Source organism: Campylobacter sp. CH278 (assembly GCF_004378845.1).
In the GTDB taxonomy this organism is placed as follows: domain Bacteria; phylum Campylobacterota; class Campylobacteria; order Campylobacterales; family Campylobacteraceae; genus Campylobacter_D; species Campylobacter_D jejuni.
Genome location: NZ_RYXZ01000005.1, coordinates 1 through 115343 on the forward strand (window position 1 = coordinate 1; position 115343 = coordinate 115343).

Annotated in this window: 121 protein-coding genes and 3 pseudogenes (1 of these 124 running past the window's edge); 44 read left to right on the forward strand and 80 right to left on the reverse strand. The window is 30.3% G+C overall.

Annotation, left to right across the window (positions count from 1 at the left end; all coding sequences use genetic code 11):
• Positions 1–67 precede the first annotated feature (67 nt).
• The 8 genes from ELQ04_RS05015 to ELQ04_RS05040 form a co-directional block, all read right to left on the reverse strand.
• Entirely contained in the window at positions 68–805 is a 738-nt protein-coding gene (locus tag ELQ04_RS05015; protein ID WP_002921835.1) for a hypothetical protein, read from the reverse strand.
• Entirely contained in the window at positions 798–2024 is a 1227-nt protein-coding gene (locus ELQ04_RS05020; protein WP_002938226.1) for a hypothetical protein, read from the reverse strand. The genes ELQ04_RS05015 and ELQ04_RS05020 overlap by 8 nt, the downstream gene beginning before the upstream one ends.
• A gap of 452 nt (positions 2025–2476) precedes the next feature.
• The gene (locus ELQ04_RS08850) at positions 2477–3121 is read right to left on the reverse strand and encodes a hypothetical protein (protein ID WP_002938225.1); all 645 of its coding nucleotides are present in this window, start codon (positions 3119–3121) and stop codon (positions 2477–2479) included.
• The gene (locus ELQ04_RS08855) at positions 3118–3543 is read right to left on the reverse strand and encodes a hypothetical protein (protein ID WP_002938224.1); all 426 of its coding nucleotides are present in this window, start codon (positions 3541–3543) and stop codon (positions 3118–3120) included. Before ELQ04_RS08855 ends, ELQ04_RS08850 begins: the two co-directional genes overlap by 4 nt.
• Positions 3540–4967, reverse strand: coding sequence for an FAD-dependent tricarballylate dehydrogenase TcuA (tcuA, locus tag ELQ04_RS05030; RefSeq protein WP_002938223.1), 1428 nt, complete (start codon positions 4965–4967; stop codon positions 3540–3542). The genes ELQ04_RS08855 and tcuA overlap by 4 nt, the downstream gene beginning before the upstream one ends.
• A gap of 14 nt (positions 4968–4981) precedes the next feature.
• Entirely contained in the window at positions 4982–5725 is a 744-nt protein-coding gene (locus tag ELQ04_RS08860) for an MFS transporter (protein WP_243833005.1), read from the reverse strand.
• The gene (locus ELQ04_RS08865; RefSeq protein ID WP_002938221.1) at positions 5706–6236 is read right to left on the reverse strand and encodes an MFS transporter; all 531 of its coding nucleotides are present in this window, start codon (positions 6234–6236) and stop codon (positions 5706–5708) included. The genes ELQ04_RS08860 and ELQ04_RS08865 overlap by 20 nt, the downstream gene beginning before the upstream one ends.
• 202 nt (positions 6237–6438) lie before the next feature.
• The gene (locus ELQ04_RS05040; protein ID WP_002921842.1) at positions 6439–7083 is read right to left on the reverse strand and encodes a GntR family transcriptional regulator; all 645 of its coding nucleotides are present in this window, start codon (positions 7081–7083) and stop codon (positions 6439–6441) included.
• A gap of 69 nt (positions 7084–7152) precedes the next feature.
• On the opposite strand from ELQ04_RS05040, the gene ELQ04_RS05045 reads away from it, so the two are divergent.
• Positions 7153–7737, forward strand: a complete 585-nt coding sequence (locus tag ELQ04_RS05045; protein ID WP_002895394.1) for a YigZ family protein — start codon at positions 7153–7155, stop codon at positions 7735–7737.
• 43 nt (positions 7738–7780) lie between these two features.
• Here the strand turns inward: ELQ04_RS05045 and ELQ04_RS05050 are convergent, their stop codons facing one another.
• From ELQ04_RS05050 to ELQ04_RS05060, 3 genes are all read right to left on the reverse strand, one after another.
• A complete protein-coding gene (locus ELQ04_RS05050) occupies positions 7781–8164 on the reverse strand; it encodes a hypothetical protein (protein ID WP_134224467.1) in 384 nt (127 codons plus the stop codon).
• A gap of 75 nt (positions 8165–8239) precedes the next feature.
• Complete coding sequence (locus ELQ04_RS05055) at positions 8240–8575, reverse strand: hypothetical protein (protein WP_002859498.1); 336 nt, start codon at positions 8573–8575, stop codon at positions 8240–8242.
• The gene (locus ELQ04_RS05060; protein WP_002938205.1) at positions 8565–10142 is read right to left on the reverse strand and encodes an ABC-F family ATP-binding cassette domain-containing protein; all 1578 of its coding nucleotides are present in this window, start codon (positions 10140–10142) and stop codon (positions 8565–8567) included. Before ELQ04_RS05060 ends, ELQ04_RS05055 begins: the two co-directional genes overlap by 11 nt.
• Positions 10143–10309: 167 nt before the next feature.
• Between ELQ04_RS05060 and ELQ04_RS05065 the strand changes: the two genes are divergently transcribed.
• Complete coding sequence (locus tag ELQ04_RS05065) at positions 10310–11266, forward strand: membrane protein (RefSeq protein ID WP_044778130.1); 957 nt, start codon at positions 10310–10312, stop codon at positions 11264–11266.
• A 3-nt stretch (positions 11267–11269) separates the two neighbouring features.
• Here the strand turns inward: ELQ04_RS05065 and ELQ04_RS05070 are convergent, their stop codons facing one another.
• Together ELQ04_RS05070 and ELQ04_RS05075 are read right to left on the reverse strand one after the other, a co-directional pair.
• A complete protein-coding gene (locus tag ELQ04_RS05070; protein WP_002857612.1) occupies positions 11270–11842 on the reverse strand; it encodes a YceI family protein in 573 nt (190 codons plus the stop codon).
• 73 nt (positions 11843–11915) lie between these two features.
• On the reverse strand, positions 11916–12278 hold the full coding sequence (locus tag ELQ04_RS05075) for an HIT family protein (RefSeq protein ID WP_002933160.1): 363 nt from the start codon (positions 12276–12278) through the stop codon (positions 11916–11918).
• Positions 12279–12384: 106 nt separating this feature from the next.
• Between ELQ04_RS05075 and ELQ04_RS05080 the strand changes: the two genes are divergently transcribed.
• Positions 12385–13089 carry a putative metalloprotease CJM1_0395 family protein gene (locus ELQ04_RS05080; protein WP_044778132.1) on the forward strand — a complete coding sequence of 235 codons (705 nt, stop codon included), beginning with the start codon at positions 12385–12387 and terminating at the stop codon, positions 13087–13089.
• Positions 13090–13152: 63 nt separating this feature from the next.
• Here ELQ04_RS05080 and ELQ04_RS08965 read toward each other — a convergent pair.
• The 11 genes and pseudogenes from ELQ04_RS08965 to lgt all read right to left on the reverse strand — a co-directional run bounded on the left by ELQ04_RS08965 (position 13153) and on the right by lgt (position 25330).
• Positions 13153–13360 (reverse strand): annotated as a pseudogene (locus tag ELQ04_RS08965) (hypothetical protein).
• Between the two features lie 20 nt (positions 13361–13380).
• Positions 13381–13476 (reverse strand): annotated as a pseudogene (locus tag ELQ04_RS08870) (hypothetical protein); the annotation flags it as partial.
• Between the two features lie 170 nt (positions 13477–13646).
• On the reverse strand, positions 13647–15368 hold the full coding sequence (locus ELQ04_RS05095) for a GMC family oxidoreductase (protein WP_002894673.1): 1722 nt from the start codon (positions 15366–15368) through the stop codon (positions 13647–13649).
• Position 15369: 1 nt separating this feature from the next.
• Positions 15370–16098, reverse strand: a complete 729-nt coding sequence (locus tag ELQ04_RS05100) for a gluconate 2-dehydrogenase subunit 3 family protein (RefSeq protein WP_002926572.1) — start codon at positions 16096–16098, stop codon at positions 15370–15372.
• 135 nt (positions 16099–16233) lie between these two features.
• Entirely contained in the window at positions 16234–16938 is a 705-nt protein-coding gene (locus ELQ04_RS05105; protein WP_044778133.1) for a tetratricopeptide repeat protein, read from the reverse strand.
• The gene (locus tag ELQ04_RS05110) at positions 16938–18767 is read right to left on the reverse strand and encodes a dynamin family protein (protein WP_002938184.1); all 1830 of its coding nucleotides are present in this window, start codon (positions 18765–18767) and stop codon (positions 16938–16940) included. Before ELQ04_RS05110 ends, ELQ04_RS05105 begins: the two co-directional genes overlap by 1 nt.
• A complete protein-coding gene (locus tag ELQ04_RS05115) occupies positions 18757–20943 on the reverse strand; it encodes a dynamin family protein (RefSeq protein WP_002938182.1) in 2187 nt (728 codons plus the stop codon). Before ELQ04_RS05115 ends, ELQ04_RS05110 begins: the two co-directional genes overlap by 11 nt.
• Positions 20944–20970: 27 nt before the next feature.
• Complete coding sequence (locus ELQ04_RS05120) at positions 20971–21696, reverse strand: fumarate reductase iron-sulfur subunit (protein WP_002938180.1); 726 nt, start codon at positions 21694–21696, stop codon at positions 20971–20973.
• Entirely contained in the window at positions 21689–23680 is a 1992-nt protein-coding gene (locus ELQ04_RS05125) for a fumarate reductase flavoprotein subunit (protein WP_002938179.1), read from the reverse strand. The genes ELQ04_RS05120 and ELQ04_RS05125 overlap by 8 nt, the downstream gene beginning before the upstream one ends.
• The gene (locus ELQ04_RS05130; RefSeq protein WP_002854660.1) at positions 23664–24446 is read right to left on the reverse strand and encodes a fumarate reductase cytochrome b subunit; all 783 of its coding nucleotides are present in this window, start codon (positions 24444–24446) and stop codon (positions 23664–23666) included. Before ELQ04_RS05130 ends, ELQ04_RS05125 begins: the two co-directional genes overlap by 17 nt.
• Positions 24447–24514: 68 nt before the next feature.
• Positions 24515–25330 carry a prolipoprotein diacylglyceryl transferase gene (lgt, locus tag ELQ04_RS05135; protein WP_002854600.1) on the reverse strand — a complete coding sequence of 272 codons (816 nt, stop codon included), beginning with the start codon at positions 25328–25330 and terminating at the stop codon, positions 24515–24517.
• A gap of 89 nt (positions 25331–25419) precedes the next feature.
• Here lgt and ELQ04_RS05140 point away from each other — a divergent pair, with 89 nt between their 5' ends.
• The gene (locus tag ELQ04_RS05140; protein ID WP_002938175.1) at positions 25420–26319 is read left to right on the forward strand and encodes a membrane lipoprotein lipid attachment site-containing protein; all 900 of its coding nucleotides are present in this window, start codon (positions 25420–25422) and stop codon (positions 26317–26319) included.
• Positions 26320–26393: 74 nt separating this feature from the next.
• On the opposite strand, the gene ELQ04_RS05145 is transcribed toward ELQ04_RS05140, so the two are convergent.
• From ELQ04_RS05145 to gatC, 8 genes are all read right to left on the reverse strand, one after another.
• Complete coding sequence (locus ELQ04_RS05145) at positions 26394–27182, reverse strand: shikimate dehydrogenase (protein ID WP_044778134.1); 789 nt, start codon at positions 27180–27182, stop codon at positions 26394–26396.
• Entirely contained in the window at positions 27179–28015 is an 837-nt protein-coding gene (locus tag ELQ04_RS05150) for an SPOR domain-containing protein (RefSeq protein WP_002895449.1), read from the reverse strand. Before ELQ04_RS05150 ends, ELQ04_RS05145 begins: the two co-directional genes overlap by 4 nt.
• Positions 28016–28028: 13 nt before the next feature.
• Positions 28029–28574: a DUF1882 domain-containing protein gene (locus ELQ04_RS05155; protein ID WP_002859481.1), complete on the reverse strand. Its 546-nt coding sequence runs from the start codon at positions 28572–28574 to the stop codon at positions 28029–28031.
• Positions 28571–29815, reverse strand: a complete 1245-nt coding sequence (locus ELQ04_RS05160) for a serine hydroxymethyltransferase (protein ID WP_044778135.1) — start codon at positions 29813–29815, stop codon at positions 28571–28573. Before ELQ04_RS05160 ends, ELQ04_RS05155 begins: the two co-directional genes overlap by 4 nt.
• Positions 29812–31317: a lysine--tRNA ligase gene (gene lysS / locus ELQ04_RS05165; RefSeq protein ID WP_044778136.1), complete on the reverse strand. Its 1506-nt coding sequence runs from the start codon at positions 31315–31317 to the stop codon at positions 29812–29814. The genes ELQ04_RS05160 and lysS overlap by 4 nt, the downstream gene beginning before the upstream one ends.
• Positions 31318–31791, reverse strand: a complete 474-nt coding sequence (locus ELQ04_RS05170; protein WP_002854230.1) for a Fur family transcriptional regulator — start codon at positions 31789–31791, stop codon at positions 31318–31320. It lies immediately after the preceding gene.
• Position 31792: 1 nt separating this feature from the next.
• Positions 31793–32356 carry a CvpA family protein gene (locus ELQ04_RS05175; RefSeq protein ID WP_002882168.1) on the reverse strand — a complete coding sequence of 188 codons (564 nt, stop codon included), beginning with the start codon at positions 32354–32356 and terminating at the stop codon, positions 31793–31795.
• Between the two features lie 66 nt (positions 32357–32422).
• Positions 32423–32707 (reverse strand): Asp-tRNA(Asn)/Glu-tRNA(Gln) amidotransferase subunit GatC, encoded by a 285-nt coding sequence (gene gatC / locus ELQ04_RS05180; RefSeq protein WP_002854550.1) that lies wholly within the window; start codon positions 32705–32707, stop codon positions 32423–32425.
• Positions 32708–32850: 143 nt separating this feature from the next.
• On the opposite strand from gatC, the gene ELQ04_RS05185 reads away from it, so the two are divergent.
• From ELQ04_RS05185 to ELQ04_RS05215, 7 genes are all read left to right on the forward strand, one after another.
• Entirely contained in the window at positions 32851–33429 is a 579-nt protein-coding gene (locus tag ELQ04_RS05185; RefSeq protein ID WP_002851102.1) for a hypothetical protein, read from the forward strand.
• Positions 33426–34424, forward strand: a complete 999-nt coding sequence (locus tag ELQ04_RS05190) for a hypothetical protein (RefSeq protein ID WP_002861152.1) — start codon at positions 33426–33428, stop codon at positions 34422–34424. Before ELQ04_RS05185 ends, ELQ04_RS05190 begins: the two co-directional genes overlap by 4 nt.
• The gene (locus ELQ04_RS05195; RefSeq protein ID WP_002938172.1) at positions 34421–34711 is read left to right on the forward strand and encodes a hypothetical protein; all 291 of its coding nucleotides are present in this window, start codon (positions 34421–34423) and stop codon (positions 34709–34711) included. Before ELQ04_RS05190 ends, ELQ04_RS05195 begins: the two co-directional genes overlap by 4 nt.
• Positions 34698–35327 (forward strand): type III pantothenate kinase, encoded by a 630-nt coding sequence (locus tag ELQ04_RS05200; RefSeq protein WP_002938170.1) that lies wholly within the window; start codon positions 34698–34700, stop codon positions 35325–35327. Before ELQ04_RS05195 ends, ELQ04_RS05200 begins: the two co-directional genes overlap by 14 nt.
• Positions 35328–35445: 118 nt before the next feature.
• On the forward strand, positions 35446–36792 hold the full coding sequence (locus ELQ04_RS05205) for an FAD-dependent oxidoreductase (protein ID WP_002938166.1): 1347 nt from the start codon (positions 35446–35448) through the stop codon (positions 36790–36792).
• Positions 36793–36840: 48 nt separating this feature from the next.
• On the forward strand, positions 36841–38283 hold the full coding sequence (gene pyk / locus ELQ04_RS05210) for a pyruvate kinase (protein WP_002865887.1): 1443 nt from the start codon (positions 36841–36843) through the stop codon (positions 38281–38283).
• A 97-nt stretch (positions 38284–38380) separates the two neighbouring features.
• Positions 38381–39016 carry a hypothetical protein gene (locus ELQ04_RS05215; protein ID WP_002860276.1) on the forward strand — a complete coding sequence of 212 codons (636 nt, stop codon included), beginning with the start codon at positions 38381–38383 and terminating at the stop codon, positions 39014–39016.
• A 30-nt stretch (positions 39017–39046) separates the two neighbouring features.
• On the opposite strand, the gene pflB is transcribed toward ELQ04_RS05215, so the two are convergent.
• Genes pflB through der form a run of 5 tightly spaced genes read right to left on the reverse strand, consistent with a single transcriptional unit; the run spans position 39047 to position 45587 of the window.
• Positions 39047–41509, reverse strand: coding sequence for a motility protein PflB (gene pflB, locus ELQ04_RS05220; protein WP_002937051.1), 2463 nt, complete (start codon positions 41507–41509; stop codon positions 39047–39049).
• Positions 41510–41518: 9 nt separating this feature from the next.
• Positions 41519–42754: a serine--tRNA ligase gene (gene serS, locus ELQ04_RS05225; protein ID WP_002937049.1), complete on the reverse strand. Its 1236-nt coding sequence runs from the start codon at positions 42752–42754 to the stop codon at positions 41519–41521.
• Positions 42755–42764: 10 nt separating this feature from the next.
• A complete protein-coding gene (gene trpS, locus ELQ04_RS05230; protein WP_002937048.1) occupies positions 42765–43724 on the reverse strand; it encodes a tryptophan--tRNA ligase in 960 nt (319 codons plus the stop codon).
• Positions 43721–44218: a shikimate kinase gene (locus ELQ04_RS05235; protein WP_074469062.1), complete on the reverse strand. Its 498-nt coding sequence runs from the start codon at positions 44216–44218 to the stop codon at positions 43721–43723. Before ELQ04_RS05235 ends, trpS begins: the two co-directional genes overlap by 4 nt.
• Positions 44205–45587, reverse strand: coding sequence for a ribosome biogenesis GTPase Der (gene der / locus ELQ04_RS05240; protein ID WP_002937040.1), 1383 nt, complete (start codon positions 45585–45587; stop codon positions 44205–44207). The genes ELQ04_RS05235 and der overlap by 14 nt, the downstream gene beginning before the upstream one ends.
• Positions 45588–45688: 101 nt before the next feature.
• Between der and ELQ04_RS05245 the strand changes: the two genes are divergently transcribed.
• From ELQ04_RS05245 to ELQ04_RS05275, 7 genes and pseudogenes are all read left to right on the forward strand, one after another.
• Positions 45689–46621 (forward strand): DMT family transporter, encoded by a 933-nt coding sequence (locus ELQ04_RS05245; protein ID WP_002877515.1) that lies wholly within the window; start codon positions 45689–45691, stop codon positions 46619–46621.
• Positions 46618–47433, forward strand: a complete 816-nt coding sequence (gene kdsA, locus ELQ04_RS05250) for a 3-deoxy-8-phosphooctulonate synthase (RefSeq protein WP_002854449.1) — start codon at positions 46618–46620, stop codon at positions 47431–47433. The genes ELQ04_RS05245 and kdsA overlap by 4 nt, the downstream gene beginning before the upstream one ends.
• A complete protein-coding gene (gene ribE / locus ELQ04_RS05255) occupies positions 47430–47894 on the forward strand; it encodes a 6,7-dimethyl-8-ribityllumazine synthase (RefSeq protein ID WP_002937038.1) in 465 nt (154 codons plus the stop codon). Before kdsA ends, ribE begins: the two co-directional genes overlap by 4 nt.
• Positions 47894–48292, forward strand: coding sequence for a transcription antitermination factor NusB (gene nusB / locus ELQ04_RS05260; protein WP_002937026.1), 399 nt, complete (start codon positions 47894–47896; stop codon positions 48290–48292). Before ribE ends, nusB begins: the two co-directional genes overlap by 1 nt.
• A pseudogene (gene pyrF, locus ELQ04_RS05265) lies at positions 48289–48966 on the forward strand (orotidine-5'-phosphate decarboxylase); the annotation flags it as partial. The gene nusB and the pseudogene pyrF, both read left to right, overlap by 4 nt.
• Positions 48967–49023: 57 nt before the next feature.
• Positions 49024–49917 carry a protein-methionine-sulfoxide reductase catalytic subunit MsrP gene (gene msrP / locus ELQ04_RS05270; protein WP_134224468.1) on the forward strand — a complete coding sequence of 298 codons (894 nt, stop codon included), beginning with the start codon at positions 49024–49026 and terminating at the stop codon, positions 49915–49917.
• The gene (locus ELQ04_RS05275; protein ID WP_002937023.1) at positions 49917–50489 is read left to right on the forward strand and encodes a sulfite oxidase heme-binding subunit YedZ; all 573 of its coding nucleotides are present in this window, start codon (positions 49917–49919) and stop codon (positions 50487–50489) included. Before msrP ends, ELQ04_RS05275 begins: the two co-directional genes overlap by 1 nt.
• On the opposite strand, the gene ELQ04_RS05280 is transcribed toward ELQ04_RS05275, so the two are convergent.
• The 8 genes from ELQ04_RS05280 to rpsU form a co-directional block, all read right to left on the reverse strand.
• A complete protein-coding gene (locus tag ELQ04_RS05280) occupies positions 50454–52166 on the reverse strand; it encodes an ATP-binding protein (RefSeq protein WP_002937022.1) in 1713 nt (570 codons plus the stop codon). The two genes, ELQ04_RS05275 and ELQ04_RS05280, sit on opposite strands and share 36 nt — an antisense overlap.
• Positions 52166–52990 (reverse strand): hypothetical protein, encoded by an 825-nt coding sequence (locus ELQ04_RS05285; protein ID WP_044778213.1) that lies wholly within the window; start codon positions 52988–52990, stop codon positions 52166–52168. The genes ELQ04_RS05280 and ELQ04_RS05285 overlap by 1 nt, the downstream gene beginning before the upstream one ends.
• 10 nt (positions 52991–53000) lie before the next feature.
• Positions 53001–53477: a hypothetical protein gene (locus tag ELQ04_RS05290; RefSeq protein WP_002854442.1), complete on the reverse strand. Its 477-nt coding sequence runs from the start codon at positions 53475–53477 to the stop codon at positions 53001–53003.
• Positions 53478–53485: 8 nt separating this feature from the next.
• Positions 53486–53977, reverse strand: coding sequence for a YajQ family cyclic di-GMP-binding protein (locus ELQ04_RS05295; protein WP_002861136.1), 492 nt, complete (start codon positions 53975–53977; stop codon positions 53486–53488).
• Positions 53967–54902: a D-2-hydroxyacid dehydrogenase gene (locus tag ELQ04_RS05300; protein WP_002937020.1), complete on the reverse strand. Its 936-nt coding sequence runs from the start codon at positions 54900–54902 to the stop codon at positions 53967–53969. Before ELQ04_RS05300 ends, ELQ04_RS05295 begins: the two co-directional genes overlap by 11 nt.
• Before the next feature lie 2 nt (positions 54903–54904).
• Complete coding sequence (locus tag ELQ04_RS05305) at positions 54905–56074, reverse strand: glutathionylspermidine synthase family protein (protein WP_002937019.1); 1170 nt, start codon at positions 56072–56074, stop codon at positions 54905–54907.
• A 9-nt stretch (positions 56075–56083) separates the two neighbouring features.
• Positions 56084–56689: a UPF0323 family lipoprotein gene (locus ELQ04_RS05310; RefSeq protein WP_002866630.1), complete on the reverse strand. Its 606-nt coding sequence runs from the start codon at positions 56687–56689 to the stop codon at positions 56084–56086.
• 122 nt (positions 56690–56811) lie between these two features.
• Positions 56812–57024 (reverse strand): 30S ribosomal protein S21, encoded by a 213-nt coding sequence (gene rpsU, locus ELQ04_RS05320; RefSeq protein WP_002780697.1) that lies wholly within the window; start codon positions 57022–57024, stop codon positions 56812–56814.
• A gap of 159 nt (positions 57025–57183) precedes the next feature.
• On the opposite strand from rpsU, the gene ccoG reads away from it, so the two are divergent.
• The 5 genes from ccoG (at position 57184) to cmeC (ending at position 64969) form a co-directional block, all read left to right on the forward strand.
• The gene (gene ccoG, locus ELQ04_RS05325; RefSeq protein ID WP_002937013.1) at positions 57184–58560 is read left to right on the forward strand and encodes a cytochrome c oxidase accessory protein CcoG; all 1377 of its coding nucleotides are present in this window, start codon (positions 57184–57186) and stop codon (positions 58558–58560) included.
• A complete protein-coding gene (gene cmeR / locus ELQ04_RS05330; protein ID WP_002866632.1) occupies positions 58547–59179 on the forward strand; it encodes a multidrug efflux system transcriptional regulator CmeR in 633 nt (210 codons plus the stop codon). The genes ccoG and cmeR overlap by 14 nt, the downstream gene beginning before the upstream one ends.
• 93 nt (positions 59180–59272) lie before the next feature.
• The gene (gene cmeA / locus ELQ04_RS05335) at positions 59273–60376 is read left to right on the forward strand and encodes a multidrug efflux RND transporter periplasmic adaptor subunit CmeA (protein ID WP_002937012.1); all 1104 of its coding nucleotides are present in this window, start codon (positions 59273–59275) and stop codon (positions 60374–60376) included.
• Positions 60376–63498 carry a multidrug efflux RND transporter permease subunit CmeB gene (cmeB, locus tag ELQ04_RS05340; RefSeq protein ID WP_002866634.1) on the forward strand — a complete coding sequence of 1041 codons (3123 nt, stop codon included), beginning with the start codon at positions 60376–60378 and terminating at the stop codon, positions 63496–63498. The genes cmeA and cmeB overlap by 1 nt, the downstream gene beginning before the upstream one ends.
• Entirely contained in the window at positions 63491–64969 is a 1479-nt protein-coding gene (cmeC, locus tag ELQ04_RS05345; RefSeq protein ID WP_002866635.1) for a multidrug efflux transporter outer membrane subunit CmeC, read from the forward strand. The genes cmeB and cmeC overlap by 8 nt, the downstream gene beginning before the upstream one ends.
• Positions 64970–64991: 22 nt before the next feature.
• Here cmeC and cmeU read toward each other — a convergent pair whose 3' ends face one another.
• Positions 64992–65243 carry a CmeU family protein gene (gene cmeU, locus ELQ04_RS05350; protein ID WP_002857293.1) on the reverse strand — a complete coding sequence of 84 codons (252 nt, stop codon included), beginning with the start codon at positions 65241–65243 and terminating at the stop codon, positions 64992–64994.
• Between the two features lie 128 nt (positions 65244–65371).
• On the opposite strand from cmeU, the gene ELQ04_RS05355 reads away from it, so the two are divergent.
• On the forward strand, positions 65372–66718 hold the full coding sequence (locus tag ELQ04_RS05355) for a coproporphyrinogen III oxidase family protein (protein ID WP_044778211.1): 1347 nt from the start codon (positions 65372–65374) through the stop codon (positions 66716–66718).
• Here ELQ04_RS05355 and hemJ read toward each other — a convergent pair.
• The 4 genes from hemJ to ELQ04_RS05375 all read right to left on the reverse strand — a co-directional run bounded on the left by hemJ (position 66715) and on the right by ELQ04_RS05375 (position 70071).
• Positions 66715–67167, reverse strand: coding sequence for a protoporphyrinogen oxidase HemJ (gene hemJ, locus ELQ04_RS05360; RefSeq protein ID WP_002892830.1), 453 nt, complete (start codon positions 67165–67167; stop codon positions 66715–66717). The genes ELQ04_RS05355 and hemJ overlap by 4 nt on opposite strands.
• Entirely contained in the window at positions 67151–67621 is a 471-nt protein-coding gene (lspA, locus tag ELQ04_RS05365) for a signal peptidase II (RefSeq protein WP_002877495.1), read from the reverse strand. The genes hemJ and lspA overlap by 17 nt, the downstream gene beginning before the upstream one ends.
• A complete protein-coding gene (glmM, locus tag ELQ04_RS05370; RefSeq protein ID WP_002937007.1) occupies positions 67614–68951 on the reverse strand; it encodes a phosphoglucosamine mutase in 1338 nt (445 codons plus the stop codon). Before glmM ends, lspA begins: the two co-directional genes overlap by 8 nt.
• 94 nt (positions 68952–69045) lie before the next feature.
• Positions 69046–70071, reverse strand: coding sequence for a cytochrome-c peroxidase (locus ELQ04_RS05375; protein ID WP_002937005.1), 1026 nt, complete (start codon positions 70069–70071; stop codon positions 69046–69048).
• Between the two features lie 200 nt (positions 70072–70271).
• On the opposite strand from ELQ04_RS05375, the gene plsY reads away from it, so the two are divergent.
• The 5 genes from plsY to ELQ04_RS05400 all read left to right on the forward strand — a co-directional run bounded on the left by plsY (position 70272) and on the right by ELQ04_RS05400 (position 73750).
• Positions 70272–70880, forward strand: a complete 609-nt coding sequence (plsY, locus tag ELQ04_RS05380; protein ID WP_002860289.1) for a glycerol-3-phosphate 1-O-acyltransferase PlsY — start codon at positions 70272–70274, stop codon at positions 70878–70880.
• Positions 70865–71182, forward strand: a complete 318-nt coding sequence (locus ELQ04_RS05385; RefSeq protein ID WP_002937002.1) for a dihydroneopterin aldolase — start codon at positions 70865–70867, stop codon at positions 71180–71182. Before plsY ends, ELQ04_RS05385 begins: the two co-directional genes overlap by 16 nt.
• Positions 71183–71260: 78 nt before the next feature.
• Positions 71261–71932, forward strand: coding sequence for a homeostatic response regulator transcription factor HsrA (hsrA, locus tag ELQ04_RS05390; RefSeq protein WP_002857553.1), 672 nt, complete (start codon positions 71261–71263; stop codon positions 71930–71932).
• A gap of 112 nt (positions 71933–72044) precedes the next feature.
• Positions 72045–72290: a YfhL family 4Fe-4S dicluster ferredoxin gene (locus ELQ04_RS05395; protein WP_002854647.1), complete on the forward strand. Its 246-nt coding sequence runs from the start codon at positions 72045–72047 to the stop codon at positions 72288–72290.
• Entirely contained in the window at positions 72290–73750 is a 1461-nt protein-coding gene (locus ELQ04_RS05400; protein ID WP_002936990.1) for a Ppx/GppA phosphatase family protein, read from the forward strand. Before ELQ04_RS05395 ends, ELQ04_RS05400 begins: the two co-directional genes overlap by 1 nt.
• Here ELQ04_RS05400 and ELQ04_RS05405 read toward each other — a convergent pair.
• From ELQ04_RS05405 to ELQ04_RS05445, 9 genes are all read right to left on the reverse strand, one after another.
• A complete protein-coding gene (locus ELQ04_RS05405; RefSeq protein WP_044778210.1) occupies positions 73747–74544 on the reverse strand; it encodes a hypothetical protein in 798 nt (265 codons plus the stop codon). The genes ELQ04_RS05400 and ELQ04_RS05405 overlap by 4 nt on opposite strands.
• The gene (gene fliN / locus ELQ04_RS05410) at positions 74545–74853 is read right to left on the reverse strand and encodes a flagellar motor switch protein FliN (protein WP_002824739.1); all 309 of its coding nucleotides are present in this window, start codon (positions 74851–74853) and stop codon (positions 74545–74547) included.
• Positions 74853–75275, reverse strand: coding sequence for a chemotaxis protein CheX (locus tag ELQ04_RS05415; RefSeq protein ID WP_002936986.1), 423 nt, complete (start codon positions 75273–75275; stop codon positions 74853–74855). Before ELQ04_RS05415 ends, fliN begins: the two co-directional genes overlap by 1 nt.
• A gap of 70 nt (positions 75276–75345) precedes the next feature.
• Positions 75346–76095: a tryptophan synthase subunit alpha gene (trpA, locus tag ELQ04_RS05420; RefSeq protein WP_002936984.1), complete on the reverse strand. Its 750-nt coding sequence runs from the start codon at positions 76093–76095 to the stop codon at positions 75346–75348.
• Complete coding sequence (trpB, locus tag ELQ04_RS05425; protein WP_002880484.1) at positions 76088–77266, reverse strand: tryptophan synthase subunit beta; 1179 nt, start codon at positions 77264–77266, stop codon at positions 76088–76090. The genes trpA and trpB overlap by 8 nt, the downstream gene beginning before the upstream one ends.
• Entirely contained in the window at positions 77263–77862 is a 600-nt protein-coding gene (locus tag ELQ04_RS05430; RefSeq protein WP_002880485.1) for an N-(5'-phosphoribosyl)anthranilate isomerase, read from the reverse strand. Before ELQ04_RS05430 ends, trpB begins: the two co-directional genes overlap by 4 nt.
• Positions 77849–79450 carry an anthranilate phosphoribosyltransferase gene (trpD, locus tag ELQ04_RS05435; protein WP_002936980.1) on the reverse strand — a complete coding sequence of 534 codons (1602 nt, stop codon included), beginning with the start codon at positions 79448–79450 and terminating at the stop codon, positions 77849–77851. The genes ELQ04_RS05430 and trpD overlap by 14 nt, the downstream gene beginning before the upstream one ends.
• Entirely contained in the window at positions 79447–80697 is a 1251-nt protein-coding gene (locus tag ELQ04_RS05440) for an anthranilate synthase component I family protein (RefSeq protein ID WP_002936976.1), read from the reverse strand. The genes trpD and ELQ04_RS05440 overlap by 4 nt, the downstream gene beginning before the upstream one ends.
• Before the next feature lie 164 nt (positions 80698–80861).
• Positions 80862–80987 (reverse strand): hypothetical protein, encoded by a 126-nt coding sequence (locus ELQ04_RS05445; protein WP_002854718.1) that lies wholly within the window; start codon positions 80985–80987, stop codon positions 80862–80864.
• A 121-nt stretch (positions 80988–81108) separates the two neighbouring features.
• On the opposite strand from ELQ04_RS05445, the gene ELQ04_RS05450 reads away from it, so the two are divergent.
• The 6 genes from ELQ04_RS05450 to ELQ04_RS05475 all read left to right on the forward strand — a co-directional run bounded on the left by ELQ04_RS05450 (position 81109) and on the right by ELQ04_RS05475 (position 87092).
• Positions 81109–81894 (forward strand): sulfite exporter TauE/SafE family protein, encoded by a 786-nt coding sequence (locus tag ELQ04_RS05450; protein ID WP_002892843.1) that lies wholly within the window; start codon positions 81109–81111, stop codon positions 81892–81894.
• A gap of 72 nt (positions 81895–81966) precedes the next feature.
• Positions 81967–84789 carry an excinuclease ABC subunit UvrA gene (uvrA, locus tag ELQ04_RS05455; protein ID WP_134224470.1) on the forward strand — a complete coding sequence of 941 codons (2823 nt, stop codon included), beginning with the start codon at positions 81967–81969 and terminating at the stop codon, positions 84787–84789.
• A gap of 1 nt (position 84790) precedes the next feature.
• Positions 84791–85342: a hypothetical protein gene (locus ELQ04_RS05460; RefSeq protein WP_002870756.1), complete on the forward strand. Its 552-nt coding sequence runs from the start codon at positions 84791–84793 to the stop codon at positions 85340–85342.
• 19 nt (positions 85343–85361) lie between these two features.
• The gene (locus ELQ04_RS05465; RefSeq protein ID WP_044778209.1) at positions 85362–86075 is read left to right on the forward strand and encodes a hypothetical protein; all 714 of its coding nucleotides are present in this window, start codon (positions 85362–85364) and stop codon (positions 86073–86075) included.
• Positions 86056–86649, forward strand: coding sequence for a hypothetical protein (locus ELQ04_RS05470; RefSeq protein WP_002870754.1), 594 nt, complete (start codon positions 86056–86058; stop codon positions 86647–86649). The genes ELQ04_RS05465 and ELQ04_RS05470 overlap by 20 nt, the downstream gene beginning before the upstream one ends.
• The gene (locus ELQ04_RS05475) at positions 86649–87092 is read left to right on the forward strand and encodes a YqaA family protein (RefSeq protein ID WP_002936970.1); all 444 of its coding nucleotides are present in this window, start codon (positions 86649–86651) and stop codon (positions 87090–87092) included. The genes ELQ04_RS05470 and ELQ04_RS05475 overlap by 1 nt, the downstream gene beginning before the upstream one ends.
• Here ELQ04_RS05475 and ELQ04_RS05480 read toward each other — a convergent pair.
• Both ELQ04_RS05480 and ELQ04_RS05485 read right to left on the reverse strand, forming a co-directional pair.
• Positions 87048–88055 (reverse strand): nucleoside hydrolase, encoded by a 1008-nt coding sequence (locus tag ELQ04_RS05480; protein WP_002936968.1) that lies wholly within the window; start codon positions 88053–88055, stop codon positions 87048–87050. The two genes, ELQ04_RS05475 and ELQ04_RS05480, sit on opposite strands and share 45 nt — an antisense overlap.
• Positions 88052–89413, reverse strand: coding sequence for an MFS transporter (locus ELQ04_RS05485; RefSeq protein WP_002936966.1), 1362 nt, complete (start codon positions 89411–89413; stop codon positions 88052–88054). Before ELQ04_RS05485 ends, ELQ04_RS05480 begins: the two co-directional genes overlap by 4 nt.
• Positions 89414–89576: 163 nt before the next feature.
• On the opposite strand from ELQ04_RS05485, the gene polA reads away from it, so the two are divergent.
• From polA to motB, 3 genes are read left to right on the forward strand one after another with little or no spacing between them, the layout of a single operon-like run.
• Positions 89577–92216 carry a DNA polymerase I gene (gene polA, locus ELQ04_RS05490; protein WP_044778208.1) on the forward strand — a complete coding sequence of 880 codons (2640 nt, stop codon included), beginning with the start codon at positions 89577–89579 and terminating at the stop codon, positions 92214–92216.
• A 16-nt stretch (positions 92217–92232) separates the two neighbouring features.
• Complete coding sequence (motA, locus tag ELQ04_RS05495) at positions 92233–93009, forward strand: flagellar motor stator protein MotA (protein WP_002936959.1); 777 nt, start codon at positions 92233–92235, stop codon at positions 93007–93009.
• Positions 93010–93011: 2 nt separating this feature from the next.
• Complete coding sequence (gene motB / locus ELQ04_RS05500; RefSeq protein WP_002936950.1) at positions 93012–93755, forward strand: flagellar motor protein MotB; 744 nt, start codon at positions 93012–93014, stop codon at positions 93753–93755.
• A 5-nt stretch (positions 93756–93760) separates the two neighbouring features.
• Here motB and flhB read toward each other — a convergent pair whose 3' ends face one another.
• Together flhB and ELQ04_RS05510 are read right to left on the reverse strand one after the other, a co-directional pair.
• A complete protein-coding gene (flhB, locus tag ELQ04_RS05505) occupies positions 93761–94849 on the reverse strand; it encodes a flagellar biosynthesis protein FlhB (protein ID WP_044778207.1) in 1089 nt (362 codons plus the stop codon).
• A 118-nt stretch (positions 94850–94967) separates the two neighbouring features.
• On the reverse strand, positions 94968–95564 hold the full coding sequence (locus ELQ04_RS05510; protein ID WP_002854219.1) for a peroxiredoxin: 597 nt from the start codon (positions 95562–95564) through the stop codon (positions 94968–94970).
• A 206-nt stretch (positions 95565–95770) separates the two neighbouring features.
• Here ELQ04_RS05510 and ELQ04_RS05515 point away from each other — a divergent pair, with 206 nt between their 5' ends.
• The 6 genes from ELQ04_RS05515 to ELQ04_RS05540 all read left to right on the forward strand — a co-directional run bounded on the left by ELQ04_RS05515 (position 95771) and on the right by ELQ04_RS05540 (position 99065).
• A complete protein-coding gene (locus ELQ04_RS05515; RefSeq protein WP_002854354.1) occupies positions 95771–96055 on the forward strand; it encodes a 4Fe-4S dicluster domain-containing protein in 285 nt (94 codons plus the stop codon).
• A 112-nt stretch (positions 96056–96167) separates the two neighbouring features.
• On the forward strand, positions 96168–96581 hold the full coding sequence (ndk, locus tag ELQ04_RS05520) for a nucleoside-diphosphate kinase (protein WP_002936946.1): 414 nt from the start codon (positions 96168–96170) through the stop codon (positions 96579–96581).
• A complete protein-coding gene (locus ELQ04_RS05525) occupies positions 96582–96935 on the forward strand; it encodes a hypothetical protein (protein WP_002936943.1) in 354 nt (117 codons plus the stop codon). It begins immediately after the preceding gene.
• Between the two features lie 24 nt (positions 96936–96959).
• Positions 96960–97106 carry a 50S ribosomal protein L32 gene (gene rpmF / locus ELQ04_RS05530; protein WP_002862578.1) on the forward strand — a complete coding sequence of 49 codons (147 nt, stop codon included), beginning with the start codon at positions 96960–96962 and terminating at the stop codon, positions 97104–97106.
• Between the two features lie 5 nt (positions 97107–97111).
• Positions 97112–98098 (forward strand): phosphate acyltransferase PlsX, encoded by a 987-nt coding sequence (gene plsX / locus ELQ04_RS05535; protein WP_002936940.1) that lies wholly within the window; start codon positions 97112–97114, stop codon positions 98096–98098.
• Positions 98091–99065, forward strand: coding sequence for a beta-ketoacyl-ACP synthase III (locus ELQ04_RS05540; RefSeq protein WP_002936937.1), 975 nt, complete (start codon positions 98091–98093; stop codon positions 99063–99065). The genes plsX and ELQ04_RS05540 overlap by 8 nt, the downstream gene beginning before the upstream one ends.
• On the opposite strand, the gene ELQ04_RS05545 is transcribed toward ELQ04_RS05540, so the two are convergent.
• The 17 genes from ELQ04_RS05545 to ELQ04_RS05625 all read right to left on the reverse strand — a co-directional run.
• Positions 99062–99412, reverse strand: coding sequence for a RidA family protein (locus ELQ04_RS05545; RefSeq protein WP_002936933.1), 351 nt, complete (start codon positions 99410–99412; stop codon positions 99062–99064). The genes ELQ04_RS05540 and ELQ04_RS05545 overlap by 4 nt on opposite strands.
• Positions 99409–100485, reverse strand: a complete 1077-nt coding sequence (gene serC / locus ELQ04_RS05550; RefSeq protein ID WP_002936932.1) for a phosphoserine transaminase — start codon at positions 100483–100485, stop codon at positions 99409–99411. The genes ELQ04_RS05545 and serC overlap by 4 nt, the downstream gene beginning before the upstream one ends.
• Positions 100486–100494: 9 nt before the next feature.
• Positions 100495–101658 carry an exodeoxyribonuclease VII large subunit gene (gene xseA / locus ELQ04_RS05555; protein ID WP_002936929.1) on the reverse strand — a complete coding sequence of 388 codons (1164 nt, stop codon included), beginning with the start codon at positions 101656–101658 and terminating at the stop codon, positions 100495–100497.
• On the reverse strand, positions 101655–102362 hold the full coding sequence (gene ubiE, locus ELQ04_RS05560; RefSeq protein WP_002936926.1) for a bifunctional demethylmenaquinone methyltransferase/2-methoxy-6-polyprenyl-1,4-benzoquinol methylase UbiE: 708 nt from the start codon (positions 102360–102362) through the stop codon (positions 101655–101657). Before ubiE ends, xseA begins: the two co-directional genes overlap by 4 nt.
• Before the next feature lie 2 nt (positions 102363–102364).
• Positions 102365–103561 carry a hypothetical protein gene (locus tag ELQ04_RS05565; protein ID WP_002936923.1) on the reverse strand — a complete coding sequence of 399 codons (1197 nt, stop codon included), beginning with the start codon at positions 103559–103561 and terminating at the stop codon, positions 102365–102367.
• 45 nt (positions 103562–103606) lie between these two features.
• Positions 103607–104017 (reverse strand): peroxide-responsive transcriptional repressor PerR, encoded by a 411-nt coding sequence (gene perR, locus ELQ04_RS05570; RefSeq protein WP_002936914.1) that lies wholly within the window; start codon positions 104015–104017, stop codon positions 103607–103609.
• 83 nt (positions 104018–104100) lie between these two features.
• The gene (dxs, locus tag ELQ04_RS05575; RefSeq protein WP_002936912.1) at positions 104101–105948 is read right to left on the reverse strand and encodes a 1-deoxy-D-xylulose-5-phosphate synthase; all 1848 of its coding nucleotides are present in this window, start codon (positions 105946–105948) and stop codon (positions 104101–104103) included.
• Entirely contained in the window at positions 105941–106771 is an 831-nt protein-coding gene (gene fliH / locus ELQ04_RS05580; RefSeq protein ID WP_002936908.1) for a flagellar assembly protein FliH, read from the reverse strand. The genes dxs and fliH overlap by 8 nt, the downstream gene beginning before the upstream one ends.
• 7 nt (positions 106772–106778) lie before the next feature.
• The gene (fliG, locus tag ELQ04_RS05585; RefSeq protein WP_002854670.1) at positions 106779–107807 is read right to left on the reverse strand and encodes a flagellar motor switch protein FliG; all 1029 of its coding nucleotides are present in this window, start codon (positions 107805–107807) and stop codon (positions 106779–106781) included.
• The gene (fliF, locus tag ELQ04_RS05590) at positions 107807–109489 is read right to left on the reverse strand and encodes a flagellar basal-body MS-ring/collar protein FliF (RefSeq protein ID WP_002936903.1); all 1683 of its coding nucleotides are present in this window, start codon (positions 109487–109489) and stop codon (positions 107807–107809) included. Before fliF ends, fliG begins: the two co-directional genes overlap by 1 nt.
• A gap of 51 nt (positions 109490–109540) precedes the next feature.
• The gene (hisC, locus tag ELQ04_RS05595) at positions 109541–110635 is read right to left on the reverse strand and encodes a histidinol-phosphate transaminase (RefSeq protein ID WP_002936900.1); all 1095 of its coding nucleotides are present in this window, start codon (positions 110633–110635) and stop codon (positions 109541–109543) included.
• The gene (gene pheA / locus ELQ04_RS05600; protein WP_002936899.1) at positions 110625–111698 is read right to left on the reverse strand and encodes a prephenate dehydratase; all 1074 of its coding nucleotides are present in this window, start codon (positions 111696–111698) and stop codon (positions 110625–110627) included. The genes hisC and pheA overlap by 11 nt, the downstream gene beginning before the upstream one ends.
• Positions 111686–112453: an HAD-IIA family hydrolase gene (locus ELQ04_RS05605; protein WP_002936898.1), complete on the reverse strand. Its 768-nt coding sequence runs from the start codon at positions 112451–112453 to the stop codon at positions 111686–111688. Before ELQ04_RS05605 ends, pheA begins: the two co-directional genes overlap by 13 nt.
• Before the next feature lies 1 nt (position 112454).
• Complete coding sequence (lysA, locus tag ELQ04_RS05610; protein ID WP_002936897.1) at positions 112455–113663, reverse strand: diaminopimelate decarboxylase; 1209 nt, start codon at positions 113661–113663, stop codon at positions 112455–112457.
• A gap of 43 nt (positions 113664–113706) precedes the next feature.
• The gene (locus tag ELQ04_RS05615; protein ID WP_002936896.1) at positions 113707–114765 is read right to left on the reverse strand and encodes an LptF/LptG family permease; all 1059 of its coding nucleotides are present in this window, start codon (positions 114763–114765) and stop codon (positions 113707–113709) included.
• A gap of 1 nt (position 114766) precedes the next feature.
• On the reverse strand, positions 114767–115312 hold the full coding sequence (gene pth / locus ELQ04_RS05620) for an aminoacyl-tRNA hydrolase (protein ID WP_002854409.1): 546 nt from the start codon (positions 115310–115312) through the stop codon (positions 114767–114769).
• Positions 115309–115343, reverse strand: the end of a protein-coding gene (locus ELQ04_RS05625; protein WP_002791314.1) for a 50S ribosomal protein L25/general stress protein Ctc. It continues 502 nt past the right edge of the window; 35 of the gene's 537 nt are visible here — the last part of the coding sequence; the start codon falls outside the window, past its right edge; the stop codon is at positions 115309–115311. Before ELQ04_RS05625 ends, pth begins: the two co-directional genes overlap by 4 nt.

Genomic DNA, 115343 nt, shown 5'->3' on the forward strand with positions numbered 1-115343 from the left:
AGGATTAAATAGTATAAATATTTGTGTAAGTATTTATATAAGTATTTGGTGGGTTGAAAAATGGGGGTTATATTTTAGAGCACTCGTAATTTTTATTTTTTATATTAACAAATTGACTTTTAAGTGTTTTAAAATCTGGAATATAAGCATAACCGCTAAGCGTATCTATAACGATACAAAGAGCATGCTTTTTTGATAACAAACGTATAATGCAATCTGAATTATTCTTTGCTAAAGTTTTTTCATATGCATAATTGGCATTTTTTAACGGAGAATACACTCTGCCCATTTCATCAAATACTAATCTAGTAAATCCTGAACAAGATCCTTTGAATTCAACCTTTTCTATTCCGAATCTTTTTGTAAGATTAAATCTTTGTGTAGTTTTTTCATCATCTTTACTAATAACTCCACTTTGACCTGAATTCATTAATTTGTTATGATTGATTACATCAACAGCAATTTCTCTATCTATATTGATTTCAGTTTTACCTAAATTAGCATTTCCATCACCATTTTTATCCAAGAAAATAGTATATGTTTGATCATAACCTGTGGCAGCTGATTTTATAAAATAAATCTGCCATTTACTTTTAAACCACTCTCTTTTTGCGATAGCCAACTCATCAACTCTTATGCCTTCTTGCATCATGGCTAAACTTCGGGTATATTGGATATCATTAAGAATTTGTATTGCACCTTCTAGTAGATTGTCTTTTTTTAAGTAAAGACTGCCTAAATTAAAAACTATACCTAAAATGAGAATTATAAACACAAATTCCAACAAACTGAAAGCTTTAATCATAGTTTAAAATCTGATATACTTTTTCATATTTTCCAAGTTTTACTTTAACAATTTTTTTGTCCATATCATGCTTATCGGCTTGTTTTAAAACTTTTAAATAAAACTTATTGCTATTTTTTATTCCATAAAATCGCAATCTTTTTTGCAAACTTGGGGCTGTTGCAAGCTCTAAAACATCTTGTTTTTTTAATTCTAGCGCCAATTCTTTAGCAAAATGATAATTATTGGCAAAATGACGATTTGGATTGTTTATAAAATAATACAATAATTGATTAGCGACGATTAAAAAGTAACAAAATATCAAAAAAATTATAGAACATTCTATAAAGATTTTATACCTTAATCGAAAAACCGGCAATCTCACTCTATAACTTTGCATTAAAGTTTTTATAAGCAAAGGAGTGCAAATAACACAAAAAGGCAAAAAATCATCTAAAAAAAGTTTTTGTCTTAAAGAAAGCAACAAACAAAATACAAATGTTACGCTCATTAAAAACCATAATAAATTTTTATATTTCTGAAAAGTCAAACGATAAATAGTATAAAAAAAATACACAAAAACCAAAGGAGAAAAACATGCAGCAAAAATTCCTAAGGTATCTAAAAAATAACCTCTTGGACGACCACCTGTATCAAAACCATAAAAACTGATACTCGCTCCAAACAAAACAAGAGATAAGGTAAATAAAATAGCATTTCTTTTATAAATCCCAAAAAAGAAAAAAGTTAAAAATAAAATATTAAAAGATTTATCAACAAATAATACTATAATCAATAATATATAAAAAAGCCATTTTTTTTCATATTCGTAAGCACATAATATAGCAAGGGTTAAAAAAATCACCAAAGATGCGGCATTAACCAGCAAAGCACTTGCAACAGTACCCGGCAATAAAACAAATAACAATAAAGAAAAAAAAGCATCAATTTTAGTTTTAGTATATTTTAAAGCTAGCAAATACAAAAGCAAACAACTTAAAAAATGAAAAAATAAAAAAGGAAGCCTTAAACCAAAATCATTTTGCCCAAAAATAAAAGTTCCAAAATGAGATATATAATAAAGCAAACTATGGGAAAAAATAAGTGATTTACCCTGCTCACCAAAATAAATATCAGCTTCATCAGCACTAATACTCAGTGTTGAAATTCCATAAAGCAAAGCCAACAAATCAAGACTAAGTAAAATGATGATAAGTTTATAATTTTTGATTTTTTCCATAATGAAAATTTTACAAAATTAAACTTAAAATATCAACCAAAATAAATATTAAAAAGCAAATCAAATGATAAAAAATAAATACTAATAAATACTGAAAAAAATTTTAAACCAGTCAAGGCAAACAAAAATACAATAGAAAAATAAATACGAGTACTTACTATATCTTAAAATAGGATAAGAAAAATAAAGCAATACTAACTACCAAAAAATACTATTTATCTTATAAATAAGCAAATCTCCATCTGTTTAACTCATATCTTGAAGCAATTCTCCATATCTTAATCTTAATTCTTTGTGCTAACTTTTTTATATACACGAATACTTTCGCTTAAATTTCTTTATCTTATCAAAGATAATCATAAATTTATCAATAAAAGATTTTGGTTTTATAAAAAAATAATTTTGTTTTTAAAATAATTTAAATAATGCCTTAAAACACAGGCATTATTATATCATATTTCTTCCTCGCTATTGTATTTTAAAAGTGCGACAAAGCGATAAAACATATGCACGAATTTAGAATAAGGCATCATAATAAAAAAAGCCAAAACACAACTTAAATGAAACCAAAGCATATAGGGCAAAAAATAACTTTGCTTTAAAAGCATGAGTAAAAGCCCTGTAAAACTTACTAAAAAAAGCATGAAAATAAAAACATAATCCATGCCCATACTTTGACTATCTACTATGTTTTTATCCGCTACGCTTTTTAAAACAAAAAGTCTCAAAGTTCCTATGCAAAGCATAATCCCTCCTAAGCTTCCAAAAATTTTAGGAAGTTGGGTAAAATCATAAGGGGCTACTAAATTTAAAAAGTGATGATAAAAAGCTCCTAAAGAAGTTGCTATAAAACAAAACAAAAAACCATAAGCAGTAAAATGATGAAATATTTTTCTTATATTAGAACGCTTTTCATTAGGATAAGTACAACCCTCATTTTTATATCCACCTAGATATTTAAGGCTTAAAGCATCTTTTAAACTTTTTATGAAAACAGTAAAATTGAGATTTTTTATTTCTATAGCATGATAGAATTTTGCCACACTGCCCACAAGGGCTAAAAGCACCAAAAGTGAAACCGTAGCAAAAATACTCACCATATAATCATAAGAAACAATAGCAAAAAATTCCCTTTAACATTTTCACCCTCATAAGCACTCGCGCTCCAAAATCCAAAAAATAAACAAAGGATTAAAACTATACTGGTTAAAACCGCATTTTTCCTAAAGGCTAAGCCTAAAAAATTAGGAAAAGCGTATTTTTCATAACTGTATTGCCTAAGAGCTGCAAATTGTTTAGGAATCAAAACATTAAATTCATGTGGCTGGGCGTATTGACAATCATAAAAACATTCAGAACATTGGTGGCATAAATTAGCCAAATAATCCATATCCTTTAAGGAAAATTCACGCTTTTTTTCCATAGCTGGAAACACCGCACGAAGCCCCTCACAATAACGACAAGAATTGCATATAATGCAAGATTTTCGTGCTTCTTCATAAATTTTTGTAATTTTCATTTCATATCCTTTACTAACTCAAGTGCATTTTCTCCAGCCAAACGCCCAAAAACGCTTCCTATACTCATACCAAAACCTGCAACATAGCCTTGGGTTAAAATATTTCCTGCCATGATTTCACCAGCTGCAAATATATTTTTAAAAAGTTCTCCATTTTCTTGATATACCCTTGCATTTTTATCTACCTTCACACCCATGTAGGTAAAAGTCACACCTGGACGCAAAGGATAGCAATAAAAAGGTGGAGTATCTATTTTCAAAGCCCAATGTGTTTTTTCTATCTTTAAACCTTGAGTGTGACAATTATCCTGTATAGTGTGATCAAATTCTCCTTCTACAACACTTTGATTGTATTCATCTAAAGTCATCTTTAAAGCCTTTGGATCTAAGTTCATTTTAGAGGCTAATTCTTCAATAGAATTAGCCACTATGGGTTCAAAAAGTGAAGGCATGTAGCATTTTTGCACCTTAGAATCAGTGATAGAATAAGCGATTTGATCCTCTTCATTTGCCACTAAACGCCCCCAAATTACATAACGCTTTGGCCAAAAATCCTCACCCTCATCATAAAATCTTTGTGCCTTTTTATTTACCACTATACCCAAAGACACACAATCCACCCTTGAAGCTATGCCTCCATCATATTTTGGAGTCCTTACATCAATAGCAACCATATGCCCTTGAGTGGGATCGCCTATAATTTGTGCGTGATTTTTCTCTAAAGCCTTTAGCATCTTACCTTGATTAAAACGAGTTCCACGGATGATAAAATTTTTAGCCCTTTGTCCCCAAGCTTCTTCAAGCCATTCCAAATTTGACTCAAATCCCCCGCTTGCAACGATCACAGCCTTGGTTTTAATTTTCACTTCTTGATTTTGTTTTTTATCCAAAACCAAAATTTCCTTACAGCATCCATTTTCTACCATCAAATCCAAAGCTTCAAATTCATAAAAAATTTCAACCCCTAAATTTTTTGCCGCATTAAAATAAGCATTGACTAAAGATTTTCCACCCCCTAAGAAAAAAGCATTCGTGCGTCCTAAGTGCAAAGTTCCTCGCATGGAAGGTTGAAAACGCACTCCATATTTTTTAGCAAACTCTACCGCCTTTGGAGTACGAGAAATGACAAAACGAGCGTATTCTTCATTGGTTTGTCCCTTAGTCACCTTAAAAACATCTTCAAAAAACTCATCCTCGCTATAACTTTGAGTCAAGACATCCGTAGGCTCATCGTGCATAGAACGCAAATTTCTAGTGTGTTGAGAATTTCCTCCTCTCCATTCTTTTGGAGAGCTTTCTAAAAGTGCTATTTTTATATTTTCTTTTTGACTAGCTGCTACTATAGCTGCACAAAGAGCTGCATTGCCCCCGCCTATAACCACTATATCAAATTCCATTTCATTCTCCTTTTTGTTGTCTTTCATAAATTCCACCTTTTTTAAAAATAATCAAAGAAGCCACAAAAGAACAAATGGCTGCAAAGGTAAGCCCAAAATGCAGGAGAGACAGGATTGCTAGTTTTTTCTATCAAATAAGTTGAAACAGCAGGGGTAAATCCTCCAAAAATTGCCACCGCTATAGAATAAGAAAAAGAAAAACCCAAAGCTTTTACATTTTTAGGCATGATTTCTGATAAAGAAACCACCATAGCCCCATTATAAGCACCAAAAATAAAACTAAACCATAATTCCACTAAAACCAAATTGGCAAAAGAAATATTATTTGTTAAAAAATTTAACATAGGATAAGCACTGACAACACCTAAAAAAGTCATGGTTAATAAAATAGGCTTTCTTCCTATTTTATCTCCAAGAAAACCAGAAAACGGTAACCAAAAAGTATTGCTAAGTCCTATAATAGCAGTAATCATAAAACTTTCTAATTTACTAAAATGCAAAACTTTATTGGCAAAAGTTGGAGTATAAGAAGTGATAAAATAAAAAGTTACTGTCGTCATCATTACAAACATAATTCCAAAAATCACTATAGGTATATTTTCTCTAATGCTTTTGAAAATAGCTCTAAAGGTTTTTGGAGCTTGGTGAATTTTAGCCTTAAATTCAGGCGTTTCATCTAAAGTTCTTCTTATGTAAAAAATATAAGGTACAACCAAACATCCAACGATAAAAGGGATTCTCCAGCCCCAAGCTTGCATAATAGCATCACCTATAAGATAATGCAAAAGGTACGCCCAAAGCACCCGCAAATACAGTAGCAATTTGCTGAGATCCACTTTGCCAAGAAACATAAAAACCGCGTAAGTTTTTTGGTGCAATTTCTGCTAAATAAATGCTTGCTCCACCTATTTCAGCTCCAGCACTAAAACCTTGCAAAAGCCTTCCAATTACCACAATAATAGGAGCTAAAATGCCTATACTTTCATAACCAGGACAACAGGCTATAGTTAAAGTTCCAAAAGCCATAATGCCTAAAGTTACAATAAGACCTTTCTTTCTACCATGCTTATCCATATAAGATCCAAGAACTATAGCTCCGATAGGACGCATTAAAAAGCCAACTCCAAAAGCCATAAAACTTTGCATCAAAGAAATAAATTCATTTTGAGCAGGAAAAAACACTTTAGCAATAAATGCAGCATAAAAACCATAAACCGCAAAATCATACATTTCTAAAAAATTACCACTAGCAACGCTAAAAATGGTTTTAGCGTCACCCTTGCACCTTCTTGCCATATAGCCTCCTTTTTTATTTTCATTATAAACTAGTTTTAGGAATTTTTTAGTCCTAAAATATTTTTTGTATTCAAAAGTATTTTTTAAGTTACAAAACTACACAGAAAGTTGAAATAAAAAATTAATATTTTTTTATTTGGATTGCAAGTGTTAATATCTATGTATTTTTAATTAAGTAGATTTAAAAATTAAGAATAGTAAATTATTTTTTAAGTATATTGTCTAAACGAATTTTATAAGCTTGTTGAATATGAAATTTTGCTAATCTTTCTGCCTCTAAAGCATTTCTCTCTTTAATAGCATTAACAACAGCTAAATGCTCCTCATAAGCTTCTTTAGGACGATTTTCCTTGGCTAAAGTACTATCACCAAGAAGCAATAAAGAACGATCCAAATTTTCCATAATTTTAAAAAGATAATGATTTCCTGAGCAACGATACAAAGTCTGATGAAATAAAATATTACTAGCCCTAAGTTCATTAAGCTCTTTAATATTTTTCTGAACTTTTAAAATATTGACCAAAATTTCAATTTCGGCCATAGAAGCGTGTAATGCCGCAAGTTTAGCAGCTTCACCCTCTAATAATTCCCTGATCTCATAAAGCTTCGTAATAGAAATCAAATCAAGTCCTGCAACAATAAGTCCATTTTTACCATCTTGCACCAAAATTCCATCGTTTTGCAACAATCCCAAAGCTTCTCTTATAGGAGTTCTGCTAAGTCCTGTTTGTTCTACCAAATCTTGTTCTTTAACTCTATCGTTAGGTTTTAATTTTCCATCTTTAATAGATTTGATAATAAAATCATAAATTCTATCACTCGAAATTTTTTGATTTTTTTTTGGCATATTATAACCCCTAAGACTCAAATTGATTTTAGTTTTTATAAGTATAATTTTAAACAAAAAAAGGCAAAAATGCAAACTATTGATCAAATTTTTCAAACACAAATCGATATTAAAAAATCTATTTTCTTATCTTTTCTTTGCCCTTTTAAAGATTTTAAATTTTTAATAGAAACGCTAAAAAAAGAGCATCCAAAAGCTGTTCATTTTGTCTATGCTTATCGTGTTTTAAATGATTTTAATCAAATTGTAGAAGATAAAAGCGATGATGGAGAGCCTAAAGGAACTTCTGGAATGCCAACTTTAAATGTTCTAAGGGGCTATGATCTTATCAATGCGGCTTTAATCACTGTAAGATATTTTGGCGGTATAAAACTTGGTACAGGGGGACTTGTAAGAGCTTATAGCGATGCAGCAAATACCGTGATTAATAATTCTTCTTTACTTTCATTCGAATTGAAAAAAAATATAACCATTGCTATTGATTTAAAAAATTTAAATCGTTTTGAACATTTTTTAAAAACTTATTCTTTTAATTTCACAAAAGATTTTAAGGATTGCAAAGCTATATTACATATCAAATTAAATGAAAAAGAGGAGCAAGAATTTGAAATTTTTTGTAAAAATTTTGCACCTTTTGAAATAGAGAAATTATAAATTCTTGCAAGTAAATACAAAAGCTCCAAAATGGAGCTTTTGATTAAATTGCGTTCAATAAATCATTTAAAAAAGTATTATTCTTACTTTGTTCATTTGCACCTTGTTGTGTAAGATCATTGTGAACGCTAGCACTTTGAGCTCTCATAGACAACTCGCCTTCATTTTGTCTAAAACGATAAGCGTAAACATTTGACATTTGAGCATAATTACTTAAATTTGAATTTGAGTTTTGCGCATTGCTTTGAAAACTATTGCTAGAATTTAAAGCATCTCCGCTTGACTTCTCATCCGCCTTATTTAATATATCCATAAAATCAGAATTTCCAGATGAAGAATAATCTTCAACCTGTTTATCCACCTGTTTATACTGACCACTAATAGCATCGTATTCATACGAGCTGATCGTTCTATAATTTACCTGCATAGTTTTCTCCTTTCAAAATATGCAAAAACTATACAAGCAAAAAGTGTTCCTTTTTTATGCAAAAATTAATGTTTTTCAATCATGATGAGTAGGCAAATGCTCCACATCAAGCTCATTATTGGCTATAAATTCTTCCTTGGCTTTTTTACAGTTTTCATCACGCATTTTGCGGTATTCATTGCGAATCGTGATTTCTTTATCGCTTAGAGGTCTATCTTCTAAAAAACTGATATGAAAATAAGTATCATCGCTCTTTGAATAAGTTTTATAAAAATCTATATAATCAAAATAATCCTTGCCATTATCAAACTCTACGACCTCTTCTATATAAATCGTAGGTCCAAAACCCTTGTGATTTTGCGTATAGTGCCCAAAACCTGCGCTGTATTGAATTCTAAATTTAGCCATCATTTTCTCCTAAAAATTCTTGATAAGTTCCACGAAAATCCGTAAGCTTACCATTTTCTAAATGCCAAATTCTATTAGCAAAAGCAGAAACTAACTCCCTATCGTGGCTGATACAAAGCACTACACCTTTGAAATTATACAAAGCTTCACCTAGTGCAATAATACTTTCAAGATCTAAATGGTTATCAGGCTCATCTAAAAGCAAGAAATTTGGACGCTCTAGCATTAAACGAGAGAGCATTAAACGGTGTTTTTCACCCCCACTTAAACTTGCTGCCATCTTTTCTTGATCACTGCCACTAAAAAGCATTCTACCTAAACACTTACGGATTTCATCTAGATCTTTAAATTTTTCACTCATAAGCCATTCGTAAAGTTTCAAATTTTCACAAATTAAATTACTTGTATCTTGAGGAAAATATCCAAGCTCTATAGTTGCCCCAAGATGTATAGATCCACTATCTGGAATTATAGCATGGGCGATGATTTTTGCCAAAGTACTTTTGCCCACACCATTTGCCCCGATCAAAGCAATTTTATCATTTTTTTCTATTTTTAGCTCCAAATTTGAAAATAGTTGTTTATCATAAGCCTTGCCTATACCTTTAAATTCTAAAACTTCATTACCTATTTCACGATTGGTTCTAAAAACTATGCTAGGATCTCTACGGCTTGAAATTTTAATCTCTTCAAGCTCTAGTTTTTCAAGTGCCTTAGCACGGCTTGTGGCTTGTTTTGCCTTAGAAGCATTTGCGCTAAAACGGCGAATGAAATTTTCTAATTCTTCTCTTTCTTTTAAGGTTTTATCGCGTTTAAGCTCAGCTTGTTTTGCCAAAAGCGTTGAAGCCATATACCAATCATCATAATTTCCCGCAAAATCACGAATTTGTTTAAAATCCACATCCAAAATTCTTGTACAAATTTTATTTAAAAAATGCCTATCATGAGAGATGACAACCAAAGTCCCTTCATGTCTTAAAAGCTCATTTTCAAGCCAAGAAATCGCCTCTAAATCAAGGTTATTTGTAGGCTCATCTAAAAAAAGCACATCCGCACCCAAAAATAAAACTTGAGCTAGTAAGACTTTAAATTTATCCGCACTTTGCAAGGTGCTCATCAAAGCATCAAAATCTTTAATCTTTAAAGAACTTAAAATTTTTTCACAACGTGTTTCACAATCATAATTTGGATCTTCTTCAGCCGTTATTATCTCAAGCTCACCTAAACGCTCATTGATCTCATCAGTAAATTCCTCGCTCATATAAAGCTTTTCTTTTTCTTTCAAAGCCTCATACAAACGCTTATTTGCACACATCACTGCATCTTTGATGGTGTAGTTTTCAAAAGCAAATTGATCCTGTCCTAAAACTGCGATTTTTAAACCTTCATCAAATACTATTTCACCACTACTTGACTCAATTTCTCCTGAAAGAATTTTTAAAAAAGTCGATTTTCCCGCACCATTAGCACCAATAAGTCCGTATCTTTGTCCTCTAACAAGCTTTAAATTAACATTTTCAAATAAAAGCTGATTTGCAAAACGCATAGTAAGATTTTTTACTTCAACCATGTTTTTCCTTAATTTTTTACTTATAAAAATTTTTAAGGATTGTATCAAAAAAAGACTTGAAAATAATTGAGATTGATAGTCTAAAATTTCATAATTAAAATAAATAAAACCCGCTTTTAAGCTTTTTTCTATACAATTATCACTTTTATTAAAATCAAGGATTTGAAATGTTTTTATTAGATTTTTTAATATCATTGAGTTTTATTTTTGAAATTTCAGCACTTGTATTATCCTTTTACTTTAAAAATTCAAGAATTTTCTTTTTGACTTTAGTATTGCTAGGAGCTAAGTTGCCTTATTTTTATACAAGTTTTTTTCAAGCTAATTTATTTGTGGCTTTGTTTTTACCTATGATTTTTACTCTATTTTGCCTTGGAAAACACCATGCTTTAATTTTAAGTAAAAAAAATATCGCTTCAATTACAACCCTTATTTTTATAGGCGTTTTAAGCATCATTTTACCTAGAAATACTACTTTTAATAGCGCTGGTTTAGAATTTCATTTTATTGCATTAGATTTTTTTAAGCCTGTAAGTGAATTAGGATTTTTATTTTTTTTAGTCGGCTTAATACTCATTTTTATCAAAACTTTTAAAACTAAAGAATATTATATTATTATCGCATTTTTTGCTGCATATTTTCAGTTTTTATTCCAAGAAGGAGCAGGAATAAGGTATTTTGAATTTGCAAGTTTAGTTTTTTGTTTTTATCTTTTAAATCACGCTTATAGATTGGCTTTTTTTGACATCTTAACAAAACTACCTAATGAAAAAAGCCTTACACGCTTTACAAAGGGAAAAAACAACTATATCATTGCCTTGCTTCATTTTAATGAACTAAAAGATACTAAAGAAAGCTATGCCAAACTCATCTTAAAACAAATTGCAAAAATTTTAAAACGCTTTAGAGCAAAAATTTTCATCGTAGACAATGATTTTATTTTAATTTTTAATGACAAAAATCAAGCTTTAAATCATCTTGCTTTTTTAGAATCCACCTTAAAAAATACGGAATTTAATTTAGAAAATGAAAATTTTAAACCAGATTTTAAACTAATTTGGCAAGAAAGTGAAGAAAATTTAGATAAAAGTTTACAAAGCCTAAGAATTAAACTCTTAGGCTAAAAATTATTTTTCGTTCGCTTCAACTTCGATATTTAAATTAATATCATCACTTAAAGTAATAGTTGAAGTACTTGCTGCAAATTTAAAATCAGAGCGTTTGATTTTTCCATTTAAAGAAAAGCCTATTTTTTCTTTTCCATCTTTGCCTTTAGCTACACCGCCGATTTCAGTATCTAAAACGATATCTTTAGAAACTCCAGCTATAGTTAAAGTTCCTGTCATTTTACCTTTTTCATTATCGATTTTTTCATATTTTTTCATTGTAAAAGTCATATCAGGATATTTTTTTGCTTTGAAAAAATCATCTTGCTGTAAGTGATTATCTCTTGTTTGATTTTCTGTATTTACAGATGCGATTTTTATAGTTGCATCAAGCTTTTTAAATTCAGCACTCGCAGGGTCAAAATCAATCACCGCAGAATAATCTTTGAAATTTCCTTTTACATTGCTAATTTGTAAATGTTTGATTTTAAAACCTACATCTGTATGTGCTTTATCTAAAGTATATTCTTTAGCAAACAAACCTGTGCTTAACAAAGACACCGCAACCAATGAACTTAATAAAACTTTTTTCATTTTTTTCCTTTTTTATAGTAATTTTCAATATAAAAATTTTATTAGATAAAACATAACAAATCATTAATAAAAATTAAAAAATTTTACTATTTAAAAATTTTACAAATTCTTCAAATTTAGGCAAATCAAGCTTTATTGCTTCTCTTTGCTGTTTTCCCCACATACACTCAGGAAAAAACGCATCTTCTTTAAATCTTGCCATAACATGAAAATGCACCCTTGGCACATAATTTGCAAAAGAGGCGATATTGATTTTTTCAGGTTTGTAAAATTCTATCATAGCCTTTTCACAAAGTAAAATTTTTTCAAAAAGTTCCTTTTGCAACTCTAAAGGACAATCGCTAAATTCTTTATAATTTTCTTTAGTAAAAATTTTAAGCCAAGGCACTTGAGCCTCCTCTTTCTCTATATAAATCAAATCATTTTCATAAATCATTACATTCCTTTGAAATTGTATTTATGATTATTTTACAAAATTTATCAAATTTTTAAGTCAAAATGCGTTAAAATTCCTAAAATTTAAAAAACAAAAAGGAGGATAAATGCAAATTAGTTCAAGTTATAACTCTTATGATTACTACTCTAGCAAACCTTCTTTTGATAAAACAAATCAATCTGATTCCACTCAAAAAGATGAAAAAAATCTTAGCGAAAATAAAGATGATAAAGAAAAAAATGGCGAACAAACCCAAATGGTTAATGGCGTAGAGCTAAGCCAAAAAGAAGTAGCTCAAGTTCGCGAACTCCAAAGTATCGATAGAAATGTAAAGGCTCATGAAGCTGCACATCAAGCAGCGGGTGGCGGCTTAGCAGGTGCTGCAAGTTTTACTTACACAAGAGGCCCTGATAATCAAATGTATGCTACAGCGGGCGAAGTTCCTATCAGCATGCAAAAAGGAAACACACCAGAAGAAACTATAGCCAATGCAAGACAAATCGCAGCAGCAGCTATGGCTCCTGCTGATCCTAGTGCGCAAGACTATAAGGTTGCAGCAAATGCTACAAAAATGGAATTTGAAGCAAGAGCTGAAGCAATGAAACTTAAAGCCAAAGAAGCCAAAGAAAAAGAAGAAGAAAATAAAGAAAAAGATGACAAAAATTCAGAAAATAGCTTAGAAAAAACAGATAAAGATTCAAAAAACAACGATAAAAATTCAAATTTTGATAAAGACTTTAAAAATTTTGTCGCTAGAACTTATCAACAAAACTCACAAAATAACGACATTAAATTCAATATCGCATCTTAAAATTCTTAATTTAAATAAAAAATTTATGCCAATCTTCCTTATAAATAAAGCTTTGTTTTAAAACTAAACAGATATATCTAAAAATTTATCTTTTTTATTATCTGCTTTATCCACATTTGTAGTATTACTTTGCTTCTCTTCTTTTTTGGCTTCTAATTTTTTGTATATTCTTGCCGTTCCATAAGCTTTAAAGTATCATATATTTGATGAACTTCTTAGGCATACATTTATGGAAACGATGACTTGAATTTGCATGTAAAATATTTAACATTTTTTCTTTTTTATAATTTAAATTTTTGCATTTTCAATACTTTCATCTCTAATTTTAGTAAGTGTCTGCAGGGGATTATTTCCAAAATATCTATTAAAAGAACTTAAAGTAATCATCTTGCATACCACCCTCGAAGAGCAGACTACATTTGCCTTTTTGTGTAATTGTAGTTTGAATAAGAATTTATACCATTAATCATTTTTGCCTTCCTTGATATTATATACTATATCGGAAGAAAATTAAAAATTTATAATCTTGAGAGTTTTCAAAAACTCTCAAGTTATTATCAAGTTAAGCTTTTTCCACTTTTATGATATTTTAAAATACCTTCAGCACAGCGATAAGCCAAAGCTCCCACAGTATCAGTTGGATTATATCCACTATTGTGTTGGAAATTTCCTGCTCCTACAACAAAAAGATTATCCGCATCCCAGTGTTGTAAATAAGTATTAACCACACTAGTTTCTCTATCTGCGCCCATGGTTGTTCCACCTGTGTTATGAGTAGATTGATAAGGCACAACGCTATAATCCTTAAGATAAGCACCTTTTTTAATTGATTTTACTCCTTGCATTCTTTTTGCTACCTCAGCTGTTTTATCTGTGATAAATTTATGCAAAGCTCTATCTTGATCGGTGAAATTATAAGTTAAGCGTAAAAGTGGCATACCAAAAGCATCTTTATAAGTTGGATCAAGACTTAAATAATTATTCTTATGAGGCAAAGAAGCACCTTGCCCTCCTACTGTAATAGCTCTTGTGAAATTATAGTTTAATGCTTTTTTAAATTCGGCACCCCAAGTTGGAGCTCCTGCTGGAAGTGGGGCTGATTGTATAGGGCGAGTTCCAAGCTGAACGCTATAAATCATAGCTCCATGAAGGAATTTTTCCTTAGAATGATCAAAATTATCTCCGTTAAAATCATCACTCGTAGTTCCTAAAGCACCTGAACCCATGAAGGTGTTAAATTGCTCATCAAAGAAAGCTGTTGTACCCATATTCATTTGATAACAATAATTTCTACCTAAAGTTCCTTTACCTGTTTTTGGATCGTATTGCTCACCTATGTTACTTACCATTAAAAGCTTAGCATTGTTAAACATATAACTTGTAAGCACAACTATATCAGCAGGCTGGATATACTCTTTCATCGTTCTAGTATCGACAAATTTTACCCCCGTTACTTTTCCGTCTTTTTTAAGAATTTGCGTTACATTGCTATAAGTGCGTATGGTGTATTTACCTGTGCTCATAGCCTTTGGAATTACTGTGTTTAAAGGACTTGCTTTTGCGCCATACTCACAACCAAAACGCTCACAATACGCACAGTATTGACAAGGAGCTAAATCTTGACCATCAGGGTTTGTATAGCCACCTTTAGAATTTGAAGCTGGCAAACGATAAGTGTGTAAATTTGAACTTTTTGCTGCACTTTCAAATCGTTTAAGCATTTTAGTATTTTCAAGAGGTTCTTGTGGATAAGGACTGGATCTAAAAGCTCCCATTTTTTCCGCTAAAGGATTTGGTTCACCTGATACCCCACAGGTTTTTTCAAATCTATCATAATAAGGCTCCATATCCTTATAAGTCACGCCCCAATCTTGCAAGGTATAATCATTACCTAATTTATTACCATATCTTTGTTTGCTTAGGGTTTGAATTTCAAAGTCATAAGGCATAAACCTAAAAGTCCAACCATTCCAATGCACCCCTGCACCGCCAACATTATTACCCAATAAAAACGAACCCATTTTACGATAAGGTAAGGCTAAACCACTAGGATCATGGCGAAAAGTCACAGTGTCTTTTGAGCAATCTTGCATCAAACCATAATTAATCCCATATCTCCACTCATCATGGATAAAATTAAAATTTTCAGTACTTTGCATATGTCCGCGTTCTAAACTAAGTACATTCAAACCTGCTTTAGTAAGCTCTGCAGCCACTATACCTCCAGTCCATCCTGCTCCAACTGTTACCACATCTACTTTTTTTAATACTTCAGCCATTTTAACTCTCCATATCTGCTAAACTCATAGGTTCAATGTTAAAAAATTCATCACTTGCAATTTTATCCACATAGCTCATTTGTGCGCCTGGATATTGCATCATTCTCCAACCATTTTTATTATCATTTCCGCCATAAATTGGATCAGCTAAAACTCCAGCTACTGTCATATCTCTTAAAAGTGTGAAAAAATAAGAAGATTTAAAACCTGTAGTTTGAATTTTTCCTTTTTCAAAATCGCTTAAAATTTTATCCTGATCTCCACCTTTAAGCAAAGAAAAAGATTTTTTATAGCGCTTTTGAGCATTTTCTTCAAGAGCATGTACACCTTCTAAAAAAATATCTTTGCGTTGCATAGGAGTTTGATAACCTTGTTCAGCTTTACCCTCCATGAAAGGTCCTTTCATATATTCTCTATCATTATAACCATAAGCACTAGCTAGCTGATTATCGATAAAATAAGGTACGCCTAAACCTATAGCTCCTTCTCCTTGCTCATCTTTAGGATAAATTCTTTCACAGGCTGCACTTAAGGTATCAAATTCAGTTTGAGTTTGAAAAAACATTCTACCTCTAATTTTATTTGATTTCCCTTGTGAAGCTTGATGCGAATGCGTAAGTTCTGCTGCCTTTAAAACAGCACCGCCACCTATAGTGCTAGCTGCTACTACAGAACCACCTAGAAGCCCTAGTTTAAAAAAGCTTCTGCGATCAATAATATTGTCTTGCATTACTTCTCCTTGATAATAATTTAAACAAGACTATATTAGTCCTATTAATATAAATTTAACTTTAAAAAGCGATAAATTTTGTGTTATTCTTAATTTTATTTAAGTATATCTTTGAAAGTAATGAAAATAGAACTTTTAATAAAGCTCTATATCTTTAGAATTAAGTTCTTTATAAGCTGCACAAGCTTCTTGATGTTTTTGATCGCAAGCCATTCCAAAATATCTTTTTGCCTTTGTTAGATCTTGTTTTTCTAGTTGATTATAGCGTCCTAGCAAATAACAAGCCTCACCAAAACCTAAAGTGCAAGATTTAGAATAAAAAGCAAGAGCAGATTTTACACTTGCTTTAACAAGCTCTCCTTTATCATATAAAGATCCTAACTGATAACAAGCTCTTGCATTTTTTAAGTCACAAGATCTTTTATAGAAACTTGAGGTCATTTGTCCATCTTTTTCTTTTTCATAAAATAAAGCTATATTATTACAACTTAATGATTCTCCTAAAGTGCAAGCTTTATTAAAAGCCAAAAGAGCTTCATTTTCACAACCTTGATTTTGCAAAAGCAAAGCCATATTAGAACACGCATTTGCTAAACCCAATTTACAAGCTTTATCGTAAAATTTATAAGCTTGATTTAAATCCTTACTCACACCCTTAGCACTTTCATGCATAAAAGCTAAAGAAAAACAAGCTTTAGAAATATCTTTTTCACAAAGACTTTTAAAAATTTCATAAGCTTTATCAAATTTATTTGCCTCGTAAAGTTTTAAACCCTCTTCTAGTTCACTTAATGCAAATAATGAATTAAAAAATAAAAATAAAGTTAAAAATATTCTCATTAATCTTCCTTTATACTTTCTCTAACATTTAAAATCTGTGCTCTTCTTTTTTGAAGTTCTGCTTTTTTAAGATCTAAAAATTTATTTTTTTCTTGGATTAAATTTTGACTTTGTTCTAAAAAATTTTTTGCAATTTTTGTCAAAATAGGCTTATTAATAAGCAAAGTTTCAAACTCATAAACATTTAATTCATTTAAAACTCTTTCATAAATTTCACTTTTTTTAGGATAAAAAAGTACAAATTCAGAACTATCAAGCTCATAAAGAACACGGCTTTCATTGATTTTACGACTAAAAAATGCGAGGCTTAGTTTCGTAGCATTTTCATAATTTGTAAAAGCCTTAAGATTTAATTTTTCAAAAAATAAATCAAGTTCTAAAATACTTTTAAATAAAAGCTCTTTAAAATCTTTCAAAAAGTACTCATCGCTTGCATTGCAAAAAGCTCTTAATTCACTAAAATTTTTATCACTTTGGAAAATGTGATCTTTTTGTATGTTTGAAAATTCTGCTTTAAAAAGCAAAATTTCTCTTTCAAGTATGTTTATAAAATCTTTTAATTTCATCTTGATTTCTTCAAAAGATTTATAAAGTTCATTTTTGATTTTTTTAAACTCTTTACTCATCACATCACTATTATAAAACATCGCCAAAAAAGCATCGTCACTTGAAATATAAGGCGCTTTATAATCATATCTTATGTATAAATCTTTCTTTAAAAATCCTTTGCTTTCTTTGTAAAAATAAGCATCTTTTTCCTTAATGCTTGCAAAAATTTCATTAGAAATTCTTTCGCTAATACTTTTAAGCTGTTCTAAAATCTGATGATTTAAAATTTCAATCTCTTTTAAAAAATTTTCATACACCAAAAATAAATGCTTTTCATAATCTTGGAATTGATTTAATAAACGATCAAAAATACCTACAAAAAGTTGATTTTCATCTTCTAAAATTTCGCATAAATTTAAAATTTTTCTTTTAACAAATTTTTCTTTTAAAGCTGTTGTATCTAGCTGAGTTAAAAAATCAAGCAAAGATTGAAAATTAGATTTTTCATAGCTTTGCTCATCTTTAGCTTCTTTGCAAGAAATAGCAATAAGCTCATTAAAATATTTTAAAAACACACTTTTTGCATAATTTAAAACATTATTTAGCTCTTCTGTGCTTAATTTATCTTTTTGATTTAATACACAAATGCTATTTTCTCCTAAAAGTTCTAAATTTGCTTTTATGGCATCTTCTTCACTTTTTTTACCTGCATTATCAATTAAACTTAACCAAATCGCTCCATGAATATTTTTAAGCTCATCAAGAGTTGTTAAAGTATCATTTTCATTTGCATTTAAACCTGGAGTATCTACAAGAGTGATTTTTTCAAGTAAAGGAATAGGTGCAAAAATATGCAAACTTTTTGCTTGTTTCACTTCATTTCTTTGATCCGTATAAAAGGCTAATTTTTCTATATTTGTGATAATATCACTTCCATCTTCAAATTCTACTCTTAAAAAATATTCTTTTGCATAGCGTAAAAAAGTAGGTTTAAAAGTAACAGGAACAACACCCGTAGGCAAACAATCACGCCCTAAGATCAAATTTAGCAAACTTGATTTACCACTTGAAAACTGCCCTATAATAGCGATATTAACATTCCTATCTAAAGAAAACACAAGCTCTTTTAATTCATTTTCTAAAGCAAAACTTGCGTGCATAAAAGGCTCATTAAGTTCCTTACAAAGCTCTTGAATACGCCCTTTAAAACTATCATCAAAACTCACACTATAGGTATTTTCATAGGCTTTTATAAAATCATTTAAAAGATTAATCTGCATTTAAAAGCCCCATTTCAAGTTGTTTTAATTTTTCAATTTTTTCTAAATTTTCTTCAAAAGAATTTAAAATATTAGCATCTTGATTTTTCAGACTCTGTAAAACTTTTTCAAGACTTTCTAATTTTGATTTTTGATTTTTTTCATAATGTTTTAATTTATCATTTAAAAACTCAAAAAATGCTCCATTGATATTTAAAGAGTTTAAAATTTCGCTCATTTTAAATTCTTTAAAAGTATCAAAAATAACCGTATCTAAATTCGTTTCAAGCTCATATAAATCTGATTTTAGATTGCTTAATTTTTCAATTTTCAATCTTAAAAGTGCAAATTTTTCACTTTGAAAAATACTATCTATATTTTTTGAAATTCCATCTTTAAAACCTTCGAAACCATTATCAAAATCATCTTTTAAAAAATCATATTTTAAAGATAAATTTGTTTTAAGCTCCTCGATTTTTTTAATATTTTCAAATTTAATTTCTCTTAAAATATCATTAATCCCATCTTTTGTGGTAATATCAACTATATTTAAAATACGAGAAAGATTAAGCTTTTGTGCATTATTTTTCAAATATTTAAACTCATCTATCAAGCGTTCTTTTAATTTTTTAGCCAAAAGTAAAACAAGATTATCTATACCACTATCTATATTTTTAAGTTTTACAATTGAATTTGAAATTTCATCTTGTGCTTCTTTTAACAAGGTATTTTGCTTTTGAAGTTCAAGTAAAAGTTTTTGATTTTCTTCGCTTACACCTTGTTTATTTTCCTTAATAAGACGATTTTGCATTTCATATTCGCTTAGAATATTTTTAAGTTCTAAATGCAATTCTTTTTTGTAAGCTCTTAAGGCAATCTTACTTTTTTCTCCTGCATAAAGCTCGTTAAAAAGATAGTTTTCAAATTCTTGCATACCACTTTTTTGCAAACTCTCCTTAGGCGCTAAACCCTTATAAAAATCACTTGCCATTTTAGCACTCACACATAAAAAATCAATCTTTTCCACCAAATTTTCATCTAAATCCACAAGTCTTGATTTTAAGCTTTCTTTGGTATAAACAATAACTTCTTCTAAATCCTTTTTGCTTAACAAATCCGCTTTAGTTAAAACAATTAAAAACTTACTCAGCCTTGAATTTAAAAGACAGCGCACTAAAAAGTCTGCATCTTTTTGAGTCAAGCTTTGAGAAGCATTCATTAAATGAATTAAAAAATCACTTTCTCTAAGATACTCATTTGTAACAATTTCTCTTTGAACTACAACATCATCAAGCCCTGGAGTATCAACTATAGAAATATTATTTTTTAAAAATTCTAAATGACTTTTAATTTCTATTTTTTTAATTAAAGCTGAAATTTTATTTTTAGCAGAACTGAAATTTTTAAGCTCACAAAGTGCGATATTTTGTATTAAAGGTTTATCTTTGATAAAATCCTCTATATTTACACTCTTATCCAGCTTATCAATAAATTCTTTTAAATCTACATTAAAGTGCGAACTTTCAAGTATATTTTGCCATTCTTTTTTATCCCAAAAATATATCTTTGCTTCTTCACTCTTGCCATAGCTTAATACTGTTAAATTAGCTGTTTCAGGTATGTTTGAAACCCCCAAAAAATCTTCTTTTAAAAGAGCATTTAAAAGACTTGATTTTCCTGCATTCATCACGCCAGTGATGGCTATATTAAACTCTAAATTTTGAAATTTTTCCAAAGTTTTTTGAAGTCTTGATTTTAAATTTTCATCAAAACTTAGCTTTTGAAGCTCTAAATTAATGGTGTTTAATTCTTTAAAATCATTTTGAAATAAAGCTTTTTGATCTATATTTTGAACTTTTTCTTGCGAAATAAAATCAAATATTTCAGCATTTTTTGAAATTTTTTCTAAAATTTTTAGAGCCTTAAGTAAATCTTGCTTTGGAATAAAGCCTGATTTAAAAAGATTTAAAATACAAATTTGAGCATTTTGTATACTAAAAATATCCACTCTTAAATCAATTTTTTTGCAAAGCTCTTGAAATTCTTTTAAGAGAAAATATCTTTCATAATTGTCTTTATTGACACTTAAAATAATCGCACACTCGGCCGTATCAAGCTTGCTTTTATCTTGAAATTTAGCATCAAAATTTAAAAATTGAAGTTCATTTTGCCAAATTTTTTGGAATAATTCTTTCATAATCTTCCCCTTAAAAAGGGGAAAGATTTATTTATTTCTTTGAGCGACAAGTTGTCTTCTCATATAAGCGATTTTACTTTGTAAAGGTAATTCTTTAGGACAATTATCTTCACAAGCAAGCAATGACATACAACCAAAAACACCATCATCATCACCTACTAATTCATAAAAATCTTCTATAGTTCTATGATCGTGCGGATCTTGCAAATATCTAGCTGTTCTTAAAAGTCCTGTAGCAGCTATGAAATTTGGACGCATAAGTTTAGTTGCACAAGAAGCTACGCAAATTCCACACTCTATACAACGATCGAGTTCAAAAGTTTCATCCGCAACTTCTGGCTCAATGCGTTCTTCAAGTTTAGAAATATCAGTTTCTTTTTCATTATGCACCCAGCTTTCAACACGCTTACACATGTCTTCAAACCACTCGCCTGTATTCACACTTAAATCTTTAATGTGTCTAAATGCAGGCATAGGCATAAGCTCTATCACTCCATCAGGATAATCTTTAGTTAAAGTTTTACAAGCAAGTTTTGGCACTCCATTAATCATCATCGCACAAGATCCACAAATCCCTGCACGACAAACAAAGTCAAAACTCAAATCCGCATCCATTTTTTCACGGATTAAAGTCAAACATACAAAAACCGTCATAAAAGGAGTTTCTTCAAGCTCATAAGTCACAAAATGTGGTTTAGAAATTTTGCTTAAAGGATTATATTTAAATGCCTTTATTGTCAATTTTCTACTCATAATCAACTCCTATTCTTTGGTTTGGTGCTTTATATTTAGCTTGTAATTCATAAGGCATTAAAGCGTTTTGAATTTCATAACGACCTTTGCCTTCAGCTTCCATTTTTTCACGGATAGCATCCACTTCAGCTTGGCGTTTTTCACTTAAAGGGTTTTCTATAATATTTCCTTTAGCTCCATATCCACGGAATGCTGGTGGAATTTCCATTTTCATAATATCAAGCTCTTCATATTCTACTCGTGGCAAAGTTTCACCTTCCACCCAAAAAGTATTGGTTCTTTTCATCCAATTTAAATCATCTCTTTTTGGATAATCTTCCCTATAATGCGCCCCACGACTTTCTGTTCTTAAAAGCGCTCCATAAGCTACACAAAGTGCTATTTTTAACATTCTTGGCACTCTATACGCTTCTTCAAGCTCTGGATTTGCACAATCAAGTTCTTTACAATGTACTTTAACATCTTGAGAATCTTTATAAAGTTTTTCAAGTTCATCTACTGCTTCTTTCAAACCTTCACCTGTTCTAAAGATGGCTACCTTATCCCACATGATTTCTTTCATTCTGTTTTTGATTTCAAAAACATTATGCTTACCTTCTTTATCTACTAAAGATTTTAAATATTGATACTCTTTAGTTAAGAAGTCTTTTACTACATTTGTATCAATTACTTCACCATTATTTTTACAATAATCAGCAAAATAATCTCCCACTATCATACCTGCTACAACAGTTTCAGCACATGAATTTCCACCTAAACGATTAAATCCGTGCATATCCCAGCAAGCTGCTTCTCCGCAAGCAAAAAGTCCGTTTAACCATTGACTTTCACCCGTTGGTTTAGTTCTAATTCCACCCATAGAATAATGCTGCATTGGAAGAACTGGCGCCCAACCTTTTGAACCTTCATCTGCTGGATCAATACCATTGAAAGTTTTGCAAATATCTTGTACATCGCGGAGATTTTTTTCCACATGAGCACGACCCAATATAGAAATATCAAGCCATAAATGATCCCCATAAGGGCTTTTTACACCTTTGCCTTTACGAATATGCTCCATCATTCTACGACTTACCACATCACGGCTTGCAAGTTCTTTTTTCTCTGGTTCATAATCAGGCATAAAACGATATCCATCCACATCACGCAAAATTCCACCATCACCACGACAACCTTCAGTAAGCAAAATACCGCTTGGTACAATAGGAGTTGGATGAAATTGCACTGCTTCCATATTTGAAAGTCTGCAAAGCCCTGTTTCAAGAGCGATGGCTGCACCCGTTCCTTCGCAAATTACCGCATTTGTAGTTTGTTTATAAATTCTACCATAGCCCCCTGTTGCTATCATGGTTCCTCTTGCAATATAAGCAATAAGTTGTCCATTAGTTAAATCTCTAGCGATCACACCTAAGCATTTTTTACCATCATGGATAATTCTTACTGCTTCCATTCTATCAATGATTTTTACCTGATGTTTAATAGCTTCATTTGCTACACCATAAAGCATACAATGCCCTGTTGCATCTGCGATATAGCAAGTTCTCCATTTTTTAGTTCCACCAAAATCTCTAGCATTAATAAGCCCGTGCGCTTCTTCTTTTTCTTCAATCACAGTTTTTTGTGCATTGATTACAACAGTTCTTGGACCTTTAGTAACTCTAGTCCAAGGCACACCCCAAGCTGCAAGTTCACGCACTGCTTTTGGTGCAGTTTGAGCAAACATTCTTGCTACTTCTTGATCACAGCCCCAATCACTTCCCTTTACTGTATCTGCAAAGTGAAGATCTTCATTATCACCCTCACCTTTTGCCCCATTTGCTAAACTTGCCTGCATACCTCCTTGCACCGCTGCAGAGTGAGAACGCTTCACTGGACAAATACTTAAAAGTGTTACACTTTGGCCACTCTTTGCTACTTCAATAGCCGCTCTAAGACCTGCTAATCCTCCGCCTATTACTAAAGCATCGCTATATTGTATATTCATAATTTGCTCCATTGTAGTTTTTTATCATCGCAGTAGTTTGGGTTTGATTTTGGTAGTTTTCATAACCTATTTTTATAAATGCTGCAAGACTTAACACACCTAAAACTAGGAAGAAAATACTGATTATCCATTTAGCAGTTTTAAGCTTTTTGCGACTTTCTTTTACATTTTTTCCTTCAAACCAACCCCATTTAACACAAAGTCTATAAAGCCCTATACTTCCATGAAGTTCAACACAGACTAAAAGAACAGCATAAAAAAGCCACATAAAATGACTTACAACCCTATCTCCTGACATATCGCCGCTGATTTTATCTGCATTGGTTACAATAAAAATAAGATGAGCAGAACCTAAGAAAAACATAATAAAACCTGTAAAAGCTTGAACCCACCATAATGAAGTATCGCTGTGATTCATTTTTTTACTATGTGTTCTTAGTATTTGATACTGACGGTAATTAATAGGAAATTTTCTCATTGCAAGTAAAGCATGAACGAAAAAAACCACTAAAACACAGGCGGCTAAAAATGAAGTAAGATAACTCATAACAGGATTATCGTAAACAAATTTTAATTCTAAAAAATGCACTACAGAATTAAAAAAATCCTCACTGACTAAAATTGTAGAAACAAAAAGCATATGCACCCACATAAAAAGACCTAAAAAAAGCCCTGAAGCACTTTGGATAAAGTCTAATTTCGCAGGCATTTTACTTTTTTTGCCCTCAATGCTCTTACCCAAATAACCTTCGATAAGCTCACGCATCTTTACTCCTTTGTAAAAAGAAATTAAAAAAATCCATTTCATTATATTACAAAAGTCTTTAAGATAGATTAAATATTTACTTTTTTAAACTTTATACAAATATAAACTAACAAAGCTGTTATAAACATTATAAAACTTAAAATTTGTCCCATACTCATACCCCATAAAACAAAACCTATACCAAAATCAGGCTCGCGATAAAATTCACATATAAATCTTGCCAATGAATAAGCACCAGCATACACAAGAATCAATTCCCCTTGAAAGCTTTGCTTAAATCTTGCTAAATAAACTATAATAAAAACAACAATACCTTCTAAAAATGCTTCATAAAGTTGCGATGGATGGCGCAATACTCCATCAACATAAATTCCCCAAGGCACATTTGTAATGCGACCAAAAAGCTCTTGATTTAAAAAATTTCCTATACGACCAAAAACATAAGCCAATGGAACACTTAAAGCAACCAAATCAAGAAAAATCCAAGGATTTGTTTTATATTTTTTACAAAACAATAAAGTAGCTATCAAAAATCCTATAATTGCTCCATGATAACTCATACCTCGAATACCTACAAATTCACCATTAATATAAGGATTAAAAATTTGCCAAGGATGAGTAATATAATACATAGTATTTGCATCATAAATCAAAATATATCCAAGCCTTGCACCTAAAATAACCCCTATTTCAACCCATATAAAATAACTATCCAAATGTTTTTCATTAATGTCTAGTTGAAATTTTCTTACAAAAAATTTAGCCAAAAGCAAAGCCAAAAGCAAAGCTATAACATACATAATGCCATACCAATGCACCTTTAAACCAAAGATGCTAAAAGCTATAACATTAAAATTTGAATAAATATGCTGCCAAAATTCCATATATCTTTCCTAATTTTCTTTTATAAAAATATAACAAAAAAACTTTAACTTGCTATAATTAACACAAACACATTAAATAAAGGTAAAAAATGAAAAAATATATTTTACTTGCTAGTAGTATGTTAATTTTAGCAGCTTGTGGGGGTACAAGCAGTAATTTTGTCAATGTTTCTATGCCAAATTTTAAACCCCAAGTTCCAACAAAGGTTGAACCTATTGATTCTGGAGTAAGCATTGCTCTTGAGCCTATTAATATAGAACAAAATAACAATTATTCTGATTATTTTGAAAATTCAGTGATTAAAATTCGCATAGAAAAAGAAATTGATCTTTTAAAACGAAATTTAGAAGAGCAGATCAAAACCATCGCTCAACTAAAAGGCTATAAAATAGTTACTACTAATCCAGACTACACTCTTAAAAGTTCAATCAGTATTTATACGGAAGAAAAAAATGCACAAAAAACAAGCAATTTTATGAGTGGAGATTATGTAAAATCCAATTTAGGTATAAATTTTAAAGGTAAAATAGATTTTATAGATGCACACAATCCACAAAATTCAACCAATCTTTCAAGCAGCACCAAACTGGATTCTTTAGTTGCGCTTAACTATCCTATTAAAAATGATGATGGGGTTAATATGTTTAAAACTACTATCTCCACCGTACCAACTCAACTTAATAAAGGTTTAGAGCAACCTGCTTTTGAAATTGATAAAAGTTTTTTAGCTTTTTATAAAAATACATTAAATACACTTTATAACAATCTTCCAAAAGCAACAGACATAGGCAAAACTATACCTAATACAAACAGTGGTTTTAATAGTTTTGATGGCGATGCCACCTTTGAAGAAAGCTTACCTCAAACAAATTCTAATCAAAATAATACAATTGAAAACACACCTACGCAAAATATTCCTACAAATCCATCTTCAACAAATCAAAATAATCAAAGTAAAAATCAAGATGGGGTGGAAATATTTGAATGATAAAACTTGTGGGAAAATTAAACTTTCTCACACAAAAAATAAGATTTTCTTATACAAGAAAAATAACTATCATTCTACTTTAAAATCAATGCCTGTTGCATTGCATTTTTTATCATCTCTCTTTTATCTCGTATTTCAAAAAAAAGCTCAAAAGCAAAAACTCCTTGCCACAAAAGCATATCAAGTCCATCTTTAATTTTTAAATGATACTCTTTACACAATCTATAAAAAGGTGTTTCTCTGCCATAAATTACCTCAAAAGCAAATTTAGCTTTAGGCAAAATTCTATCTAAAAGCTCTCTATCACAAGGTAAATTTTCATCTTTTAATCCAGCAGAAGTTGAATTTATAACCAAATCAAAGTCAAAATCTTGCAAGTTTTTATAAAGATAAGTTGGATAAGCTAAAAAATCTTTAAATCTTTCTTTACTACGATTAGCTATATACACTTCTACGCCTTTTTGTTTTAATACATAAGCAAGCGCCAAAGCTGTACCTCCAGCACCCAAAATCAAAGCTTTTTTTATATTATCAAAATCCTTAATAGCTTCTAAAAAACCTAAAGCATCAGTATTATAAGCGTAAATTTTATCTTCTTTTAAGCATAAAGTATTTGCAGAGCCAATATTTCTAGCAAAATCATCCTTCACATCAGCAATATCTAAAGCTTTTTCCTTAAAAGGCAAAGTAATATTAGCTCCACTAAGTCCTAATTTAAAAAAATCTTCTCTTAAACAGTTAGCATTTCTTAAATGATAGCATGTATAAATGCTATCAAGTCCTAAGGCTTTGATGGCATTATTATGCATTCTAGGCGATTTAGAGTGAGAAATAGGATCGCCTATAACTGCTAAAAATTTCATTTTAAAGTAAAAGAAAAAGCATCTTTTGCAATATCCTTACGGATTTTAGCAAGTTCTGCTGCAATATCTGCTTTTTCAAATGGTCCTATTAAAACCTTGGTAATTTCTTTACCTCCAACTGTAGTTTTATAAAGTTTATAATCATAACCTTTCTGTTTTACAGAAGCAAGTTCTTTTGATTTTTGATCCAAATTACTTACTGAGAAAATTTGCACATAAATACCCGATGCTAAACCACTTGGATGTACAGGTTTAGCATCAACATTTTTAAATAAATCATTTGCATTTTGTTCTTTTTTAGGGGTTTGTTTTGCACTTTCTTTTTCTTTTTTTACAGCTGTTTGTTTTTTTGCTTCTTCTTTAGGTTTTGCAGTTTGTGTTACTTCTTGTTTAGGAGTACTTGCTTGTGGAGTGGTATTTTCTGAAGCAGTTGCTGTTGGTTCTGCTGGAACTTCTTGATCAGGCATAGCAAAATTTGTAGTATCATTGTTATTTGAACTAGAGGTTGTTGTATTTTGAGTTGTATTTTGTTCATCTTGAAATTGTTTTCTTAATGCCTCAAATTGATCTTCTGCTGAAGTATTATCTGTAATTGGCATACTTTCAAAAGAAGTATCATTGTTATTGTCTTGAGTTGCTATAGGTTCACTTGGCAATACACTTTGATTTTGCGTATTTTCATCACCACTACCATTAATAAGCTTCATAACTATCATAATAGCTAAAAACAAAATAACTAAAGCAATAACTCGTAAAAGAATTTTTTTTACTTTTTCACTTTTATTACTTTTTTCTAAAATAATATCATCAAATTCATTTTTTTGATTTTCCATAATTTGTCCTTTCTTACATATGCTTAGACCAAGAACTTCCTCGTTCTTTTTGATAAACCTCATAAGGCAATATTAAAATATTAAATTCCCTAGGTACATCCATACTAGGAAACACCTTCCATTCTACTGGCATTTTACTTGCAAACATCATTGAAAGTTTAGACGCTAAAGAATAACCTTCGTTTAACGCCGTATGTCCTTTGTGAATATAAAGATGTAAATGTCCTGGAGTTTTAGTTTTATAGGCTGTGAAATTTATAAAACCTTCTTCTCTTAAAATAAGTTGTGCACGGTGATAAAATCTTTCAGCATTAAAACCATTATAATCAAAGACAATATTTTCTACTTTATTATCTTTTGTTATTAAATCATGAGCGACAACAATTTTTTTAGCAGCGTGTTCTCTCATGACATTTAAATTTAAAGGAGCATCAACTCTTTCAAATTTATCAAAAAATAAGCGACCTCTATGTGTAATTTTATTTACAATTTTATCGCGTCTTATATAATAATGATCGCCAATTATTTTAATTAGCGACATATCCATTGGTGAAATCAAAACATAGCCCTTTCATAAATAATAAAACTACTTGCAAGTTTTTTTAATTCTTGTTTAATATTCTCTTGTAATTTTTCATTATTAATATCATCTAAAATATCTGCAATATAATTTGACACAATTTCCATTTCTTTTTCTTTAAAACCTCTGGCAGTAAGGGCTGGAGTTCCAAGTCTTAATCCACTTGTGATAAAAGGACTTCTAATCTCTCCTGGAACGGTATTTTTATTTGCAGTAATACCTGCATTTCCAAGAGCTAAATCTGCATCTTTTCCACTAAATTCACGATCTAAAAAACTCATTAAAACAAGGTGATTATCCGTTCCATCGCTAACAAGTTTAAATTTTCTATCCATTAAAACATTAGCTAAAACTTGAGCATTGGTTCTTACTTGTTTTGCATAAACTTTCCACTCATCGCTAAGATTAAATTTAAATCCTACTGCTTTTGCAGCAATTACATGCATCAAAGGACCACCTTGAATACCTGGAAAAATGGCAGAATTAATTTTTTTAGCAAGCTCTTCATCATTTGTCATAATAATACCACCTCTTGGGCCACGCAAAGTTTTATGCGTAGTTGAACTTACTACATGAGCGTGTGGAAAAGGACTTGGATGTTCGCCTGCTACAACAAGACCTGCAATATGTGCTATATCAGCAAAAAGATAGGCGCCTACTTCATCAGCGATTTCTCTAAATTTAACAAAATCAATCACTCTTGCATAAGCACTAGCTCCACAAACTATAAGTTTTGGTTTTTCTTTTTTAGCAATTTCTCTTACTTTTTCATAATCAATTCTTCCATCAAGTTCTACGCCGTAAAAACAACTTTCGTACATTTTACCTGAAGAACTTACTTTTGCACCATGAGTCAAATGTCCACCATGGCTTAAATCCATTCCTAAAATTTTATCACCTGGATTAATCAAAGCCACATAAACACCTTGATTAGCTTGAGAACCTGAATTAGGCTGAACATTAGCAAATTTACAATTAAAAAGTTTTTTACATCTTTCAATAGCTAAAGTTTCAATCTCATCAACAAATTCGCAACCACCATAGTATCTTTTACCTGGATAACCCTCTGCGTATTTGTTTGTCAAAATACTTCCCATAACTTCCATTACTTCAGGTAAAGTGAAATTTTCACTCGCTATCATTTCAAGACCTTCACACTGACGCTCTAACTCTTTGTTTGTCAAATCAAAAATTTCTTTATCAAACATTTCTAAACTCATTCTTTCTCCTTTAGTTCTGATTTTAATGGACGCATTGCAGGAAACAATATCACATCTCGAATAGATTTTTTATTTGTCAAAAGCATAACAAGTCTATCTATGCCTATACCTTGCCCTGCCGTTGGAGGCATTCCATAACCCAAAGCATTTACAAAATCTTCATCCATTTCACAAGCCTCTTCATCGCCTGCATTTTTAGCTTCAATTTGTTTTAAAAATCTCTCATATTGATCAAGCGGATCATTAAGCTCATTAAAACCATTTGCCAATTCTCTTCCGCAAATAAACAGCTCAAATCTCTCAGCAATCTGAGAATCCTCATCACTACGTCTTGATAAAGGACTTATGGAAATAGGAAAATCGATCACAAAAGTAGGATTGATCAATTTTTCTTCCACATAATTATCAAAAAGTTCAGCTTGTAAATGTCCAAGTTCAAGCTTTTCATTCGCTTCAAAACCATCAGCTTTTAATTTAGTAAGAATTTTTTCCTTATCTTCGATTAAATCCCCATCTAAACCACCATATTTACAAAGTGCATCTTTATAGGTTATTCTTTCAAAAGGTTTGGAAAAATCTATCATTTTTCCATCAAATTCTATTGTTTTTCCCAAATTAAGCTTATCTAAAAGTAAAGCAAAAAGTTCTTCAGTTAAATCCATTAAATCTTTATAATTATGATAAGCCCAATAAAATTCTATAGTTGTAAATTCGGGATTATGGGTTAAATCCATACCTTCATTTCTAAAACAACGATTGATTTCAAAAACTGCCTCAAAACCACCCACTACAAGTCTTTTAAGATAAAGTTCTGGAGCAATTCTTAAAAATCTTTCTACGCCTAAAGAATTGTGAAAAGTTACAAAAGGCTTAGCATTTGCTCCACCTGCAATCGGATGCATCATAGGAGTTTCTACTTCTAAAAAGCCTTTATTTTCAAAAAAATGACGAATCAAACTCACCACTTTAGAACGCACTAAAAAATCTTTTCTAACTTCTGCATTCATTATCATATCAACATAACGTTTACGATATCTTTGTTCAATATCTGTTAATCCATGATATTTTTCAGGTAAAGGAACAATAGCTTTTGTAGCGAGTTTTACTTCACTTGCATGCAAACTAAACTCACCTGTTTTAGTTACAAAAGGAAAACCTTTAACCAAAACAATATCACCTACTTCTAAATTCTTTTTCAAAATCGCATAAAGTTCTTCACCTACGCTATCTTTACTAAAATAAATTTGTAAATTTGTATCCTCATCTTCAATGTTTGCAAAAATCGATTTCCCAGCTATACGCAAAAGTTTCAAACGTCCTGCAACAACAGCATTGATACTTTCATCTCTTTTTTCAACTTGCTCTAAAATATAAGAAAATTTATCCTTAAAAGTCTTTAAAGACATTTCTTTTTCTAAAAAATGAGGATAAGGATTGATCCCTAAATTTTTTAATTCCTTAGCTTTTTCTATTCTTTGCTGCTCTAAAATATTATCAAACATTTATATTTTTACCTTTGCTTTTTGATTATTACAATCACCACAAACACCATAAAGCTGCATCAAATGCCCTGTAAGTTTAAAACCATGTTCTTTTGCAATCAAGGCTTGCTGTCTTTCTATAATAGGATTTTCAAACTCTATAATTTTTCCGCAATTTTTACATATCATATGATCATGGTGAGGTTTATTGGCAAGCTCGTATTTTTTACCTGCTGAACCAAAAGAAATGGAAGTTACCATTTCTGCTTCTTCAAGCAAATTTAAAGTACGATAAACAGTTGCAATTCCCACATTTAAATCAGGTTCAGCTTGTTTGATTTCCATATATAAACTTTCGGGTGTGTAATGAGTATCACTGTGATAAAGAGTTTTTAAAAGTACTTCTCTTTGCTTGGTATATTTAAGTCCGCCTTGTCTTAATATTTTTTTAAATCTCTCAAGTAAAACATCATATTCCACATTTTCTATCAGCATATCACTCCCCTTTTTGAGTATTGTTTAAATCACTTACAATATCTTGCAACTTTTCACTAGCATGATCTAGACTATTTTCTGTTAAAGGTTGATTCATAATAAAAGATCCAGTTTCTTTAAGCAAATTCAAAGTATAGCTATTTTTAGCAAAATTATCTAATTTATCATTTAAAAAATCGATTCTTGCTACACAAAAAACCAAAATTGCAAAAATTAAAAAAATTTTTGCTCCGCCAAATATAAAGCCACCAATACGATCTAAAAAACCTAGGCCACTTAATTTGATCAACTTAGAAAGAAAATTACCCACCAATAAACAAACTATCCAAAAAATAATTAATATGGCCAAAAATCCAGCAAATCCAGCTAAGCTTTGATTTTCTATCTTATAAAAAGTACTTTGTATAAATTCAGCTGCTTGAGTTGCATATTTTGAAGCAATAAAAACACCACCAATAATACCCAAAAGCCCAAAAATTTCTTTTATCAAACCATTGATAATACCCTTAAGCCCTAAAAGCAAGGTAAATCCTAAAATAAAAGCATCAAACCAATAAAAATTCATTTCAATCACTCTCTGATTTTTTTGTTTTAAATTTATTCTACAAATAAGCACTAAATGCTAAGTTAATCATTCTATGATTTTAGGAACAACAAAAAAATGTTCTTGTTTTTTTGGAGCACAATCCAAAACCTCATCAATAACATTGCTATTTCTTATCTCATCAATCCTCAAAGGAGCTCCACCTTTTATAGTACTCACAGTAATCTCTTGGGAATCTAAATCAAGTTCGTTTAATTTTTCAACAAAATTCACAATTTCACTTAACTGTACAATGGTTTCATTTCTGTTTTTTGTTATTTGTAAAGCACTTAATTTTTCAAGCTTGCTTAATAATTTCTCATCTATTTGCATTTCTTAAACCTTAATAAAAAAGTTAAAATTTTGAAAATTATATCATAAAAAGCTTTAAATTGTTTAGGATATTTTGCAATTTATATGATACAATACCATAATTTTTCTATACAAAAATAAAAATATTTTTTCAAGGATAAATTTTGGGACTAAAAGATAATTTAAAAGCTGTTAAAAATGAACTTAACACAGAAGAACAATTTATAGAAAATTTTATCAAAGGAGAGAGATTTATACGCAAGTATAAATTTTATATATCTGCTGTTGTGATAATTTTAGTTGCTTGGTTTGCTGGAAATTTTATAATCTCAAAAATAAACGATTATAAAACAAAAGAAGCAAATGAAATTTATGCCAATCTAATACAAGATCCTAGCAATAAAAATCTTTTAGAACAACTTAAAAATAAAAATACTAATCTTTACGCTATCTTTTTACTAAAAGAAAATATTAATGATTTTAATAATACAACTCTCCAAAATGAACTAAAACAAATTTATAATAATGCTCAAACAAACACTTTACTTAAAAATATTATTGCATTATCTTTAGGGGATAAATCGATATTTTTAAAAAATTATGATAAATTATTAGAAGCTTACAAACTTTTAGAGCAAAATAAAATCGAAGAAGCTAATGTTTTACTTTCTCAGATAAAAGAAAATTCAAGTTTAAATCAAATAGCTAAAAACCTCAAACATTATCAAGGCATTACACAATGAAAAAAATATTTTTAACACTATTTTGTTTAATATTTCTATGTGCTTGTGGCACCAAAAGACAATATTTTGAACCAAAACAAACCGATGGAGATTTAAGTCATAATAGCAATTTAAAAAGTAAAATCGTTGATTGGAATCTAGTTTCTGCAAAACTTAGCAATAATACAGCTATCTTAAAAAATAATATCTCCATAGACAAGTTTAAACTTCCTAAAAATTATATGCTTCTAGCTTATCAAGATGGGGAATATTTTACTGCAGATAACAATGGAAATTTAAAAATTTTTGACAATTCTTATAATGAAATTTATAATTTTCAATTTGACGCTAGTGTTGTAGGAGTAGCTTCTAATGGAGATGATTTAGCCCTTGTACTTGCAAACAATACCATAGTTCTTGCAAATCGTTCTTTGGGTATTAAATTCAGTCAAACCCTAACCTCAGCTCCAGCCCAAGACAGTCGTACCGCTAATCCTATATTTTTAGACAATATCATCGTTTATCCAACACTAGATGGTAAAATTTTAATTCTTTCAAGAAACAATCTTCAAATCATTAAAGATGTGGTTATTTCAGCAGAAAATTTTTTCAACAATGTAATCCATCTAAGTGTAATCGGAGATAAACTTATAGCAGCAACAGCTAAAAAAATCATTGTTGTAAGCCCTGCTAGAACTCTTTATCTTGACGCTGACATAAAAGATGTTGCACTTAGCGATGATGGTATTTTTATACTAGAAAAAGATGGCACTATTATTAAAACTGATTATAACTTAAGAAAAATTGCGGAAAAAAAATTTGAATTTGCTATTTTTGTAAAAAGCAATATATACAATAATTATTTATATATTTTTGAAAAAACAGGCTATCTTATCAAAATGAATCTAAATTTAGATAATGCACAAGTATTTAAACTTTCAGAAGCTGTTGATAAAATTTCTTTCATGGGAAATGGTAAATTTTACTACGGAGATAAAATTTTAGATTTGCTATGATAAAAATTTTAGAACAAACAATAAAGGCTTTAAAATTAAATTTAAAGCCCTATGACTTAAGTATGTTGACTAGAAAAAAAAGTTATATTTGTGCTAAAGATCAAAATAACATTCTTTTTATGTATACAGGAAAAACAAAATTTTTAATGAAAGATGCCTTATTTTTAGAAAATCTAGCACAGCAAATTAACATAAATAACAAATATTTTTTTAGCATGGCTTCTCTTTGCTCTAAAGCAAAAAATCATCTAGAAATGAAAGGATTTAATATCTATGCTACTCTGTGATATTGGGAATTCAAATGCTAATTTCCTAGATGATAACAAATATTTTACTCTTAGTATAGATCAGTTTTTAGAATTTAAAAATGAACAAAAAATTTTTTATATCAATGTCAATGAACATCTCAAAGAACATTTAAAAAATCAAAAAAATTTTATCAATCTTGAACCTTATTTTTTATTTGATACAATTTATCAAGTATTAGGAATCGATCGCATAGCAGCTTGTTATACTATTGAAGATGGAGTTGTTGTAGATGCAGGTAGTGCTATTACAATTGATATTATTTCTAATTCTATACATCTTGGTGGTTTTATCTTGCCAGGTATTGCAAATTATAAAAAAATTTATAGCCATATTTCACCACGATTAAAAAGTGAATTTAACACTCAAGTTAGTCTTGATGCATTCCCACAAAAAACCATGGATGCTTTAAGTTATGGTGTTTTTAAAGGAATTTACCTACTGATAAAAGATGCCGCTCAAAATAAAAAGCTTTATTTCACTGGTGGAGATGGGCAATTTTTAGCAAATTATTTCGATCACGCAATTTATGATAAACTTTTAATCTTTCGAGGAATGAAAAAGATTATAAAAGAAAATCCTAATTTACTTTATTAAAAATGTTACAAAAATTCTCATTGATATCAAACCTTAATGAAATTTAACTTTTTGTAAAACAAATTCAATTAAACTTCTATTTAGAAAAAAGTTTATTAAAATAAAAAAAGGAAAAACAATGAGCCAACAAGAATTTGATGTGCTTGTCATCGGAGCTGGAATTTCAGGAGCAGCATTATTTTACGAGCTTGCAAGATATACAAATATTAAAAATATTGCTTTGATAGAAAAATATAATACAGCTGCAACATTAAATTCTAAGGGAACGAGTAATTCTCAAACCATTCATTGTGGAGATATTGAAACCAATTATACTTTAGAAAAAGCGCGAAAAGTAAAAAGAACAGCTGATATGATAGTTAAATATGGACTCATGCAAAATGCGCAAAATAATTTCATGTTTTCTCATCAAAAAATAGCTCTAGCTGTTGGAGATATAGAATGTGATTATATGAAAAAACGCTATGAAGAATTTAAAGAACTTTATCCTTATATAAAATTTTTCGATAAAGCAAAAATCAAACAAATTGAACCCAAGGTTGTTTTAGGAGAAGATTGCAATCAAGATAGACCTGAAAATATCTGTGCCATGGGTGTTGAAAGCGGCGAGGTTTTTACAACTGTAGATTTTGGGAAAATGAGTATAAATCTAATAGAACAAGCCCAAAAACAAAATAAAAATACTTTCGTTGCTTTTAATCAAGAAATTATTCACATAGAAAAAAAGGATGATATTTTTATATTAAAAACCTCAAATCATCAAGAATACCATGCCAAAAGCGTAGTTGTCAATGCTGGAGCGCACTCTTTATATTTAGCACATAAAATGAACTTAGGTATGGATAAGTCTTGTTGGCCTGTTGCAGGAAGTTTTTATTTAACCAAACAAAAACTTTTAAATGGTAAGGTTTATATGGTGCAAAATCCTAAACTTCCATTTGCAGCTCTTCATGGAGATCCTGATTTACTTGCTGATATGAACACTCGCTTTGGACCTACCGCACTTGTTATTCCAAAACTAGAACGTTATCATGGTCTAAAATCAGTTCCAGAATTTTTTGAAGCGCTAAAACTTGATAAAACTGTTTTAAAAGTAACTTTTAATATGTTTAAAGATGCAACAATTAGAAATTACATCTTTTATAATTATCTTTTTGAACTACCTTTTGTTGATAAAAGCTTATTTGTTAAAGATGCCAAAAAAATAGTCCCAAGTCTTAAAGCAAGCGATATTTATTATGCGAAAGGTTTTGGAGGCGTAAGACCGCAAGTTATTGATAAAACTAAAGGAGAATTAATGCTAGGTGAAGCAAGCATCACAGAAACCCCTGGTATTATTTTCAATATGACTCCAAGTCCTGGAGCAACAAGTTGTTTAGGAAATGCTGAAAGAGATGCAAAGCTTGTGTGTAATTACCTAGGAATGGAATTTAACGAAGATAAATTTTCTTCAGAATTATTGTAATCATTTTGTTTCTATTTTTAGCTACAATAATTTCAAAAGGAGTTTACCATGCTTAAAAAAACAAAAATTGTAGCCACAGTAGGTCCAGCAAGTGAAAAGGAAGAAATTCTACGCCAAATGATTATCAATGGTGTAAATGTTTTCCGTTTAAACTTTTCTCATGGAACACATGAGTATCATAAAAAAAACTTAGATACCATAAGAAGAGTAGCTAAAGAATTGCATACTCGTATTGGAATTTTACAAGACATTAGTGGTCCTAAAATTCGTACAGGCGAACTTAAAGAACCATTTGAATTAAAAAAGGGTGATAGACTTGATTTTTATCGTGAAACAATTTTAGGGGAGAAGATTGCTCAAAATCATTATAAAATCAGCATCAATCAAAAATCCATTTTAGATATGTTAAAAATTGATGAATATATTTATCTATATGATGGATCAATTCGTGCTAAAGTAGTAAGCATAGATAATCAAAAAATTGAAACCATTATAGAAAATGATGGTTTTTTAAACTCAAATAAAGGTATTAATTTTCCGAATACTAAAATCAATATTGATGTTATTACACAAAAAGATAAAAATGATTTACTTTGGGGTATAAAAAATGAAGTAGATTTTTTAGCAATATCTTTCGTACAAAATGCACACGATATTGATGAAGTTCGTGAAATTTTAGCACAAAATAACGCAAAAATATCTATTTTTGCAAAAATTGAAAAATTTGATGCAGTAGAAAATATTGATGAGATTATTAAATCTAGCGATGGTATAATGGTTGCAAGAGGAGACTTAGGTATTGAGGTACCTTATTATAAAGTTCCTAATATCCAAAAAGAAATTATACAAAAAGCAAACAATGCCTCTAAGCCTGTTATTACTGCAACTCAGATGCTTTTTTCATTAGCCAAAAGCAAAACCGCCACAAGAGCTGAAATTTCAGATGTTGCAAATGCTGTTTTAGATGGAACAGATGCAGTAATGCTAAGTGAAGAAAGCGCCGTTGGTATAGATCCTGCAAACGCTGTTGATATAATGTGCCAAACTATAATAGAAACAGAAAAACGCTATCCATATAACAAATTTAATGATTTTAATGATTTAGACAATACAGATAAAATCATGCGTTCTTCAGCTCATCTTGCAACAGATCTTAACGCTGATGCTATTTTTTCTTTAACAAGTAGCGGAAAATCTGCTATTAAGATTGCAAGATATCGTCCAAATATAGAAATCATAGCAGTAGGGCATTCTGAAAAAACCTTAAACTCTTTAAGTATAGTTTGGGGAGTTAATCCTGCGATCTTGGTTAACAAAAGTAATGAACTTACAGAATTATTAAAAGACTCTGTAAGATCAAGTGTTGAAAAAGGTTTTATGGATGAAGACAAATGCTATCTTCTAACTGCAGGCTTTCCAACAGGAGTAGAAGGTACTAGCAATCTTATCCGCATTCTCAATAAAGAGCAAATTGCTTATTATCTACAATAAAACATTAAATTCCTTTGAAAATAAGGAATTTAATGTCCTTATAAATTTTTTAAGTCAAAAGTCGATATAAATTAAAGCCTCACACAAAGGAGCAAATATGCAAGTGAATACTTTTTCAAATATCGCTAGCATGGCACAAACACAAGTTAGCAATAAGAAGGCAGATGATGCTAAGGAAAACACAAAAGACAAAAATGTTCAAAGTGCTAATTCTAGCAAGGATGTAGATAAAAATACCCTTGAAAAATTAAATGCACTTGGTGGAAAGGGCATTACACAAATTTACCTAGTTCAGTTTCAACAGCAAACAATGAATGCTGTAATAGGTTCGAGCAATGCCCAAACTGGACTAGATAGTCTTTTAAATGGTGCCAATTTAGATACTGCGAAATCTATACTTACAAATATTGATTTTGCATCCTTAGGCTACAGTGGCAAAAATCCACTTGATATGAATACAGATGAACTTCAACAACTTGTAAGTGAAGATGGTTTTTTTGGAGTGGAAAATACAGCCAATCGCATCGCGGATTTTGTTATTAAAGGCGGTGGCGACGATGTTGAAAAATTGAAAAAAGGTCTTGAAGGTATGAAAAAAGGATTTGAGCAAGCAGAAAAAATGTGGGGTGGAGAACTTCCTCAAATCAGTCAAGATACAATAGATGCGGCACTTAAAAAAGTTAGCGATCGCATTGATGAACTAGGCGGAAAAACTCTAGATCTTCAAGCTTAACTAAAAATGCTTAGAAATTTCTAAGCATTTTTAGTTGTTATTAATATCAAAAGTAAAAAATTCACTCTTAAAATTATTAGGTAAAGTTTTATACTGAGATATCGCAGCTTCATAGTTCTTTACTTCTTGATACAACATACCAAGAGCTGCTTTACTTTCTTTGTTATTTTTATCTGTAAGTTTAGAAAGCTGCAAAAGCGCTATAGCTGAATTTGGATTATTTGCACCTACGGCTGCTACGGCTGCTAAAAATAAAGTTTTAGTATCTTTAGCTCCATAATCATCAATCAAAGAATTGTAAAGCGCATAAGCCTCCTCGTATTGCTGTGCAAAAATATCCAAATAAGCTAAAGTTTGCAAAATACCCTCATCTTTTGCTCCTGAAACATTAATCAACTCTTTAAATTTCTGTCTTTCTAAATTTAAAAGCCCTGCAATATGCATTAAATTAACATAAAATTCCCTAGCGATACTTGGCCCACCAAAAACACTACGATAATCAAGTTTTAAATTTTTAAAATGAATTTGAGCATTTTGAGCATATTCTTTAATATTTAAATTTGAATTTAAAGAATTAAAATACAAAATATTTGCCAAAATATCTTCAGGCAACTCTGAACGCAATTTAGCAATTTTCACATCTACTTGATTATTAAGGTTATTATTTTTAGCAACAATAGCTTCAAAAATCAAACTCAAAGGCGTGTCTTTTTTTGTTTCATCTAAATAAGGAAGCATAGAAATATAATTATTATTAACTAAAAATAACATACTTTTTTGCATATTAGCTTTAAAATTAGAATCAGCAGCTATATTATCAAGAATTTCATTGTAAAGTTTAGTTGTATCAATATCAATTAATTTTGCACAAAACATAGCAAAAGCACCTGCTAAGTAATTTTTAGGATTAAGATGATATGAACTTGAAAAATGCTTATAAGCAAGTTCATAATTTTGCATTTGGGCATAAGTTAAAGCCAAATTATAATGTAAAATACTATGTTCTGGATAATCCTTGATAAGTTTTTGAAATTCTTGGTTAGCAAGGCGTAACTTCTGATTTAATGCATAGTTAATAATATTGGCAATTTTTACATTGGTAGATGAAAGAGCCTTGCTTGTATTAAGATAAACTCCCGCATCAGCACTATCATCAACGAAATCTGTAACATTAGCTTTTTTAATATATAAAGCAGCCTGCCTACTATCAAAAACTTGATAAGGCGCAAAATAAAAAAGCAAATCGAATTGATCTTTTTGTTTTTTTAACAAATCTTTTGAAAAAGAATTTTGAGCAACTGCTATATTAAAAAGATCCTTATTTAAACGAACTTGAATTTTATAAGCATCTAAAATCTTATATCTATCTTTATCATTATCATAAGAATTTTGCAAGCGCGCTAACATATCTTGATAATTTCCTGTTTTAATATCAACCAATGTTAAAGCCGCCAAACTTTGATTAAAATCTCTTTCAATTTTCATCGCTGTACTTAAAGCGACTTTAGCTTTAGCATATTCTCCTATTCTAGCGTATAAAAGACCTAAAGATAAACTAGATTCAAAATTGCCTTGAGAATTTAATTGCTGTATAGCCTTGGAATCAAAGTCCATTTTTGCATAAATTTTAGCAGACAAATACTTTGCAACATCAGAATACGGCTCCACATCTGTTCTTTGTAACATTTGTAAAGCCTCAGGGTAATATCCTTTGTAATAATTAATCAAGCTTAAATAATAATCATATAATTTTGATTTTCCTTCTTTTGGAAGATACACTTGAGCTAAATCAATATAATATCTAAATTTTTCCTTATCATTAAGCTTTAAAGCACAAACAGCAGCATTGATAGCAGCTACACTTTGATTTTCTCCATTGGCTATAGCTTTCTTGAAGCTTTCAAAAGCTTCTTGGAATTTATTCTCATTCATTTGAGAAACGCCTAAATTATAATTAGATAAAGATTCATTATATACGGCAACTTGCTCATAAACTTTTAAAGCCTGTTCAACCTCACCCTTTAAATATAAAGCATTTGCTTTTTGGATCATACCATCAATTCTTTGCATATCATTGTATTTATATGATTCATCAGGCATAACAACAGGTTGTTCTAAAGGCTTAGAAGCTATAATATCTGGTTTAATTTTTCCTTCACTAAAAGTTAAATAAAAAAGTGTAAAAACTAAAATACAAATAATCCCCAAAGATAAACCCACAAGAGACATAAACTTACGATCTTTATACCAAGGCGTAGGCTCTTGACTTTCAACTTCTTCAAAAGTTGATACATCTTCAGGCGCACTTTCTCTTGTAAATTTAAAACCACTATCACTATTTTCTTGAGGTAATTCTTCTGGCAATGATGCAAATTCTTCATCTTCTGGAGCTTGCCCCTCTTGCCCTTTAAATCCCTCTAAACTCTCATCAAGTCTTGGTTGATTTAAGCCATCTTCGGGTTTTTCTAGTATTATATCTTCTTGTTCAGCCATCTATACTCTTTAAAAATATTTTTTCAAAACATCAGGAATATGAATTTTTCCTTCTTTATCTTGATAATTTTCCATAATCGCCACCAAAGTTCTTCCTACTGCCAAAGATGAGCCATTAAGAGTGTGAACGAGCTCATTTTTTCCTTGTTCATTTTTATAGCGAATTTTAGCACGTCTTGCTTGAAAATCACGACAATTTGAAACAGAACTGATCTCGCGATATTTATTTTGTCCTGGAAGCCACACTTCAAGATCCACAGTTTTTGCTGCACTAAAACCCAAATCTCCGGTGCAAAGCATCAAATGTCTATGCGCTAAACCTAAAGAACTGAGTAAATCACTTGCACACTCAAGCATTTCATTAAACACGCTATCACTTTGCTCAGGTTTAGTAATACTTACAAGCTCTACTTTTTCAAACTGGTGTTGTCTTATAATACCTCTTGTATCACGCCCTGCACTGCCTGCTTCTTTTCTAAAACAAGCGCTATAACAAGTCATTTTTATCGGTAAAGTTTCACTCGCTAAAATTTCTCCACTATAAAGATTGGTTACTGGAATTTCAGAAGTTGAGATCAAATACAAATCCTCATCATCTACCTTATACATATCTTCTTTAAATTTTGGCAACTGACCTGTCCCAAACATAGTAGCACCATTTACCAAAAAAGGTACATTAACAAATTCAAATCCACGGCTTCTATTAAAATCTATCATATAATTTACCAAAGCACGGCTTAATAAAGCTCCTTCGTTTTTAAGCACACAAAAACGGCTTTGTGAAATTTTTACCCCACGCACAAAATCAAGCCAATTTAAACTCTCGCCTAATTCAAAATGTTCTTTTGGAGTAAAATCAAAGCTAGGTGGATTTAAAACTTTTTTAAGCTCTACATTTTCATCTTCATCCTCACCCACAGGCACACACTCATCAGGGATATTTGGGATGGCATGAGCGATTTCTTCAAGCTCATTTTCTAAAGCATTTACTTTAGCGCTTTGCTCATTAATTTTACTTTTATTTTCGCTTAATTTTGCTTTTAAACTTTCTTTATCTTGAGCCATAGCAAGCTCTTTACTGAATTTATTTTGAAAAGCTTGAAATTCTTCTAAAGCTATTTTTTCTTTTTTTAAACTTGCAAACAGTTCAGCAAGTTTTTTTAAAATATTTTCATCAACTTTTTTATTTTTTAACTTTTTAGCCACTTCATCAAAATTATTTTGTAAATTTTTTAAATCTAGCATTTTCTACTCCTTAAAGTCCGATTTTTTCATAAATTTTTTGCATTTTTTCTTGGGCGATTTTTCTTGCTTTGGTTGCACCAAAATCTAAAATTTCTTTTAAATGTGAAGGCTTTTCTAAAAGCTCATTGTATTTTTCTCTCGCTTCTTTAAAATAAGCATTTACAAGCTCGTTTAAATACATTTTAAAATGTCCATAACCCTCACCACCTTTTTCATAGCGTATTTGCAATTCTTTTTGCCCTGATTCATCTAAAAAAAGCTTTGCGATTTTAAAAACATTGCAGCTTTTAAAATCTTTTGGATCTTCTAAAGCGGTACTATCGGTTACTATGGAAGAAATTTGTTTTTTTAAGGTTTTTTCACTGCTAAAAATATCTATAGTATTTTGATAAGATTTACTCATTTTTGCTCCATCAGTACCCACAACCACAGCTACTTCTTCATTAACTTTAGCCTCTGGAAGGGTAAAAATTTCACCCCATTCATTATTAACTTTTAAAGCAATATCACGTGCGATTTCAACATGTTGGATTTGATCTTTTCCCACAGGAACAATTTGTGTATCAAAAAGTAAAATATCAGCTGCCATTAAAACAGGATAAGAAAAAAGCCCATGTGAAGCACTAAGCCCCTTAGCAACTTTATCCTTGTAACTATGCGCACGCTCTAATAAACCCATAGGAGTAAATTGCGATAAAATCCAATAAAGCTCCATAACTTCCTTAACATCACTTTGCAACCAAAAAACACTTTTTTGAGGATCTATACCAAGGCTTAAAAAAGCCGCAGCAGCTTTTAAGGAATTTTGTTTAAGTTTTTCTCCATCTTGAGAAGAAGTCATGGCATGATAATTAGCAATAAACATAAACATTTGGCTTTTTTCTTGTGCATCTACCATTTGCTTAATCGCACCAAAATAATTACCTATATGCAAATCGCCACTTGGCTGAAGGCCCGTTAATACTCTCATTTTATCACCTTTTTAATCTCGCTTAAAAGCTCATCTATATTTTTATTTTCTATATTTAAAATAAAATTTGCCTTTAGTTCATACTTGCTTAAACGCTCATTATATAATTTTTTTGCTTTAATTTCATCATAAAATAAAGGTCTTTTAGAAATTTCATCTTTGTCTAAACGCTTTTTTAAATATTCAAAACTTGCTTTTAAATAAATACAAAAACCTGCTTTTTCTAAATTTGAAACATTAACAAAACCCCCACCTGTAGCAATACAAGCTTTCTCACAAGAACTAAAAAAATCAGACATTTTTTGCTCTTGTTCTCTAAAAAAATTTTCCCCTTTTTGTTCAAAAATTTCACTGACTTTTTGATTAAATTTTTGTTCTATTAAAAAATCGCTATCTAAAAAAACAAGATCTAAATCCTTAGCTAAAGCTCTTGCTAAAGTGCTTTTTCCAGAACCCATAAATCCTATAAAAACGATATTTTTAACTTTCATCATTTTCTTTACTGCCCTTTTTACGCGAAGCAATCACTAAAGGCACACCTTCAAAATCAAATTCTTTTCTGATTTGATTTTGTAAATAACGCTTATAGCTAAAATGCAAGGCCTTAGGACGATTCATAATAAGTGCAATTTTTGGCGGCGCTAAGTCATATTGTACTGCATAATAAATTTTAACCAATTTCCCATAATCATGCGGCAAAGGATGTACTCTTGTGGCATTTTCTATCAAGGTATTAAGCTTAGAAGTTTGGATTTTTTGAGTGAAATTTTCAAAAATTTGCAAAATTTTATCGAGTAAAACATGCACCCTTTTTCCACTTAAAGCTGATACACTAATCACGGGTGCGTAAGCTAGAAATTTAAAACGATCAAGACGCAATTCTTTTACAGTCTTATCAAAATCCATCTCACTTTTATCCCATTTATTTAAAACAATAATCACACCCAAATAATGCTTAGCCACAAGCCCAGCAATGCGTTCATCAAGCTCGTTAAAGCCCTCATGCGCATCTAAAACCAAAAGTGCTATTTGAGAATGAGATAAAATTTTTTCCGTGCGATTTAGGGCAAAGCGTTCGAGTCCTTGAATTTTACCCCTTTTTCTAATACCTGCAGTATCAACAAATTCTATCACTTTATCTTTATGAACTACACTTTCATTAACAGGATCTATAGTAGTTCCTGCGATAGAACTTACAACACTGCGTTCTTGTTTAACCAAAGCATTTAAAAGACTTGATTTTCCAACATTTACACGCCCTACAATACCCACTCTGATATGATTTTGATCGACTTCTTTAAATTGAAATTCTTTTCCTTCTTCATAATGCTCTAAAAAATCTTCTAAATTTTCTTCTTCATCGGGGATTAAAAACTCTTCATGTAAAAATTTTTCAAGCCATTCATAAAGTTCATCTAAGCCTACATTATGAGTTACTGAAAGATTAAAGATTTCCTTTACGCCAAAATTTGCAAACCCCCAAGCCCTTTCTTCATCTTTTTTATTATCTACTTTATTAATCACCAAGGCTATAGGTTTTCCAAGTTTTTTTAAAGAATAAAAAAACTGTCTATCCTCATCATCAGGCGCTAATTTTCCATCAACTAGATAAAGTATGATATCGCTTTCTTTGGCTACTTTTAAAGTGTTTTTTTTCACATTTTTAAAAAGTTCATCACTTTCATCAAGCCCTCCACTATCAATAAGCATGGCTTTTTTTGAATGAATATGAATTTGCGTTTTATTTGTATCTCTAGTTGTACCTGAAATATCACTTGTAATAGCTATTCTTTGTCTTGCCATTCTATTAAAAAGACTTGATTTTCCAACATTTGGCTTGCCTATAAGTATGATGCTTTGCATTTTTTTCCTAGAAAATTATATTTTTAAAATTATATAAAATTTGGCTTAATATTAAGCAAAAAAAGACTAGAATTAGCCCAGATTTTAGTCAAGGAAAAAAAATGCTAAAAGTAATCAAGCATAATTTAGGAATTTATTTCATGATTTTAGCATGTTTGGATTTTGCACTTATGGGAGCTTGTGCAAAAATTCTTAGTAAGGAAATGAGTTCTATAGAAATTATGTTTTTTAGAAATATCATAGGAATTTTTTTCATAGTCTATCTTTTAAAACGATCTAAGGCACATAAAGAAGGGGGGCATTTTTGGCTCTTGGTATTTCGTGGAGTAGTAGGCACGCTTTCACTATATATGTTTTTCTATAATGTTTCAAATATTACACTAGGCGGAGCTTTTGCTTTTCAAAAAACTGCTCCTATTTTTATTACTTTAATAGCTTTTGTTGTTTTTAAAGAAAATATTGGCATCAAAGGCTGGATAGGAATTTTAATAGCATTTGGTGGAGTGCTTTTAATCGCTCAGCCTTGGGCTCATAATTTAAATCATTCAGGCTTTGATTTAAAAAATTCAGTTATAGGTATCACGAGTGGATTTTTAGCCGCTTTAGCTCTTACAAGTGTAAGAGAACTTAGAAAATCTTACACTACAGAACAAATTGCCTTTTCTTTTATCCTTTTAGGAACCTTAATGCCTTTAATTTCTATGATCAGTGCTGAATTTTTTGAACCACAGCATCTTGATTCTTTACATTTAGATTTCATTCTAGCACCTTTTGTGATGCCAAGTCTTACAGCTTGGCTTATCATTGCCATTATGGGAACTTTAGGCACTATTTATCAAATTCATGTCACTAAAGCTTATGGTATCGCTAAACAAGCAGGAGTAGTTGCTGGAGTTAGTTATCTTGATGTAGTATTTAGTATGATAGTTGGGATAATTTTAGGAGATAATTTACCAAGTACTATGGTTTTTTTAGGTATAATAGGCATTATTTTTGGTGGATTAATTTTAGTTAAGAACAAAGGAAAAAAATGAAAAAAATGATACTCATTGCTGGTCCTTGTGTGATAGAAAGCAAAGATTTGATTTTTAAAGTTGCCGAACAATTAAAAAATTTTAATGAAAACCCAAATATAGAATTTTATTTCAAATCAAGTTTTGATAAGGCCAATCGCACAAGTATTAATTCTTTTCGAGGTCCTGGTCTTGAAGAAGGATTAAAAATTTTACAAAGCGTAAAAGATGAATTTGGCATGAAAATCTTAACCGATATACACGAAAGCAATCAAGCAAACCCTGTAAGTGAAGTAGCTGATGTCTTGCAAATTCCTGCTTTTTTATGTCGTCAAACCGATTTACTTGTAGCCGCAGCAAAAACTAAGGCAAAAGTTAATATCAAAAAAGGACAATTTTTAAACCCAAGCGATATCAAATACAGCGTTAAAAAAGTTCTACAAACCCGTGGCATAGAAGATGAAGGCTATGAAGCTGCTCAAAAAAATGGTGTTTTTGTAGCTGAAAGAGGAGCTAGCTTTGGCTATGGAAATCTAGTAGTAGATATGCGTTCTTTAGTTATCATGCGTGAATTTGCTCCAGTTATTTTTGATGCTACCCATAGCGTACAAATGCCAGGGGCTGCAGGTGGAAGTAGCGGAGGGAAAAGCGAATTTGTAGAACCTTTAGCAAGAGCGGCAGCAGCCGTAGGCATAGATGGCTTTTTCTTTGAAACACATATTAATCCTTGCGAGGCTTTATGTGATGGACCTAATATGCTTAATCTTACACGCCTTAAAAATTGCGTTAATACATTACTAGAAATACAAAATATCATAAAGGAAAACAAATGAATATTATTGAAGGAAAATTAAATTTAGACTCAAATACAAAAATTGCTATCATTAATGCAAGATTTAATCATATCATCACAGATCGCCTTGTAGAAGGAGCAAAAGATGCTTTTTTAAGACACGGGGGCAAAGAGGAAAATCTAAGCCTTATACTTGTTCCTGGTGCTTTTGAGCTTCCGTATGCGTTAAAAAAAGCTATAGAAAGCAAAAATTTTGATGCAATTTGTTGCGTAGGTGCAGTAATTCGTGGCTCAACTCCGCATTTTGACTATGTTTCAGCAGAAACCACCAAAGGCATAGCCAATGTGAGTTTAAATCATAATATCCCTGTAAGCTTTGGTGTTTTAACTACAGATACAATAGAACAAGCCATAGAAAGAGCTGGAAGCAAAGCAGGCAATAAAGGCTTTGAAGCTATGACAACTGTAATCGAGATGTTAAATTTAAGCAAGGAGCTTTAATGGCAACGCGTCATCAAGTTCGCCAAAGCGTCATCTCCTTACTTTATGCTTTTGAATTAAATTCTCAAAACAACGTTTTTGTAGATGAAATTTTAGATGAAAAAAAAATACGCAATGAACAAAAAAATTTTACTTTAAATTTATATCATGGAATTTTAGACAATTTAAACAATATTGATAAAACCTTAAATTCATTTCTAAATGATAATCAAATTACAGCTTTAGGACATGTAGAAAGAGCTATACTAAGACTTGGAGCTTATGAGTTACTTTTTACCGATACTCCTAGCGCCATTGTTATCAATGAGGCTATAGAACTTGCCAAAGAACTTGCTAATGATAATTCTCCAAAATTTATAAATGGAGTTTTAGATGCCTTGATAAAGGCTAAAAAATGAAGCTTTGTGTCGCACTTGATCTTTCTACAAAAGAAGAATGCTTGCAACTTGCTAAAGAATTAAAAAATTTAGACATATGGTTAAAAGTAGGTTTAAGAGCATATTTAAGAGATGGTTTTAAATTCATAGAAGAACTTAAAAAAGTTGATGATTTTAAAATATTTCTTGATCTTAAAATTCATGATATTCCCAACACTATGGCAGATGCTTGCGAAGAAATATCAAAACTTGGTGTTGATATGATCAATATCCACGCAAGTGCTGGAAAAATAGCCATGCAAGAAGTTATGACACGGCTTAGCAAATTTTCAAAAAGACCTTTAGTTTTAGCAGTTTCTGCTCTTACGAGTTTTGATGAAGAAAATTTCTTTAGTATTTATAGACAAAAAATCGAAGAAGCTGTAATTAATTTTTCAAAAATATCCTATGAAAATGGACTTGATGGTATGGTATGCTCTGTTTTTGAAAGTAAAATCATCAAAGAACACACTCAAAGAAATTTCCTAACTCTCACTCCAGGAATTCGTCCATTTGGAGAAAAAAACGATGATCAAAAACGCGTCGCTAATTTAACAATGGCTAGAGAAAATTTAAGCGATTTTATAGTAGTTGGACGCCCTATTTATAAAGATAATAACCCTAGAAAAATTTGCGAAAAAATTCTACAAGAAATTTAATAATCATTATCCTTGTTATGTTTTAATAATAAAAATTTTTAACAAGGAAAAATTATGATTATAACCCCTGAGAATTTATATAAAAAAAGAAGAGATTTTTTAAAACTTGGAGCAGGTGCTTTAATAAGTTCAAGCGTGCTTGCTTCTAAATTATCTGCTTTAAATTTCACAAGCGATACTAATCCAAACAAACTTGAAATCAGCGATGAAGAACTTGCTACAAATTATGTCAATTTTTATGAATTTTCAACAGATAAAAAAAAGGCTGTATCATTGGCACAAAATTTCAATACTCAAAATTGGAAAATCGATATCAGTGGAGAAATAGAAAAACCTTTAACTTTAAGCATGGAAGATATTTTAAAATTCCCACTAGAAGAAAGAATTTATCGTTTTCGCTGTGTTGAAACTTGGTCTATGGTGGTACCTTGGGTAGGCTTTGAATTGCGTCGTTTGATTGAAATGGTAAAACCTACAAGCGAGGCAAAATTTGTTAAATTCACCACTCTTTTAGATAAGAGCCAATTTCCCGATCAAGACGCTTTATTTCCAACTATAGACTATCCTTATGTAGAAGGACTTCGCATGGATGAAGCTATGCATCCTCTTACCTTGCTTGCAGTAGGAATGTATAAAAAAGCCTTAAAGCCTCAAAATGGTGCTCCAATACGCCTTGTTGTTCCTTGGAAATATGGCTTTAAAAGTATTAAATCTATAGTTAAAATAGAATTTACCAAAGAACAGCCTAAATCCACTTGGGAAAGTTACGCTCCAAGTGAATATGGTTTTTATGCTAATGTCAATCCTAATGTTTCTCATCCTAGATGGTCTCAAGCTAACGAGAGGGCTTTAGGAGACTTCTTTACCAAGCCTACTTTAATGTTTAATGGCTATGAAAAAGAAGTGGCAAGCTTATATAAAAACATGGACTTGAAAGTGAATTTTTAATGCAGATAAAATACTTTAAATTTCTTGCTTATTTTGGCTTTATCATAAGTTTAATCTATGGCTTTTATCATATCATAAAAGCCTTTGATTTTGTAAAAGAAGCCTATATTTACACTGGAATATTTGCTTTAATCTTTTTAAATTTAAGTCTTTTATTTTCTTTACTTAAATTTAAAAAAACAAAAAATTATCCTAAAATTTTAGGTATTTTTGCAGCTTTTTGGGCAATTTTACACTTTTTAAATTATTTTATTTTTGATAGAAATGCTCAAATTTTAAGGCTTTTTGATGATATTTCACATCGTTTATTAGAAGCAAGTGGATTTATCGCATTTTTAATCATATTTTTAATGCTTTTAAGTTCTTTTAAAATCTTTAAAAAACTTAGTAAAATCAGAAAACTAGGATATTTATGCTTAGTTTTGGCAAGTTATCATTATTTTTTAACCCCAAAAGTTCCTATGTTTTGGGAATGGAGTGCTTTAATTGTAGCTTTGTTTTATTTTATAGTTCGCTATACAAAAACATTAAAAAAGTTAAAATCCAACAATCTTACTTTTATCAAAACTTGAATTTAATTCTTTTTGTATGCTTTCTATAAAATCTTGCATTTTAAAAACCCCATCTTGTGATACAGCTACTTTCAAAGCTGTATTCTTCACCACCATTAAAATTTGTGCTCCACTTAATTCATAATTTGATAAAATATTTATATCAAAATCTTTTTCAAATAATGCTTTTTTAGGTAGAAATTTTTCCCAAATTTTAAGCCTATCTTTAAAATCAGGTTTTTTAAATTCTATCTTATAATCAAATCTTCTTGAAAATGCACTATCTAAGCTTTCTAAAAAATTTGTCGTAGCGATAATTACACCACTAAAACGCTCAATTTGCTCTAAGAATATATTTTGCATTTGATTATGCATTTTATCACTACCACTACTTCCATCTACACGCGTACTTAAAAACTGATCGGCTTCATTGAGAAGTAAAATAGGACTTTGTTTACAAGTTTGCACAATATTTTTATAAGTATCAAAAATTTTTCTTACATTTTGCTCACTCTCTCCAACCCATTTGCTCAAAATTTTAGAACAGTCAAAACTAAGAACAGATTTTTTCATTGATTTAGCCATAGCTAAAGCTGACATAGTTTTTCCAGTACCAGCAGGACCATAAAAAATAATTTTAGCTTCTATATTTTTATTACTCTTTATACCCCAAGAATGAAGTCTTTCTAGGACTTTTTTATCTTGTTGTTTTAAAATATTTTCTAAAAGCTCTTTTGTATTTTCAGGCATAATAATATCATTGATGTCAGTGCTTGGTTCTATAAGCTCGAAAATATCTTGATCTTTTAAAACACTTTCAATTTTGATTTTTTTACTTTGTTTTGGTTCAAAATTTATAATTCTTTGTAAAATTTCATCAATAATAAAAAAACTTTTAGAAATATCTCCAAAAGCATTTAAATATTCATCATACTCGATTAAGTTTAAAAGAGGAGCATTTTCTTGTAATAGTTTTTTGTTTTTATGCCTTTCTAAATCATTTTCACTGATTAAAGAAAGTAAAGAATTCATTTCTCTAGAAATCGAACTTTCATTACTTAAGGCGTATTCTTCTTTTAAAAGTGCTAGAAAAATAATTTGTTCTTTATGTTCAAGATTGTATTCTTTAAAAATATCAGCCAATACATTATAAAATTTACTTTTTTTTAGTCTTTCTTTGATATGTTTTTCATAAAGTTTAATTTGATTTTTTATTTCACTATTATAAGCACTTTTTTGTATAAAACTTAATCTTTCGTATAATTGAATACGCGCAAATTCATCTTTTAAATATTCTAAATAATCTGCATAAGCCTCTTGTTTCTCAAAATTTAAACGAGGTTTTGCTTCTAAAAATTCTAAAAAATATTCACTTAGACTAAGCTCACTTTGCAATAAGGCAAGAGTTAATGTTTGAGTTTTATTATTTTCCAAACTTTTAAAAAAACTCGAATTTTGATTTACAAAACCTCTTTCGATAAGTTTTTTTAAATCCTCCAAAGCATCAAGATAAAGATACTTATCATTTCCAAAAATTGTCGATAATAAAGTAAAGGCATTGATAGAAGAAATAGAAACGACATAATTTCTACAAAGCTCTCTAAGAATCAAAGCTTCATTTTTAGCACACTTAAGCTCTTTATAAATTTGAGTATCTTCTATATTTTTCAAACTTAAAAAATTTTTTAATTTTTCCATTATTTTTTAAATTCCTTAAGCTCGTCTTCATTAAATTCTACGCAAATATTTTCATCTAAAAAATGACCTTCAAAAGGTAGATAACAAATTTTTAGTTTTCCATTATTAAGCAAAAAATTATTATTAAATTGTAAATTTTGCAGATCTTCAAAACACTCATCACATGTATTTTTAAGCTTCTCATGTAAAAGATTTTGAAATTTTTGATTTTCAGTATTATACAAATCATTTAGTTTTACAAATGCGTGAGCATTAATATCATAAACGAAATTATTTAACTCTAAAATAGCACGACTCATACCATCTTCATAAAAATAATACCATTCTTCAAAACTAATTTTTCCATCTTGTAAAAAAATAGGTTTTTGGCGAATTTGCTCAAAGCTAAATACACCCTTATGAACAGGATGAAATTCTTTAAAATCATCATTAAAACCTATAAAATCAAGACTACGCTTTATACGAATGCCATCTTGCGTTTCGACAAGTTCTAAAGTAGTTGTTCCTAAATTTTCTCCTTGAAAATTTTTATTATCATATGTAAGCATTTTAGAAGAATTGATTTTATATTTTTTACGCTCATCCTGCCAAAAATCATTTGTCTTAACGAGCGGAATCTCTAAATTTCCATTTATATCATCAACAATTAAAAAACTAGAACTTGTTTGATTTTTATCCCTGTCAAAAAGTGGGGTCATAGGTGTATTATCATAAACTATGGCAAAAATTTCTTTATCCTGCAAATGATAAAAATACAATTCACCTTTATAAATTTGCGCTAAAGCTAGATTTACAAAGCAAAATACCAGTAAAAAAAATTTCAAACTCTATCCTTCAATTTTGAATATGCGTTAAGATAATTTTAGTATGTGAAATTTTATCAAAAAAACTTACTTTATTATCGCAAACTTGATAAAAAATTTCATAATTTTTTGCTTTTAAATTTTGTTCAAAACCACAATCAGTTTTTTCTAAATTTTTACCCTGCCATAAAGCATTTGCCTTTAAAATATCACTTAAAATATCATCATAATATACATTTTTAAAAAATTTTTGATTAAACACTTTTTTATCATAACACACTGCATTGATACAAATTTTATCTTTGATTTTGAGTTCAAAAAAAGCTTGCCCTAGTTTATAAACTTCTAAATTTAAAGCATTATTTTCTTTTTTTAAAAAAGCTGCGTCATTGATTTTTATCATAGGAGAAGCAATCAAAACCATCAAGCTTTGACTCGAAAAATTTTGATTTTTCACACTACAAGCACAAAGAAAAAAAATAAAACACAGAGCTAAACAATGCTTCAAATTTGACCTTATTTAAGATTTTTAAAACTGATATTTAACTCTAAATCAAGCTCTTTTACAAGCTTCATTACAGCTTGTAAATCATCAATTTGTTTTGCTACAACACGAATTTCTTCACCACGAATCGAAGAATTAACTTTAAGTTTGCTATCTTTGATAGCTTTATTGATTTTTTTAGCATTTTCACTATCAATAGCATCGTTTGCTTTCAAATTTAAACGAAACATCGCTCCACTTTCACGAGAAAGTTCTTTAATGGCATTAGGATTAATTCCTCTTTTGATAAGTTTAGAAATCACTATATCTTTTAAAACATCAAGTTTTCCTTCGCTAGAAGAACTGAGTTTAAAAATACTCTCTTTTTCATTTAAATCAATCTCACACTTAATTCCTTTTAAGTCATAACGACTATCAAGTTCTTTTTTAGCTTGTTCAAAAGCATTTTTTAACTCTTGTTTATCTAAAGCTGCTGAAATATCAAAACTATGTTCACTTGCCATTTTCTATCCATTCTTTTAAATTATTATAAACTATATCCATTAAGGCATTTAAAGCTTCCTTACTCGCCCATGCAACATGAGGGGTGATAATAAGATTTTCTTTATTTTTAATGCTTAAAAGCGGATGATTTTTCATCATAGGTTCAATTTCTAAAACATCAAGCCCTACACGAATATTTTTTTCATCTATGATTTTAGCTAAATCATTTTCATTGACAATCCCACCTCTTCCTACATTAATCAAAATCACATTATCTTTTAAAAGCTTTAATTCTTCAAAGGTAAGTAAATTTTTAGTTTTTTCATTTAAAGGTGCGTGGATACTTATAATATCGCAAGTTTTTAATAGATCTTTTAATTCCAAATGTATAAAATCTGCGTTTTTATTAGCTCCACTCGTAGAATAATAATAAATTTCAGCTCCAAAAGCCTTTGAAATTTTTGCCACTTCTTTACCTATGGTTCCTAAACCTATAATACCATGTTTTTTACCACTTAAGGTGTTTAAAATTCTACTATAATCTGTAAAAATAGGACTTTCACACCATTTACCCTCTTTGCTCCATTTGTCATAATAAGGTATTTGATTTAAAAAAGCAAACATAAACGCAAAAGTATGTTGCACCACACTCATAGTAGAATACCCAGCAGCATTTTTTACAATAATACCTTTTTCTTTAGCATACTCAATATCGATATTATTAACCCCTGTTGCAGTTTCTAAAATGAGTTTTAAATTTTTACAAGCATCAATCACATCTTTATCAATTACAACCTTGTTTGTCATGGCGACATTAGCATCTTTTAAACGCTCTATGGTTTGCTCTTTATTTGTTGTAGTATAAATTTGCAAAGAACCAAATTTTTCAAAAACACTTAAATCATAATCCCCTAAAGTTGCCGCATCTAAACAAACAATTTTCATTTCTAATCCTTTATAATATGTCCTACAAATTTAGAATAATTATCAAGCACAAGTCCTCCTTTTCTAAATCCTAAGCCACACCCTTCATAAGCAAAGAAAACACCTACTTGATAGTATTCGTTTTCACATGAATTAAACTCTACATATTCTTGATAAATAGCCTTATTATTCCCATAAGGACCTACATTTTCATGTAAAGTTTTTCCATCTTTAATTATACTGATATTTGCGCCTTCTCTACCAAAAACAGGTTTTTTAACATAGTTTTTACCTTCCAAAGGAGTATCTTTTGTTTCTAAAAGTAATGGATGATTTGGATAAAGTTCCCATAGAATTTTTAAAATTCCCTTAGATTGAAATAAAAGCGTATAAGCAGGATTTAAAATAATTGCTCTTTGATTACGCATAATTTGAGTTAAAAGCATGGCAAGTTCACCCTCTTCTATGGCTATATCTTCCCAAGGAATAAGCTTAAACCAATACTCATAATTTTCACCCTCTTTAAAAACACCCTCTTCACTAAATTCCACCTCATCTACAAAGGAAAAATTAGTTTGAAAACCTGCTTCATTGGCTATATGAGAAAGTAATTTTGTAGTGATTTCTTCTTCTTTACTTCCTGCAACACTTGAAAAAAGAATTTTCCATCCTTGATAATGCTCTTCAAACCCTTCAACACTTTCATCAAGGGTAATAAGTCTTTTAAAATTATCCATCAAACTTTCATAAATGCTGTTAAATTGTGCACTTTCATCCATTCCATTTTGTTTTAAAAGCGCCCATTGTAAAATCGCACTTTCAAAAAGAGCAGTAGGGGTATCAGCATTAAATTCTATAAGTTTTATAGGCTTGCCATCAAGTCCACCCGCTAAATCAAAACGCCCATATAAATGCCAATGCACTTCATTTTCCCAACTCATCTTAATCGCATCAATAAGATTAAAAGGAATTCCAAGCTCATCAAAACGATCATTATCAATCACTTCTTGCGCTGCAGCAATAAACATATCATAAAGTTCATTTACTGCTTCATAATAAGCATTAGCTTCGCTTTCTTTAACACAAACTAACTTATTGCTAATATAATCACTTCCATCTTCATCTGTATGCCAAGAAAAACCTATATTTTCTAAATAATCTTTTTGAAGTTTATCTACTTGTAGTAATTGCATTATTTATCCTTAAGAGCCAAAAGAGGAACTAGAACTTGCAGCTTTAGAGCCTCCGCCAAAAAAACCTGATTTTTTAGCACTTGAAGTAGAACTTGTTGTGCCTGCTTTATTAAAACTATTAACACTCCTTTGATAAGCACTTTGATTTGAAAAAGCACCGCGTTGTTGATTAGCAAAATTTTGATTATTGAAAAGTTTTGAACCTATCCAACTTCCCAAAATAGCACCTGCAGCACTTGCGAGTAAAGTTTCTCCTAAACTCAATCCCCCACTACTAATTTGCCCATTATCTTTAGTTAAATTTGAAGTTCCATTGTCAATTTTAGCTGCTTCTTCTTTAATCAAAGCATCCATTTCTTCTTTGGATAAAATTCTTTCTGTACCATTAAGATCTTTTAAAACTACCCTTGTTTCATCACTTGGATATTGATCTTTGATTTTATACTGCCCTGGAGCTGTTTCTTCGATAATTACAAAAGCTCCTTGAGCATTAGCTGCTTGATTTAAAGTATCTGCATTGTCATTATTACTTCCACAACCTGCTAAAGCACCTCCAGCAACAGCTGCTAAACCACCTATCATACCAATTTGAATGATTTTTTTGATTTTTTTCATAGAGTTTATCCTAAAAACAGAAAATTTAAATTTAGAAATTTTAACAAAAAATAATAAATACTTTTTAATTTAATACCAAATGAAGTTCGTAGATATAAAAAAAGCCCTTTCGGGCTTTTGGGTTAGAGTCTTGACTCGTAGCGTCTAAGCATATAAAGTCTTTTAAGCATTTTTTTGCGTGCTGAAATTTTTTGTTTTTTGCGAATTTCAGTCATAGGCTCGAAAAATCTTCTTGCTCTTACTTCAGTTACAACTAGATTTCTATCTACTTGTTTTTTGAATTTACGATACGCTTCATCAAAAGACTCGTTAGGATGCACCTTGATTCCTGGCACAGTCCTCACCACCTTTCTGTGTAAATTTTTGTTGTGAAATATAATTATAAAACACTTCTTATTAATTCTAACTTAGAAAGCATTTAAAAATTGTTTTAGTTTTTATCGGTTATAATCCTTAATTACAAAGTGCTAAAAAATTATAATTAAGGTCTAAAAATGCAAGGACACATTACAAACTATACAAAAAAACGATATTTTGTATATTTAATTGCAAGTATTATCATATTTGCCCTACCTTTCATAAGAATTAATGAGAATCATTTTTTTCTTTTAAGTTTTGATCATTCTAAATTAAACCTATTTTTTATTTCTTTTTCAACACAAGAATTTTATCTCATGCCTTTTATTCTTATATTTCTTTTTTTATTTATTTTTTTTATTACAACTTTAGGTGGAAGAATTTGGTGTGCTTGGAGTTGTCCACAAACGATTTTTAGAGTTATATATAGAGATATCATACAAACTAAATTTCTTAAAATTCGCAAAAATATCAATAACAAACAAAAAGAATATGGGGGGCAATATTTTAAAAAATTTCTTGGAGTAATAATTTTTTATTTTATATCTTTAGTTGCTGTTAGTAATTTACTTTGGTACTTTATTCCTCCTGAAGATTTTTTCAATTATATTCAAAATCCTGGCGAGCATCTACTTTTACTTGGAATTTTATTTTGTGCTAGCTTACTTTTTACTTTGGATATTACCTACTTACAAGAAAAATTTTGTGTTTATGTCTGTCCTTATGCAAGAATACAATCTGTAATGTTCGATCATGATACAATGCAAGTGATCTACGATGAAAAACGCGGGGGCTTGATCTATGATGGACACACCAAACTTCATAAAAAACCGCCTGAGGGAGAATGCATAGGTTGTGAAGCCTGTGTTAGCATCTGTCCAACTCATATTGACATACGCAAAGGAATGCAACTTGAATGTATTAATTGTCTTGAATGTGCCGATGCTTGCTCTAAGGTACAAAGCAAATTTAATCGTCCAAGTTTGATCAATTGGACAAGTGCAAAAGCTATTGAAACGCGTTCTAAGGTTCATTATTTAAGATTTAGAACGATAGCATATTTTATAGTTCTTTTAATTGCTTTATTGGCTTTAATCATCATGGGAAGCAAAAAAGAAAGCATGCTTTTAAATATCAATCGTAGTAGTGAATTATATAATATTTCAAATGTTAAAGGTGAATTAGTCATTTCAAATGCTTATACCTTTTTGTTTCAAAATACAGATTCTAAACCTCATGAATATTATTTTACAGCAAATTTAGAAGGAATAAATGATGGAATTGAAATCATAAGACCAAACAAACCTTTTAAATTAAAAGCAGGAGAACAAGTCAAAAAAATAGTTGTTATCAGGGCTACAAAAAATTTAGCAAATAATGATAAAAAAGATGTAATCTTTCCTTTACATATAAAAGCTTACGCAAAGGATAATGAAAAAATTTCGGTTTTTAGAAAAAGTATATTTGTATACCCTAAAAGCACTCTTATAAAGGATAAAAATGAACTCAAATAGAACACCATCACAAAAAGTTTTAGCCAGACAAGAAAAAATCAAAGCAGTGGCCTTAGAGCTTTTTTTAACAAAAGGATACCAAGAAACAAGTTTGAGTGATATTATTAAATTATCCGGAGGATCTTATTCTAATATTTATGATGGTTTTAAAAGTAAAGAAGGGCTATTCTTTGAAATTTTAGATGACATATGTAAAAAACACTTTCATCTTATTTATTCCAAAACACAAGAAATTGAAAATGGCACTTTAAAAGAAATTTTAACTTCTTTTGGTTTAGCTTTTATAGAAATTTTCAATCAACCAGAAGCTGTAGCTTTTGGTAAAATTATCTATTCTCAAGTTTATGACAAAGATAGACATCTTGCCAATTGGATAGAAAATAATCAACAAAATTTTTCCTATAACATACTTATGGATTTTTTCAAGCAACAAAATAATTCTTATATGAAAAAAAATGCAGAAAAACTTGCTGTTCTTTTTTGTACTATGTTAAAAGAACCTTATCATCATCTTAATGTTTTAATTAATGCTCCTTTGAAAAATAAAAAAGAACAAAAAGAACATGTTGAATTTGTTGTAAACGTTTTTCTAAATGGGATCAATGGCTCCAAAGCTTAAAAATAATTTTATTAACCAAAATTAAGATATAATTAGCCAAAAATTTTTGTAATAAATATTACAATTTTTAATTTAATTTTTCAAGGCAAAACCATGAAATTATTTCAAAAAAATACTATTTTAGCTTTAGGTGTTGTGCTTTTACTCACTGCTTGTAGCAAAGAAGAAGCACCAAAAATACAAATGCCGCCTCAACCTGTAACAACCATGAGTGCTAAATCTGAAGATTTACCACTTAGTTTTACTTACCCTGCTAAACTTGTCAGCGATTATGATGTCATTATAAAACCTCAAGTTAGTGGCGTAATAGTAAATAAACTTTTTAAAGCTGGGGATAAGGTAAAAAAAGGACAAACATTATTTATTATAGAGCAAGATAAATTTAAAGCTAGTGTTGATTCGGCTTACGGACAAGCTTTAATGGCTAGAGCAACTTTTGAAAATGCAAGCAAGGATTTTAATCGTTCTAAAGCTCTTTTTAGTAAAAATGCAATCTCTCAAAAGGAATACGACTCTTCTCTTGCTACATTTAACAATTCAAAAGCTAGTCTAGCAAGTGCTAGAGCACAACTTGCAAATGCAAGAATTGATCTAAATCATACCGAAATAAAAGCTCCTTTTGATGGTACTGTAGGAGATGCTTTAGTTAATATAGGAGATTATGTAAGTGCCTCAACAACTGAACTAGTTAGAGTTACAAATTTAAATCCTATTTACGCAGATTTCTTTATTTCAGATACAGATAAGCTAAATTTAGTCCGCAATACTCAAAGTGGAAAATGGGACTTAGACAGCATTCATGCAAATTTAAATCTTAATGGAGAAACCATTCAAGGCAAACTTTATTTTATTGATTCGGTTATAGATGCTAATAGTGGAACAGTAAAAGCCAAAGCCGTATTTGATAACAACAACTCAACACTTTTACCAGGTGCTTTTGCAACAATTACTTCAGAAGGTTTTATACAAAAAAATGGCTTTAAAGTGCCTCAAATAGCTGTTAAACAAGATCAAAATGATGTTTATGTTCTTCTTGTTAAAAATGGAAAAGTAGAAAAATCTTCTGTACATATAAGCTACCAAAACAATGAATACGCCATTATTGACAAAGGATTGCAAAATGGCGATAAAATCATTTTAGATAACTTTAAAAAAATTCAAGTTGGTAGTGAAGTTAAAGAAATTGGAGCACAATAATGTTTTCTAAATTTTTTATCGAAAGACCTGTTTTTGCTTCAGTTGTTGCAATTATCATTTCTTTAGCTGGAGTCATAAGTCTTACAAATTTACCTATAGAACAATATCCTTCTTTAACTCCTCCTACAGTTAAAGTAAGTGCAACTTACACAGGAGCTGATGCACAAACCATTGCTTCAACAGTTGCAAGTCCTATCGAAGATGCAATCAATGGCGCGGATAATATGATTTACATGGATTCAACTTCAAGTTCTTCAGGAACTATGAGTTTGACTGTCTATTTTGATATCGGTACAGATCCTGATCAAGCCACCATAGATGTTAATAATAGAATTTCAGCCGCAACTGCAAAAATGCCAGATGCAGTTAAAAAACTTGGAGTAACAGTTAGAAAAACTTCCTCAACAACACTTGCTGCAATTTCTATGTATTCAAGTGATGGTTCAATGAGTGCAGTAGATGTATATAACTATATCACTTTAAATGTGTTAGATGAGTTAAAAAGGGTTCCAGGAGTTGGAGATGCAAATGCTATAGGAAATCGTAATTATTCTTTAAGAATTTGGCTCAAGCCTGATTTATTAAATAAATTTGGAATCACAGCTACTGATGTAATTTCTGCGGTTAATGACCAAAATGCCCAATACGCAACTGGTAAAATTGGCGAAGAACCTGTAACTCAAAAATCCCCTTATGTTTATTCAATCACTATGCAAGGAAGATTGCAAAATCCTAGTGAATTTGAAAACATTATTTTAAGAACAAATGATGATGGATCATTTTTAAGACTTAAAGATGTAGCTGATGTGGAAATAGGATCACAACAATACAGCTCACAAGGACGATTAAATGGCAATGATGCAGTTCCGATTATGATCAATCTTCAATCAGGGGCAAACGCATTGCATACAGCAGAACTTGTTCAAGCTAAAATGCAAGAACTTTCAAAAAATTTCCCAAAAGGTTTAACATATAAAATTCCTTACGATACAACAAAATTTGTAATAGAATCAATCAAAGAAGTTGTTAAAACTTTTGTTGAAGCTTTAATTTTAGTTATTATTGTTATGTATATGTTCTTAAAAAATTTCCGTGCAACCCTTATTCCTATGATAGCTGTACCTGTTTCATTGTTAGGAACTTTTGCTGGACTTTATGTTTTAGGTTTTAGTATTAACCTACTTACGCTTTTTGCTTTGGTTTTAGCCATAGGGATCGTTGTAGATGATGCGATCATAGTTGTAGAAAATATCGATAGGATTTTACATGAAAATGAACAAATAAGCGTAAAAGATGCTGCCATTCAAGCGATGCAAGAAGTTAGCTCTCCGGTTATTTCAATTGTTCTTGTGCTTTGTGCTGTTTTTGTACCAGTTTCTTTTATATCAGGTTTTGTTGGAGAAATTCAAAGACAATTTGCTCTTACCTTAGCTATATCTGTAACTATATCAGGTTTTGTTGCTCTTACCTTAACACCTTCTTTATGCGCACTCTTTTTGCGACGTAATGAAGGAGAACCATTTAAATTTGTAAAGAAATTTAATGATTTTTTTGATTGGAGCACCTCTGTATTTAGCGCAGGAGTAGCATATATTCTAAAAAGAACCATTCGTTTTGTTTTAATTTTTTGTATTATGCTTGGAGCGATTTTTTATCTTAATAAAGCTGTGCCAAATTCTTTAGTTCCCGAAGAAGATCAAGGTTTGATGATTAGTATTATCAACCTTCCTTCAGCTTCAGCACTCCATAGAACAATTTCAGAAGTTGATCACATAAGCCAAGAAGTTTTAAAAACTAATGGAGTTAAAGATGCAATGGCTATGATAGGATTTGATCTTTTTACAAGTTCACTCAAAGAAAATGCCGCTGCAATGTTTATAGGTTTGCAAGACTGGAAAGATAGAAATGTAAGTGCTGATCAAATTATAGCCGAACTTAATAAAAAATTTGCTTTTGATCGCAATGCTTCAAGTGTATTTATAGGCTTACCTCCTATACCTGGATTGAGTATCACAGGCGGTTTTGAAATGTATGTTCAAAACAAAAGCGGAAAAAGCTATGATGAAATACAAAAAGATGTAAATAAACTTGTTGCTGCGGCCAACCAAAGAAAAGAACTATCAAGAGTAAGAACAACACTTGATACAACTTTCCCTCAATACAAGCTTATAATTGATAGAGATAAATTAAAACACTACAATCTTAACATGCAAGATGTTTTTAACACGATGAATGCAACTATAGGCACTTATTATGTTAATGATTTTTCTATGCTAGGTAAAAACTTCCAAGTAAATATCCGCGCAAAAGGTGATTTTAGAAATACACAAGATGCATTAAAAAATATTTTTGTAAGATCAAATGATGGAAAAATGATACCACTTGATTCTTTCTTAACTTTACAAAGAAGTTCAGGGCCTGATGATGTAAAACGATTCAACCTTTTCCCAGCGGCACAAGTTCAAGGTCAACCCGCACCAGGTTATACTTCAGGTCAAGCTATAGAAGCAATTGCTCAAGTAGCAAAAGAAACTTTAGGGGATGATTATTCCATAGCTTGGAGTGGATCAGCTTATCAAGAAGTTTCTAGTAAAGGAACAGCAAGTTATGCTTTTGCTTTAGGTATGATATTTGTCTTCTTAATTCTAGCTGCCCAATATGAAAGATGGCTTATACCTTTAGCAGTTGTAACAGCTGTACCTTTTGCGGTATTTGGATCATTTTTATTGGTATATTTAAGAGGATTTAGCAATGACATATATTTTCAAACAGGACTTTTGCTCTTGATTGGACTTTCAGCTAAAAATGCTATCTTAATCGTAGAATTTGCAATGGAAGAGCGCTTTAAAAAAGGCAAAGGAGTTTTTGAAGCAGCTGTTGCAGCAGCAAAACTTCGTTTTCGTCCTATCATAATGACTTCTTTGGCATTTACTTTTGGGGTCTTGCCAATGATTTTCGCAACAGGAGCAGGAAGTGCTTCAAGACACTCTTTAGGAACAGGGCTTATTGGTGGAATGATCGCAGCATCAACTTTAGCGATATTCTTTGTGCCTTTATTTTTCTATCTTTTAGAAAATTTTAATGAATGGCTAGATAAAAAAAGAGGTAAGGTTCATGAATAAAATAATTTCAATTAGTGCTATAGCAAGTTTTACTCTTTTGATTTCAGCTTGCTCTTTAAGTCCAAATTTAAATATTCCCGAAGCAAACTATAGCATTGATAATAAGCTTGGAGCCTTATCTTGGGAAAAAGAAAACAATAGCTCTATCACAAAAAATTGGTGGAAAGACTTTGATGATGAAAATTTAAATAAAGTGGTTGATTTAGCACTTAAAAATAATAATGATTTAAAACTTGCCTTCATACACATGGAACAAGCTGCTGCTCAATTAGGCATAGATTTTAGCAGTTTATTGCCAAAATTTGATGGTAGCGCAAGCGGTAGTCGTGCAAAAACAGCTATAAATGCTCCAAGCAATCGAACCGGGGAAGTAAGTTACGGTAATGATTTTAAAATGGGGCTTAATTTAAGCTATGAAATCGATCTTTGGGGAAAATATCGCGATACATATCGCGCCTCAAAATCAAGCTTTAAAGCAAGTGAGTATGATTATGAAGCTGCAAGACTTTCTGTTATTTCAAATACAGTTCAAACTTATTTTAATCTTGTAAATGCTTATGAAAATGAAAATGCTCTTAAAGAAGCCTATGAATCTGCAAAAGAAATTTATAGGATCAATGATGAAAAATTTCAAGTTGGCGCTGTAGGTGAATATGAACTTGCTCAAGCAAGAGCCAACTTAGAAAGTATGGCTTTGCAATATAATGAAGCAAAATTAAATAAAGAAAATTACCTTAAAGCTTTAAAAATTTTAACTTCAAATGATTTAAATGACATACTTTACAAAAATCAAAGCTATCAAGTTTTTAATCTTAAAGAATTTGACATTCCAACTGGAATTTCAAGCACCATCTTGCTTCAACGTCCAGATATTGGCTCTTCTTTAGAAAAATTAACTCAGCAAAATTATCTTGTTGGAGTAGCTCGCACGGCTTTCTTACCTAGCCTTTCTTTAACAGGATTATTGGGATTTGAAAGTGGGGATTTAGATACCTTGGTTAAAGGAGGTTCTAAGACTTGGAATATAGGTGGAAACTTTACTCTGCCTATTTTTCATTGGGGTGAAATTTACCAAAATGTAAATTTAGCTAAGCTTAATAAAGATGAAGCTTTTGTAAATTATCAAAATACTTTGATTACTGCTTTTGGAGAAATTCGCTATGCTTTAGTAGCTAGAAAAACTATACGCTTACAATACGATAATGCACAAGCAAGCGAACAATCTTATAAAAGAATCTATGAAATTGCTAAAGAACGCTATGATATAGGAGAAATGTCTTTGCAAGATTATTTAGAGGCGCGTCAAAATTGGCTTAATGCTGCGGTTGCTTTTAATAATACTAAATATTCTTATGCCAATTCCATAGTAGATGTAATCAAAGCATTTGGTGGAGGATTTGAGCAAAGTGAAGATACGAGTAAAAATATAAAAGAGGAATCAAAAAATTTAGATATGTCTTTTAGAGAATAGTTTGTTCTATTCTCTAAATAAATTAAAAATCTTTGTCTAAATCTGCATCTGTAATTTCATAAGCCTTGTAAATAGCAGGCAATAATTTTCTTATAGCATAATCAAAATGATAAAATTGCTTATATACCTCTTCTGGATTTAAATTTTTAGCATTCTTAAAATCAAATACTTCAGTATTATTGATTTTGGCAATATTTTCATCAAAATAAGAGTAAAACTCTGCTCTTTGTTTAAACAAAGCATTTAAATTTTGAACAATTTTGGCTTTATCCATTTTTATATCCTTTTTAAATAATTTAAAAACTTAATCCCATTTTTTATTTAAGAAATAAAAAATTTACTCCTATTTTAGCTAAAAATTGATAAAGTTATGTCTTAAATATTTTAATATATAGGCCACTTATGAATTTATTTCAAAATTTAGCTTTAAAATACTCTCATACTATGATGGAAAAATCTCTTCAAAAAGGTTTCAATGTCGAACTTTTAAAACAACCCAAAGAAAAAACTCCAAAACAAGATAAAAGCTACATGCTTTATGCTCATGTACCTTTTTGCCACACTTTTTGTCCTTATTGTAGCTTTCATAAATATTATTATGATGAAAATTTAGCCAAAGTATATTTTCAAAATCTTAGAGAAGAAATTAAAATCATGAAAGATAAAGGTTTTGATTTTACCTCCATGTATGTAGGTGGTGGTACAACACTGATTAATGAAGAGGAATTATTAAAAACCTTAGAACTTTGTAAAAAATTATTTAATATAAAAGAAATTTCATGCGAAAGCGATCCAAATCATATTGATCCAAATAAACTTTCTATGTTTAAAGGTATAATCGATCGTTTAAGTTGTGGGATTCAAAGTTTTGATGATGAAACTTTAAAAAAAGTGGCAAGATACAATAAATTTGGTTCATCTAAAGAACTTCAAGAAAAAATTTCAAAAGCTTTAGGAATTTTGCCTATTTTTAGCATAGATCTTATTTTCAATCTTCCAGGACAAAGTGAAAAACAACTTTTAAATGACTTAGAAATTGCTAAAAATTTAGCCCCACAACAAATCACAACCTATCCTTTAATGAAATCAAATCTTACTAAAGACAATATCGCTAAAAGTCTAGGTGTAAGCATTAAAGATAATGAATTTGCTTATTATCAAATCATACGCGAATTTTTTAAAGACTATACCCAAAACAATGGTTGGAGTTTTTCTTTAGAAAAAAACAAGCTTAATGACGAATATGTCAGTTCTCATCATGAATATCTAGGAGTGGGCAGCGGGGCTTTTAGCTTTTTAAATGGGGAGCTTTTAATCAATGCATTTAATCTAAATGATTATGCTAAATTTATACAAGAAAAACAAAATGCTAATATAGCCAAAGCTTGTTTTGATAAAAAAGAAATTATCAAATATGTCTTTTTAACTGAAATTTTTTCAGGAAAAATAGAAATTGATCAATTTAATAAAACCCTAAATTGCAACCTCGAAAAAGAACTTTTCATAGAACTTTTAGGGCTTAAAACAAGTGGTGCCATCATAAAAGATCAAAATGCTTTAATCGCAACTGAATTTGGTCAATATCTTTTTGTGGTTTTAATGAAAGATTTTTACACAGGAATGGATCTTGTGCGTGCAGTATTTAGAGATGATAAGCGTCTTAAAAATAAAGATTATATCGATATCATGAAAGAAAATATTGATCCGCTTAACTCCGCTAGTATGGAATTTAAAGCGGAGACAAACTAAAAGGGACGAACAACCATCATTAAAGCGATAATAATAAACATTATAGTCGGAAATTCATTATAAATTCTAAAGTATTTCCCACTTTTAGCAGAAGTATCATTTGCTAAAGCTTTTAAACAATAATAATTATGTATATGAAAAATAATCAAAAGTGTAACACAGGTAAGTTTAACATGCATAAAACCCGCACCTACCATTAAAACTTCCTTATGAGCATGTAACATTAAACTTCCTGTGATTAAAGTCACAATCATTGCAGGAGTTTGTATATAAAAATAAAGTTTTCTTTCTTGAATTTTTACAATCTCGACAAAACCTTTATTGTCTTTATGTTCAGCATGATACACAAAAAGACGAGGTAAATAAAAAAGTCCAGCCATCCAAGAAACAAATGCCAAATAATGCACCCATTTAATCCAAAAATAATAATCATTAATCCATTCTGTCATCTTTTTTCCTTTTTTTAAATATTTCTTGTATTAAAATCAAAGCCACACTTATATTTATCATGACATCTGCAACATTAAAAATAGCAAAATTAAACCATTTATGCCAAAAAAACATATCCACTACACCTCCATGTATAAAACGATCCAATAAATTTGAAACGCCAGCACCAAGCATCATTCCAAAAGCTATACTATGAGTTTTTAAAAGTGTTTTTTGCCAAAAAAGATAAATAAAAAGCACGACAATTAAAGCAAGATGTAAATATTTTAAATTATGTTCTAAAAAACTCAACATTGAAAAAGCTACGCCTGTATTTAGAGCATAAGTTAAATCTAAGTATTCACTCTGCCATCTAAGTCCTGCTAAAGTTAAGGATTTTACCCATTGATCAAGGACAAAAACCAAAACAAAGGCACCCCAAAAATAAAAAATAAATTTAAAAGTTTTAGCCATTTAAAGCTTTCTTAAAAAACTCCACAACATTTTTCATTTCTTTTTCTAAGAGCTTAATATCTTTGGCTTCTAGTAAAAGTCTTATCAAATTTTCTGTTCCAGAATAGCGAAATAAGGTATTGATATTTTTATTTTCTAAATCTTTTTTTAATTCTTTTAAACCTTTGATTTTATCTAAATCTTTTTTTTCTGCAATTTTAAGATTGGTTAAAAGCTGAGGATAAGGTTTGACTTGACCCAAAATAGAGCTTGCAGATTTTTTCTTAGAAAGCATTAAAGCACTAAATTGCAAAGCAGCTATCAAACCATCTCCAGTTTTTGCATAATCACTAAAAATAATATGCCCACTTTGCTCTCCGCCAAAATTTCCACCATTGGCTTTTAATTTTTCAAGCACATATTTATCGCCCACATTACAAGTATCAAGTTCTATACCATGTTTATTTAAAAACTCTTTTAAAGCACCATTACTCATTATAGTGGCTACAACACTTGATTGTAATTTACCTTGTTCTTTAAGATAAAGTGCTAAAACCCCTAATAAACTATCTCCATTAGCCACTTCGCCTTTTTCATCTACAACCACCAAACGATCTGCATCACCATCAAAAGCAAAGCCCACATCTGCACGCAAACGCTTTACCTCAGCAACTAAATTTGCAGGATGTAAAGCTCCACAATTTTCATTGATATTAAGTCCATTAGGTTTATCGCTCATTACTATAACTTCAGCACCTAATTCCTTAAAAACAGTAGGTGCTACCTTATAAGCTGCCCCATGAGCCACATCTAAAACCACACGCAAAGACTTTAAAGTAAGATCTTTTGGAAAAGAATTTTTAATAGAAACAATATACCTTCCTATAACATCATCAATTCTTTTTGCTTGACCAATTTTTTCCATATCCACCTTAGAGGCTTGTATAAGCTTATCATCAAAATAAATTTCTTCTATTTTTTTCTCTATATCTTCACTGAGTTTATTTCCATGAGCATCAAAAAATTTAATACCATTATCATAATAAGGATTGTGAGAAGCTGAAATCATAATCCCTGCGTCACAACGCATATCTTCAGTTAAGAATGCAATCGCAGGAGTTGGCATAGGACCAATTTGTATAACATTATATCCTATAGAAGTAAGCCCTGAAACAATAGCATTTTCTATCATATAACCACTTCTTCTTGTATCTTTTCCTACTAAGATATTATTAGTAATACTTTTATCTTTAAAATAAATACCTGCAGCCATTGCTAAACGCATAGCCAAAAAACTATCTAAAAATTCACCCGCTTTTCCACGAACTCCATCAGTTCCAAAAAGTTTCATTGCAAACCTTTCTAGCAAAAATTTAAAGACAATTATAACAAAGCCAAGATAAAGAAATTTAAACAAGCTCTAAAAATAGAGCTTGCTTGGAACCTTATAGTTCAGGTTTAGGAGTTTTTTCAGTAGAAATAGGAAGTTGTGGATAAACAATTGCTGGTTTTGTTCCTGTTAAAGATTTTAAGAAAGTTTCAATACTTTTTGCTTCTTTATCAGAAATTTTAATGCCAAGTTGCACGCTACCCATTTCCTTAATAGCATCTTTTAAATTCCAAATCGCACCATTGTGGAAATATGGGGCAGTTTCAGCAACATTTCTTAAAGTTGGAGTTTTTACCATACCATTTGCATCACCTTTAAAATCGCCTAAATTTGCAAATTTATATTTACCAGCAACTTCAAACGCTTGCATATTGCCACCTAAATTCACACCGTTATGACAAGCTACACAACCTTTATCTATAAAAAGTTTTAAACCTTGTTGCTCTTCTTTTGTTAAAGCTTTTTCATCGCCTTCTAAAAATTTATCAAAACGAGATGGAGTGATCAAAGTTCTTTCAAAATTTGCAATTGCATCAGCAATATTGTCAAAATTTACACCGCTTTTACCATAGATTTTTTTAAACTCACTCACATATTCAGGCAAAGATGAAATTTTTTCTACTGCAAGTTTAGCAGGAGTTGCCATTTCAGGATCAGCTTGGATTGGACCTTTAGCTTGATCGGCTAATGTTCCTGCACGACCATCCCAAAATTGAGTATTATTTAAAACTGCATTATAAACTGTTGGTGAATTTAAATGATGAGGATTTGCTGTCCATTTATGACCTATTGCAGTACTGATTCCATCTGTTCCACCAAGTCCTACATTATGACAGGTATTACAAGAAATAATACCACTTTTTGAAAGACGTGGTTCAAAATAAAGCTTTTTGCCAAGCTCTGCTTTTTCAAGAGTAAATTCACTAGCCTTTACTCCATTTTGCTTTAAAATTTCATCAACGCCTTTTTGATCTTTTGGTAAGGCAACAAGACCTGAATTTTTAGCTTCATCTATAAGACTTGCAGCATTTAAGCTTGAAAAAGCAACTAAGGATGCGATTAGCAATGATTTTACTTTCATTTACAAACTCCTATTAAAGATAAATTAAAATAAAATAATAATCATTTAGAGCTTAAATAAAGATAAATATTATTAAAAAATATTTACAATTAATTAATACTATTTTTATCCTATAAAAATTATTTTTGTTTATTTATTTTCATAAGATATAATTTTTAGTTATAAATCTTAAAATTTTAAGATGATTTGAAAAGGATATTATGGAAAATTTAATAATTTACGCTTTTATATATCTTTTAGGTTCAATCCCTTTTGGGCTAATCCTAGCTAAATTTTTTGCTAAAACTGATATCAAAAAAGAAGGTTCAAAAAGTATAGGGGCAACCAATGTTTTAAGAGTAGTAAAAGAAAAAAATCCTAAACTAGCAAAAAAACTTGCCATTGCTACAATAATTTTAGATTTTGCAAAAGCAGCTATTCCTTTACTAATCTTGAAATTTCTTCATTATGATCAAGCTTTGCTTTGGAGCGTCGCAGTTTTGGCTATTTTTGGACACTGTTTTTCAATTTACTTGTTATTTGAAGGAGGAAAAGGCATAGCAACAGGAGCAGGCGCTATGATAGTTTTACTTCCATTGGAAGTGCTTACAGCATTTATTGTGTGGGTAGTTATTGGAAAAATTTTTAAAATATCTTCGCTAGCTTCTTTAGCAGCGTTACTTGCTTTTGTTATAAGTTCTTTTATATTTAATTATGACTTAGAAATTCATACACATGCACCCGTTTTCATTATCGCTTTTATTATAGTATATAAACATCTACCTAATATTAAAAGATTGATTTTTAAAGAAGAATGCAAAGTCATATAAAAATAAAATTTCACTTTAAGTGTATCATTGGTATATTAGATTTCGAAAGAAGGAAAAAACAAAAAATTATTATCAAGCTTAAAGCTAAAGCAAATGAATTTTTAAATTATGCAGAGGTAATTGCCAAAATTAAAACATGGTATAAAAAAGAAGAATTTTACACCCTTGAAGAGTCTTTAGACTTTGTAAGCTTAAATTTAAAAAAAGATTTTCCTAATTTAACCAATCTTAACATAAAAATTTTCAAACCCCATATAATAAAAAATGCTACAGTTGGGGTTAAATTGAAAAAAAAATATTAATTTTTTTTTAAAGATATCTAAACATTTACTTAAGCTATGATATAATTCTTTAAATTTTTCTTAATAAGGATAGAACAAATGAGAATTTTAGTTATAGAAGATGAGATTAGCCTAAATAAAACAATTATAGACAATCTTAATGAATTTGGTTATCAAACCGATTCTTCTGAAAATTTTAAAGATGGAGAATACTTTATCGGCATTAGACATTATGATTTAGTTTTAGCAAACTGGACTTTACCTGATGGAGATGGGGCAGAACTTGTTAATACTATTAAACATAAATCTCCAAGAACTTCAGTTATGATTATGTCTTCAAAAACAGACAAAGAAACAGAAATCAAAGCTTTGAAAGCTGGAGCTGATGATTTTGTTAAAAAACCTTTAGATTTTGATATTCTACTCGCAAGAATTGAAGCAAGACTAAGACTTGGCGGAACCAATGTGATTAAAATTGAAGACTTAGTTATTGATCCAGATGAGGAAAAAATTACTTATAAAGGTCAAGATATAGAACTTAAAGGAAAACCTTTTGAAGTTTTAACGCACTTAGCAAGACATTCGGATCAAATTGTATCCAAAGAACAACTTTTAGATGCCATCTGGGAAGAACCTGAGCTAGTAACTCCAAATGTTATCGAAGTAGCTATCAATCAAATTCGTCAAAAAATGGATAAACCATTAAATATATCTACCATAGAAACAGTTCGTCGTAGAGGATACCGTTTCTGCTTCCCTAAAAAATCTTAACAATTTTGCACCTTCGGTGCAAAAAATTTATCTTTATTTCTATTTTTATATTTTATTTAAGTTTGGTTATTGTATAAACTAAAATTATTTTTTAAATTTTTGAAAGGTTATGATGTCTCTTTTAATTACAAAAGACTGCGTATGTTGTGATGCTTGCAGAGAAGAATGTCCTGATGAAGCTATTTATGAAAATAGTCCAATTTATGTAATAGACCCTGATCTTTGTTCAGAGTGCGTTAATGATTTTTCAGAGCCTGCCTGTATTGTTGCTTGCCCATATGAATGTATCATTCCTGATCCTGATAATGTAGAAACTATAGAAGAATTAAAACTCAAACATAGAGATAGAGAATTTTAATGGCAAAAAAAACAGCCGTTGTTGATCTTGGCTCAAACTCCATTAGAATGGTGATTTTTGAAAAAACTTCTAGATATGGCTTTTATACAACTTGCGAATACAAACGCAAAGTAAGACTTGGAGAAAATGCTTATAATAATGGCAAAATTCTCCAAGAAGAAGCCATGCAAAGAGCCGAAGATGCCTTAGCTTTTTTCAAACAATGCGCTTTAAAGCATAAGTGCAAAAAAATATTTATAGTAGGCACATCAGCCTTAAGAGATGCCCCAAATTCAAAAAATTTCATTAAAAGAATCAAAGATAATCTGTCTTTAAATATACGCTGTATAGATGGAAAAAGCGAAAGTTACTTAGGTGGTCTTGCGGCTTTAAATTTATTAAGTCCTTTTAAGGATGGAACCACTTTAGACATAGGTGGTGGTTCTAGTGAATTGTGTTTAATAAAAAATAATAGAATTATTTCTTGCATATCTCTTGATATTGGCACTGTTAGGCTAAAAGAATTGTTCTATGATACTGGAAAAATGGATTCTTTAGAAGAATTTATAAAACCAATTTTAGAACAAATTCCTAAAGAATTTTGCAATCAAAACCTTATTGCAATAGGTGGAAGCTTAAGAGCAATATCTAATTCCATCATGCAAAAAAATTCCTATCCACTGAAAAATTTACATGATTTTCGCTATATGCTAGATGAAGAAAAAGGACATATTTTAAAAATTTTTAATTCAAACTTAGACTCTTTAATCAATTTTGGCATAAAAAAGGATCGTTTTGATACCATTAAAGAGGGTATATTTATTTTTTTAAAGATTGCGGAAAAAATAAAAGCCAAACAAGTTATCACGAGTGGGGTTGGAATCAGAGAAGGAGTTTATTTGCAAGATTTACTTCGTCCTAAAATCACTTTTCCACCAAATTTCAATCCTAGTTTAAAATGTTTACAAGATAAATTTTTACAATCAAAACAAAAAAATAAAACTCCACATTTTGCTCTGCAAATTTTTACAACCCTTAAAAATCTTCATAAACTTAATGATAACTATAAGCATACTTTACTAAATGCTGCCAAATTATGCCATATTGGAGAATATTTAAATTTCTATTTTGCTAATGAACACTCTGCTCATTTTGTACTAGGTGGATTAAATTATGGATTTTCACATAAAGAAAAAGCTTTAATTGCTAGCATTATTAAGCTTAATGGAAAAAAAGTTAATCCTTATAATCTTGAACCCTATAAGCAACTTTTACCCAATATTTATACCATTTCATGGCTTAATTTTATTTTGTGCCTAGCTAAAACTTTAAGCACAAATGAAGATAAGATTGATTTTGCTTTTGCAAACAATACTCTTTATATATATCAAGAAAACAAAATTCTTAATTTACCTAAAGATGAGCTCAAAAAAATTGCAAAACCAGCTACCATAGCATTAGCAATCAATCAAAAAATTTAAGATTTTTTACCTTTTTGACGCTGCTCTATAAGATTTTGAATTCTTTTTTTATTCTCTTCAAAAAAAGAATCAAAATTTTTCTCTGTTTTTTCTGTATGTTTTATTGTTTGTTCCTCTGGAATTTCAACACTTTCTAAAAGCACATTGGAATTACCTATTATCATTGTATAACGTTTATTAGCGTGATCAAAAACAACAAGTTGATTATTTTTATCTAAAAATCTTTGGAAAATCATAGTAAAATCTCTAGAAACATTGTTATTTTTATAAACCATAGTCTTTTTAAACCACCAAAGCACTATTAACAAAATAACTAAAATCAGCATTACTAAGATATAATTTGTATAATCATACCCTTCTAAACTTGTACTTTTTGGTTTAGGCATTAATTCTTGAGAATTATTCGCAGTTGTTGTAGGTACAGATTCGATATTTGCTTTCCCTTGCTCTATAGCTCGTATCCTTACTCCAAATTTATCATTGATAGAGCTAAGTTCTAAATTAGTATTTTGTTTGTTTTGTAGCATAATATAGGTATTATTATTTTTAGAACTAATACTAATTTTATCTACAAGTTGAGAGTTAAGTTCTTTTAATTCATCTTTAGAATACGTTAAATCACTAAAAGTTAAAAGAGTTAAATTTTTTTCTTTTTTTTGAGAAATCTTGCCATTATAAGCATTATCAAAAGAAAGCATTAAATCTACTCGGTCATTTCTATCGTAGATATTATAACTAATCAACTCAACACTATATAAAGGTAAAATTAAAAAAAATAATACTAGCAATCTCATTTAAATTTCTTTTTTAAAGTATTGAAGCACAGTCTTAGAATCCAAAATTTCATTAATTCTTATAGCGAGATTTTTTTCATAAACCATAACCTCGCCTTTGCCAAAAATTCTTTTATTGATATAAAGCTCAACGCTTTCTCCAGCAGGCTTTTCAAGATCAATAACCGAGCCTACTTCAAGTTTTAAAAGCTCCGCTACACTCATATTTGTAGTTCCAAGCTCGCTTACAAAATCTACTGTAATATCTAAGATATCTTCATAAGATTGTAAAAGCCCATGATGAATGTTAAACTCTATATCATCGCTCATTATTTGCAATATCCTATTCTAAAATAACAATTTTCAAATTTATAAGTTAAAGTTTCATCTAGAACTATTTCAGAAAAATCAACTTTTCCTAAATATTCCGGAATTCCGAGTTTATACTCGTCATCACCCTTGGCATCATTTAACAAATTTTTAGCATAACCTATAATCTGATTGGCACATTCTTTAGTTAAATCGCACCAGTCATCTTCTTTAAATTTTTCATCATTAATTAAAATTTCTGCAATTTTTTTTAAAAATTCTTTTGGAAAAAATAAATAAAAATTACATTCTCCTTCGCTTTTGCCCATGATAGGAATACTCGCTCCATAAAGTTCACCGCTTATATCTTGAGCCGCTTCAATGCGAAGTCTTAAGATATGCTCGCAAAAATGAGTGATGGAATACTCAAGAATCTTTAACATAGCTACCACCTTTATAAAAAACTTAATTTAAAATTATAGTAAATATAAAATAAAAATATGTTTTAAAATTTTATTTTTTGAAAATTTCTTCAATATCTTTCATTATTATATCCAAATTTCCTTGTTTAAAACACTTTACTATACTAGTTCCTACAATCACTCCGTCAGCAACTTTTCTCATTCTTTTTACATCTTGATTATTTTGAATACCAAAACCTACAAAAATAGGCAAATTTGTAAAAGATCTGATTTCTTTTACTTTATCTTGTAAGATTGCTTCTTCGACACTTTTCGTACCTGTAATACCTATGCTTGCTAATAAATAAATAAAGCCTTTAGCATGTTTTACTAATTTTTTAACCCTTTCTTTAGGGGTTGTAACGCTTACAAGTGTAATTAAAGCTATATTATATCTTTCACACTCTTTAATTAAATCATCACTTTCTTCAAAACTTAATTCAGGTACAATCAAAGCACAAATCCCTAAAGATTTTGCTTTTTTCACAAATTTTTCCAAGCCATAAGAAAAAATTAAATTATAATAAACCATAAAAACCAAAGCTTTTTTAGTTTTGATCCTAGCTAAAAGCTCAAAAACATTGTAAATATCTACACCTTGATCAAGAACTATTTTTGCCGCATCTGCAATAATCTCACCATCGGCAATAGGATCACTATAAGCAACACCAAGTTCTAAAATATCAATAGGGCTTTGATCTAATCTTTGTAAAAAAGCTTCACTTGTTTGAAGATTTGGATAACCTAAAACCGTATAAGCCACATTTGCATTTTCTTTATAAAATTTTCTAAAATCAACCATAAATCACCCCTTTTTTATAATCTCTAATCATTTGCATATCTTTATCTCCCCTGCCTGAAAGATTTACTACTATCACGCTTTTCTTTTTTAAAGTTGGACAAAGTTTTTCTAAAAACGCTAAAGCATGCGAACTTTCAATCGCTGCAATAATACCTTCTTCTTTGCAAAGTAATTTTAAAGCTTGCATACATTCTTCATCACTTATAGCATGATATTGCGCTCTTTTACTTTCAAATAAAAAAGCATGCAAAGGGCCAATTCCTGGATAATCAAGCCCTGCAGAAACACTATGTACAGGCAAGATATTGCCTAAATCATCTTGTAAAACCTTGGTTTTCATACCGTGAATAATGCCTGTTTTTCCCTTATTTAAAGTCGCTGCATGATAAGGCGTATCAATGCCAAGCCCCCCTGCTTCAATACCTATAAGTTTAACATTTTCATCTTTGATAAAATCATAAAAAATCCCAGCTGCATTGCTTCCACCCCCAACAGCTGCGATAATATAATCTACTTTTTTATTGAGTTTTTGAAGTTGCATTTTGCATTCTTTTCCTATAATGCTTTGAAAATGGGTTACCATTTTAGGATAAGGATAAGGACCTACCGCACTTCCAACCACATAAAAAATATTTTTAATATCCCCAACCCAAGCTTGAATAGCCGCAGTAGTAGCTTCTTTTAGAGTTTTAAGCCCACTTTGTACTGCATGAATTTTAGCACCCAAAAGCTCCATTTTATAAACATTTAAAGCCTGTCTTTGCACATCAGTTGCTCCCATGTAAATTTCACATTCAAGTCCTAAAAGTGCTGCTGCAGTGGCTGTTGCAAGCCCGTGTTGACCTGCTCCTGTTTCTGCTATGATTTTTTTCTTTCCCATTTTTTTTGCTAAAAGGGCTTGAGCGATGGCATTATTGATTTTATGTGCTCCAGTATGATTTAAATCCTCGCGTTTTAAATAAATTTCATGCTGATATTTTTTGCTTAAATTTCTAGCAAAATAAAGCGGAGTAGGACGCCCCACATAAGTTTTTAAAAGCTCGTTTAATTCTTTTTTAAAGAGTTTATCTTTAGAAAATTTCAAAAAAGCACCTTCTAGCTCATTTAAAGCAAACATTGCACTTTCAGGCAAAAACTGCCCACCAAAATCCCCATAATATGCTTTTTTCATTTTTTCAGCTCCTTTAAAATTTGTTTTATTTTGTTGATATCTTTTAAGCCTTTTTCATCTTCAAGTTTTGAATTAAGATCTAAAATTTTAGCTCCTGTTTTTACAGCCTTATGAATATTGTCCAAACCTATGCCTCCAGCTAATGCAAAATCTTTAGTATAAGAACTTAATAAAGTCCAATTAAAACTTATTCCATTACCGCCCTTTAAAATTCCCTTAGCATCAAAAAGCACTAAATCAGCAAAAATTTCACTTTTTAAATCTAAACTATTTTCCACACTTATCACCTGCCATACAAAAACATTTTGCACCTTTAAAATTTCAAATTCTTCTTTGGTAATAGTGCGATAAATTTGTACTCCATCAAGCTTAGCTTCTTTAATACATCTTAAAATTTGTTCCAAATTTTCATCTACAAAAACACCGACAACTTTTTTATCTTTTTCATGAAAAATTGCACTTAAATTTCTTGCTTGTTCTAAACTCACTCTTCTTGGACTTTTAACAAAAATAAGTCCAAAAAAATCAATATTTAAAAAAGCTAAATCTTTGGCATTTTTTTCATCTTTAATGCCACAAATTTTAAGCTTTAGCATAAGCTTGATACTCCTTAAAATACTCTATAACTTTACCTGAATAAATGGCTTCTAAAATCATATCTTTAGCCACTAAAGGCGAACTTGCTTTATTGGCTGTATAAAGTGCAAACATAGCATTTAAAACTACTAAATCAAATTTTGCCCCTTGCATTTTACCACTTAAAATATCTTTTAAATCCTTAGCGTTTTCATATGCACTAGATCCTATGATTTCACTATGAAAAGCTCTTTTAAAACCAAATTGTTCAGGACAGATAGAATACTCTAAAATTTCTCCTTCACAAAGCTCATAAATTTTACTTTCATCGCAAATACTAAGCTCATCCATACCATCATTTCCTCTTACCACTAAAGCTTTTTTGCGTCCTAAATTTTTTAAAACCTCTATCAAAAGCCTATGCACAGGTGCGTGATAATTTCCCATAAGTTGATATTTTAACTTTAAATTAGGGTGCAATAAAGGACCTAAAACATTAAAAACCGTTCTTACTCCAAGCCTTGATCTGATCTCTTTAAGTTCTCCTACTAAAGGATGGAAAAATGGAGCATGTAAAAAACTAAGCCCTTGATTGTTTAGTTGTTTTAAAGCTGATTCTAAAGTGTTTGGAGTAGTTATATTTAAAGCTTCTAACACATCTGTACTTCCACTAGAACTTGAAATGGCACGATTTCCGTGTTTGGCTACTTTTACTCCTAAAGCTGCTAAAATAAAAGCACTAGCCGTAGAAACATTGATACTTTTAAAACCATCTCCACCTGTTCCACAAATATCAATCATCTCACTCTCATCACTAAAAGTTTGAGAATATCTTAAAATTTGTCTTACAAAAGCACTTAAAGATTTTTCGTTTAAAGACTTTTCAGTGATTAAAATCAACAAAGCCGCTACTTGTAAAATTTCATAATCTTTAGACATAATAATCTTACAAATTTGCTCAAAATCATCGCTTTGTAAAAAATGATTTTCACTCATTTTTTGCAAATAAAAACTTAAAGGATTTTCTTGTTTTTGTGATTTTTTTATATCTTGTTTTAAAAAATTAGAAAAAAGTTGTAAGCCATATTCACTAAAATAGCTTTCAGGATGAAATTGCGCACCATAATAAGGTAAATTTTTATGTCCCAAAGCCATAATCACACCCTTTTCATCAAGGGCTAAAATTTCAAGCTCATCACTAAGCTGTTTAACCTCTAAAGAATGATAACGCATCACACTAAAATTTAAAGGTAAATTAGAAAATAATTCATTTTCCCTGCACTGTTTTATCAAAGAATTTTTTGCATGCATAGGCTCTTGCATCTTAACCACTAAAGAATCAAAAGCTAAAGCTAAAGCTTGATGTCCTAAGCAAATGCCCAAAACAGGGATATTAAGCCTTGCTTTAAAAATTTCAAGACAAATCCCACTTTGACTTGGATGCTTTGGACCAGGACTTAAAATAATATGAGTAGGATTTAAATTTTTAATTTCACTCAGAGAAATTTCATCATTTCTTCTTACTAAAATTTCATCATTGCTGAGTTGCTCTAACATGCTTTTAACATTAAAAACAAAAGAATCATAATTATCAATTAAAAGTATCATTGATTTTCCTTTTTTAAATTTTCAAAAGCTACCAAAAGCGCCTTGCGTTTAGCACAAATTTCTGCATATTCTTTTTGACTCTCACTTTGCAAAACAATACCCGCTCCACTTGCCAAATAAGCCTTATCTTGAGTAAAAAAAGCGCAACGAATTAAAATCGCTAAAGTTATGTCTTCGTTAAAATTTAAAAATCCTACCGCACCACCATAAACTCCACGATCGCAATCCTCAAGCTCACTAATGATCTCTAAAGCTCTTATTTTAGGAGCTCCGCTTAAAGTTCCCGCTGGAAAAACTGCCTCAATCACATCGAAAATACTCGCATCTTCTTTCATATTGGCATACACTTCACTCACTATGTGCATTACAAATTTATTTTTAATAATAGAAAAAAGATTTTCCACTCTTGTTTGAGTGCCAAATTTAGAAGCATCATTTCTTGCTAAATCTACAAGCATCTTATGTTCACTAAGTTCTTTTTCATCACTTAAAAGATCTTTTTCTAAAGCTAAAAGATCACAGTTATTTTCCAAATTTCTAGTTCCTGCAATAGGGGCTAAATAAATCTCTCTTTTTTTAATTTTTAATAAAAACTCTGGAGAAGAACCTAAAACAACGCCATATTTGCTTGGAAAATAAAACATATAAGCACTTGGATTTAAAGTACTTAAACTCTCATAATAATCAAAAGCATTTACTTGATGCTTGATGCAAAGTTGCTTACTTAAGACCACTTGAAAAATATCTCCACTTAAAAGATATTCTTTAGCTTTTTCACACATTTTTAAAAAATCATTTTTCTCATCTTCTAAAGAGTTTAAAATTTCAAAATCATTTTTTTGTTTCTTTTTCATTGGTTCAATATCATCTTTTAAATATTCAAAATATTTTAAATCACCAAATTTAAAAAACATCTTGCTATTTTTCTCATAAATCAAATAAGCTTTAGCATTGGCAAATAAAAATAAAGGAAAATCATAATTTTTCTTAGAAGAAAGTGGAATTTTTTCAAACAAAGATACAAAATTTGCACTAAAAACTCCAAAAAATCCAGCAAAGTCGCAAATTTTATTCTTGCTTAAAGCTTCATAATATTTTGCCTTAAACTCGCTAAATGATAATTCATTAGCATCTAAATAATCACAATCAATCCCTATAATTACCTTAGTCAAATCCTCTGCAAAATAAGAATTTTCAAATTTTTCAAGGATTTGTCTGTAATAAAAATTTACATTTTTAACAAACATAATAAACCTTTTTTTAAAAAATAAATTAAAATAATATTAAAGAAAAAATTTAGATAAAAAGAAGTTTAGAAACGCCAAGAGCGAAGAGTATGTGTAAGTTTTAAAATCAAAGAATTACTAAAAAAATCATTTTCACTCATCTTTTACCTTTCTTATAAAATATTTCAAAAATTAAGACTTTTATGAAAATTTTTAAAGTCTAAATTAATTTTAATCAATAAATATAAATTTTGCTTTAAATTTAAAATAAATATTATAAAATCTTTATATTTTATAATATTTTGAAACATTTTTACGATGCTTAAAGTTACCAAAAAATATTCTATTGTTATAAAAAACTAAGATAATACTTAGCTTAATAAGATAAAATTATTCCGTATTTGAAATATTTAATATTTTTTAGGAAAAGCTATGGAAATCACAGATTTACCTTATCTAATCATAGGAATCATTTCAGGTATTGCTTCTGGACTTTTTGGCATTGGTGGAGGTATGATTATCGTTCCTTCTATGTTCGCACTTGGAGCAAGTGCTCACCATGCTATCGGAATTTCAGTATTGCAAATGATTTTTGCAGCAGTTTTTGGCTCTTATATTAATTATAAGAAAAAAAATCTAAATCTTAAAGATGGTATTATGATAGGTTTTGGAGGACTCATAGGAGCAAGCTTTAGCGGAATGCTTTTAAAAGCTTTAAGTGATGTAGCTCTTACTAGCGTATTTTTAGCGGTAAGTTGTATATTTTTTATCAAATATGCTTTTGGAATTAAAGAAAACATTGTGCAAAATCAAAGAAGCGTTTGGATAAAGAATGTCATTTTATTTATTGCTGGAGCTTTTACTGGTATTTTTGCTATTTCTTTGGGAATTGGTGGCGGACTTTTAATTGCTCCGATTTTAGCTTATTTTTTAGGCTATGATAGTAAAAAAGTTGTTTCCTTATCCTTGTTTTTTGTTATTTTTGCTTCAGTCTCTGGTATTATATCTTTTTCAAATTCTGGAGTTATAGACTCTGAAGTTATTCATAAAGGAATACTAGTAGGTATAGCTTCTATGGTTGGAGTTTTTATAGGAATTAAAATCATAGAAAAAATGCATATTTCAGCTCATAGAAAAATTTTACTTTGCGTATATGCCTTATCAATACTTGGAACCACCCACTCTTTGCTTAATAAGCTAAATTTTATAAATTTTTAACTTGGATTTATCCAAGTTCTTTTAATATTATTATGCTAAAATCTTAAATTTATTTAATGTTTAGGAAAGACTATGAACGATACTATAAAAATCATTGGCGCAAGAGAAAATAACCTAAAAAATATCCACCTTGAAATTCCCAAAAACAAACTCATTGTTTTTACAGGGCTTAGTGGAAGTGGAAAATCAACCCTTGCTTTTGGTACTCTTTATGCTGAAGGACAACGCCGTTATATAGAAAGTTTAAGTGCTTATGCTAGACAATTTTTAGATAAAGTAGGCAAACCTGATGTCGATAAAATCGAAGGCTTAACTCCAGCTATTGCCATAGATCAAAAAACCACCTCTAAAAATCCGCGCTCTACCGTAGGAACTATCACTGAAATTTATGATTATCTAAGACTTTTATATGCAAGAGTAGGAATTCAACATTGTCATCAATGCGGACAAAAAATCTCATCCATGAGTGCAAGTGATATAGTAAGTGAAATTTTAAAATTTCCAAAAGGCGCAAAAATCATCATCTACGCTCCACTTATACGAGAAAAAAAAGGAACTTATGCAGATTTGCTTGAAAATTTACGCAATAAAGGTTATGTAAGAGCTCAAATTGATGGAGTTTTGGTAAGACTGGATGAAGAAATTGAACTAGCCAAAACCAAAAAACACACCATTAAACTTGTCATAGATAGACTTGAAATTCAAGAAGATTTACTTTCTCGTCTTGCAAGCGATATAGAAAAAGGTTTACAGGAAAGCTTTGGAGAAATAGAAATAGAAGTTTTAAATCATGAGGAAATAAACCTTAATAAACACTATCATTTTAGCGAGCATTCAGCTTGTTTTGATTGTAAAATTTCTTTTGTTCCACTTGAACCTTTAAGCTTTTCTTTTAATTCTCCAAAAGGAGCATGTGAAGCTTGCGATGGACTTGGAATTCGTTATACTTTAGATATGAAAAAAATCATCGATGAAAATTTAAGTCTCGAAAACGGTGCTGTTAAAATCATGTATGGTTTTAATAAAAGTTATTATTATAAATTCCTAATCGCCTTTTGCGAACAAAATGAAATTCCTATCAAAATACCTTTTATGCAATTAAACGAAGAACAAAAACGCCTTGTATTGTATGGTAATGCCAAAACTATAGAATTTCTTTGGAAAAGAAATCGTCTAAAACGCACCTTTGAAGGCGTAGTTAAAATGGCTTATGAAATGCTAAAAGATGAAAAAGATTTAGCCGAATATATGAGTGAAAAAATTTGCAAAGACTGCGGTGGGCATCGTTTAAAACCCGAAAGTTTAGCCGTGAAAGTAGCCAAAAAAGGCTTGGGTGAAATTTTAGATATGAGCATAGAAGATAGTACGGCCTTTTTTGCAGATGCGAAAAATTTTTCTTATTTAAGCGAGCAACAAAAACTTATTTCTAAACCTATCCTAAAAGAAATCGACGAAAGATTGTTTTTCTTGTATGATGTGGGGCTAGGTTATCTTTCCTTAGGGCGCGATGCAAGAACGATTAGTGGGGGTGAAGCACAAAGAATCCGCATAGCTTCACAAATTGGCAGTGGTTTAAGCGGAGTGATGTATGTCCTAGATGAGCCTAGCATAGGACTTCATGAAAGAGATACTGCAAAACTGATTAAAACTTTAAGAAATTTACAACAAAAGGGCAATACCCTAATTGTCGTAGAGCATGATAAAATGACTATAGAAGAAGCAGATTTTATTGTAGATATTGGCCCAAAAGCAGGAAAATTTGGGGGTGAGGTTGTATTTAGTGGAACTTATAAAGAACTTTTAAAAAGCAAAAGCGAAACTGCACTTTATATGAATGGTAAAAAACAAATTTCACAACTTCAAAACAGAACACAAAAAGAATGGCTTGAGCTTAAAAATGTAAATATTAACAATATCCAAGATTTAAGCGTAAAATTTCCTTTACAAAATTTAGTCGCTATAACAGGAGTTTCAGGTTCTGGAAAAAGCTCTTTGATACTTCAAACCCTACTTCCTTTTGCACAAGAGGAATTAAACCGTGCAAAAAAAGTTAAAAAACTTGGTGGAGTGCAAATAGAAGGACTTGAAAAACTTGATAAAGTCATTTATCTTGATCAAAGCCCAATTGGACGCACACCACGTTCAAATCCTGCTACCTATACAGGCGCTATGGATGAAATCAGAAATCTTTTTGCCGCCACTAAAGAAGCCAAAATGCGTGGTTATAAAGCCGGACGCTTTTCTTTTAATGTCAAAGGTGGAAGATGTGAAAAATGTAGTGGAGATGGAGAAATCAAAATAGAAATGCATTTTTTACCTGATGTTATGGTAGTTTGTGATACTTGCAGGGGTAAACGCTATAATGATGCCACGCTAGAAATCAAATATAAAGGCAAAAATATCAGTGAAATTTTAAATATGAGTGTTTTAGAAGCGAGTGAATTTTTTACAGCCGTTCCTAAAATCAAACAAAAATTAGACACTCTAGTAAAAGTGGGTTTAGATTATCTAACTCTAGGACAAAATGCCACCACCTTAAGTGGAGGTGAAGCACAAAGAATCAAACTTGCCAAAGAACTAAGTCGTAGCGATACAGGAAAAACCCTTTATATACTTGATGAGCCTACAACAGGACTGCATTTTGAAGATGTCAATAAACTCATCTTAGTTTTGCAACATTTAGTTGATCTTAAAAATTCTATTTTTGTGATAGAACATAATTTAGATGTGATTAAAAATGCTGATTATATCATCGATATGGGGCCTGAAGGCGGAGTTAAAGGTGGAAAAGTTATAAGCACAGGAAGCGTGGAAAAAGTCGCTAAAGAGCATAAGAAAACAAAATCCTATACAGGATATTATTTAGATCTAGAGCTTAAAAACGCAAGGAGTTGAAATGACACACGAACAAAAAATTGCATTTTTTAAGATTAAAAGATTAAGTGTTTATATATTTTTCTGTGCTTTATATAATTTTTATTACTTTTTTTCTTATGAAGGGGTGACAAGTTCATATGAAGCTGGGAACGAAATTCTTTATATTGGCGGTATATTTTTATGCTTCTTTTCTTGTATTTACATAGTTCTTGCTTTTATTTTTATGGTGGTCAGAATTCATTTTTTATTTTCTTCTAATAAGATTTTAATTTATTTTTTGCTTGCCATTATAAACCTTGGTGCATCTTTTTTTCTTTTGGAAAATAAAATTTTATTTTTAGGGCTTTTAGCTTTATTTTTCGTTTTTTATTTTTTATTTTCACTTACCCTTGCTTTGCTTTTTAAAGAGGTGAAAATGTCTTTTTTATTTGCATTTTTGTGCATGCTTTTGGCATTTTTATCTTTTATATTTGTCTATAAATCAAGCCTTTTATTTCTTTTCCTTACTTTGCATTTTTTGAGTTTTGCTTATGCCTTTGAAAGGTATAAAATTTTAAAAAAGCTAGATTGAAATATTTTAAAGAAGAAAAGTGTCAAATTTAAACTTTCATCAAATGTTTGAAATTCGAAGACAAAATGATTTTAAAAGCGTTAAAAAGTTTGCTTGGATAGTTTTTATAAGTTTTTTACTTTCAATTTGTTTTTATTTTTTACCTATCGTTCTTGATTTTATCTATGATTTAAAATTGTATAATTTTGATTCTATCGCTAACATTCTAACTATAATTTTTTGTGTGATTTTTTTAATTTCTTATTCAATTATGATTTTAAAACTTTATTTTACAAGTAAAAGTAAAGTTTTGTTGATAAGTTTTTTTATAGATGCAAGCACTCAATTTATCACTTTGTTTAACTTAATTCTTATTATGAGTGCTTCTTATCCTCTCAGTCAGATATCGCGTATTGCTCTATATAGCTTTTCTTTTTTATGTCTTATAGTAGCCATTTTTTGTACTTTTATATTTTTTAAAACACTAAGAGCTTTATGTGAAAATCAAATTTATTTTCTCTTATGTTTTATTTTTAAAAGTATGATTTTGATAATTGTTTTTATATTTATGTTTTTTTTAATTCATAGCAAGCCTTCACTTGCTTTAGCCATAACTTTGTTTATGTTTTTTTTCTTTACAGGTTTATTGTTTGTCATTTATTACGCCCTATTTGCTTTCGCACTTAGTAAAAACCAAAATATCAAATTTATCCCAAATTTAAAGCTTTTATCCAATGAAAAAGAAAATAATTAACTATAGTATTTTATTTGTTATCTTTTTAAGCCTAAGTCAAATCACCTTAGTTTTTGTTTTTAATCACTATTTAACCATTGATTATAGCCTTTATGAATTACCACCGCAAAACCTTCAAATGCTAAATTTAGCCGATCAAAAGCTTTATCTAAGAGAAAATTTGCATTTTTTAAATTCTATTTTAACTTTTTTACTGCTAATTTTATTTTGTTTTATACATTTATTTTATTTTTTTCTTTTTAGAAAAGAAAAATTGATATTTCCTTTGGCTTTTTGTTTTATTTATATAATGTTTGTTTGTTGTATTGATATGTATTTTCATCTAGAAAACGCTAACTTATGGCAATTTTTCATTTATTTAGCTTTTATTCTTTCTTTTATTTATATATTTCTTTTAGATAAATTTTTTCAAAGCCATCTTTTCAAAATTTATTTTATTTTTATCATTGTAGGTGCTATTTTTTTAAGATTAGATCTTGGAAATTTAAATTTGTATTTTGAAATTATCAAATCTTTTTTATTTCCTATCCATCTTTTTATTTTATTTATTTTAATGCGTAAAAAAGAGTTTTAATGTTTGATTTTTTATATAGTGATATAAATTATTTAGGACTTTTTATAGTGTGTTTTCTTTCAAGCACACTATTACCCTTAGCAAGTGAAGCCTTTGTTTTAGGCTTTATAAAACTTGATTTTAATCCAAATTTGGTACTTATCGTAGCCACTTTGGGTAATACCTTAGGAAGTTTAAGTACTTATGCTTTAGCGTATTTTGGAAAAGAAAAAATTTTAGAAAAATACTTTAGCAAATCCTTGAAAAAATTAGAAAATTTCAATGCTAATTTTGCTAAATTTGGAAGTATATTTGCTTTTTTTACTTTTTTACCTTTAGTGGGAGATCTTTTTGCCTTGGGACTTGGTTTTGCGAAATATTCTTTTTTAAAAACTATATTTTTTATCTTACTTGGAAAATTAAGTCGTTATACTTTCATAATTTTCATAGCAAACTCCTTTTAAAAGCCTCTCTTTTATAAGTTTTAAAAGCCTTGCATTATCTACATTTTTTAAAATTTTAACACAATTTTTAGTGCTTAAATCCACCCCCATACTCATTTTTGGTTCTCTAAAACAACGCCAACTCATACCTCTTGCCAAAGAACTATCGCAAATAACATCAGCATAACACTCATCAAAATCTGCAATACTAGAATCTAATGCGTAAGCTATCGTTAAAGCGTCATGTATCCAAGTTCCCTTTGTACCACGTGTTTTAGAGGCATAATCAATCCAAACACCTAAAGTTTCAACGATAAAATCACATAAAATATTCTTACCTTGCAACTCTTTTAAATCCTCGTGTGTTAATAAAGTCTGCATGGTTGCATTATAAGGTACAAGTGTAATTTTAGCTCTTGAATTTAGCACTATACTAGCCGCCTCAGGATCGAAACCAAAATTTGTATCTTTAGTGTAATAAGGCATATCAAAACTGCCGCCCATAATAAAAAGCTCTTTAAGATTTATATCAAAATCTTTAAAAATTTTCATAGTCATAGCGATATTTGTCAAAGGTCCTATAGCACAAATAGAAATTTCTTTAGGATTTTTACTCACCAACTCACCCATTTTAAAAATCGCATCAGGATTTATATTTTCTAAAATTTCAGGACTTTTTATATTTTCCCAAAGATATTCAAGTTTAAAATTTTTTACACTTTCATCAAGTCTTTGACGCCAAACTTTACTTGGTTCTTTTAAGGCTTCATTCGCTCCCAAATAAACGGGGATATTTAAATTTAAACGTTTAAATAAATCCTTAGCCACACTATAGGCAACAAGGCTTGGAACATTACCACAAACCGTGCTTAGCATTTCAAGTTTGATTTCTTTAGATGCCAAAATCAAAGCAAGCGCTAAACCATCATCGGTATTTGCTCCAGCAATAGTATTGCCTATATCCGTGTCTAAGATAAGTCTCATATCGCATCTTCTATTTTATTTAAATCCCTGCCTCTAGTTTCTGGCGCAAAAAATGTAGTCACAAAACCTATACCTGCAGTTAATACAAAATATGTCGCAATAGGCCACCAAGTGCCATAATACGCAAGCAAAGCAGAAGCCACCATAGGCGCTGTTCCTCCTGAAAGAATAGAACCTAGCTCCTTAGCAAAAGCCATTTTTGTATAACGGTTTTTTACCCCAAAAAGCTCCACACCCCAAGCCGCTTGCACACCAAAAATCCCTAAAGATGCTAAAGACATACCTACAATAATAGTTAAAATCACAATAATTTCATTTTTACTATCTAAAAGCATAAAAGCAGGAAAAGCATAAATCATTAAAAGCAAACAAAACATTCTATAAGTAATACGTCTTCCAAATCTATCACTTAAATAACCTGCCAAAGGAATAACCAAAAAACCCACCAATGAAGCTATCATCACTGCTGTAGTAGCTACTGATTTGTCTAAAAGTAAAATTTTAGTGACATAACCTACAATAAAACCTTGCGCAAGATAAGAAGGTCCATTTTCGCCTATTCTTAAGCCCACCATAGTCCAAAAAGCACGACTTCTTTGCCAAAAACTTCTTTCATCTTTTTTCATATGCTTTTCGTTATTAAGACGCAATTTCATCATTTCATTTTTTTGCTTTTCAAAAACAGGGGTTTCTTTGACATGAAAACGAATATATACAGCAAAAAGAGCGATTAAAATACTTCCCATAAAAGGAACTCTCCAGCCCCATTCTTTAAAACTTGCTTCATCCATTTGCACCATCAAAAGCCATACAAAAGACGCAAGCAAAGTTCCACTATTTGATCCTAAAGCAATCACAGAAGAAACAAGCCCTCTTCTCTTGCTAGGAGCATATTCTCCTAGCATAACTGTTCCACCTGAAAGTTCAGCTCCTGCGCCAAAACCCTGCATAAAACGTAATGCAACCAAACAAATAGGCGCCCAAACACCAATCACTGCATAACTTGGGATAAAACCTATCAGAGTAGTTGAAATTCCCATTAAAGCTATTGTAGCCATCATAACATTTTTTCTTCCGTGTTTATCACCTAAATAACCAAAAAACAAAGCCCCAATAGGTCTTGCAATAAAACCTATGCCATAAGTTACAAAACTAAGCAAAAGTGCAATTACTGGAGTTTGCTCAGGAAAAAACACTTCTGAAAAAATTGTTGCAGCTGCTAAACCATAAAGTGCAAAATCTGCATATTCCATAGCAGTTCCCAACCAGCAAGAAAAAACTGCCTTTTTAAAAACTTTTCTACCTTCATGTGTGTTAAAATTCTTATCTGCAATTCCATCAATTTGCTGATTTGTCATTACATTTTCCTTACATTATTCATATAAAATTTTTACTCTACTCGATATTATGACTAAAAATTGGAGTATTTTCGCTTAAATATCTTTAAATTTCGAGACATTTTAAGCAAAATTTTGAAATAATATAACCAAAAAATATATTTTATCAAAAGAAGAAATTATTATGAAAACTTTAACTATTATTGATACTTTTGGATTTTTTTTCAGACTTTACTACGCATTAAAAGGTTTTAAAAATTCACAAGGACAAGCTAGTGGAATGATTAGCGGTTTTGCAAATTTTATTTATAGCTTAAAAAATGAACACAAAAGTGATTATATTGTTTTTGCATTAGACTCTAAAGGAAAAACATTTCGTAGCGAAATTGATCCAAATTATAAACAAAATCGTACCCCACCACCACCTGAACTTCTAGAACAAATTCCAATTTGTATAGAAATGATAGAAAAAATGGGTTTTATAAGCGTTTCTCAAGAAGGCTATGAAGCTGATGATATCATCGCTTCTTTTGTAAAAACTTGTGAAGATAAGGATATTTTTGTACGCATTATCACTCAAGATAAAGATCTTTATCAGCTTATAAAAGATGGAAAAACAAGTATTTATAGCCCTATTTCTAAAAACGACTACGATGAAGCAGCGTGTTTGGAAAAATACGGAGTAAAACCTAATCAAATCAGAGATTTTTTAGCTCTTTGCGGGGATAGTTCTGATAATATTCCAGGCGTTAAAGGTATAGGTGCAAAAGGGGCTAAAACCTTACTTGATGAATTTGGTAGCATAGAGGGAATTTATGAAAATTTAACCCTAGTACGTAACGAAAGAAGTCGTAACTTACTTTTAGAGGGTAAGGAAAATGCATTTTTAAGCAAAAAACTAGCTTCTTTGTATGAAAATTTAGAAGTGCAAAATCTTATAGAAAAAGCCACTTATCCTGATGAAGAACCTCTTTTAAAAATACTTGAAATTTTAGAACATTACGAACTTAATACTTTGCTTAAAAAATTACGTCAAAATCCTGATAATAAAGATAAAAATTTAGGTTTTAAAGCCACTTTAATACAAGATGAAAACAAACTTTTTGAAATTTTAAACACTCTTGATAAAGAAAGTATTATCGCCTTTGATACCGAAACCACAGGACTTGACACCAAAGAAGCAAAAATTGTTGGTTTTAGTTTTTGTATAAGTGAAAACGAAGCCTTTTATGTGCCTTTAACTCATAATTATCTTGGGGTAGGCAAACAAATTTCATTGCAAAGTGCCAAAAAAGCTATAGAACTGATCTTTAATCATTTTGTTATAGGACATAATCTCAAATATGATTTTAAAATCATTCAAAATAATTTTGACTTAAATTTACCTCAAAAATACGCAGATACAATGATTTTAGCATGGCTTAAAAATCCTTCTTTAAGAGTAAATATGGATGATTTAGCCTTAAGACTTTTTAATTACGAAACCTTGCATTTTGAAAGCCTTGTTAAAAAAGGAGAAAATTTTGCAAGTGTAGAACTTGAAAAAGCTTGTAAATACGCTGCAGAAGATGCTTATATCACTTTAAGATTTTATCTTTATTTTTTAAAAAATCTTGAAACTCCTTTATTAGAACTTGCTAAAAACTGCGAATTTGATTTCATTAAAATCATTATGATGATGGAAGAAAATGGCATAAAGCTTGATACAAATGCACTTGAAATCCTTATGAAAAAATTTGAAAATGAAATCAAAAATTTAAGTGAAGAAATTTATACTCTTTGCGAGGATAGATTTAATCTAAATTCACCTAAACAAATGGGTGATATACTTTTTGAAAAACTCAAACTCCCAAGCGGAAAAAAAGGAAAAACAGGATATTCTACCGATGAAAAAGTTTTAAATACACTTTTAGATAAACATCCTGTAATTGCTAAAATTTTGGACTATAGAGAACTTGCCAAACTTTATTCCACTTATTGCGAGCCTTTGTTAAAACTAGCGTTAAAAGATAAAAATTCACGCATTCATTCAAGTTTTTTACAAACTGGAACCGCTACAGGACGTCTTTCATCTAAGGATCCAAATTTACAAAACATCCCTGCACACGGACAATATGCAAAAGATTATAAATCTTGCTTTGTAGCTAAAAATGGATTTAGTTTTATCTCTCTTGATTATTCTCAAATCGAACTTAGAATGCTTGCACATTTTAGCGAAGATGAAAAACTTTTAAATGCTTTTGCTAATGATGAAGATATACACGCAAGAACAGCAATAATGATTTTTGGTGAAAGCAATTATGAAACCAGAAGTGTTGCAAAAAGTATAAATTTTGGACTTATTTATGGTATGGGTTATAAAACCTTAAGTCAAAATTTAAAAATAGAAGCTAATTTAGCCAAATCTTACATAGAAAAATATTTTGAAAATTTTACTAGCATTAAGAAATATTTTGAAAAAGTTAAAAACGAAGCTAAACAAAATGGTTTTATTGTTACTTTAAGCGGTCGCAAGCGTTATTTTGATTTTGAAAACGCAAAACCTATGCAAATTGCCATGTATGAAAGAGAAAGCATTAATTCAATCTTGCAAGGCTCAGCAGCAGATGTAATCAAACTTGCAATGCTAGAAATCAATAAGGAATTAAATGAAGATAAAAAGCTTATTTTACAAATTCATGATGAATTAATTTTTGAAGTAAAAGACAATTTGTGTGAAAATTTTGTAAAAAAAACTAGAGATATTATGGAAAATATAGTAAAATTAAAAGTAAAATTAAAAACAAGTTCAAGTATCGCCAAAAATTGGGGCGATTTAAAATAATCAAGGAGATAAATTAATGGATCTTTCAACCATATTAGGAATGGTGCTTGCAGTTACTAGTATTTCGGTAGGAGATATACTAGAGGGAGGCAATCCTTTACATGTTGTGCATCTTTCTTCCTTTCTCATAGTTATGCCAACAGCTGCATTTTGCGCAATGACTTCAACACATAAAAAAATTGTCAAAGCAGCCTACAAAGAACTCAAAGTTGTTTTTAAAGGTTCTGGGGTAAATTTACCTGAAAGGATAGCCCAGCTAGTCGAATTTGCTATTATTGCAAGACGAGATGGTCTTTTAGCGTTAGAATCAAGAACCAATGAGATTGAAAATGAATTTTTAAAAAATGCTATGATGATGCTTGTAGATGGTAAAAGCTTTGAAGAAATTCATGAAAGCATGGAGATACAAACTGAACAACTTGAAGAGCATTATAAAGAATGTGCAGAATATTGGATAGTATTTGGAGAAACTTGCCCTACTATGGGGCTTGTTGGAGCGGTTTTTGGACTTATTTTAGCTCTTAAATTACTAGACAATCCTCAAGCAATGGCAGCAGGTATTTCAGGTGCTTTCACAGCTACAGTTACAGGAATTTTTGGCGCTTATGCACTTTTTGCTCCTTGGGGGAAAAAATTAAAAGCTAATGGAATGGATCTTGTAAAAGAGCAAATTGTCATTACTGAAGCTATAAAAGGAATTGCAGAAGGTGCAAACCCTAGAGATTTGGAAGCTAAACTTTTTAACTTCTTAAGTCACGATGATCCAAGAATTTCACAATTTGACAAAGGTTAAAAATGGCTAAAAAACATAAATGCCCAGAATGTCCAGCAGGCGAAAAATGGGCTGTACCTTATGCAGACTTTCTAAGTTTGCTTTTGGCACTTTTTATTGCTCTTTGGGCAATTTCTAAAACAAATCCTGCTAAAGTAGAGGCTTTAAAAACTGAATTTGTTAAAATCTTTGATTACACCTCTACTCAAACAGTCAAAGAAGAGAGTAAAACCCAAGAAAAATATAAAGGTGCAGCAAAAGAAGAAAGTGATGAACTCAAATCATTAAAACAAATGACTATGACGCAACAAGAAACTATCAAACGTCTTCAAGCGGCTCTAGATCAAAGCGATAATCAGGTTGCTCTTAACCTTCCATCTAAAGTTGAATTTGAAAGAGGTAGTGCTCAAATCGTTTCAGTTGATATACAAGATTATTTAAAACGTATGGCTGAACTAACAACATATTTGCCACCTCAAGCAAAAATAGAAATTAGAGGCTATACAGACAATAGCGACTCTATTATAAGAAGTTATGAACTCGCCTACCAAAGAGCGGAAAATGTATTAAAATATTTTATAGAAGGTGGAGCAAATTTGAAAAATATTAGCATTAAAAGCTACGGGCTTAATAATCCCATCAATGGAAATCCGCAAGCCCTAGAAAATAATAGAGTAGAAATATATTTTAAAGTCGATACGGCAGATACAAGCACTCAAAAATCAGTTCTTGAACTTATCAATAAAATTGGAACTAAAGCACCTTAAAAGTTTTAGTTTCCTTTTTTTACTTGACCAGCTAAACGACTCTTATTATTTGTATTATAAACAAATCCTAGCACCTCAGCTACAGCTTTAAACATTTCCCTAGGAATGAGATCATTAACATCGCAAGCTTTATAAAGCTCCCTTGCTAAAGGAGGATTTTCATAAACTACAACATTATTTTCATAGGCTACTTGTTTTATACGAAGTGCGAGAAAATCCACTCCTTTGGCAACAACTCTAGGAGCTTGTTCTTTACTTGTATCATAACGAATAGCTACGGCATAATGAGTTGGATTTGTAATCACTACATCCGCACCTGCAACATCTTGAACCATGCGGCGACGGGCAGCTTCCATTTGAAGTCTACGAATTCTACCTTTAACCTGAGGATCTCCTTCCATTTGTTTATATTCATCTTTTATTTCTTGTTTGCTCATACGCAAACCTTTAAAATACTGAAAACGCACCAAAAAAACATCTAAAACAGCAATAATTAAAAAAGCAACTATAACAATAGCTGCTAAAACAATAGCCCTATCTCTTAGCCAAGTAAGCTGTGCAACCATAGTATAAAGCTCAACTCTTGGAAGCTCTTGCATAAATTTAAGCAAAACTATAAAAGCTATAGTAAAAACAATACCCACTTTTAAAATAATTTTTATACTTTCAACAATTTTTTTCAATGAAAAAAGGTTTTTTAAACCTTTCAAAGGATTGATTTTTCCTAAATTTGGCATAATAGGTTTGGTTGTAAAAATAAAACCAAATTGCATAATATTTCCCAAAACCCCAGCAATCATAATACTTAAAACAATAGGTGCAAGAATAATTAAAACCTCAAAAATGCTTTTAATCATAATGGCTTGAATAATACGCAAATCAAATTCAACACCAATAAAACTTTGATAGTATCTATATAAATTTACAATTCTCTCGCCCATAAAACTCATCATAAATAAAGTTATAGTTACTCCAATTATCAAAGTTGCAATAGCTGCCGCATCTTGAGACTTTGGAACATTACCTTCTTTACGCGCATCTTCTATCTTTTTGGACGTGGGTTCTTCTGTTTTTTCTTGATCTTCGCCTGCCATATTTTAGCCTAAGTAAAAATTTTAATATGTGTGTAAAATTATAGTAGAAAATTTATGAATTTCAATTAAAGAATAAAAATAAAGAAAAAGCCTCATGAAGAGGCTTTATACTAAGAAATTAAAGTTTAGCTTCGTTTTTGCCAAGATATTCAGCCACGCCTTTAGGGTTAGCTTTCATACCTTCATCACCCTTATTCCAGCCTGCAGGACAAACTTCACCATGCTCGTTTGTAAAAAGCATAGTATCAACCATTCTCAACATTTCATCTATATTTCTACCTAGTGGTAAATCATTAACCACAGCATGGCGAACTGTTCCATCAGCATCAAGTAAGAACGAACCACGAAGGGCAACTGCTTCTGCATAAAGTACATCAAAATTTCTAGCAATCTGCTTAGTTAAGTCAGCAACAAGCGGAAATTTAACCTGACCAATACCACCTTGATTTACCGGAGTATTTTTCCAAGCAAAATGTGAAAATTCATTATCTCCTGAAATTCCAATTACTTCAATGCCACGGTTTTTAAATTCTTGATATCTTTTGTCAAAAGCTATAATTTCCGAAGGACAAACAAAAGTAAAATCTTTTGGATAAAAGAATACTACCGCTCCTTTTGGACCTATGTTTTTATAAAGATTAAAATCTTGAACAATTTCATTGTTTCCTAATACCGCTGGAGCAGTAAAATCTAAAGCTTTTTTAGTAACTATCATATTTTCTCCTAAATAATAAATTTTATTGATAACGAAATTATATCGTTTAAATCTTTATTTTTTTTTAAATATCTAAGATAATATTAAAAATTTAAGAAAGTTATAATTATTATCAAATAAGGTAAATTTTTGATTATCAAAAATTTACCTTATTTAAGAATTTTATGCTAAAATCTTTTAAATCTTAATATTAAAAAGGAGAAAAAATGGCTGTAAAAATTACAGATATATGTATTGCTTGTGGTTCTTGTATTGATGAGTGTCCAGTGAGTGCTATCGTTGATGATGCTAACAATCCAGAAGGTGAAGATAGATATTATGTTTATGCAAACAAATGCGTTGAATGCGTAGGACATAATGATCAACCAGCTTGTGCTAGTGCTTGTCCAACAGATGGATGTATAGTTTGGAGTGCTGTAGAATCAGGACAACCAAGTCGTGATAATATTGGTGCTGATATGAGAAGTGGGGACACTCCAGTTTTTGCATAATTTTAAAAAATTAAAAAGCTAGAGATTCCTAGCTTTTTAATTTAATTTAACTTTCTTTAAACAAATTCAAGTATAATTTTAAGCTTTATTAAAATAAGGAGTTATTATAAAGATGGAAAAAACTTTATCTATAATTAAACCTGATGCTGTTAAAAAAGGTGTTATAGGAAAAATTTTAGATCGTTTTGAAAGCAATGGATTAAGAATCGCTGCAATGAAAAAAATTCAACTTAGCAAAGAACAAGCTGAAAATTTTTATGCTATTCATAAAGAAAGACCTTTTTTTAAAGACTTGGTTGAATTTATGATTAGCGGTCCTGTTGTTGTTTCTATACTAGAAGGAGAAGGTGCTGTATTGAAAAATAGAGATTTAATGGGAGCAACAAATCCTAAAGAAGCTAAAGCAGGAACAATTAGAGCTGATTTTGCTGAGAGTATTGATGCCAATGCCGTTCATGGAAGTGACAGCTTAGAAAATGCAAAAATAGAAATTGAATTTTTCTTTAAACCAAACGAAATTTGCTAAATGAAAATACCTTTTTCTAAGATTAGCGCGAAAGAATATCCTTTTAAACTTAATCTTGAAAATATGATTTTTGAAGGAAATTTAGTAAAAATAAATCCTAAACTTGTTAAAATAAATGCTATTATGCAAGGTTTTATCTATAGACCTTGTGATAGCTGTGGAACTGAATTTGAACTTGAAATTAAAGAAAATTTAGAACTTTTTGCAAGTGATGGTATTTTTAAAGATAAAACAAACGAATTGAGCAATACTATAGAATTTTTCGATGGACATATTGATTTAATAGAAGTTGCTATCAGTGAGCTTGAAGCTTATTTAAGTGATTATTTTTATTGTGCAAATTGCAATAATTAATTTAAATTTTATAAAGGAGAAAAAATGGCAGTACCAAAGAGAAGAGTGAGTAAAACTCGTGCAGCTAAACGCAGAACTCACTATAAAGTTAGTCTTCCTATGCCTGTAAAAGACAAAGATGGAAGCTATAAAATGCCTCACCGTGCGAATCCAACAACTAAGGAATATTAAAATCAATGATTAACATTGCCATCGATGCAATGGGTGGTGATTTTGGAGAAAAACCCATTATGGAGGGCGTTTTAAAGGCACTGGAAGCAAAACCTTTTAACGCTATCTTGGTGGGAGATTCTAAAATTCTAAAACCTTTAATACCAAAAAAATTGGAACAATATATACAATACGAAGAAGCTAGTGAAATTTTTTCAATGAATGAAAGCGCCACTGATGCTTTAAAAAATAGAGAAACAACCATTTATAAAGCTATTAATCTATTAAAAGAAAAAAAAGTAGATGCTGTAGTTTCAGCGGGTCATAGTGGAGCAAGCATGTCCTTAGCTACATTAAGACTTGGGAGACTCAAAGGTATTTCAAGACCTGCTATCGCTACTTTAATGCCAAATATTACTAACAAAACTTTACTTTTAGATGTTGGAGCTAATACAGATTGTAAAGCTGAAAATTTATTTCAATTTGCTGTAATGGGTGAAGTTTATGCTAGAGAAATCATGCAAATTCAAAAACCGCGTCTTGCTTTGCTTTCTAATGGCGAAGAAGAATGCAAAGGTAATGAACTTACTAAAGAAAGCCATCAACTTATGAAAAAAATTCCAAATTTTATAGGCAATGCTGAAGGTAGAGATATTTTCAATGGCGAAATAGATGTTTTAGTCTGTGATGGTTTTAATGGAAATGTGATTTTAAAAGCTTGCGAGGGTGTAGCAACAGCAATTTTTCAACTATTAAAAAATGAAGTAAAACAATCTTTTATTTCTAAAATAGGTGCTTTACTTATGAAACCATCTTTTAAGAAATTAAAAAAACATATTGATTGGCAAGAATATGGTGGAGCACCCCTTCTTGGAGTTAATGGTTGCGTGATCGTAAGTCATGGAAAAAGCGATTCTAGGGCTATTAAAAATGCAATTTTTCAAGCTATAAATTTTAGCCAATCCCATATCAATGAACTTATAGAAAATGAACTTGGGAAATACAATGCTTAAAGCCAGTCTTAAAAGTATAGCTTCTTATATTCCAGAAAAAATTTTGAGCAATGCCGATCTTGAAAAGATGGTAGACACTACCGATGAATGGATCACTAGACGCACAGGCATTAAAGAAAGACGCATTGCTAATGAAAATGAAAATGCCAGCGATTTAGGTACAAAAGCTGCATTAAAAGCCATAGAAAGAGCAAATTTAAAACCTGAAGATATTGATGCGATTCTTGTAGCCACTTTAAGTCCTGATTATTTTACTATGCCTTCAACGGCTTGTAAAATTGCTTCAAATTTAGGACTTGTAAATATTAGTGCTTTTGATATTTCAGCAGCTTGTTCTGGTTTTATCTATTTGCTTGAACAAGCTAAAGCCTTAGTAGAAAGTGGCTTGAAAAAAAATGTTTTAATCATAGGAGCTGAAAAAACAAGTTCCATTATAGATTATAATGATAGAAGTATTTGCATACTCTTTGGAGATGGTGCAGGTGCTGGAATTGTAAGTTTAGATAATAAAAATCATATCCTTGATGTACATACTGCAAGCAATGGTAATTATGGAGATCTTTTAATGACTCAAAGATCACAAAAATCAAGCCTATGTCAAACACTTTCGATGCAAATGAAAGGCAATGAAGTTTTTAAAATAGCAGTAAACACACTTAGCAATGATGTTGTAGAAATTTTAGCCAAAAATAACATTTTAGCACAAGAAATTGATCTTTTCATTCCTCATCAAGCTAATCTACGCATCATTAAAGCCGTCCAAGAAAAACTCAATCTAAGTGATGAAAAATGTGTGATCACTGTACAAAAATACGGCAATACTTCAGCTGCTTCTATACCTATGGCAATGAATGATGCCTATGAAGAAGGTCGGCTTAAAAAAGGAGATCTAATCTTACTAGATGCTTTTGGCGGTGGTTTTACTTGGGGATCTGCACTTTTAAAATTTGGAGGAGAGAATTTTTAATTCTCTCTTAGCTTTCCAAAAGCTTGAATTTCTACCAAATAACCCTCTGCTAAAGCACTTCCTACACAAGCTCTAACAGGTTTAGGGTAATTTTTAATCCAAGCATCATAAATTTCATTCATTGCATCAAAATCTTGCATATTAGCTAGCCAGATTTGAATTTGAATCAAATCTCCTTTGCTTGCGCCTATTTTTTCAAACAAAACATCAAGTTCTGCAAGCGCTTCTTTGGTTTGTTTTTTAATATCTCCGCTAGGTTCAAAAGCCACTTGTCCTGCAGTTTTAAAATATTTATCAAAAACAATAATTTGCGACATTCTATCGCACTCATCAAAACGCTTTATCATGCATATTTTCCTTGAAATTCTTTCATAAATTCACACAAAGTTTTGACCTGATCCAAATTAAGTGCATTATAAATACTTGCACGAATTCCTCCTAAAATTCTATGTCCTTTAAGTCCTATCATTCCAGCTTCTTCGGCTTCTTTTACAAAAAGAGGCTCTAAATCTTTATTTTTGGTAATACTAAAACTCACATTCATTAAAGATCTATCCTTTTTATCTGCATGTCCTTTATAAAATCCATTGCTTAAATCAATACATTCATAAAGCATAGTAGCTTTTTGAGAATTTTTCTCATGCACTTTATCAAGCCCACCTTGATTTAAAAGCCAATCCATTTCAAGATTAAACATATAAATGGCAAAGGTTGGAGGCGTGTTAAACAAGGAATAATTCTCAGCATGAGTCAAATAATTTAACATACTAGGAATTTGTTTATTTTTAGATCTTTCTAACATATCTTTACGGATAAAAATACAACTTAAACCCGAAATTCCAGCATTTTTTTGTACTCCGCCATAAAAAAGAGCAATATTTGAAAAATCTACTTTTCTAGAAAAAAAATCACTCGATGCATCCACAATCAAAGGAGCTTTAGTTTTAGGATAATTTTGATATTGAGTGCCGTAAATAGTATTGTTAGAACAAATATAAGCATAATCAGCATTATCACTAAATTCCACTCTAGGAATATGATTAAAATTACTTTCCTCACTACTTGCTACGGTTTTAACATTGACACCTAAAATTTGTGCTTCTTTAATCGCTTTTTTTGTCCAAACTCCTGTATTTGCATATTCACAAACCCCATTTAAAGCTAAATTCATAGGAATCATAGCAAATTGCAAACTTGCTCCACCTTGTAAAAATAATATTTCATAATCATCATTTAATCCATAAAGTTTTTTAACTTTCTCTTGTGCTCCAAAATGCACTTCTTCAAATACTTTTGTACGGTGAGAAATTTCCATTATAGAATAACCTTTACCTTGATAATCACAGAGTTCTTTTTGAGCTTGCTCTAAAATTTCTAAAGGTAAAATTGATGGCCCTGCGCTGAAATTAATTTTTCTCATAATTTATCCTTATAAAATTTTTGCTTCTTTTTGAGAAGTTTGAGAACTTAAAATAACGATATCATCACTCTTAAGATCTTCTAAGTTCGCTATTTTACCATTTTTTCTGATACAAATAAACTTTTTGCTTTTATTAAAAAAATTCTCATGTTGCAAATAAGCATTTTCCAATTTATCTAATTTTAATTCATTATAACGCATTTGATTTGCCAGTAGATGATTTAATTGCTTTTCTATATTATGGCTTTGTTTTATTTTTTCATCTATTATTTTTGGCAAAGAATTAAATTTGAAAAATTTGCTTAAATTTAAAAGCAAATTTTCATAATTTTGCATTTTATGATTCCAAAGTTGCATTAATTTTTCTTCCATTAAATCTAAACTTTGTTCTATATCTAACTTAGAATAAAACAAAGTATCTATTGCAGCTGAAGGCGTTGGAGCTCTAAAATCTGCAACAAAATCACTAATAACGTAATCAATCTCATGTCCTATAGCTGAAATAATAGGAGTTTTTGCTTTAAAAATCTCTCTTGCTAAATTTTCATCATTAAAACAAAAAAGATCTTCCCTGCTTCCTCCACCACGTGCTATAATAAGAACATCTAAATCCATATCATCAGCTTTTTTTAAAGCTTGTATAAGAGAAAAAGGAGCATTATTTCCTTGAGTTAAAGCATCAAAAATATAAATTTTTGCCAAAAAATATTCTTTATGATGAATAAGTTTTAACATATCTTGCAAAGCAGCAGAAGTTTTTGAAGTGATAATGCCTACTTTTTTAGGAAATTTTGACAGAGATTTTTTAAAGCGTGGATCAAAAAGTCCTTCTTTTTGCAAACGCTCTTTTAAAGCCAAAAACTGCGCTTCCAAATCCCCAAAACCTGCTTTTTTCATACTAGTAGCGATAAATTGATAACGACCGCTTTCAGGATATAAACTCACACTTCCACAAAGCTCTAAAAAATCTCCCACCGCTGGTTTAAATCCGACTTTTAAATTAGCTCCTTTAAACATAGCACAAGAAATACTTGATCTTTCATCTTTTAAATCAAAATACCAATGCCCTGAACCATGCAAAGTGATTTTTGAAATTTCTCCACTTAAAACTATATCATCAAAATGTGTTTCTAATAAAGCCTTTGCTTTAAGATTTAATTCTGTTGGCGTCATAGTTTTTTTGCTATAAACATTGAACTCACGCCAAAGCTAAAACTTTTATAATCAAGCATTTCAAAACCAGCATTTTTAAGCTCTAAGATAAATTCTTCCTTGCTTAAAAATCCTTCAATAGAATTTGGCAAATACTCATAAGCACTTTTATTTTTACTGATTATCCCGCCTATACTTGGTAAAATATTTTTAAGATAAAAATCTCTACAAGCTGCTATAAACCCACCCTTTTCTCTTTTTGTAAATTCCAAAACTACCAAAATACCATCTTTTTGAAGTACTCTAGCAAATTCACTTAAAGCTTTTTGTCTTTCTACAACATTGCGAATACCATAACTAATACTTAAAATATCTAAACTTTGACTTTCTAAAGGTAAATTTTGTGCCCCTGCTTCTATAAATTCGACATTTGGAAATTTTTCTTTTGCAACATTTAGCATACCGCTACTTGGATCAATGCCTTTAATATTTAAAATATTTTTTTCCATTTTTAAAGCACTCTCTTGCCAAATCTCTATCATATCCCCTGTGCCACAAGCAATATCAGCGATTTTTAAATCTTTGTTTAAATATAAACTCATCACTCTTTGACAAGCTTTTTTACGCCACGCTACATCAGCTCCAAAGCTTAAAATTCTATTAGCTTTATCGTAAGTGGGAGCAATTTGATTAAACATTTCTATAATTTTTTCTTGTTTTTGCATTTTTATCCTTTGTAAATTTTCAAATTTTTACTTAATTTTTTAAGCAATTTGCAAAATTTATTTTTATTATTGATTATTTTGGAAAAAATATTTTTATCCCTATCTTTGCAATATTTTTCATAAAGTTTGTTTAAATTTTTTATCTCTAAAAAACGATAAAAATATTCTAAAAATATTGCCAATTCAAAAAAACTATTTTCAAAAAGCTCTAAATCAAAATTTTTTAGTATATTTTTTCTAAATAAAATAATTTTTTTTCTAAGTTCTAACGCAACAAGTTGTTTAAAAAACCTATCTTTGCAATCACCTTCATAAAAAGAATTTTCCTTTATGAAAAAATCAAAATCATTAAACAAATCTTGGATTTTTTCATCACTTAAAAATAGTAATAAATCTTGATTTGAATTTTCACTTGCTAAAATATCTTGAGTTTTTTTCGTTATATCTTTAAACTTTAAAGCCAAAATATTACTCAAATTTTTATCTAAAATAGTATTCATACTTGATAAAACTATATACAAGCTTCTTGAATAAAATAAAAATTCGCATAAACTTTGCTTATCTTTTCTCTCTAAAGATAAAGTCCAATAAAATTTTAATTTTTTAAATAAATAAAATAAAAAAATTCTAAATCCATCATAAGCATTAATATAATTTGGAAAATCTAAGCTAAAATTCTGATTTTTTTCTATAATTTTAAAACATTTCTCTATATCAAAATTTTGATATTCAAAACCATATAAAACGATATGTTTAGAATTTAAATCATGATGCAATTCTTTTTGAATTTTAAAATCTTTAGGAATTTTAAATTCATTGGAACTATCCAATGTTGGAAAAAATATTTTTAAAATACAAATTTTAGGCTCTTCATAAATATCAATATAACTTTTTAAAGAGCAAAATTTAAATTCGAAGCGTTCTTTTTTAATACTCTTTCCTATAATCTTTTTTCGAGCTTTTTCAAATTTTTTTTTAGAAATTTTCTCTTCTTGGTTCTGTTCTAAAATTGAATTATTAAATTTTGTAATTTTATAAAATTCATTGCAAAAACTTTGAAATTTAACACTATGATTTGAATTTATTTGAGTATAAAAAGTTTCAAATTTAGAATTTTGAAAAGGTATATTATCTTTTTTTAAATTCTCTAAAAGAGTACAATCAGAAAGTAAAAAGTTTTTTTGAATTTCATAAACCATTAAAATAACCCTTAAAATATATGGGTTATTTTAACCTTATTTTGCTTAATGACACTTTTTGCAGCTATCAACATAAGCACAAACAGATAAATGGTTAACAAGATTACTTATCTTTTTCTCTAAATGCTCTTGATATTCATAAAGCTTAGTATCTTTAAAACTTAAATCCTCTATACTACCACACTTAGAACAAACAACATGAATATGTTCTTCCTCATAGATATCGTAACAAGTTTTTTGATTTAAAACATTGATTTCAACAACTAAACCTTGTTCTTGTAAAGTATTAAGATTTTTATAAACCGTTGCTAAAGAGATTGAAGGGTATTCTTTTTTAATTTCTGTATATAATTCATCAATATTAGGATGTTCATGTCTTTTTAAAATTTTTAAAACACATAGTCTTTGTGGAGTAGCTTTTAACTCATGTTTTTTAAGCATTTGTAGTAATTCCATTTTATTTATTCCTTGCTTTTTATAAGTAATAATAATAAAATTTTTATTAAAAAAAGTTTATATTAAATAATATTTTTTATTATTTAATAATAAAATTTTAAAACTTTCGTCAACAAACTATTGACATCTTTTTCTAAATTTTTTTCCACCTCGCTTGTTTTTCCATGTTCAATAAATTTGTCTTCATATTCAAAGCTAACAACTTTTACATGCAAATCATGTTTTTGTAAAAAATTATTAATTAAACTTTCTATACCACCAATTTTAACATTTTCACTAAAAATAAACCAAATTTTACTTTTTTCAGCAAGCTCACACAAAAGCTCTTCATCTAAAGGTTTAGCAAAAATTAAATCAATCAAATTAGCGTTATTATTCATTTCTTGCAAGGCTCTTAAAACTTGCCACGCTTTTGCCACACCTTGTCCATAACCTAAAAAAGCAATTTCACTACTATTTTTTACAAGCCATTGTGCCTTACCAAGTTTTATCTCACAAGGATTAAATTCTTTATCCAAAATAAAACTCCCTCTAGGATAACGAAAAGCAATAGGTCCTTGATGTAAATAAGCATACTCCATTATATTTTGCATCATTTGTTCATCTCTTGGGGCTAAAAGAGTGAAATTTGGCAAAGGAGCTAAAAAACTAAGATCAAAAACACCTTGATGCGTCTCCCCATCTTCGCCTACTATACCTGCCCTATCCATAGCAAAAACCACATTTAAATTCATAATCGCACAATCATGGATCACTTGATCATAAGCACGCTGTAAAAAGGTGCTATATATTGCAATAAAAGGTTTAAATCCTTCTTTTGCCATAGCGGCCATAGAAGTTACTGCATGCTGTTCTGCAATAGCCACATCCCAAAAACGATTTGGATATTTTTCTATAAGCTTATCAAGACCTGTTCCACTTGGCATAGCCGCCGTAACCCCAACAATATTTTCATATTTTGAGGCTAAATCAAGCAAATTCTTAGAAAAAATTTCAGTAGCAGATTTTTTAGTATCACTTTTTTTAACACTCTCTCCACTATCTATATCAAAAGCTCCCACCCCGTGCCATTTAGCATGTTTTCCTTCAGCTAAAGCATAGCCTTTACCCTTTATGGTTTGAGCATGTATCACACAAGGCTTTTGCATAGCTTTTGCTTGTTTTAATGCAGAAATAATTTCACCTAAATTATGTCCATCAATAGGCCCTATATATTCAAGCCCTAATTCTTCAAACAAAAGCCCAGGAGTAATAAGTTTAAAACTCTCTTCAAAACGCTTAGCCATATAAGTAGCACTATCAGGCAATATATCCAACATTTTAGCAATACGCTTTTTAAAACTTTGATAAAACTGCGTTGCCATAGCCTGAGAAAGATACTTTGAAATTGCTCCAATTGGTTTTGAAATACTCATTTCATTATCATTTAAAAGTATTACGCAAGGAAATTTAGAATCACCCAATTCATTTAAAGCCTCATAGGCCATACCCGCACTTAAAGCACCATCTCCAATCAAAGCAACAGGAATACGTTTTTCACCCTTTAAAGCAATGGCCTTACAAGCACCTACTGCCAAAGAAATAGAGGTGCTAGAATGCCCTGCTACAAAATAATCTCCCTCGCTAGGTTTTGTATAACCACTTAAACCATTGATTTGTCTTAAAGTATCAAATATTTCTTCTTTTCCACTTAAAAGCTTGTGTGTATAAGACTGATGTGACACATCAAAAATAAAAGGATCTTTTTTTGCATCAAAAACCAAATGCATTGCTATACTAAGTTCTACAGCACCCAAATTTGAACTTAAATGCCCACCATTTTTACTCACAACTTGTATGATTTTTTCACGCATAGATGCTGCTAAATTTTCTAATTCTTTTAAACTTAGCTTTTCTAACTCTTCTTGAGTATGGGCAAATTTTTTACTCATTATTCACCATTTTTTTAATTTTAGTTAGACGAGAGTTAAGATTGGATTCTATATTGCCTGCGTCACTTATAATAACAACACTTCCTTTGCTAATTGCATCATCAAGACTTATTTTAATATGAGCATTCTGATCAAATTGCTCTTTTAAATACTCATAATCCTCTGCATTAACCTTAAGCTCAATTACACTAGCACCCTTAAGCTCGCCGATTAAATCTTTGGCCAAAGCATAAGCTATCTTACTTGAATTTAGTTCAAGCTCTTTTAAGATTACTTCTTTAGCGATATCTATAGCAGTATCTGCTAATTCTTTCTCATTTTTTTCTATGAAATTTTCAAGATTTTCGCAAGCATTATCGAGTTTGGCTATACTTTTTAAATACTTATCTTTAAAATCACTCAATTCCTTTTGAAATTCTTCTTTTGCTTTCTCATAACCTTCTTTGGCAAATTTTTCTTTAGCATTTTCAAGTTCTGAATTTAAGCGGTTATTAAATTCATTCTCTTGACTTTCTATTTGCATTTGAAGTTTAATAATATTGCTTGACATTTCATCTGTTTTTTTAAGCAAATCTTCAACAAAACTTGGTTGAAATGTTGGAATTTGAGTTTCCATAACAGCTTGCGTAGGGGCAATGGCTTGATTTTCTTCGACTAGTTTTTCATCATTTAAAGATATATTAGCATTTTCTTCATCTGGAGTTTGAGTATGTTTTTTTTCACCTGTATGATTATCAAATTCTGAAATAACTTTAAAACGATATCCTTCAACAACATGCTGATCAGAAGCCCCACCAGAAATTACATTGCTACGATTAACCATCTCTCACCTACTCTATCATTTCATCCGCATCGCCTGTTTGAACAAGACCTTGTTCTGCAAGTTTTTGCACCACTTCAACAACCTTTCTTTGTGCATCTTCAACATCTTTAACACGCACAGCACCCAAAAAACCCATTTCTTCAAGAAAAGCTTCGCTTGCACGCGTAGACATATTGGCTAAGAATTTTTGCTTTAACTCTTCACTTGCACCTTTTAAACCTATCATTAAATCACGCTTATCGGCTACTTTTAAAATTTCTCTTATAGCTTGAGTGCTAAGTTTTTGTATATCATCGAAAGTAAACATAAGCTCTTTAATAGTCTCTGCTAAGCGTTCATCACTTTGTTCAATATAAGTAATGGTTGATTTGCTTGCTTTTTGACCCAAACGATTAAGCACTTCTGCTACCGCTCTTGGGCCGCCCACTTCAACCTTATAAGAGGTAAGACTTTCAAGCTTGCTTTCTAGCACTGCAGAAACTCTTTTAATAATACTTGGAGAAATATCGCCAAGATTTGCCATTCTTATAACCACCTCAGCCCTTAATTCATCACTAAAATACTCTAAAGTTTCTGCCGCATGAATAGAATCCATGTGTGCCAAAATAAGAGCGATGGTTTGTGGGTGCTCTTTGGTAATAAAGTCTGCAAGTTGCTGTGGTTTAATTTGCGCCAAATAAGCAAAATTTTGATTATTCTCCATACTTTTAGTGAGTTTTTCAAGAATTTTATTTGCAATCTCTGGCCCAAAAGTACGAAAAAGTATTTCTTTAGCATATTCCAAACCACCACTTTTAATATATTGATTTGATTGAAGCAGAGTGTAAAATTCTTCTAAAACTGCAGTAGCTACGGATCTATCAACATTTTTAGCCATAGCAATATAACGTGAAATTTCTGTGATTACATCAATTTCCATATGTGAAAACACAGAAGTGGTTGCATCTTCGCCAAGTTGTATAAGAAATATCGCTACCTTCTCAGGCATCGATAAATCATCATAGACCATTTTTTGTTCTTCACTTAGCTTTATCATCACATATCCTTTTCACCAAATTCGCTATCATTTTGAATTAAGTTTTGCAAAAGTGCTGCAATTTCCTCACCTTTATCACTTACCAAACCACGCAATTTTTGAAGCAAAACCTCATACTGGATAGAATCTTCATTGAAGTTATCCCCAAAACCAAGTTGTTCTTCAACTTTTTTCCTTGCTGCATTAAATTTCTCTAAAGCATCTTCAGCATCATCTAAAACAGCATTTGGACCTTGCTGCATTTCCTCTTGTGCTGCGACATCTTCAAGCATTTTTTGAGTAAATGGAGCAATAACTTTTTTGTAAAAAATAAAAAGTAAAATCGCTGCAATAAAGTATTTAGCCGGCGGAATAAATGGCTCAACAAAACGATTGTAAAAAGTTTTAACTTTACTCTCAACTCTAATCGACTCACGATGAAATGGTAAATTTTGCACCACAACACTATCACCTCTAGTAGCACTAAAATTAATAGTATTTTTAACTATACTCTCAACACTTGCAAGCTCTTCTTTAGTCAATGGGACATATTCGCTTTTCACATCCCCATTTTCATCAACCACATCTTGATATTTTCCATCTATAGTGACAGCTGCTGAAGTGCGTAAAACTGTTGCAAATTGTTTTTTGGTATTTGTAATAGTTTTAGAAAGTTCATTATTTGTAGTAACTTGATTTTTTTTATAAGTGTCAATTTGACCTTTATTGTCAAGTCCTTCAACAGGACCTATATTAGAAACAGCACCTGGAACACCCTGAATTTCTGGATCTTTTCTACCTGTTCTTTCCTCGTTTAAAGTTTGCTCACTACGCACTATAGGATTTGGATCATAAATTTCACTTTGAGATTCTTGCTTGGAAAAATCAAAATCTATATTTACACTCACTTTTACTTTATCCATGCCACCTGCAAAAGGAGCTAAATTTTCTATAATCTTATCTTCTAAAGCTTTTTCTTGATCGCTTTTAAATTTAATTTGCGCACGAACCAAGTCATCTTCATATGCTTCTTGCTCATCTAAAGGCACGCCACTTTGATCACTAATCTTAACATTTTCTTTAGTAAGTTTTGGAACTGCCGCTGAAACAATATTTTTTATACCATCAATTTGTTTTCTAGTAAGCTTTAAGCCTTCACGAACATTAACAACAACTGAAGCTGTAGGCGGAATTTGCCTTTCGGTAAAAACACTATCTTTAGGAAATGCTATGTGTACAACAGCACTACGAATAGGTTCTAAAGTCTCAATAGTTCTTGCAAGTTCGCCTTCTATGGCTCTTTGGTATTTTACCCTTTGCTCTTCATTTGTAGCTCCAAAAGCTTGAGTATCAAAAGCTTCAAAACCCACGCGACTATCTTTTATAAGACCTTCGCTTGCAATAAACATTCTTTGACGATAAACCTGATCTTGTGGAACTAAAATTTTATTTTCACTTTCTAATTTATAGGGAATATTATTTTGTTCAAGTTTAGCTACAATTGCAGCAGAAGAACTTGGGCTTACATTTTCAACTAAAACTGCATATCCATTATTTGCATTACTACCACTTCCACGAAATAAAGCTAAAAAAACCAAAAACCCAACCACTACTACAATAGATGCAGCAATCACTATACGCTGCTTGCGAGTTAAATTTTGATAAAGTTGCCCAATTTGATGAAGCATATTTTTAAAATCCATTAATTCTCATCCCTTAGTTTAGCGAATTTTACATATTTTTATTTGATTTATCTATCTTAAAATCTTATCAAATTCTGTAAAAAATTTTTCATTTTCATAAGATGTTCCTATAGTAATGCGTATAGCATTTAAATCATAGCTTTTTAAATTTCTTATTATTATACCCTTTTTAAGCAATTTTTCAGACAAATCTGTACTATTTTTTTCATCAAAAAAATAAGTGATGAAATTTGTATAACTATCAATGATTTTAATATCATATTTTTTAGCAAATTCTTTATAAAGCTCCATTTGAGAAAAATTATTCTCTAAAGTTTTTTTAGTAAATTCATCATCATCTATTGCTGCAACTGCTGCTTTTAAAGCAAGATTGCTCACATTAAAAGGAGCACGAAGCTTGTAAAATGCATTAATAATATTAGCATTAGCTATACCATAACCAATGCGTAAGCCTCCTAATCCATAAAGTTTAGAAAAAGTTCCCAAATAAAGTGCATTGTCAAATTCTTTAATCAATTCACAAGGTTCTAAATGTTTTTTGCTATCTTTAAAACTTGCAAATTCATTATAAGCTGCATCAATCACAACTAAACAATCCTCATCCACACCTTTAATAAACTTGGTCACTTCACTTGCATCCAAACACTCGCCTAAAGGATTATTTGGTAAGCATAAGAAAATGAGTTTAATTTCATCTTTGTGTGCTTCATAAAGCTTTTTAAACTCATTTAAATCATGAGTAATGCTTTGAGTTTTATAACACTTTGCACCGCATTGTTTGGCATAAATTTCATACATAGCAAAGGTAACTCCAGCTTGTAAAAAAGCATTTTTAGAATTTAACTTAGCATGTATAACAAATTCAATCACTTGATCACTACCTGCACCAATGATAATATTTTCATTTTGAACTTTATATTTTTGAGCCAATGTGCTTTTAAGTTCTATCATACTATCATCAGGGTAAAGATGAGCTTTGTTTGCATTTTGTCTTAAACATTCTATGGCTTTTGGTGGCGTACCAAAAGGATTTTCATTACTTGCTAATTTTATCACTTCTTTAACGCCATATTCTTTAGCAATAACTTCTATATCTTTGCCGGGTTCATAATTGCTTAAATGATTTAAAAATTCATTAAATTTCATCTTTTTCTCCTGATAAATAAGATCCAAGCCAAACAATCTCTTGTATATCTTTTAAGGCTTTTTTTACATTTTCATCATCAATATGCCCTTCAAAATCTATATAAAAACTGTGTAAAAATTCTTTTGATTTTACAGGACGAGATTCAAGCTTAGTAAGATTAATATTTTCTTTTTTAAACTGCTCTAATAAAAAGCTAAGCCCCCCAGGTTTATGTGCTGTGTGTGCTAAAATAGAAGTTTTACAATTTGGCATTTTAGGATTTTTAATATCGCTTAAAATTAAAAATCTTGTTTTATTGGCTGCATTATCTTCTATTTTATCAAAAAGCACAGGCACATTATAAAGCTTAGCCGCTATTTTAGAGCAAATTGCTGCCGCATATTTATCTTGCGAAGCTAAATAAGCCGCATTAGCTGTAGATTTTGAAGGAACAAATTCTATAGCACTAAGTTCATGACTTTCTAAAAATTTACGACATTGATTATAACCTTGCGGATGCGAATAAATGCGTTTGATTTCTTTTAAATTTTCATTAATCCCCACAAAAGAATGATGAATATCCATATAAATTTCACCAAAAATTTTAAGCTCATTATACTTACCTAAACAATCTAAAGTAATACCTACTGCACCTTCGGTATTATTTTCTATAGGTACAACACCGTATTTTGCTTCTTTGTTACTTAACTCTTTAAAAACATCTTCGATATTGGCCAAGGCTATATAACGACTCATCGCACCAAAACGACTTCTTGCTGCTTGATGCGTATAAGTTCCTTCAGGTCCTAAATAAGCTACAGTTTGAGGCATTTCTAAATTTCTTGAAACTGCAAAAATTTCTTGATAAATTGCCTCTATGGCATTTTGATCTAAAAGTCCTAAATTTGCATTTTTTAAACGATTGATAATGGCTCTTTCACGCTCAGGACGATAAATACTTCCCCCACTACTTTGTTTAAGCTCACCTATACTTTTAACATAAGTCATTCTTTCATTTAAAAGATCTAAAATTTTATCATCAACCGCATCGATTTTATTTCTAAATTCTTCTAAATTTGGCATTTTAGATCCTTTAAAAACTCAAAAACACTAGGGTAAACTCCATCAAGCAAATCCGTATCAAGCCCTTTTGTGTCGCTTATCTTGCCGCTTAAAACTAGCAAGGTTTTCATGCCAAGTTCTTTTGCCTTAAGCAAGTCACCCCTAAAATCATCACTAATGATTTTAATATCTTCAAAATCGATTTTTGAATTTTGTCTTCTTATCAAATTTAAAGCTTCTTTATAAAAAACAATGCTAGGCTTACCTACAACCTCGTATTCAAAATCAATAGCATTTTTAAGCATAGCCATAATGCTACCTACACCAGGATAAGGCCTACCATCTTTTTTATAAATACTAGTTTCGTGCATAGCTATAAATCTAACTTCTCTTCTAGCCAATTCTATCATAGTGGCAAAATCTTTAAATTTAAAATCATCATAGCTAGCCACAAGCACAGCACTAGGATTTACAAAATCGAGCTCAAAACCAAGATTTTCAAGACTTTTTACAAACTCATCTGCACCAAAAGCCGCAACTTTACAAGGTCTTAAAAGGTGTTTTAAAACGCTGAAAGGATCAATATAAGCATTTTCTTTTATAGCCAATCCTTTTTGCTGTAATTTTTCTAAAAAATCAAGTTTTTTTGTATTGTTAGTAATGATAACATAAGGAAGATTTTTTGCATTTAAAAAATCAATTAATTCTTTAGCACCATAGATTAAAGATTTATCATGATCAGAAATTAAAGTCCCTTGAACATCTAAAAAAAACATTTTAAGCCTTTAAAAATTTCTCTTCTAAAGCGATTTGATCTTCAAAATTTTCTCTTTGACGGATCAATCTTACCTGTCCTTCTTCAAGGGCTAATTCGCAAACTTTATTACGAGTATTGTAATTACTACTCATACTAAAACCATAAGCTCCAGTATTTTTAATAACCATTATATCACCACTTTGAGTGCTAGGCAAAGACCTTGCTTTAGCAAAAAAGTCCCCACTCTCACAAATTCCACCTACAACATCACATAAACTCTCTTCGCCTTGATTATAAGGTAAGATTATTTCATGATAAGCCTCGTATAAACTTGGGCGTATAAGATCATTCATCGCTCCATCTACTACAACAAAACGCTTGGTTTTATTTTGTTTTTCATAAAGCACTGAACAAACAAATTCTCCACTTTTAGCAACTAGATACCTTCCAGGCTCCATTCCTATAGTTAAATCAAGCCCATGAAGTTGTGCTAATATACCTTGTGCATAATCATAAAGATCAGATTCACACTCATCTTTTTCATAAGCCACACCCAAACCACCGCCTATATCAAAAAATTTAAGATCGATTTGCAAGGCTTTTAACTCTCTTACAAGTTTTGCAACGATGCCTGCTGCTTCATGAATGGGAGAAATATCTAAAAGTTGCGAACCTATATGAAAATGCACTCCAACGGGCTCTAAAAAAGATGAATTTTTTGCATAAAGATACATTTTTCTTGCTATATCAATTTCAACACCAAATTTATTTTCATTTAATCCTGTAGAAATATAAGGATGAGTTTTTGCATCAACATTTGGATTAACACGAATACTGATTCTTGCCTTTAGATTAAGTTCTTTAGCCACACTTTCTAAAAGCATCATTTCAGCTTCACTTTCAAGGTTAATATATAAAATATCATATTCTAAAGTTTGCCTTAACTCTTCTTTGGTTTTTCCTACTCCGCTAAAAATAATCTTATAAGCTTTTGCTCCTGCTTTTAAGGCACGCTTTACCTCGCCTATACTCACACAATCAAATCCACTATCTAAATTTGCAAGCATTTGCAATAAACTTAAATTTGAATTGGCTTTTACAGCGTAAAAAATTTGAGATTTTCTAGCCTTAAAAGCCTCTTTGAGATTTAAAAAACGCTCTTTTATGAAATCAAAATTGTAAATATAAAAAGGAGTATTAAATTCTTGTTTTAATTGTTTATAATCCATATTTAACCTTTAATTTTTATAATTTTACTACACAAAGCTTAATTTATCGATGCTTATAATACATATAAGCACTTAAACAACCTAAAATTATAATAGGCACTACAATGCCAATTTCACTTGCAATCACACTATTTTCGCTTAATCTAGTAAGCAAAAACAAGACTCCCCAAATCATCAAAGTCGCTACAAAAGCTATAAAAGTTACAATAGCAAGATTAAAAAATCTTGCTATTACAGGAAAAAAATAATACATAATAAGCATTAAAAATGGTGCAAAAAAAGGAGTAAAAACAAATTTATAAAGATTGATTTTAAGAGCATCTGTATTGACATTTTGCGCCTTAAAAAGCTCAAAACTTTCAAGTGCGTCAGATATTGAATAATCACTATTACTAGCAACCCCTTCTATAATCTTTGGTTTAAAACCCTCAAGTGATTTAAGCTCGGAGAAATCTTGTATCTTTAAACCATCATTAGCAAGTTCATAATTTTTAGGTAATAATGTAATATTACCATCTCGCAAAATCCAACTTTCACCTTCAAAATGGGCATTTTTAGCACTTACAAAAGAGCTTAAATTTAAATCATTGATATTAAAAATTTTTATATTTTGAGCACTATTTTGTCCATTGTTTATCTTTGAAATATAAACAAAATTATTGTTAAATTTCAAAAACACTTCTCCACTTTGATTCATAATAGTGCCATTTTTTAAAATATTTCTCTTATAATCATTTGCATAAGCAAAAGAAGTAAAATTCAATCCTATATAAATACAACAAAAAAATAAAGCCCATAAAAAAGGAAATAAAATAACATAATTTCTGCTCAGTCCTAACGCATAAAGACTTACAAATTCATTTGCTCTGATCATAGAAATCAAAGAAACTACCAAAGCAAAAATCAAAGAAATGGGTAATACATAAGGCACTGCCGAGAAAGATAAAAACATAACATAAAGCAAATCAAGATTTGCAGCTTTTGGTAGATCTTTAAAATTTAAGAGCAAATCAATACCGCAATAAAAACCAAGTAAAGAAAAAAATATAATAAAAAAATTTTTTAGATAAATCCCTGAAATAAAACGAAAAAATATCCACATCTTAAGCCTTTAGGCTGTATTTGGATGATATAGCAGACAAATCATCATTTTCAATAAGCTCAAGCAAAGCTTTTTTTGTATGCTCTAAAACTTTGCTTAAGGTTATTTCTTCTTCGGGTTTAAATTTACCTAAAACATGGGAAATCACATTTTCACCCTTTCCCACTCCTATACGCACTCTTTCATAATCATTTCCACATAAAGTATCTATGCTTTTAAGCCCATTATGTCCACCACTTGAACCGCCTTTTTTAAAGCGCAAGGCTCCTAAATTTATATCTATATCATCATGGATAACTATCATTCTTTCGCATTTATAAAAATCATTCACTGCTTTTACACTAAGTCCTGAATTATTCATATAAGTGCTAGGTTTAAGAAGAAGTAAAGAAGAACCTATTTTAAAAAGTTCTCCTTTAAATTTAGAGTTTGTAAGATTTGTAAAATTGCTTTCTTTTAAAAGCAAGTCAATTAGCATAAAACCGACATTATGACGGGTATTTTCATACTCTACGCCTATATTGCCAAGCCCTACGACTAAAATCATCTAGCTTTTTCTACACCTACAACCGCTACTC

Bases quoted from the DNA above. Each gene is read 5' to 3' on its own strand.
- ELQ04_RS05015 (WP_002921835.1), bottom strand. From the start codon at position 805: ATGATTAAAGCTTTCAGTTTGTTGGAATTTGTGTTTATAATTCTCATT.
- ELQ04_RS05020 (WP_002938226.1), bottom strand. From the start codon at position 2,024: ATGGAAAAAATCAAAAATTATAAACTTATCATCATTTTACTTAGTCTT.
- ELQ04_RS08855 (WP_002938224.1), bottom strand. From the start codon at position 3,543: ATGAAAATTACAAAAATTTATGAAGAAGCACGAAAATCTTGCATTATA.
- tcuA (WP_002938223.1), bottom strand. From the start codon at position 4,967: ATGAAAGACAACAAAAAGGAGAATGAAATGGAATTTGATATAGTGGTT.
- ELQ04_RS08865 (WP_002938221.1), bottom strand. From the start codon at position 6,236: ATGGCAAGAAGGTGCAAGGGTGACGCTAAAACCATTTTTAGCGTTGCT.
- ELQ04_RS05040 (WP_002921842.1), bottom strand. From the start codon at position 7,083: ATGCCAAAAAAAAATCAAAAAATTTCGAGTGATAGAATTTATGATTTT.
- ELQ04_RS05045 (WP_002895394.1), top strand. From the start codon at position 7,153: ATGCAAACTATTGATCAAATTTTTCAAACACAAATCGATATTAAAAAA.
- ELQ04_RS05050 (WP_134224467.1), bottom strand. From the start codon at position 8,164: ATGCAGGTAAATTATAGAACGATCAGCTCGTATGAATACGATGCTATT.
- ELQ04_RS05055 (WP_002859498.1), bottom strand. From the start codon at position 8,575: ATGATGGCTAAATTTAGAATTCAATACAGCGCAGGTTTTGGGCACTAT.
- ELQ04_RS05060 (WP_002938205.1), bottom strand. From the start codon at position 10,142: ATGGTTGAAGTAAAAAATCTTACTATGCGTTTTGCAAATCAGCTTTTA.
- ELQ04_RS05065 (WP_044778130.1), top strand. From the start codon at position 10,310: ATGTTTTTATTAGATTTTTTAATATCATTGAGTTTTATTTTTGAAATT.
- ELQ04_RS05070 (WP_002857612.1), bottom strand. From the start codon at position 11,842: ATGAAAAAAGTTTTATTAAGTTCATTGGTTGCGGTGTCTTTGTTAAGC.
- ELQ04_RS05075 (WP_002933160.1), bottom strand. From the start codon at position 12,278: ATGATTTATGAAAATGATTTGATTTATATAGAGAAAGAGGAGGCTCAA.
- ELQ04_RS05080 (WP_044778132.1), top strand. From the start codon at position 12,385: ATGCAAATTAGTTCAAGTTATAACTCTTATGATTACTACTCTAGCAAA.
- ELQ04_RS05095 (WP_002894673.1), bottom strand. From the start codon at position 15,368: ATGGCTGAAGTATTAAAAAAAGTAGATGTGGTAACAGTTGGAGCAGGA.
- ELQ04_RS05100 (WP_002926572.1), bottom strand. From the start codon at position 16,098: ATGCAAGACAATATTATTGATCGCAGAAGCTTTTTTAAACTAGGGCTT.
- ELQ04_RS05105 (WP_044778133.1), bottom strand. From the start codon at position 16,938: ATGAGAATATTTTTAACTTTATTTTTATTTTTTAATTCATTATTTGCA.
- ELQ04_RS05110 (WP_002938184.1), bottom strand. From the start codon at position 18,767: ATGCAGATTAATCTTTTAAATGATTTTATAAAAGCCTATGAAAATACC.
- ELQ04_RS05115 (WP_002938182.1), bottom strand. From the start codon at position 20,943: ATGAAAGAATTATTCCAAAAAATTTGGCAAAATGAACTTCAATTTTTA.
- ELQ04_RS05120 (WP_002938180.1), bottom strand. From the start codon at position 21,696: ATGAGTAGAAAATTGACAATAAAGGCATTTAAATATAATCCTTTAAGC.
- ELQ04_RS05125 (WP_002938179.1), bottom strand. From the start codon at position 23,680: ATGAATATACAATATAGCGATGCTTTAGTAATAGGCGGAGGATTAGCA.
- ELQ04_RS05130 (WP_002854660.1), bottom strand. From the start codon at position 24,446: ATGCGTGAGCTTATCGAAGGTTATTTGGGTAAGAGCATTGAGGGCAAA.
- lgt (WP_002854600.1), bottom strand. From the start codon at position 25,330: ATGGAATTTTGGCAGCATATTTATTCAAATTTTAATGTTATAGCTTTT.
- ELQ04_RS05140 (WP_002938175.1), top strand. From the start codon at position 25,420: ATGAAAAAATATATTTTACTTGCTAGTAGTATGTTAATTTTAGCAGCT.
- ELQ04_RS05145 (WP_044778134.1), bottom strand. From the start codon at position 27,182: ATGAAATTTTTAGCAGTTATAGGCGATCCTATTTCTCACTCTAAATCG.
- ELQ04_RS05150 (WP_002895449.1), bottom strand. From the start codon at position 28,015: ATGGAAAATCAAAAAAATGAATTTGATGATATTATTTTAGAAAAAAGT.
- ELQ04_RS05160 (WP_044778135.1), bottom strand. From the start codon at position 29,815: ATGAGTTTAGAAATGTTTGATAAAGAAATTTTTGATTTGACAAACAAA.
- lysS (WP_044778136.1), bottom strand. From the start codon at position 31,317: ATGTTTGATAATATTTTAGAGCAGCAAAGAATAGAAAAAGCTAAGGAA.
- ELQ04_RS05170 (WP_002854230.1), bottom strand. From the start codon at position 31,791: ATGCTGATAGAAAATGTGGAATATGATGTTTTACTTGAGAGATTTAAA.
- ELQ04_RS05175 (WP_002882168.1), bottom strand. From the start codon at position 32,356: ATGAATTTTTATTGGTTTGATGCTTTTATTTTAGGATTTACCTTGCTT.
- gatC (WP_002854550.1), bottom strand. From the start codon at position 32,707: ATGCAAATAGATGAGAAATTATTAAGCAAGCTTGAAAAATTAAGTGCT.
- ELQ04_RS05190 (WP_002861152.1), top strand. From the start codon at position 33,426: ATGAAAAAAATATTTTTAACACTATTTTGTTTAATATTTCTATGTGCT.
- ELQ04_RS05195 (WP_002938172.1), top strand. From the start codon at position 34,421: ATGATAAAAATTTTAGAACAAACAATAAAGGCTTTAAAATTAAATTTA.
- ELQ04_RS05200 (WP_002938170.1), top strand. From the start codon at position 34,698: ATGCTACTCTGTGATATTGGGAATTCAAATGCTAATTTCCTAGATGAT.
- ELQ04_RS05205 (WP_002938166.1), top strand. From the start codon at position 35,446: ATGAGCCAACAAGAATTTGATGTGCTTGTCATCGGAGCTGGAATTTCA.
- pyk (WP_002865887.1), top strand. From the start codon at position 36,841: ATGCTTAAAAAAACAAAAATTGTAGCCACAGTAGGTCCAGCAAGTGAA.
- ELQ04_RS05215 (WP_002860276.1), top strand. From the start codon at position 38,381: ATGCAAGTGAATACTTTTTCAAATATCGCTAGCATGGCACAAACACAA.
- pflB (WP_002937051.1), bottom strand. From the start codon at position 41,509: ATGGCTGAACAAGAAGATATAATACTAGAAAAACCCGAAGATGGCTTA.
- serS (WP_002937049.1), bottom strand. From the start codon at position 42,754: ATGCTAGATTTAAAAAATTTACAAAATAATTTTGATGAAGTGGCTAAA.
- trpS (WP_002937048.1), bottom strand. From the start codon at position 43,724: ATGAGAGTATTAACGGGCCTTCAGCCAAGTGGCGATTTGCATATAGGT.
- ELQ04_RS05235 (WP_074469062.1), bottom strand. From the start codon at position 44,218: ATGATGAAAGTTAAAAATATCGTTTTTATAGGATTTATGGGTTCTGGA.
- der (WP_002937040.1), bottom strand. From the start codon at position 45,587: ATGCAAAGCATCATACTTATAGGCAAGCCAAATGTTGGAAAATCAAGT.
- ELQ04_RS05245 (WP_002877515.1), top strand. From the start codon at position 45,689: ATGCTAAAAGTAATCAAGCATAATTTAGGAATTTATTTCATGATTTTA.
- kdsA (WP_002854449.1), top strand. From the start codon at position 46,618: ATGAAAAAAATGATACTCATTGCTGGTCCTTGTGTGATAGAAAGCAAA.
- ribE (WP_002937038.1), top strand. From the start codon at position 47,430: ATGAATATTATTGAAGGAAAATTAAATTTAGACTCAAATACAAAAATT.
- nusB (WP_002937026.1), top strand. From the start codon at position 47,894: ATGGCAACGCGTCATCAAGTTCGCCAAAGCGTCATCTCCTTACTTTAT.
- msrP (WP_134224468.1), top strand. From the start codon at position 49,024: ATGATTATAACCCCTGAGAATTTATATAAAAAAAGAAGAGATTTTTTA.
- ELQ04_RS05275 (WP_002937023.1), top strand. From the start codon at position 49,917: ATGCAGATAAAATACTTTAAATTTCTTGCTTATTTTGGCTTTATCATA.
- ELQ04_RS05280 (WP_002937022.1), bottom strand. From the start codon at position 52,166: ATGGAAAAATTAAAAAATTTTTTAAGTTTGAAAAATATAGAAGATACT.
- ELQ04_RS05295 (WP_002861136.1), bottom strand. From the start codon at position 53,977: ATGGCAAGTGAACATAGTTTTGATATTTCAGCAGCTTTAGATAAACAA.
- ELQ04_RS05300 (WP_002937020.1), bottom strand. From the start codon at position 54,902: ATGAAAATTGTTTGTTTAGATGCGGCAACTTTAGGGGATTATGATTTA.
- ELQ04_RS05305 (WP_002937019.1), bottom strand. From the start codon at position 56,074: ATGCAATTACTACAAGTAGATAAACTTCAAAAAGATTATTTAGAAAAT.
- ELQ04_RS05310 (WP_002866630.1), bottom strand. From the start codon at position 56,689: ATGAAAAAAATCAAAAAAATCATTCAAATTGGTATGATAGGTGGTTTA.
- ccoG (WP_002937013.1), top strand. From the start codon at position 57,184: ATGCAAGGACACATTACAAACTATACAAAAAAACGATATTTTGTATAT.
- cmeR (WP_002866632.1), top strand. From the start codon at position 58,547: ATGAACTCAAATAGAACACCATCACAAAAAGTTTTAGCCAGACAAGAA.
- cmeA (WP_002937012.1), top strand. From the start codon at position 59,273: ATGAAATTATTTCAAAAAAATACTATTTTAGCTTTAGGTGTTGTGCTT.
- cmeB (WP_002866634.1), top strand. From the start codon at position 60,376: ATGTTTTCTAAATTTTTTATCGAAAGACCTGTTTTTGCTTCAGTTGTT.
- cmeC (WP_002866635.1), top strand. From the start codon at position 63,491: ATGAATAAAATAATTTCAATTAGTGCTATAGCAAGTTTTACTCTTTTG.
- cmeU (WP_002857293.1), bottom strand. From the start codon at position 65,243: ATGGATAAAGCCAAAATTGTTCAAAATTTAAATGCTTTGTTTAAACAA.
- ELQ04_RS05355 (WP_044778211.1), top strand. From the start codon at position 65,372: ATGAATTTATTTCAAAATTTAGCTTTAAAATACTCTCATACTATGATG.
- hemJ (WP_002892830.1), bottom strand. From the start codon at position 67,167: ATGACAGAATGGATTAATGATTATTATTTTTGGATTAAATGGGTGCAT.
- lspA (WP_002877495.1), bottom strand. From the start codon at position 67,621: ATGGCTAAAACTTTTAAATTTATTTTTTATTTTTGGGGTGCCTTTGTT.
- glmM (WP_002937007.1), bottom strand. From the start codon at position 68,951: ATGAAACTTTTTGGAACTGATGGAGTTCGTGGAAAAGCGGGTGAATTT.
- ELQ04_RS05375 (WP_002937005.1), bottom strand. From the start codon at position 70,071: ATGAAAGTAAAATCATTGCTAATCGCATCCTTAGTTGCTTTTTCAAGC.
- plsY (WP_002860289.1), top strand. From the start codon at position 70,272: ATGGAAAATTTAATAATTTACGCTTTTATATATCTTTTAGGTTCAATC.
- ELQ04_RS05385 (WP_002937002.1), top strand. From the start codon at position 70,865: ATGCAAAGTCATATAAAAATAAAATTTCACTTTAAGTGTATCATTGGT.
- hsrA (WP_002857553.1), top strand. From the start codon at position 71,261: ATGAGAATTTTAGTTATAGAAGATGAGATTAGCCTAAATAAAACAATT.
- ELQ04_RS05395 (WP_002854647.1), top strand. From the start codon at position 72,045: ATGTCTCTTTTAATTACAAAAGACTGCGTATGTTGTGATGCTTGCAGA.
- ELQ04_RS05400 (WP_002936990.1), top strand. From the start codon at position 72,290: ATGGCAAAAAAAACAGCCGTTGTTGATCTTGGCTCAAACTCCATTAGA.
- ELQ04_RS05405 (WP_044778210.1), bottom strand. From the start codon at position 74,544: ATGAGATTGCTAGTATTATTTTTTTTAATTTTACCTTTATATAGTGTT.
- fliN (WP_002824739.1), bottom strand. From the start codon at position 74,853: ATGAGCGATGATATAGAGTTTAACATTCATCATGGGCTTTTACAATCT.
- ELQ04_RS05415 (WP_002936986.1), bottom strand. From the start codon at position 75,275: ATGTTAAAGATTCTTGAGTATTCCATCACTCATTTTTGCGAGCATATC.
- trpA (WP_002936984.1), bottom strand. From the start codon at position 76,095: ATGGTTGATTTTAGAAAATTTTATAAAGAAAATGCAAATGTGGCTTAT.
- trpB (WP_002880484.1), bottom strand. From the start codon at position 77,266: ATGAAAAAAGCATATTATGGGGATTTTGGTGGGCAGTTTTTGCCTGAA.
- ELQ04_RS05430 (WP_002880485.1), bottom strand. From the start codon at position 77,862: ATGCTAAAGCTTAAAATTTGTGGCATTAAAGATGAAAAAAATGCCAAA.
- trpD (WP_002936980.1), bottom strand. From the start codon at position 79,450: ATGATACTTTTAATTGATAATTATGATTCTTTTGTTTTTAATGTTAAA.
- ELQ04_RS05440 (WP_002936976.1), bottom strand. From the start codon at position 80,697: ATGTTTGTTAAAAATGTAAATTTTTATTACAGACAAATCCTTGAAAAA.
- ELQ04_RS05445 (WP_002854718.1), bottom strand. From the start codon at position 80,987: ATGTTTCAAAATATTATAAAATATAAAGATTTTATAATATTTATTTTA.
- ELQ04_RS05450 (WP_002892843.1), top strand. From the start codon at position 81,109: ATGGAAATCACAGATTTACCTTATCTAATCATAGGAATCATTTCAGGT.
- uvrA (WP_134224470.1), top strand. From the start codon at position 81,967: ATGAACGATACTATAAAAATCATTGGCGCAAGAGAAAATAACCTAAAA.
- ELQ04_RS05460 (WP_002870756.1), top strand. From the start codon at position 84,791: ATGACACACGAACAAAAAATTGCATTTTTTAAGATTAAAAGATTAAGT.
- ELQ04_RS05470 (WP_002870754.1), top strand. From the start codon at position 86,056: ATGAAAAAGAAAATAATTAACTATAGTATTTTATTTGTTATCTTTTTA.
- ELQ04_RS05475 (WP_002936970.1), top strand. From the start codon at position 86,649: ATGTTTGATTTTTTATATAGTGATATAAATTATTTAGGACTTTTTATA.
- ELQ04_RS05480 (WP_002936968.1), bottom strand. From the start codon at position 88,055: ATGAGACTTATCTTAGACACGGATATAGGCAATACTATTGCTGGAGCA.
- ELQ04_RS05485 (WP_002936966.1), bottom strand. From the start codon at position 89,413: ATGACAAATCAGCAAATTGATGGAATTGCAGATAAGAATTTTAACACA.
- polA (WP_044778208.1), top strand. From the start codon at position 89,577: ATGAAAACTTTAACTATTATTGATACTTTTGGATTTTTTTTCAGACTT.
- motA (WP_002936959.1), top strand. From the start codon at position 92,233: ATGGATCTTTCAACCATATTAGGAATGGTGCTTGCAGTTACTAGTATT.
- motB (WP_002936950.1), top strand. From the start codon at position 93,012: ATGGCTAAAAAACATAAATGCCCAGAATGTCCAGCAGGCGAAAAATGG.
- flhB (WP_044778207.1), bottom strand. From the start codon at position 94,849: ATGGCAGGCGAAGATCAAGAAAAAACAGAAGAACCCACGTCCAAAAAG.
- ELQ04_RS05510 (WP_002854219.1), bottom strand. From the start codon at position 95,564: ATGATAGTTACTAAAAAAGCTTTAGATTTTACTGCTCCAGCGGTATTA.
- ELQ04_RS05515 (WP_002854354.1), top strand. From the start codon at position 95,771: ATGGCTGTAAAAATTACAGATATATGTATTGCTTGTGGTTCTTGTATT.
- ndk (WP_002936946.1), top strand. From the start codon at position 96,168: ATGGAAAAAACTTTATCTATAATTAAACCTGATGCTGTTAAAAAAGGT.
- ELQ04_RS05525 (WP_002936943.1), top strand. From the start codon at position 96,582: ATGAAAATACCTTTTTCTAAGATTAGCGCGAAAGAATATCCTTTTAAA.
- rpmF (WP_002862578.1), top strand. From the start codon at position 96,960: ATGGCAGTACCAAAGAGAAGAGTGAGTAAAACTCGTGCAGCTAAACGC.
- plsX (WP_002936940.1), top strand. From the start codon at position 97,112: ATGATTAACATTGCCATCGATGCAATGGGTGGTGATTTTGGAGAAAAA.
- ELQ04_RS05540 (WP_002936937.1), top strand. From the start codon at position 98,091: ATGCTTAAAGCCAGTCTTAAAAGTATAGCTTCTTATATTCCAGAAAAA.
- ELQ04_RS05545 (WP_002936933.1), bottom strand. From the start codon at position 99,412: ATGATAAAGCGTTTTGATGAGTGCGATAGAATGTCGCAAATTATTGTT.
- serC (WP_002936932.1), bottom strand. From the start codon at position 100,485: ATGAGAAAAATTAATTTCAGCGCAGGGCCATCAATTTTACCTTTAGAA.
- xseA (WP_002936929.1), bottom strand. From the start codon at position 101,658: ATGACGCCAACAGAATTAAATCTTAAAGCAAAGGCTTTATTAGAAACA.
- ubiE (WP_002936926.1), bottom strand. From the start codon at position 102,362: ATGCAAAAACAAGAAAAAATTATAGAAATGTTTAATCAAATTGCTCCC.
- ELQ04_RS05565 (WP_002936923.1), bottom strand. From the start codon at position 103,561: ATGGTTTATGAAATTCAAAAAAACTTTTTACTTTCTGATTGTACTCTT.
- perR (WP_002936914.1), bottom strand. From the start codon at position 104,017: ATGGAATTACTACAAATGCTTAAAAAACATGAGTTAAAAGCTACTCCA.
- dxs (WP_002936912.1), bottom strand. From the start codon at position 105,948: ATGAGTAAAAAATTTGCCCATACTCAAGAAGAGTTAGAAAAGCTAAGT.
- fliH (WP_002936908.1), bottom strand. From the start codon at position 106,771: ATGGTTAATCGTAGCAATGTAATTTCTGGTGGGGCTTCTGATCAGCAT.
- fliG (WP_002854670.1), bottom strand. From the start codon at position 107,807: ATGATAAAGCTAAGTGAAGAACAAAAAATGGTCTATGATGATTTATCG.
- fliF (WP_002936903.1), bottom strand. From the start codon at position 109,489: ATGGATTTTAAAAATATGCTTCATCAAATTGGGCAACTTTATCAAAAT.
- hisC (WP_002936900.1), bottom strand. From the start codon at position 110,635: ATGAAATTTAATGAATTTTTAAATCATTTAAGCAATTATGAACCCGGC.
- pheA (WP_002936899.1), bottom strand. From the start codon at position 111,698: ATGCCAAATTTAGAAGAATTTAGAAATAAAATCGATGCGGTTGATGAT.
- ELQ04_RS05605 (WP_002936898.1), bottom strand. From the start codon at position 112,453: ATGTTTTTTTTAGATGTTCAAGGGACTTTAATTTCTGATCATGATAAA.
- lysA (WP_002936897.1), bottom strand. From the start codon at position 113,663: ATGGATTATAAACAATTAAAACAAGAATTTAATACTCCTTTTTATATT.
- ELQ04_RS05615 (WP_002936896.1), bottom strand. From the start codon at position 114,765: ATGTGGATATTTTTTCGTTTTATTTCAGGGATTTATCTAAAAAATTTT.
- pth (WP_002854409.1), bottom strand. From the start codon at position 115,312: ATGATTTTAGTCGTAGGGCTTGGCAATATAGGCGTAGAGTATGAAAAT.